The organism is Rhodococcus sp. UNC23MFCrub1.1 (assembly GCF_000686025.1).
In the GTDB taxonomy this organism is placed as follows: Bacteria; Actinomycetota; Actinomycetes; order Mycobacteriales; family Mycobacteriaceae; genus Rhodococcoides.
Map to the genome: position 1 here is coordinate 740935 of NZ_JMLQ01000001.1, position 113639 is coordinate 854573.

General features: G+C 68.8%; 111 protein-coding genes, 1 pseudogene and 1 riboswitch (2 of these 113 only partly in view). Of the genes and pseudogenes, 48 read left to right on the forward strand and 64 right to left on the reverse strand.

All coding sequences use genetic code 11. The annotated features are described in order from the left end of the window. The 4 genes from pstC to BR07_RS0103660 all read right to left on the reverse strand — a co-directional run. On the reverse strand, positions 1 to 616 hold the 5' portion of the coding sequence (gene pstC, locus BR07_RS0103645) for a phosphate ABC transporter permease subunit PstC (protein ID WP_027504268.1). 422 nt of this gene lie to the left of the window's left edge; 616 of the gene's 1038 nt are visible here — the first part of the coding sequence; it begins with the start codon at positions 614 to 616; its stop codon lies off the left edge, out of view. Between the two features lie 90 nt (positions 617 to 706). Then, positions 707 to 1804 (reverse strand): phosphate ABC transporter substrate-binding protein PstS, encoded by a 1098-nt coding sequence (pstS, locus tag BR07_RS0103650; RefSeq protein ID WP_027504269.1) that lies wholly within the window; start codon positions 1802 to 1804, stop codon positions 707 to 709. 220 nt (positions 1805 to 2024) lie between these two features. Continuing rightward, the gene (gene mshD / locus BR07_RS0103655; RefSeq protein ID WP_051612984.1) at positions 2025 to 2936 is read right to left on the reverse strand and encodes a mycothiol synthase; all 912 of its coding nucleotides are present in this window, start codon (positions 2934 to 2936) and stop codon (positions 2025 to 2027) included. 1 nt (position 2937) lies between these two features. Beyond that, positions 2938 to 3726 carry a winged helix-turn-helix transcriptional regulator gene (locus BR07_RS0103660; RefSeq protein ID WP_027504271.1) on the reverse strand — a complete coding sequence of 263 codons (789 nt, stop codon included), beginning with the start codon at positions 3724 to 3726 and terminating at the stop codon, positions 2938 to 2940. A gap of 180 nt (positions 3727 to 3906) precedes the next feature. Here BR07_RS0103660 and BR07_RS0103665 point away from each other — a divergent pair, with 180 nt between their 5' ends. The 5 genes from BR07_RS0103665 (at position 3907) to BR07_RS0103685 (ending at position 7046) form a co-directional block, all read left to right on the forward strand. Next, entirely contained in the window at positions 3907 to 4686 is a 780-nt protein-coding gene (locus BR07_RS0103665; RefSeq protein ID WP_027504272.1) for an LmeA family phospholipid-binding protein, read from the forward strand. After that, entirely contained in the window at positions 4683 to 5132 is a 450-nt protein-coding gene (locus BR07_RS0103670; protein WP_027504273.1) for a TlpA family protein disulfide reductase, read from the forward strand. The genes BR07_RS0103665 and BR07_RS0103670 overlap by 4 nt, the downstream gene beginning before the upstream one ends. Positions 5133 to 5402: 270 nt before the next feature. Next, positions 5403 to 5861, forward strand: a complete 459-nt coding sequence (locus tag BR07_RS0103675) for a DUF4395 domain-containing protein (RefSeq protein WP_027504274.1) — start codon at positions 5403 to 5405, stop codon at positions 5859 to 5861. 40 nt (positions 5862 to 5901) lie between these two features. Continuing rightward, positions 5902 to 6735, forward strand: a complete 834-nt coding sequence (locus tag BR07_RS0103680; RefSeq protein WP_027504275.1) for a sulfurtransferase — start codon at positions 5902 to 5904, stop codon at positions 6733 to 6735. Between the two features lie 2 nt (positions 6736 to 6737). Next, positions 6738 to 7046 (forward strand): DUF1416 domain-containing protein, encoded by a 309-nt coding sequence (locus BR07_RS0103685; protein ID WP_027504276.1) that lies wholly within the window; start codon positions 6738 to 6740, stop codon positions 7044 to 7046. 90 nt (positions 7047 to 7136) lie between these two features. On the opposite strand, the gene BR07_RS23160 is transcribed toward BR07_RS0103685, so the two are convergent. Beyond that, entirely contained in the window at positions 7137 to 8639 is a 1503-nt protein-coding gene (locus tag BR07_RS23160; RefSeq protein WP_081821060.1) for a cutinase family protein, read from the reverse strand. A gap of 269 nt (positions 8640 to 8908) precedes the next feature. Between BR07_RS23160 and BR07_RS0103700 the strand changes: the two genes are divergently transcribed. After that, positions 8909 to 9571, forward strand: a complete 663-nt coding sequence (locus BR07_RS0103700; protein WP_027504278.1) for an FABP family protein — start codon at positions 8909 to 8911, stop codon at positions 9569 to 9571. Here BR07_RS0103700 and BR07_RS23165 read toward each other — a convergent pair. From BR07_RS23165 to BR07_RS0103730, 6 genes are all read right to left on the reverse strand, one after another. Continuing rightward, entirely contained in the window at positions 9559 to 9897 is a 339-nt protein-coding gene (locus BR07_RS23165) for a hypothetical protein (RefSeq protein ID WP_037183998.1), read from the reverse strand. The genes BR07_RS0103700 and BR07_RS23165 overlap by 13 nt on opposite strands. A gap of 220 nt (positions 9898 to 10117) precedes the next feature. After that, positions 10118 to 11908, reverse strand: coding sequence for a thiol reductant ABC exporter subunit CydC (gene cydC / locus BR07_RS23170; RefSeq protein ID WP_081821061.1), 1791 nt, complete (start codon positions 11906 to 11908; stop codon positions 10118 to 10120). Then, positions 11905 to 13587: a thiol reductant ABC exporter subunit CydD gene (gene cydD, locus BR07_RS0103715; protein WP_027504279.1), complete on the reverse strand. Its 1683-nt coding sequence runs from the start codon at positions 13585 to 13587 to the stop codon at positions 11905 to 11907. The genes cydC and cydD overlap by 4 nt, the downstream gene beginning before the upstream one ends. Further along, on the reverse strand, positions 13584 to 14618 hold the full coding sequence (gene cydB / locus BR07_RS0103720; RefSeq protein ID WP_027504280.1) for a cytochrome d ubiquinol oxidase subunit II: 1035 nt from the start codon (positions 14616 to 14618) through the stop codon (positions 13584 to 13586). The genes cydD and cydB overlap by 4 nt, the downstream gene beginning before the upstream one ends. A gap of 18 nt (positions 14619 to 14636) precedes the next feature. Continuing rightward, positions 14637 to 16103, reverse strand: a complete 1467-nt coding sequence (locus BR07_RS0103725) for a cytochrome ubiquinol oxidase subunit I (RefSeq protein ID WP_027504281.1) — start codon at positions 16101 to 16103, stop codon at positions 14637 to 14639. A 112-nt stretch (positions 16104 to 16215) separates the two neighbouring features. Beyond that, positions 16216 to 17073 carry an aminodeoxychorismate lyase gene (locus tag BR07_RS0103730; RefSeq protein WP_037184000.1) on the reverse strand — a complete coding sequence of 286 codons (858 nt, stop codon included), beginning with the start codon at positions 17071 to 17073 and terminating at the stop codon, positions 16216 to 16218. Between the two features lie 55 nt (positions 17074 to 17128). Here BR07_RS0103730 and ygfZ point away from each other — a divergent pair, with 55 nt between their 5' ends. The 3 genes from ygfZ to BR07_RS26500 all read left to right on the forward strand — a co-directional run bounded on the left by ygfZ (position 17129) and on the right by BR07_RS26500 (position 19238). Continuing rightward, positions 17129 to 18265: a CAF17-like 4Fe-4S cluster assembly/insertion protein YgfZ gene (ygfZ, locus tag BR07_RS0103735; RefSeq protein WP_027504283.1), complete on the forward strand. Its 1137-nt coding sequence runs from the start codon at positions 17129 to 17131 to the stop codon at positions 18263 to 18265. Continuing rightward, positions 18262 to 18927 carry an MOSC domain-containing protein gene (locus tag BR07_RS0103740; protein ID WP_027504284.1) on the forward strand — a complete coding sequence of 222 codons (666 nt, stop codon included), beginning with the start codon at positions 18262 to 18264 and terminating at the stop codon, positions 18925 to 18927. Before ygfZ ends, BR07_RS0103740 begins: the two co-directional genes overlap by 4 nt. A 122-nt stretch (positions 18928 to 19049) precedes the next feature. Continuing rightward, a complete protein-coding gene (locus tag BR07_RS26500) occupies positions 19050 to 19238 on the forward strand; it encodes a DUF3073 domain-containing protein (RefSeq protein WP_081821107.1) in 189 nt (62 codons plus the stop codon). A 109-nt stretch (positions 19239 to 19347) separates the two neighbouring features. On the opposite strand, the gene BR07_RS0103745 is transcribed toward BR07_RS26500, so the two are convergent. The 8 genes from BR07_RS0103745 to purF form a co-directional block, all read right to left on the reverse strand. Next, positions 19348 to 20808: an aldehyde dehydrogenase family protein gene (locus tag BR07_RS0103745; protein WP_037184003.1), complete on the reverse strand. Its 1461-nt coding sequence runs from the start codon at positions 20806 to 20808 to the stop codon at positions 19348 to 19350. Positions 20809 to 20848: 40 nt separating this feature from the next. Continuing rightward, positions 20849 to 21934: a phosphoribosylformylglycinamidine cyclo-ligase gene (gene purM, locus BR07_RS0103750; protein ID WP_027504286.1), complete on the reverse strand. Its 1086-nt coding sequence runs from the start codon at positions 21932 to 21934 to the stop codon at positions 20849 to 20851. Positions 21935 to 22008: 74 nt separating this feature from the next. Beyond that, entirely contained in the window at positions 22009 to 23652 is a 1644-nt protein-coding gene (locus BR07_RS0103755) for an ABC transporter ATP-binding protein (RefSeq protein ID WP_027504287.1), read from the reverse strand. Further along, positions 23649 to 24608, reverse strand: a complete 960-nt coding sequence (locus BR07_RS0103760; protein ID WP_051612985.1) for an ABC transporter permease — start codon at positions 24606 to 24608, stop codon at positions 23649 to 23651. Before BR07_RS0103760 ends, BR07_RS0103755 begins: the two co-directional genes overlap by 4 nt. Beyond that, the gene (locus tag BR07_RS0103765) at positions 24608 to 25696 is read right to left on the reverse strand and encodes an ABC transporter permease (protein WP_081821062.1); all 1089 of its coding nucleotides are present in this window, start codon (positions 25694 to 25696) and stop codon (positions 24608 to 24610) included. The genes BR07_RS0103760 and BR07_RS0103765 overlap by 1 nt, the downstream gene beginning before the upstream one ends. 3 nt (positions 25697 to 25699) lie before the next feature. Then, on the reverse strand, positions 25700 to 27328 hold the full coding sequence (locus BR07_RS0103770) for an ABC transporter substrate-binding protein (protein ID WP_051613072.1): 1629 nt from the start codon (positions 27326 to 27328) through the stop codon (positions 25700 to 25702). Between the two features lie 158 nt (positions 27329 to 27486). Next, positions 27487 to 28071, reverse strand: coding sequence for an ASCH domain-containing protein (locus BR07_RS0103775; RefSeq protein ID WP_027504291.1), 585 nt, complete (start codon positions 28069 to 28071; stop codon positions 27487 to 27489). 7 nt (positions 28072 to 28078) lie between these two features. Next, complete coding sequence (gene purF, locus BR07_RS0103780) at positions 28079 to 29650, reverse strand: amidophosphoribosyltransferase (protein WP_027504292.1); 1572 nt, start codon at positions 29648 to 29650, stop codon at positions 28079 to 28081. Between the two features lie 163 nt (positions 29651 to 29813). On the opposite strand from purF, the gene BR07_RS0103785 reads away from it, so the two are divergent. Together BR07_RS0103785 and BR07_RS0103790 are read left to right on the forward strand one after the other, a co-directional pair. After that, a complete protein-coding gene (locus tag BR07_RS0103785; protein ID WP_027504293.1) occupies positions 29814 to 30329 on the forward strand; it encodes a DUF427 domain-containing protein in 516 nt (171 codons plus the stop codon). Next, positions 30329 to 30652: a hypothetical protein gene (locus BR07_RS0103790; RefSeq protein WP_027504294.1), complete on the forward strand. Its 324-nt coding sequence runs from the start codon at positions 30329 to 30331 to the stop codon at positions 30650 to 30652. Before BR07_RS0103785 ends, BR07_RS0103790 begins: the two co-directional genes overlap by 1 nt. 3 nt (positions 30653 to 30655) lie before the next feature. Here BR07_RS0103790 and BR07_RS0103795 read toward each other — a convergent pair whose 3' ends face one another. Further along, positions 30656 to 31042, reverse strand: coding sequence for a sterol carrier family protein (locus tag BR07_RS0103795; protein ID WP_027504295.1), 387 nt, complete (start codon positions 31040 to 31042; stop codon positions 30656 to 30658). Positions 31043 to 31207: 165 nt separating this feature from the next. On the opposite strand from BR07_RS0103795, the gene BR07_RS0103800 reads away from it, so the two are divergent. Next, on the forward strand, positions 31208 to 31621 hold the full coding sequence (locus BR07_RS0103800; RefSeq protein ID WP_027504296.1) for a VOC family protein: 414 nt from the start codon (positions 31208 to 31210) through the stop codon (positions 31619 to 31621). Here the strand turns inward: BR07_RS0103800 and BR07_RS23175 are convergent. From BR07_RS23175 to BR07_RS0103835, 6 genes are all read right to left on the reverse strand, one after another. Continuing rightward, a complete protein-coding gene (locus BR07_RS23175; RefSeq protein WP_051612986.1) occupies positions 31590 to 31940 on the reverse strand; it encodes a CPBP family intramembrane glutamic endopeptidase in 351 nt (116 codons plus the stop codon). The two genes, BR07_RS0103800 and BR07_RS23175, sit on opposite strands and share 32 nt — an antisense overlap. Further along, on the reverse strand, positions 31937 to 33730 hold the full coding sequence (locus BR07_RS0103810) for an alpha/beta hydrolase (RefSeq protein ID WP_027504297.1): 1794 nt from the start codon (positions 33728 to 33730) through the stop codon (positions 31937 to 31939). Before BR07_RS0103810 ends, BR07_RS23175 begins: the two co-directional genes overlap by 4 nt. A gap of 28 nt (positions 33731 to 33758) precedes the next feature. Beyond that, positions 33759 to 36068, reverse strand: coding sequence for a phosphoribosylformylglycinamidine synthase subunit PurL (purL, locus tag BR07_RS23180; protein ID WP_051612987.1), 2310 nt, complete (start codon positions 36066 to 36068; stop codon positions 33759 to 33761). A gap of 87 nt (positions 36069 to 36155) precedes the next feature. Next, positions 36156 to 36698 carry a dihydrofolate reductase family protein gene (locus tag BR07_RS23185; RefSeq protein WP_197027713.1) on the reverse strand — a complete coding sequence of 181 codons (543 nt, stop codon included), beginning with the start codon at positions 36696 to 36698 and terminating at the stop codon, positions 36156 to 36158. Between the two features lie 85 nt (positions 36699 to 36783). Beyond that, complete coding sequence (locus tag BR07_RS0103830; protein WP_027504298.1) at positions 36784 to 37005, reverse strand: hypothetical protein; 222 nt, start codon at positions 37003 to 37005, stop codon at positions 36784 to 36786. A 203-nt stretch (positions 37006 to 37208) separates the two neighbouring features. Beyond that, positions 37209 to 38483 (reverse strand): M18 family aminopeptidase, encoded by a 1275-nt coding sequence (locus tag BR07_RS0103835; RefSeq protein ID WP_027504299.1) that lies wholly within the window; start codon positions 38481 to 38483, stop codon positions 37209 to 37211. Positions 38484 to 39212: 729 nt separating this feature from the next. On the opposite strand from BR07_RS0103835, the gene BR07_RS0103850 reads away from it, so the two are divergent. Next, positions 39213 to 40475 (forward strand): alpha-amylase family protein, encoded by a 1263-nt coding sequence (locus BR07_RS0103850; RefSeq protein WP_027504300.1) that lies wholly within the window; start codon positions 39213 to 39215, stop codon positions 40473 to 40475. Here BR07_RS0103850 and purQ read toward each other — a convergent pair. Both purQ and purS read right to left on the reverse strand, forming a co-directional pair. After that, positions 40465 to 41193, reverse strand: a complete 729-nt coding sequence (gene purQ, locus BR07_RS0103855; protein WP_051612988.1) for a phosphoribosylformylglycinamidine synthase subunit PurQ — start codon at positions 41191 to 41193, stop codon at positions 40465 to 40467. The two genes, BR07_RS0103850 and purQ, sit on opposite strands and share 11 nt — an antisense overlap. Beyond that, entirely contained in the window at positions 41172 to 41405 is a 234-nt protein-coding gene (gene purS, locus BR07_RS0103860; RefSeq protein ID WP_027504302.1) for a phosphoribosylformylglycinamidine synthase subunit PurS, read from the reverse strand. The genes purQ and purS overlap by 22 nt, the downstream gene beginning before the upstream one ends. Positions 41406 to 41494: 89 nt before the next feature. On the opposite strand from purS, the gene BR07_RS0103865 reads away from it, so the two are divergent. Next, a complete protein-coding gene (locus BR07_RS0103865; RefSeq protein WP_027504303.1) occupies positions 41495 to 42139 on the forward strand; it encodes an MBL fold metallo-hydrolase in 645 nt (214 codons plus the stop codon). Positions 42140 to 42170: 31 nt separating this feature from the next. After that, positions 42171 to 42905 carry an SIMPL domain-containing protein gene (locus tag BR07_RS0103870; RefSeq protein WP_027504304.1) on the forward strand — a complete coding sequence of 245 codons (735 nt, stop codon included), beginning with the start codon at positions 42171 to 42173 and terminating at the stop codon, positions 42903 to 42905. Between the two features lie 19 nt (positions 42906 to 42924). Here BR07_RS0103870 and BR07_RS0103875 read toward each other — a convergent pair whose 3' ends face one another. Continuing rightward, on the reverse strand, positions 42925 to 44583 hold the full coding sequence (locus BR07_RS0103875) for an FAD-binding dehydrogenase (protein ID WP_027504305.1): 1659 nt from the start codon (positions 44581 to 44583) through the stop codon (positions 42925 to 42927). 64 nt (positions 44584 to 44647) lie between these two features. Between BR07_RS0103875 and BR07_RS0103880 the strand changes: the two genes are divergently transcribed. Next, the gene (locus BR07_RS0103880; protein WP_051612989.1) at positions 44648 to 45268 is read left to right on the forward strand and encodes a TetR/AcrR family transcriptional regulator; all 621 of its coding nucleotides are present in this window, start codon (positions 44648 to 44650) and stop codon (positions 45266 to 45268) included. A gap of 12 nt (positions 45269 to 45280) precedes the next feature. Here BR07_RS0103880 and BR07_RS0103885 read toward each other — a convergent pair whose 3' ends face one another. Further along, positions 45281 to 45862: a helix-turn-helix domain-containing protein gene (locus BR07_RS0103885; protein ID WP_027504307.1), complete on the reverse strand. Its 582-nt coding sequence runs from the start codon at positions 45860 to 45862 to the stop codon at positions 45281 to 45283. 65 nt (positions 45863 to 45927) lie between these two features. On the opposite strand from BR07_RS0103885, the gene BR07_RS23190 reads away from it, so the two are divergent. Both BR07_RS23190 and hglS read left to right on the forward strand, forming a co-directional pair. Then, the gene (locus tag BR07_RS23190; RefSeq protein WP_037184012.1) at positions 45928 to 47490 is read left to right on the forward strand and encodes a bifunctional NAD(P)/FAD-dependent oxidoreductase/class I SAM-dependent methyltransferase; all 1563 of its coding nucleotides are present in this window, start codon (positions 45928 to 45930) and stop codon (positions 47488 to 47490) included. A 9-nt stretch (positions 47491 to 47499) separates the two neighbouring features. Beyond that, the gene (gene hglS, locus BR07_RS23195) at positions 47500 to 48768 is read left to right on the forward strand and encodes a 2-oxoadipate dioxygenase/decarboxylase (protein ID WP_037184015.1); all 1269 of its coding nucleotides are present in this window, start codon (positions 47500 to 47502) and stop codon (positions 48766 to 48768) included. On the opposite strand, the gene BR07_RS0103900 is transcribed toward hglS, so the two are convergent. From BR07_RS0103900 to BR07_RS0103910, 3 genes are all read right to left on the reverse strand, one after another. Further along, on the reverse strand, positions 48748 to 49485 hold the full coding sequence (locus BR07_RS0103900) for a DUF2334 domain-containing protein (protein ID WP_027504308.1): 738 nt from the start codon (positions 49483 to 49485) through the stop codon (positions 48748 to 48750). The genes hglS and BR07_RS0103900 overlap by 21 nt on opposite strands. Before the next feature lie 61 nt (positions 49486 to 49546). Beyond that, a complete protein-coding gene (locus tag BR07_RS0103905; protein ID WP_027504309.1) occupies positions 49547 to 50047 on the reverse strand; it encodes a glutathione peroxidase in 501 nt (166 codons plus the stop codon). 95 nt (positions 50048 to 50142) lie between these two features. Continuing rightward, positions 50143 to 51528, reverse strand: a complete 1386-nt coding sequence (locus BR07_RS0103910; protein ID WP_027504310.1) for a cation:dicarboxylate symporter family transporter — start codon at positions 51526 to 51528, stop codon at positions 50143 to 50145. A 157-nt stretch (positions 51529 to 51685) separates the two neighbouring features. Between BR07_RS0103910 and BR07_RS0103915 the strand changes: the two genes are divergently transcribed. Together BR07_RS0103915 and BR07_RS0103920 are read left to right on the forward strand one after the other, a co-directional pair. Further along, positions 51686 to 53239, forward strand: coding sequence for a sensor histidine kinase (locus tag BR07_RS0103915; RefSeq protein WP_027504311.1), 1554 nt, complete (start codon positions 51686 to 51688; stop codon positions 53237 to 53239). Further along, positions 53232 to 53951 (forward strand): response regulator, encoded by a 720-nt coding sequence (locus BR07_RS0103920; RefSeq protein ID WP_037184018.1) that lies wholly within the window; start codon positions 53232 to 53234, stop codon positions 53949 to 53951. The genes BR07_RS0103915 and BR07_RS0103920 overlap by 8 nt, the downstream gene beginning before the upstream one ends. 20 nt (positions 53952 to 53971) lie before the next feature. Here BR07_RS0103920 and BR07_RS0103925 read toward each other — a convergent pair whose 3' ends face one another. From BR07_RS0103925 to BR07_RS0103940, 4 genes are read right to left on the reverse strand one after another with little or no spacing between them, the layout of a single operon-like run. Further along, entirely contained in the window at positions 53972 to 54940 is a 969-nt protein-coding gene (locus BR07_RS0103925) for an ABC transporter substrate-binding protein (RefSeq protein ID WP_027504313.1), read from the reverse strand. Positions 54941 to 54980: 40 nt separating this feature from the next. Then, complete coding sequence (locus BR07_RS0103930; protein WP_027504314.1) at positions 54981 to 55874, reverse strand: alpha/beta hydrolase; 894 nt, start codon at positions 55872 to 55874, stop codon at positions 54981 to 54983. A 49-nt stretch (positions 55875 to 55923) separates the two neighbouring features. Further along, the gene (locus tag BR07_RS0103935; protein ID WP_027504315.1) at positions 55924 to 58089 is read right to left on the reverse strand and encodes a S9 family peptidase; all 2166 of its coding nucleotides are present in this window, start codon (positions 58087 to 58089) and stop codon (positions 55924 to 55926) included. Positions 58090 to 58094: 5 nt separating this feature from the next. Then, positions 58095 to 58979: a phosphoribosylaminoimidazolesuccinocarboxamide synthase gene (locus tag BR07_RS0103940; RefSeq protein WP_027504316.1), complete on the reverse strand. Its 885-nt coding sequence runs from the start codon at positions 58977 to 58979 to the stop codon at positions 58095 to 58097. A gap of 99 nt (positions 58980 to 59078) precedes the next feature. Here BR07_RS0103940 and BR07_RS0103945 point away from each other — a divergent pair, with 99 nt between their 5' ends. Then, on the forward strand, positions 59079 to 60494 hold the full coding sequence (locus tag BR07_RS0103945) for an MDR family MFS transporter (RefSeq protein ID WP_027504317.1): 1416 nt from the start codon (positions 59079 to 59081) through the stop codon (positions 60492 to 60494). Here BR07_RS0103945 and BR07_RS0103950 read toward each other — a convergent pair. The 7 genes from BR07_RS0103950 to purD form a co-directional block, all read right to left on the reverse strand. After that, positions 60491 to 61408: a siderophore-interacting protein gene (locus BR07_RS0103950; RefSeq protein ID WP_051612990.1), complete on the reverse strand. Its 918-nt coding sequence runs from the start codon at positions 61406 to 61408 to the stop codon at positions 60491 to 60493. The genes BR07_RS0103945 and BR07_RS0103950 overlap by 4 nt on opposite strands. Positions 61409 to 61543: 135 nt before the next feature. Next, positions 61544 to 63331, reverse strand: coding sequence for a DUF4012 domain-containing protein (locus BR07_RS23200; protein ID WP_037184022.1), 1788 nt, complete (start codon positions 63329 to 63331; stop codon positions 61544 to 61546). Between the two features lie 78 nt (positions 63332 to 63409). Then, positions 63410 to 64732, reverse strand: a complete 1323-nt coding sequence (locus tag BR07_RS0103960; RefSeq protein WP_027504319.1) for a UDP-glucose dehydrogenase family protein — start codon at positions 64730 to 64732, stop codon at positions 63410 to 63412. A 67-nt stretch (positions 64733 to 64799) separates the two neighbouring features. Continuing rightward, positions 64800 to 66221: an adenylosuccinate lyase gene (purB, locus tag BR07_RS0103965; protein ID WP_027504320.1), complete on the reverse strand. Its 1422-nt coding sequence runs from the start codon at positions 66219 to 66221 to the stop codon at positions 64800 to 64802. Between the two features lie 53 nt (positions 66222 to 66274). Next, positions 66275 to 66919 (reverse strand): TetR/AcrR family transcriptional regulator, encoded by a 645-nt coding sequence (locus BR07_RS0103970; RefSeq protein ID WP_027504321.1) that lies wholly within the window; start codon positions 66917 to 66919, stop codon positions 66275 to 66277. Positions 66920 to 67006: 87 nt separating this feature from the next. Next, complete coding sequence (locus BR07_RS0103975) at positions 67007 to 68161, reverse strand: pyridoxal phosphate-dependent aminotransferase (protein ID WP_027504322.1); 1155 nt, start codon at positions 68159 to 68161, stop codon at positions 67007 to 67009. Positions 68162 to 68163: 2 nt separating this feature from the next. Next, positions 68164 to 69423: a phosphoribosylamine--glycine ligase gene (purD, locus tag BR07_RS0103980; protein WP_027504323.1), complete on the reverse strand. Its 1260-nt coding sequence runs from the start codon at positions 69421 to 69423 to the stop codon at positions 68164 to 68166. 103 nt (positions 69424 to 69526) lie between these two features. On the opposite strand from purD, the gene BR07_RS27535 reads away from it, so the two are divergent. Together BR07_RS27535 and BR07_RS27540 are read left to right on the forward strand one after the other, a co-directional pair. Beyond that, positions 69527 to 70624 carry a serine hydrolase gene (locus BR07_RS27535; RefSeq protein ID WP_027504324.1) on the forward strand — a complete coding sequence of 366 codons (1098 nt, stop codon included), beginning with the start codon at positions 69527 to 69529 and terminating at the stop codon, positions 70622 to 70624. Next, the gene (locus tag BR07_RS27540) at positions 70621 to 71076 is read left to right on the forward strand and encodes an ArsR/SmtB family transcription factor (RefSeq protein WP_027504325.1); all 456 of its coding nucleotides are present in this window, start codon (positions 70621 to 70623) and stop codon (positions 71074 to 71076) included. Before BR07_RS27535 ends, BR07_RS27540 begins: the two co-directional genes overlap by 4 nt. Before the next feature lie 56 nt (positions 71077 to 71132). On the opposite strand, the gene BR07_RS0103995 is transcribed toward BR07_RS27540, so the two are convergent. Beyond that, complete coding sequence (locus BR07_RS0103995; protein WP_027504326.1) at positions 71133 to 73118, reverse strand: glycosyltransferase family 39 protein; 1986 nt, start codon at positions 73116 to 73118, stop codon at positions 71133 to 71135. Continuing rightward, on the reverse strand, positions 73115 to 74488 hold the full coding sequence (locus BR07_RS23205) for a bifunctional glycosyltransferase family 2/GtrA family protein (protein WP_081821066.1): 1374 nt from the start codon (positions 74486 to 74488) through the stop codon (positions 73115 to 73117). The genes BR07_RS0103995 and BR07_RS23205 overlap by 4 nt, the downstream gene beginning before the upstream one ends. A gap of 94 nt (positions 74489 to 74582) precedes the next feature. Between BR07_RS23205 and BR07_RS0104005 the strand changes: the two genes are divergently transcribed. Next, on the forward strand, positions 74583 to 75011 hold the full coding sequence (locus tag BR07_RS0104005) for an HIT family protein (RefSeq protein WP_027504327.1): 429 nt from the start codon (positions 74583 to 74585) through the stop codon (positions 75009 to 75011). On the opposite strand, the gene BR07_RS0104010 is transcribed toward BR07_RS0104005, so the two are convergent. After that, complete coding sequence (locus BR07_RS0104010; protein ID WP_027504328.1) at positions 74971 to 75870, reverse strand: LysR family transcriptional regulator ArgP; 900 nt, start codon at positions 75868 to 75870, stop codon at positions 74971 to 74973. The genes BR07_RS0104005 and BR07_RS0104010 overlap by 41 nt on opposite strands. Before the next feature lie 76 nt (positions 75871 to 75946). Here BR07_RS0104010 and BR07_RS0104015 point away from each other — a divergent pair. Continuing rightward, positions 75947 to 76480 (forward strand): annotated as a pseudogene (locus BR07_RS0104015) (LysE/ArgO family amino acid transporter); the annotation flags it as partial. On the opposite strand, the gene BR07_RS23210 reads toward BR07_RS0104015, so the two are convergent. After that, positions 76370 to 78010 (reverse strand): sensor histidine kinase, encoded by a 1641-nt coding sequence (locus BR07_RS23210; protein ID WP_331280443.1) that lies wholly within the window; start codon positions 78008 to 78010, stop codon positions 76370 to 76372. The pseudogene BR07_RS0104015 and the gene BR07_RS23210 overlap by 111 nt on opposite strands. Then, positions 78007 to 78723, reverse strand: coding sequence for a response regulator transcription factor (locus BR07_RS0104025; protein WP_027504330.1), 717 nt, complete (start codon positions 78721 to 78723; stop codon positions 78007 to 78009). The genes BR07_RS23210 and BR07_RS0104025 overlap by 4 nt, the downstream gene beginning before the upstream one ends. A gap of 118 nt (positions 78724 to 78841) precedes the next feature. Further along, positions 78842 to 78905: riboswitch (guanidine-III (ykkC-III) riboswitch) on the forward strand. A 15-nt stretch (positions 78906 to 78920) separates the two neighbouring features. Here BR07_RS0104025 and BR07_RS0104030 point away from each other — a divergent pair. Continuing rightward, the gene (locus BR07_RS0104030; RefSeq protein ID WP_027504331.1) at positions 78921 to 79235 is read left to right on the forward strand and encodes a DMT family transporter; all 315 of its coding nucleotides are present in this window, start codon (positions 78921 to 78923) and stop codon (positions 79233 to 79235) included. A 73-nt stretch (positions 79236 to 79308) separates the two neighbouring features. Beyond that, positions 79309 to 80181, forward strand: a complete 873-nt coding sequence (locus tag BR07_RS23215) for a hypothetical protein (protein WP_051612993.1) — start codon at positions 79309 to 79311, stop codon at positions 80179 to 80181. A gap of 12 nt (positions 80182 to 80193) precedes the next feature. Here BR07_RS23215 and BR07_RS0104040 read toward each other — a convergent pair whose 3' ends face one another. Then, entirely contained in the window at positions 80194 to 80898 is a 705-nt protein-coding gene (locus BR07_RS0104040; RefSeq protein WP_027504332.1) for a dienelactone hydrolase family protein, read from the reverse strand. Positions 80899 to 80909: 11 nt separating this feature from the next. Further along, positions 80910 to 81995, reverse strand: coding sequence for an alanine dehydrogenase (gene ald, locus BR07_RS0104045; RefSeq protein ID WP_027504333.1), 1086 nt, complete (start codon positions 81993 to 81995; stop codon positions 80910 to 80912). Between the two features lie 104 nt (positions 81996 to 82099). Between ald and BR07_RS0104050 the strand changes: the two genes are divergently transcribed. Together BR07_RS0104050 and BR07_RS0104055 are read left to right on the forward strand one after the other, a co-directional pair. Further along, complete coding sequence (locus tag BR07_RS0104050; protein ID WP_027504334.1) at positions 82100 to 82630, forward strand: Lrp/AsnC family transcriptional regulator; 531 nt, start codon at positions 82100 to 82102, stop codon at positions 82628 to 82630. A gap of 138 nt (positions 82631 to 82768) precedes the next feature. Next, positions 82769 to 83503, forward strand: a complete 735-nt coding sequence (locus BR07_RS0104055) for an anti-sigma factor (protein WP_051612994.1) — start codon at positions 82769 to 82771, stop codon at positions 83501 to 83503. A 376-nt stretch (positions 83504 to 83879) separates the two neighbouring features. Here BR07_RS0104055 and BR07_RS0104065 read toward each other — a convergent pair whose 3' ends face one another. Beyond that, positions 83880 to 84893: a proline dehydrogenase family protein gene (locus tag BR07_RS0104065; protein ID WP_027504337.1), complete on the reverse strand. Its 1014-nt coding sequence runs from the start codon at positions 84891 to 84893 to the stop codon at positions 83880 to 83882. Between the two features lie 3 nt (positions 84894 to 84896). After that, positions 84897 to 86534 (reverse strand): L-glutamate gamma-semialdehyde dehydrogenase, encoded by a 1638-nt coding sequence (gene pruA, locus BR07_RS0104070; protein WP_027504338.1) that lies wholly within the window; start codon positions 86532 to 86534, stop codon positions 84897 to 84899. 140 nt (positions 86535 to 86674) lie between these two features. Here pruA and BR07_RS0104075 point away from each other — a divergent pair, with 140 nt between their 5' ends. Further along, positions 86675 to 88357, forward strand: a complete 1683-nt coding sequence (locus BR07_RS0104075) for a PucR family transcriptional regulator (protein ID WP_037184496.1) — start codon at positions 86675 to 86677, stop codon at positions 88355 to 88357. Here the strand turns inward: BR07_RS0104075 and BR07_RS0104080 are convergent. Then, on the reverse strand, positions 88342 to 88974 hold the full coding sequence (locus BR07_RS0104080) for a DUF2461 domain-containing protein (protein ID WP_027504340.1): 633 nt from the start codon (positions 88972 to 88974) through the stop codon (positions 88342 to 88344). The two genes, BR07_RS0104075 and BR07_RS0104080, sit on opposite strands and share 16 nt — an antisense overlap. Before the next feature lie 64 nt (positions 88975 to 89038). Next, on the reverse strand, positions 89039 to 90175 hold the full coding sequence (locus BR07_RS0104085; RefSeq protein WP_027504341.1) for an acyl-CoA dehydrogenase family protein: 1137 nt from the start codon (positions 90173 to 90175) through the stop codon (positions 89039 to 89041). A 106-nt stretch (positions 90176 to 90281) separates the two neighbouring features. On the opposite strand from BR07_RS0104085, the gene BR07_RS0104090 reads away from it, so the two are divergent. The 11 genes from BR07_RS0104090 (at position 90282) to BR07_RS0104140 (ending at position 98377) form a co-directional block, all read left to right on the forward strand. Further along, entirely contained in the window at positions 90282 to 90854 is a 573-nt protein-coding gene (locus BR07_RS0104090; RefSeq protein ID WP_027504342.1) for a TetR/AcrR family transcriptional regulator, read from the forward strand. Between the two features lie 75 nt (positions 90855 to 90929). Continuing rightward, positions 90930 to 91406 carry a VOC family protein gene (locus BR07_RS0104095; protein ID WP_027504343.1) on the forward strand — a complete coding sequence of 159 codons (477 nt, stop codon included), beginning with the start codon at positions 90930 to 90932 and terminating at the stop codon, positions 91404 to 91406. A 43-nt stretch (positions 91407 to 91449) separates the two neighbouring features. Next, entirely contained in the window at positions 91450 to 92127 is a 678-nt protein-coding gene (locus tag BR07_RS0104100) for a hypothetical protein (protein ID WP_051612995.1), read from the forward strand. Positions 92128 to 92379: 252 nt separating this feature from the next. After that, positions 92380 to 92994: an FAS1-like dehydratase domain-containing protein gene (locus BR07_RS23220; protein WP_051612996.1), complete on the forward strand. Its 615-nt coding sequence runs from the start codon at positions 92380 to 92382 to the stop codon at positions 92992 to 92994. Positions 92995 to 93190: 196 nt separating this feature from the next. Continuing rightward, positions 93191 to 93751, forward strand: a complete 561-nt coding sequence (locus tag BR07_RS0104110) for a pentapeptide repeat-containing protein (RefSeq protein WP_231476201.1) — start codon at positions 93191 to 93193, stop codon at positions 93749 to 93751. Between the two features lie 289 nt (positions 93752 to 94040). After that, positions 94041 to 94250 carry a dodecin gene (locus tag BR07_RS0104115; protein WP_027504346.1) on the forward strand — a complete coding sequence of 70 codons (210 nt, stop codon included), beginning with the start codon at positions 94041 to 94043 and terminating at the stop codon, positions 94248 to 94250. Between the two features lie 83 nt (positions 94251 to 94333). Beyond that, positions 94334 to 95395 (forward strand): hypothetical protein, encoded by a 1062-nt coding sequence (locus tag BR07_RS0104120; protein ID WP_027504347.1) that lies wholly within the window; start codon positions 94334 to 94336, stop codon positions 95393 to 95395. Positions 95396 to 95494: 99 nt separating this feature from the next. Next, a complete protein-coding gene (locus BR07_RS23225) occupies positions 95495 to 96565 on the forward strand; it encodes an amidohydrolase family protein (RefSeq protein WP_037184028.1) in 1071 nt (356 codons plus the stop codon). A 28-nt stretch (positions 96566 to 96593) separates the two neighbouring features. Further along, on the forward strand, positions 96594 to 97655 hold the full coding sequence (locus tag BR07_RS0104130; RefSeq protein ID WP_027504348.1) for a threonine aldolase family protein: 1062 nt from the start codon (positions 96594 to 96596) through the stop codon (positions 97653 to 97655). An 18-nt stretch (positions 97656 to 97673) separates the two neighbouring features. After that, positions 97674 to 98027 carry a TetR/AcrR family transcriptional regulator gene (locus BR07_RS23230; RefSeq protein WP_051612997.1) on the forward strand — a complete coding sequence of 118 codons (354 nt, stop codon included), beginning with the start codon at positions 97674 to 97676 and terminating at the stop codon, positions 98025 to 98027. Then, positions 98024 to 98377: a hypothetical protein gene (locus BR07_RS0104140; protein ID WP_027504349.1), complete on the forward strand. Its 354-nt coding sequence runs from the start codon at positions 98024 to 98026 to the stop codon at positions 98375 to 98377. The genes BR07_RS23230 and BR07_RS0104140 overlap by 4 nt, the downstream gene beginning before the upstream one ends. A gap of 3 nt (positions 98378 to 98380) precedes the next feature. Here the strand turns inward: BR07_RS0104140 and BR07_RS0104145 are convergent, their stop codons facing one another. From BR07_RS0104145 to BR07_RS0104165, 4 genes are all read right to left on the reverse strand, one after another. Beyond that, positions 98381 to 99367 carry a 2-hydroxyacid dehydrogenase gene (locus tag BR07_RS0104145; RefSeq protein WP_027504350.1) on the reverse strand — a complete coding sequence of 329 codons (987 nt, stop codon included), beginning with the start codon at positions 99365 to 99367 and terminating at the stop codon, positions 98381 to 98383. Further along, positions 99364 to 100560 carry a CaiB/BaiF CoA transferase family protein gene (locus BR07_RS0104150; protein WP_027504351.1) on the reverse strand — a complete coding sequence of 399 codons (1197 nt, stop codon included), beginning with the start codon at positions 100558 to 100560 and terminating at the stop codon, positions 99364 to 99366. The genes BR07_RS0104145 and BR07_RS0104150 overlap by 4 nt, the downstream gene beginning before the upstream one ends. 13 nt (positions 100561 to 100573) lie before the next feature. Further along, positions 100574 to 101095 carry a MarR family winged helix-turn-helix transcriptional regulator gene (locus BR07_RS0104155; RefSeq protein ID WP_027504352.1) on the reverse strand — a complete coding sequence of 174 codons (522 nt, stop codon included), beginning with the start codon at positions 101093 to 101095 and terminating at the stop codon, positions 100574 to 100576. A 285-nt stretch (positions 101096 to 101380) separates the two neighbouring features. Next, positions 101381 to 102361, reverse strand: a complete 981-nt coding sequence (locus tag BR07_RS0104165) for an iron-siderophore ABC transporter substrate-binding protein (RefSeq protein ID WP_027504353.1) — start codon at positions 102359 to 102361, stop codon at positions 101381 to 101383. A 176-nt stretch (positions 102362 to 102537) separates the two neighbouring features. On the opposite strand from BR07_RS0104165, the gene BR07_RS0104170 reads away from it, so the two are divergent. The 3 genes from BR07_RS0104170 to BR07_RS0104180 are packed head-to-tail and all read left to right on the forward strand — an operon-like array spanning position 102538 to position 103514. Further along, a complete protein-coding gene (locus tag BR07_RS0104170) occupies positions 102538 to 102831 on the forward strand; it encodes a chorismate mutase (RefSeq protein WP_037184031.1) in 294 nt (97 codons plus the stop codon). Positions 102832 to 102858: 27 nt separating this feature from the next. Then, positions 102859 to 103188 (forward strand): DMT family transporter, encoded by a 330-nt coding sequence (locus tag BR07_RS0104175; protein ID WP_027504355.1) that lies wholly within the window; start codon positions 102859 to 102861, stop codon positions 103186 to 103188. Next, entirely contained in the window at positions 103188 to 103514 is a 327-nt protein-coding gene (locus tag BR07_RS0104180) for a DMT family transporter (RefSeq protein ID WP_027504356.1), read from the forward strand. The genes BR07_RS0104175 and BR07_RS0104180 overlap by 1 nt, the downstream gene beginning before the upstream one ends. Before the next feature lie 13 nt (positions 103515 to 103527). Here the strand turns inward: BR07_RS0104180 and BR07_RS0104185 are convergent, their stop codons facing one another. Further along, a complete protein-coding gene (locus tag BR07_RS0104185) occupies positions 103528 to 105882 on the reverse strand; it encodes a transketolase-like TK C-terminal-containing protein (protein ID WP_027504357.1) in 2355 nt (784 codons plus the stop codon). Positions 105883 to 106196: 314 nt separating this feature from the next. Here BR07_RS0104185 and BR07_RS0104195 point away from each other — a divergent pair, with 314 nt between their 5' ends. The 3 genes from BR07_RS0104195 to BR07_RS23235 all read left to right on the forward strand — a co-directional run bounded on the left by BR07_RS0104195 (position 106197) and on the right by BR07_RS23235 (position 110097). Continuing rightward, a complete protein-coding gene (locus BR07_RS0104195) occupies positions 106197 to 106919 on the forward strand; it encodes an ANTAR domain-containing protein (protein WP_155956911.1) in 723 nt (240 codons plus the stop codon). A gap of 36 nt (positions 106920 to 106955) precedes the next feature. After that, a complete protein-coding gene (locus BR07_RS0104200) occupies positions 106956 to 109343 on the forward strand; it encodes an HAD-IC family P-type ATPase (RefSeq protein WP_027504360.1) in 2388 nt (795 codons plus the stop codon). Positions 109344 to 109404: 61 nt separating this feature from the next. Next, positions 109405 to 110097 (forward strand): glycosyltransferase, encoded by a 693-nt coding sequence (locus BR07_RS23235; RefSeq protein ID WP_051612999.1) that lies wholly within the window; start codon positions 109405 to 109407, stop codon positions 110095 to 110097. Here the strand turns inward: BR07_RS23235 and BR07_RS23240 are convergent, their stop codons facing one another. The 3 genes from BR07_RS23240 to BR07_RS23245 all read right to left on the reverse strand — a co-directional run bounded on the left by BR07_RS23240 (position 110098) and on the right by BR07_RS23245 (position 112486). Beyond that, entirely contained in the window at positions 110098 to 110640 is a 543-nt protein-coding gene (locus tag BR07_RS23240) for a class I SAM-dependent methyltransferase (protein WP_037184034.1), read from the reverse strand. It abuts the gene before it with no gap. A gap of 131 nt (positions 110641 to 110771) precedes the next feature. Next, the gene (locus BR07_RS0104215; protein WP_231476165.1) at positions 110772 to 111524 is read right to left on the reverse strand and encodes a PIG-L deacetylase family protein; all 753 of its coding nucleotides are present in this window, start codon (positions 111522 to 111524) and stop codon (positions 110772 to 110774) included. Beyond that, entirely contained in the window at positions 111521 to 112486 is a 966-nt protein-coding gene (locus BR07_RS23245; protein WP_037184037.1) for an acyl-CoA dehydrogenase, read from the reverse strand. Before BR07_RS23245 ends, BR07_RS0104215 begins: the two co-directional genes overlap by 4 nt. 186 nt (positions 112487 to 112672) lie before the next feature. Here BR07_RS23245 and BR07_RS0104235 point away from each other — a divergent pair, with 186 nt between their 5' ends. Beyond that, a complete protein-coding gene (locus BR07_RS0104235; RefSeq protein ID WP_027504363.1) occupies positions 112673 to 113539 on the forward strand; it encodes a short-chain dehydrogenase/reductase in 867 nt (288 codons plus the stop codon). Here BR07_RS0104235 and BR07_RS0104240 read toward each other — a convergent pair. Then, positions 113483 to 113639, reverse strand: the 3' end of a protein-coding gene (locus BR07_RS0104240; RefSeq protein ID WP_027504364.1) for a PucR family transcriptional regulator. The gene runs 1028 nt beyond the window's last position; 157 of the gene's 1185 nt are visible here — the last part of the coding sequence; its start codon lies beyond the right edge, outside the window; it ends in the stop codon at positions 113483 to 113485. The genes BR07_RS0104235 and BR07_RS0104240 overlap by 57 nt on opposite strands.

Sequence of the window (113639 nt, forward strand, 5' to 3'; positions counted from 1 at the left end):
TCGCACCGGTGAAGATGGTGCCGCCGCCGGCGATGGAGACGGAACCGGTGGCGAAGAGCGGGAACCACGCGAGGTTCGTGTTGAGCCACTCGGCGACGGGCGAGATGACCGGCGCGAGAACGTACAGGCCCCAGAGTCCGAAGACGATGGACGGCACGGCGGCCAGCAGGTCGATGACGTAGCCCAGCGGGCCCGCCAGACGCTTCGGGGCGTAGTTCGTCAGGTAGATCGCGATGCCCAGTGCCACCGGCATGGCGATCAGCAGAGCCACCACCGACACCGTGGCCGTGACCAGGAACAGGTCACGGACACCGAAGAGCATGGCGGACGTGTCCGACGTGCTCCACTGCCCGTTGTACGTGAAGAAGTTCACGGTGTTGTTCTGCAGTGCGGGGATCGCCCGCCACAGGAGGAACCCACCGATCGCCGCGATCAGGACGATGACGAAGACACCGGAACCGGTGGCGAGCGTCGAGAAGATGCGGTCACCCGGGCGGGTGACCGTACCTGAGGCTTTCTTGTCGGGCACTGGTGTCGGCGCTTCCGTCTTGCGAGCGGCGCTCACGGCCGATGTGGTGGCCGGCGTGACGTCGCTGATCGAATGGGTGTCGCTCATACCGCTCACTGTCTCGTGTGGGGTGGTACGGCATCGCCTGCATCACCCGGTGAATGGTCTTCGGGGGTGATGCAGGCGAGAACCAGTGTGTCAGGAAATGGCGTTGATCGCCGTCACCAGACGCTCCTTGAAGCTGTCCGGGAGCGGCACGTAACCGGCAGCCTCGAGGCCTTCCTGGCCCTCGTTGGCAGCGCTGAGCAGGAACGACTTGACGCCCGCGGCGGTCTCCGCGTCGTAGCCCTTGGAGCAGACGATCTCGTAGGTCGACAGCACCAGCGGGTAGGAATCGGCTTCCTTGCTGGCGAACAGTGCGTCGGTATCGAGCGCGAGGTCGTTTCCGTCACCGGAGAAGGTGACCGTGTCGATCGCCTTGGCGGCGGTCTCGGTGGTGAGCTCGACGGCACCAGCGCCGAAGTCGATCTGCGCCGCGGTCAGGTTCTCCTGATCGGCGAAGCCCTTCTCGACGTACGTGATGGCGCCCGGGGTGGCGGCAGCGGCCTGAGCGACGCCCGACGAACCGTTGGCGCCCTCGCCCACTCCACCGGCCCAGTCGGAGCTGTGGTCCAGCGTCCAGGACTGCGGTGCGGCGTCGGACAGGAAGCGCTGGAAGTTGTCGCTGGTGCCCGAGGAATCCGAGCGGTAGATCGGCGTGATGGCGGTGGTCGGGAGCGACGCGCCCTCGTTCAGCGCGGCGATGGCCGGATCGTTCCAGGTGGTGATCTTGCCGGTGAAGATCTGGGCGATGACGTCGGGCGTCAGGACCAGGTCGTCGACACCGTCGAGCGTGTAGGCCACGGCGACCGGACCGAACACGAGGGGAAGGTTCCACGCCGGGTTGCCGGCGCAGCGCGTGGCGGCCGCGTCGGCCTGCTCTTCCTTGATGGACGAGTCCGAGCCCGCGAAGTCCACGAGACCGGCGACGAACTGGGTCCGGCCGTTGCCGGAACCGCTCACGGTGTACTCCACGGCCTTGCCGGAGCACACACCCGAGTAGACGGACGTGAAGTTGGACATCGCGTTCTGCTGCGCCGACGATCCTTCGCCGGTGATGGGGCTCTTGCCCTCGCACGTCGCGGCGGAGTCACCACTGCCGGTGGCCTCGACGTTCGCGTCGGAACCACATGCAGCCAGCGTCAATCCGCCGACAGCCAGTACACCCATGAGGGCAATGCTGCGCTCGAGCTTCACCTGTCTCCTCCAGAAACAGCCCGTCGGCGACCGATCGGTCGGCGGGCGAGAAAAGATGCGGTGACGTCGTACCGCAACGGGCAGCGTGCGCTACCCGTGGGAGAACGTAAGCGCCGGTGGTGGACGGTTCACCGCGCCTTTGTGAACGGAGGGTGAACAGACAGACCGAAAACCCGGATCGGGATGCGATGCGCGTCTCAGGGACCGCACCGGTCCCGCGTCAGACGCGCGCGAACGCCGCGTCGACGTGGAAGGTGGCGAAGCCGAGCCGGTCGTACGTGTGCACGGCGGCCGTGTTGTCCGACTCGACGTACAGCAGCACGCCGGCGAGGCCACGATCGGCCAGATACCGCAGGCCGGCGAGCGTGAGGGTCCGGCCGAGCCCCCTGCCCTGGGCCGCCGGATCCATACCGACGACGTAGACCTCACCCAGTTCGGGATCGTCTCCGGTCGGCGGGTGCACCTTGGTCCAGTGGAACCCCAGCACGGTGTCCGGGTCGTCCGTCGACGTCGCCACGAACAGCCCCGCGGGGTCGAACCAGGACTCCGCGCGGCGCTCGTCGATCTCCGCCTGCGTCCAGCCACCCTGCTCGGGGTGCCAGGAGAACGCGGCGTTGTTCACCCGCAGGATCTCGGCGTCGTCGGACTCGCGGTAGGTCCGCACGGTGATGCCGTCCGGGACGGTGAGTTCGGGCAGGGGCGCCGCGTCGGGGCCACCGAGCGGGCGGCGCATCTGCAGCAGTTCGCGGACCACCTCGAGACCGACTTTCTCGGCGACGCGATCGGCGGCGGGCAGCCGCCCGTGGGCCCACACGCGCGCCCCCGGTGCTGCGAGAGCGCGGTCGACCAGCGCGGTGCCGACGCCACGGCCCCGGTGATCGGGGTGCACGACGGCCTCCACCATGACCGGCGCGTCACCGCGCGCGGGCGAGAGCGTCGCGTACCCCACGAGGTGTTCGCCGTCCAGTGCCAGCAGGTGCTCGTCGTCCCGCGGAGAGTCCACGGCGCGCTCGGCCTGCTCCGACAGCGGCGGTGTCCCGTCGGCGGTCGTCGCGGCCTCGATCGCGTCGCGGACGCGTCGGGCCTCGTCGCCGACCGGTCGCCGTGCCTCGAGTCGAATCGCGTCGCTCACGTCAGAAGGCCGTCCGATCAGCTGGGGCGAACGAGGGTGTCGCCGTGTCGTTCTCGATGTCCAGGTCGCCGCCCGACGGCAGGTCCACCGCGTCGTCGCTGCCCGCCGCACCCTTACCTGCCCGGCTCGGTCTCACGGCCTTGTATCCCACGTTGCGCACGGTGCCGATGAGCGACTCGTACTCCGTTCCGAGCTTCGCGCGCAGACGCCGGACGTGCACGTCCACGGTGCGGGTACCGCCGAAGAAGTCGTACCCCCACACCTCCTGCAGCAGCTGCGCTCGGGTGAAGACGCGGCCCGCGTGCTGGGCGAGGTACTTGAGGAGTTCGAACTCCTTGTAGGTGAGGTCGAGCGGTCGCCCGCGCAGACGGGCGGTGTAGGTGCCCTCGTCGATGACGAGCTCGCCGAGCGTGATCTTTCCCGAGGCCTCGGGACTGCTGACGCCTCCGTGGCGGCCCACGAGCAGACGCAACCGGGCATCGAGCTCGGCGGGTCCGGTGGTGGGCAACAGGATGTCGTCGAGGCCCCACTCCGCGTTGACGGCGACCAGGCCGCCCTCGGTGAGCACGGCCACCACGGGTACCGACGAGCCGGCGCTGCCGAGCAGTCGGCACAGTCCGCGGGCGGCGGCCAGATCGGTGCGGGCGTCGACGAGCGCGATGTCCGCGCTCCCGGCCTCGAGCAACGACGAGACCTCGGTCGGTGCGGGACGCACCGTGTGCGCCAGGAGCGCGAGGGACGGGAGCACGGACTCCGGATCCGGATCGGAGGTCAGCAGCAGCAACTCCACAGGGCCTCCTCGTCCACTCTTCTCCGGCCGGACGAGCCCACCAGCGGGTCCGCGACCGGCACTTCCGGTTGTTCTTCGGTCACAGACTAACCTGTCGGAAGGCAGGACAGTCGGCTGCGAGCCGCCACCGCCCGCCTCGGGACCCGCCCGCAGGACACCGAACCGCCCGAGAGGAACTCCGTGCGAAAACTGATCGTCGGGCTCGTCTTCGTCCTGGCGCTCGCTCTGGCCGCCGATTTCGGCACCGCCGCCTACTCCGAGTACCGCGTCTCGCGGGCACTGCGGGACGGCGGAGATCTGGTGTCCGATCCGCAGGTGACCATCCACGGCTTCCCGTTCCTGACCCAGGCGGCCGACGGCAGGTACGGCCGCGTGGAGATCCGAGCGCAGGACGTCCCCACCGACTACGTCGAGAAGACGACCATCGAGGCGACGTTGCGCGGCGTGCGTATTCCGGCCTCCGACCTGCTCGACGGATCGGTGCGCACGGTGCCCATGGATCAACTCGACGCGCGCGTCCGTATCGACGCCACCGACCTCGGCCGGTTCCTCGAGATCCCCGACCTCCAGGTCTCCACTCCCCCAGCCGACCGCTCCGACGGCACCGGCGGTTCGGGCGGTTCCGGCGAGACCACCGCCGGGGCCGTGGTCCTCACGGGCACCGTGCCCGTCGGCCCCCTGGACACCGCGGTCAGCGTCACCGCCGAGCTCCGGCTCGACGGTGGAACCGTGTCCATCGTCGCGTCGGACCTCTACTTCGGGCCCGAGGGCCAGGCCGACTTCACCATCCCCGACTTCCTGAAGCCCGCGGTCCTGGGCCTGTTCACCCGCACGATCGACGAGCAGCAGCTGCCGTTCGGCATCCTCCCCACGTCGGTCTACGCGGAGGGCGGCCAGATCGTCATCGAGGGCAGCGCCGAGGACGTCACCATCGAACTCGACGAGATCCGCACGCCGTGAGCGCCGTCGTCGTCCTTCTCGTCGCCCTGGCGCTCGCCGCCGTGGTGGGCCTGTGGGTCCGCCGCCGCGAGGGCGCCGTCCGCACGTCGGATCGCGGCGGCGCGTCGGGATCGCGAGCTCACGCTCTGCGCGCCGCCGGCGCCACCGACGGCGCGGTGACCGTGCTCCACTTCTCCGCCACCTGGTGCGGCCCGTGTACGGCGGTGCGACGCGTCGTGTCCGCCGTGGTGAGCGACCTCGAGTCGGCGGGGCACCGCGTGTCCGACGTCGAGGTGGACATGGACGAGAATCCGCAGCTCGCCCGCGACTTCGGCGTGATGTCTCTCCCGACCACCTTCGTGCTCGACGGGGCGATGCGGGAACGATCGCGCGCGTCGGGTGTGCCGTCGTCGAAGGACCTGCGGGCCGCCGTGCTCTCGGCGTCCGATTCACCCTCGTCGGAGTGACGAGCGACACCCGGAACTTCTGGATCTGGACCGGCGTGGGTACCATGGCCGACGTGACCGCCAGCCACGAGCTTCTGCTCACCCGACGCCGCACAGTGGACCTGTGCCGCCTCGGTGGCTGTTGCTGCCGTTGCCGCTGACGACGGTCCTCCCCTCGTTGACCCGTCCGCTCGGGTACAGCCGTGCTGTACCGACCTCGGACCGCTCGACGATCGCCGGAGACCATGCGCATCCGCTCGGTCCCCTTTCCTCCACGCCAGGAGCATCTCGATGTCATCCATTCCCCCGCAGGTCGACGTTCGTGGTCCCCGCTTCGTCGCCTGGGTGACCACCGGCGTCCTCGTCGTGACGCTGCTCGTGTCGACGGTGTCGCTCACCGCTGCAGCGTTGCTCCTGGGCCTGCAGACGCTGGTCTTCGCGTACGGCGCTGCTGCCGGGCCGGCAGCGCATCCCTACGGACGCGTGTTCCGCGCCGTCGTCGCACCGCGCCTGGGCCCGGTGTCGGAGACCGAACCGACGACCCCCCTGCGGTTCGCGCAGGGACTGGGATTCGCCTTCTCGATCGTGGGAACCCTCGGGTTCGCGCTGTCCTCGACGACCGTCGGCACCGTCGCCACGGGTCTGGCCCTGTTCGCCGCCGTGCTGAACGCGGCGTTCGGAATCTGCCTGGGCTGCAAGATCTACCCACTCGCGAGTCGGCTCCTGCCGGCTCGACATGCCACCACCTGAACCACCCACCACCTGTCAGAGAAGAATCGAAAGGAACCACATGGCTCGCTCCGACGTCCTGGTCACTGCCGACTGGGCCGAGCAGAACCTGCATGCTCCCAAGACCGTGTTCGTCGAGGTCGACGAGGACACCAGCGCCTACGACACCGGCCACATCGAGGGTGCCGTCAAGCTCGACTGGAAGTCCGACCTCCAGGATCCGGTCCTTCGTGACTTCCTGAACCAGGAGCAGTTCTCGGACCTGCTGTCGACGCGCGGCATCGCCAACGACGACACCGTGATCCTCTACGGCGGCAACAACAACTGGTTCGCGGCCTACGCCTACTGGTATTTCAAGCTGTACGGCCACAAGGACGTCCGTCTGCTCGACGGCGGCCGCAAGAAGTGGGAACTGGACGGTCGTCCGCTGAGCACCGACGCCGTCTCCCGCGAGGGAACGTCCTACAGGGCCGAGGCTCCCGACCTGTCGATCCGCGCGTTCCGCGACGAGGTCATCGCCGCCATCGGCACCAAGAACCTCCTCGACATCCGCTCCCCCGACGAGTACTCGGGCAAGATCCTGGCGCCGGCACACCTCCCGCAGGAGCAGAGCCAGCGTCCCGGCCACATCCCCGGCGCCGTCAACGTGCCGTGGAGCAAGGCAGCGAACGAGGACGGCACCTTCAAGTCCGACGAGGAACTGAAGGAGCTCTACGACGGTGTCGGCATCGATCCGAGCAAGGGGACGATCGCGTACTGCCGCATCGGCGAGCGCTCGTCGCACAGCTGGTTCGCACTGACGCAGCTGCTGGGCTATGAGAACGTCAAGAACTACGACGGCAGCTGGACCGAGTACGGCTCCCTCGTGGGAGCACCTATCGAGTTGGGAGCGTAATCATGTGTGGAGCACCTGCTCAGGGACAGACCCTTCCCGCCGGCGTCGACGTGGAGAAGGAGACGGTCATCACGGGCCGTGTCCTGGCCGCGTCGGACGGTCAGCCCGTCGGCGGTGCGTACGTGCGCCTGCTCGACAGCACGGGTGAGTTCACCGCCGAGGTCGTCGCGTCCGGAACCGGCGACTTCCGCTTCTTCGCGGCCCCCGGCACCTGGACGCTGCGCGCGCTGTCCGCGTCCGGCAACGGCGACGTGACCATCTCGCCCGAGTCCGCCGGCCTCCACGAGGCCGAGATCTCGATCGGCGCCTGACCGAACACCTCTCGTTTCAGCCGAACACCCTCCCCAGCGTGCTGGGGAGGGTGTTCGCGTCGTGGAGGGTGTGCGATCCGACCGCGGGAACTACTTGCCGGGCTCCGGCGGGAGGCCGAGGGACTTCAGCACTTCCTCCCACGTCGACGGCACCGTCTCCACGGGCTGCGCCGGCGGCGCGAGATAGCCGGGATTCACCGGGGGAATCACGCGGGGCTCGGCGGGCGCCGTCGTGTCTCCCGCAGGAGGAGCGGCCGGCTCGTCGACCGGAGGGGCCTCGCTCTGCTCGCGAGCGAGGTCGGTGATCCAGCGGATCATCTTCTCGCTCTCCCAGTCGCGGCCGTTGTCCGGGAAGTTGTCCCAGTAGTAGAGGTGCTGCAGGAACCCCAGTTCGACGTAGGGCTTCTCGAGCAGCTGCGGGATGTCGGCGTTGTCCTCGCCGAACCCCACGGCCTCCGCCTGCAGCTTGGCCTCGACGACGGGGCGGCCGGGACCGAGCGCCCACGTCACTGCGTCGAACATCTCGCGCGGCGTCGGCGACCTCTCGTCCGGCAGTGGCTGGGTGCGGTCCGACACCCGGAGCATCACGTCGAGCAGGGACTCGTCCGACGTGGCGAAGTCCGGGTCGCTGAAGACGTGCGCGATGGTGCGAGCCGCGACGTCGGACGAGACCGCGACGAACTCGGTGACGGTGCGGCCCGGATCGAGCAGGGTGAAGTGCATCCGCCCGAAGACGTTGAGCGCCAACGGCAGGACGCCGAGGTTCTCCGGTGCGTCACAGGCGATGTCCATCGGACGGCACGCCCACCGGATCTTGTTCGTGAGGGTTCCGTAGTCCTTCGGCTCGGACGACATGAAGCCACCACCCGGCGGACCGGGCTTGTCCAGAGACGCAGTGCCTGCAGGGCGGTACGGATCTCCGACGAGGGCGACCCCGGCGATGTCGTCGGACGTCACGTGCGCCGTGGACGGTCGGGACCCGATGTCGACGGCGAGGCGCTCGACCACCTCGGCACCCACGCTGTAGCCGAGCAGCACGTACTTCGTCGACGTGCCGCACGCGGTCTTGTTGGCGTCGATCATCCGGCCCATGGTCGCGAGGCCCTCGGCGACGGATTCCTGATAGGTGGGCACCGGCTCGGCCACGGCCACGCCGTACTCCGACGCGTACGGCACGTACACCCAACCGACTCGTCCGGGCGTGGACGCCGAGGCCTCCCCCGCGGGCACGGTCACGTTGCCGACCCAGTTGGACCACGGCAGCCGGTCCACCTCGTCGACGGGGTTCCGGTCCGACTCCGAGTCCGTCGCGCCCGTGATGGCGACGATGAGCACGTCGGGGCAGTCGTACGCGTAGTTGTTCGGATCCTGATCGACCTTCGTGCCCAGCCCGAACGTGTCGAGCACCGACTCGACGGGGTCGTCGCCCAGACCGAGCGGATCGGAGGGGGTGATCGGTGCCGCCCCCGCCAGTCCTCCAGGGATCGCGCACAACAGCAGTGTCGCGAGGGCAGCGGTCGCCGCGCGCAGCACGATCCTCGTCGGCCCGGTCCGCCGACGGTCGGTCGGGTCGAGCCCGGTCACACGAAGCATGGATGGATCACCCTCGTCTCTCGGTTCCAGAACCTCACGACCTTAAACAATGAATCGCGTCACCGGACCCGGCACAGGTTGTCATCCGTCACACAGTCTGCCGACCGCCTGCGTCGACCGATCGCGACGGCGGCCCGTGGCAGATCCACGACACCGCCGGTCTACAATCGGTGCGTGGTCCTATTCTTCGAAGCACTCCTCATCCTGGCGTCGATCCTCATCGCCTGGTTCTCGCTGTACGTCGTCTATCGCCTGGTCACCGACGAGTCGTGACCGACGAGTTCGGCACCCCGGCGCCCCGCCTGAGCGGTGACGCCGCGGTCGCGCGTGCGGAGGAACGGGCCAAGGAGACGGCCGGGCGCAACATCCCGCTGCTCCCCGATCTGCCCGGTGACGGTGACACCGCCAATCTGCGGCAGGGTCCCGACATCTCGCACTCCATGCTGGCACTGCTGCCGCTGGTCGGCGTGTGGCGCGGCACCGGTGAGGGACACGACGCCGAGGGCGACTACACACTGGGACAGCAGATCGTCGTGAGCCACGACGGCGGTCCCTACCTGTCGTGGGAGTCCCGCACCTGGCGCGTCGACGAGAACGGCGCCTACGCCGGTCGCGACCTGCGCGAGTCCGGCTTCTGGCGGGTGAGCGGAACCGGTGAGCCCGGTGACGACGGCGAGGAGACTCTCGAGCTCCTACTGACCCACGCGAGCGGGCTCATCGAGCTGTACTACGGCCGCGCACTGACGCAGTCGTCCTGGGAGCTGGCCACCGACGTGGTCATCAGAAGCACGTCGGCGGCGCTGGTCGGGGGCGCGAAGCGTCTCTACGGCATCGTCGAGGGTGGCGATCTCGCGTACGTCGAGGAGCGGGTCGGACCGGACGGCGATCTCGAGCCCCGGCTGTCCGCCCGCCTCGAACGCTACGTGGGCTGACGCTCGCCCTTCTCGCTCTCCGCATCCTTCCCGGAACCGGTGTCGGCCTTCTCGGTGTCGGATTTCTCGGTGTCGGATTTTTCGGAGGCACCGTCCTCGTCGAAGTCCGCGAACGCGGTACCGGACACGGTGCCGCCGGTGCCGGGCAGCGTCACCGTCTCGCGCGCACCGGTCTCGTACCGCGCATTGAGGCCGTCCATCTTCTCGCCGGCGCGATCGAGGTCCTCCTGCGTCAGCTCGGGGCCCACGGTCTCCTCGTTCGCCGAACCGGTGTCGGAGGACGTGTCGTCGGTGGTCGTCGTGTCGGGCTGCTCGTCACTCGTCATGTCCCCCACAGTGACACAGGCGAGGGGGTCTGCTCGGCAGAACGGGAAAGACCAGGCGCGCGGGCCTGGTCCGGACATGGGACGACCCCCGAGCCCTACCGGTACACCGTTGCAGGAGTACGGGTCTCGGTCTGGACGGACCGAGGGCTCGGGGGTCGGGTAGCTGCCTGGTATTCGCCCGCCGCTCGCGCGGTGAGAGAAGAACCGTCAGCGGTTGCGGCTAGCGGGCGGCCACCTCACGCGTCCAAGAGTCATACAATTCCAGACCACCTCCTCTCTCGTGTACAGACGACGCTACGCGTGGATCAGCCCGGTCGGCAACGTCTTTTTCCGTGAGCGAACACACCTGACGTTCACCGCTCACGGTCACCACTCGAACGCCCGTCGGCACCGGTCGATGCGTCACGACCAGAACGGTCGTCGCCCGATCGAACAGTCCACCGTCGGGATCGAGCATCGCGGCGAGCAACGCGGCGGAGGACACGTCGTCCACGTGTTCGGTGGGCTCGTCGACGATGATCACCGCCGCCCGCGAGAGCGTCGCGCGGGCCAGCAGCAGTCGGCGACGCTGTCCGCCGGACAGCACCTCCGCGCCGCCGTCGAGGTCCGTGTGCACACCGTCGGGCAGTGCGCGCACCCAGTCGCCGAGCCCGACCCGGTCGAGTGCCGCCGTCGCCTCCGTCTCGGTCACGTCACCGCGCACCACACGGAGGTTCTCCAGAACGGTGGTCCGGAAGACATGGGCGTCCTCGGCGACGTAGGACACCGTCCGGCGCACCGCGTCCTCGGACAGTTCGCCGACGGACCTGCCGTCGACGAGCACGGCGCCCGCGGCGGGGGCGACGAGCCCCGCGATCGTCATGGCGAGCGTGGACTTGCCGACGCCGCTGGGTCCGCTGATCGCCAGGCGCGCACCGGGTTCCACCACCAGAGATACCGGCGCGGTCCGCGATCCGCCGCGGCCTGCGACGACGTCGCACACCTCGAGGCGCACCGACGGCGACGGCGACGGGTCGTCCTTCGGCGTCACCGCCGGCCCCGAGCGGGCCTCGTCCACGAGAGCCATGATCCGCCGAGCCGCCGCGGATCCGCGCACCCACGCCACCGCGGCGGCGGGTATCGCACCCGTCGCCTCGAACGCGGCGAGCGGAACCAGCACCACGACGGCGAGCCCGGTGGGGTCGGTGCCGCCCGCGAACCCCGATGCGGTGCCGTACGCCGAGATGCCGACGGCGAGGGCGCCCAGCACCGCGACTCCCATCGACAGCGGGGTCGCCGCGGCGGACAGGGCGGACCACCCGGCGGCGCGGTCCTGCGCGGCACCGACGGCGCGGTCGGCCTCGTCGGCGCGGCGTCGCACGTCTGCCAGTCGCCCGGACACCCGGAGTTCGGCGGCGTGGTCGATCGCGGTGACGGCGTGGGCGGCGAAGTCGGCTCGCGCAGCGACGAGATCCTCGGCGACGGCCCGCTCGGCCCTGGCGCTCGACCAGGGCGCCACGACCCCGGAGACGAGCAGCGCGACCGCCAGGACGATTGCCGCGGCAGGGGACCACACGGCGACGAGTCCGACCGCGAGGGCCGAGACCACCGCCGCGACGGCGACGGGAACGAGGGCGCGCACCACCACGTCGCCGACGGCGTCCACGTCGGCGCCGGTCCGCACGAGGAGATCCCCTCGCCGCGTCGTCACCGCCGTGGCCGAATCACCCTGCGACAGTTCGCGGTACAGGGTGGACCGCGCACGGACGGTCCCGCGCAGTGCGACGTCGTGAGTGGCCAGTCGTTCCAGATACCGACACACGCCGCGCGTGATGCCGAGCGCGCGCACCGCGACCACGGCCACCGAGAGGTGCAACACCGGCGGCATCTGCCATGCCCGCGTGATGAGCCAGGCCGAGAGCGCGGACAGCGCGAGTGCACTGCCCAGCGTCGCGACTCCCGCCGCCACGGCCCGCGCGACGCGCCCCGGCGGCAGGTCGAGCAGCCGCAGTGCCCGCGTCAGATCGCTCATGCCGACACCGCCGCTCGGTCCACGTGCACGACAGTGTCCGCGGCGGCGAGCACCTCGGGCGTGTGCCCAACGATCACGACGGTGCGGCCGCCGTCGGCCGCGGCCCGCAGGGACCCGAGCACCCGACGCGCCGATTCCGGGTCGAGGTGGGCGGTCGGTTCGTCCAGGAGCACGACGGATTCCGTCGCGGCGAGAGTGCGCGTCAGGGCCAACCGCTGGGCTTCTCCGACGGACAGTCCCACTCCCCCGGCGCCGAGCAACGTCGCGGCTCCGCGGGGCAGGGACGCCAGGACGGACGAGAACCCCGTGGCGCGAGCAGCTTCGGCCACGTCACCACGCGCCCCGAGGTCGAGGTTGTCGGCGACGGATCCGGCGACGACGGCCGGACGCTGCGGCTGCCAGGTCACACGGCGCCACCACCGGTCGAGGTCGACGGTCGACAGGTCGACCCGCACCCCGTCGGAGCCCACGAGGGAGACGGACCCCTCGTCGGGATCGACGAGCCCGAGAACGGACGCCAGGACCGTGGACTTCCCGGTCCCGTTGGCGCCGGTCAGCACCGTCACCCGTCCCGGCCGGAACGTCGCGTCGAGGTGGCGGGGTGCCCACCCGTCCCGCCCGCGGACCGACAGGTTCGTCAGGACGACGGTGACCGGACCGGTGGGCGGCGCGGCCGTCCGCTGGTCACGCGGCGCCTGCGACTCGGCGCTCTCGAGCAGAGCGAAGGCACGTCCCGCGGCCTCCGCACCGTCCTCGGACGCGTGGAAGGCGGCACCGAGTGCGCGCAGCGGCAGGTAGACCTCGGGCGCCAGAATGAGCGCGACGATGCCGGGTGCCAGCTCCATGTCGCCGTACACGAGTCGTAGACCGATCGACACCGCGACGAGTGCGACGCCGAGCGTGGCCAGCAGTTCGAGCACCATGGACGAGAGGAAGGCGACGCGCAGTGCGGCCATCGTCCGGCGGCGGTGCTCGTCCCCGAGTTCGCCGACCCGCGCGGCCGGCCCGTCCTGCCGGCCGAGTGCGCGCAGTGTCGGGATTCCGGCGAGCAGGTCCATCAGCTGAGAGGACAGTCGCGTCATCGCGTCGAGGGTTCGTCGGGACCGCCCGCGGGTCATCAGACCGATCAGCACCATGAACACCGGGATCGTCGGGAGGGTGACCGCCACGATCACCGCGGAGAGCGGATCGACGAACGCGATCACCAGGGTCGCGATCGGGGTGACGGTCGCCGCCAGGACGAGGGCCGGGACGTAGTCGGTGAGGTAGGGCGCCAGTCCGTCGAGACCACGCGTGACCACCGTCGACCACTCGCCCCGATCCTCCCCGCCGCGCGAGCGCGTCGTCGTGGCCGCGTCCAGCATGTCCGCGCGCAACCCGCGCACGACTCGGACCGCCGAGCGGTGCGCGTACCTCGACCGCGCCCACGACGCGAGGACGCGGACCAGCACGGCGGCAGCCAGGACCGTCAGCTCGGTGGTCCAGGCTCCGACCGTCCGACGGGTCGGGTCGGTGACCGCGCCGCCCAGCACGGTCCCGACGACGACGGCGATGACGACGACACACGCGGTCGTCACCAGGGAGAGCGCCACCGACCCCACGAGGTGACGACGGACGGGCACCGACCGGCGCCACAACCGGGGGTCGACCGGTCCCCGGGGCCGCCTCGTCGCGGTCATCGGGTGCTCGCCAGGCCGATGGACGCCGGGATCTGCGTCGTCGAGATGCGCCGACGGAAGACCCAGTAGGTCCAGCCCTGGTAGGCCAGGACCACCGGTGCCACGATCGCCGACAGCCACGCCATGATGCGCAACGTGTACGCGGAGGACGACGCGTTGTCGACGGTCAGCGAGAACGCGGCGTCGATGGTCGAGGGCATCACGTTCGGGAACAGTGAGCAGAAGAGCAACAGCACGGCTCCGCCGATGGTCACGGTGGTGCCGACGAAGGCCCATCCGTCTCGCCCGCGCAGCACGGCCACCGCTGCCGTCACCAGCCCCGCCACGGCAGCGGCGACGATCCACCAGGTCCAGCCCTTCCCGTGCGCGAGCTGAGTCCACAGTGCGAACACCCCGGCGCCCACCACGGTCGGAACGATCAGTGCCGCAGCGAGTCTCGATGCGTCCGCTCGAACCTCGCCGGCCGTCTTGAGGGCGATGAACACGGCACCGTGGAACGCGAAGAGCATCGCCGTGGTCGCACCACCCAGCAGCGCATAGGGAGTGAGAAGGTCGAACAGTCCCGAGGTGACCTTCTTGTCCGCGTCGATGGCGACACCGCGCACGATGTTCGCGAAGGCGACGCCCCACAGCACCGCGGGCACCCAGGAACCGATCCCGATACCGAGGTCGCACCGACGCCGCCACACGGGGTCGTCGATCTTGCCGCGGTACTCGATGGCACAGATACGCAGGATGAGCGCCACGAGGATCAGCAGCAGCGGCAGATAGAAGCCGGAGAAGAGCGTCGCGTACCACTCGGGGAAGGCCGCGAAGAGCACTCCTCCCGCCGTGATGAGCCACACCTCGTTGCCGTCCCACACCGGACCGATCGTGTTGAGCACGACGCGACGTCGGGTCTCGGCGTCGTCCCGGCCGGATCGACCGAGCACGGGCATGAGCATGCCGACCCCGAAGTCGAATCCCTCGAGAACGAAGTATCCGACGAACAATGCGGTGACGACGGCGAACCAGAATTCGGGCGTTCCCATGATCATGTCTCCGGCGGGTCAGTAGGCGAACGAGAGCGGGCGGGCGTCGGCGTCGGTGTCGCCACCGTCGTCGTCGTGGGGGTGCCTGTCGTGCTCGAGCGGACCTGCCTGCACGTAGCGACGCATGAGCAGGAACCAGACGGCACCGAGCCCGGCATAGAGGACGGTGAACGTCGCGAGGGACGCCGCCACCAGAGCGACGGGGTGGTCGGACACACCCTGGTCGACCGTCAGGCGGATCATGTCGACTCCGCTGGGGTTGGGCGCGACGATCCAGGGTTGGCGGCCCATCTCGGTGAAGATCCAGCCCGCACTGTTCGCCAGGAAGGGTGTCGGGATCGCGAGCAGTGAGAGCCGGGAGACCCAGCGCTGGTCCGGAACTCGGCCACCTCGAGTGACCCACAGGCCGGCGAGCGCGAGCACGGCGGACCCGGCGGCGAGGCCGATCATCATCCGGAAGGCCCAGTAGGTCACGAAGAGGTTGGGCCGATAGTTACCCGGTCCGTACTGCTCCTCGTACTGCTGCTGCAGCTCGGTGACCCCCTGGACGGTCGCGTCGAGGTCGCTCTTCGCGAGGAACGACGTCAGGCCGGGGATCGCGACGATGTGCTGGACGCTGTCGCAGTTGTTGTGGGTGCCGATGGTGAGGATCGAGAACGAGGCGCCGGTCTCGGTGTGACACAGCGACTCTGCCGATGCCATCTTCATGGGCTGCTGCTCGAACATCAGCTTGCCCTGCACGTCTCCGGTGATCGCGAGTGCAGCGCCGGAGGCGATCATGACGACGAATGCCAGCCGGGCCGCGGGGCGGAACATGGAGCGGGCCTCCGACGAGGGACCGACGTCGCCGCGACGTGCGCTGCGCACCATCCACCACCCGGCGATGCCGGCGACGAATGTCGCTGCGGTGAGGAAGGATCCGGCCACCGCGTGCGGGAACGCCGCGAGCGCCGTGTTGTTGGTGAGCATGGCCCAGAAGTCGACGAGCTCGGCACGCCCCGTGTCCGGGTCGTAGACGGCCCCCACCGGGTGCTGCATCCACGAGTTCGCGGCGATGATGAAGTAGGCGGAGGCGTTGACCCCGATGGCCACCAGCCAGATCGTCGCCAGGTGAACGACTTTCGGCAGCCGTTGCCACCCGAAGATCCACAGCCCGAGGAACGTGGACTCGAGGAAGAACGCGACGAGGCCCTCGAGCGCCAGCGGCGCACCGAAGACGTCGCCCACGAACCGCGAGTACTCGGACCAGTTCATGCCGAACTGGAACTCCTGGACGATGCCGGTGGCGACGCCGAGTGCGAAGTTGACGAGGAAGAGCTTGCCGAAGAACTTGGTGAGCCGATACCAGGAGTCCTTGCCGGTGATCACCCACATGGTCTGCATCGCGGCGACGATCGGAGCGAGTCCGATGGTCAGCGGGACGAGCAGGAAGTGATAGACGGTGGTGATTCCGAACTGCCATCGTGAGACATCGAGTGCGTCCATGACCAGCTTCTTGTCGTCGGCTGCGAGGCGGGGATCCTGCCTACGGGGCCGACGCTACTACTACGCGTAGTAGTAGGCGATGGACTGTGTCCACCGTTACCTGTGGCGCGCGTCAACGCGCGACGGCGGTGTCCACCAGTTCGCGCACGACGCGGTCCGACGGCATCTCCTTGAGGTGCGTGGTGTCGAGCGTGTGCACGCGCGCGGCCAGCGTGACGGAGGAGATCAGCCAGACACTGTCGGCCAGGATCAGATCGGCCACCCGCAACGGCTCGTGCGCACAGTCGAAGCCGGCGTCGCCCGCGACCTCGAAGAGAGCGTCCACCGTGGTGCCGCGCAGCACCCCGTGCTCCACCGGCGGCGTGACCATGCGGCGGTCCACCACGGCCAGCACGCTCGACCGTGGACCCTCGAGCACCTGCCCCTCGATACTGCGGAACACGACCTCGTCGAAGCCCTCTCGTGCCGCGTGGCGCAGGGCCGCCATGTTGGTGGCGTAGGACAGGGTCTTCGCACCGAGCAGGGCCCAGGGCGACTGCTGTGTCGCGTCGATGGAGAAACCCCGGTTCAGGGTCAGGGCCGACACGCCCTCCGCGCGCGCCCGGGTGACGCGATCGGCGACGGCGGAGACCATGACGAGCGCCGTCTCGGCATCGTCCGCCCCCTCGCGCCCCCGGCTCAGCAGCAGCCGCATCGCACCCTCGCCGCCACCGGTCTTCTCCCACTGCGCGAGTGCCACGTCCACCGCGCGCCGCCATGCGTCGACATCCGGTTCCGCGAGGTCGAGCATGGCCGCCGACCGGGTGAGGCGGGCGAGGTGGGCGTCGAGTCGGCACGCCCGACCCTCGCGGATCAGCACGGTCTCGAAGATGCCGTCCCCGCGCACCGCCGCCAGGTCGTCGGCATGCAGAACAGGCTCGGTCGGATCGAGCACGGCACCGTCCAGGGTCACCACCACGCGTGAAGTCATGGCCCCGAGGGTAGTGCCGTGGCCGGACCGGGCAGTCCGCTCCTAGACTGGTGGGGTGTCCGAGACCCCTGGCCTGTACTCCTCCCCCGTTCTGGCCCGCCCCGGCGCGGTGGCCGCACCCCAGGACGGTCCCGATCGTGGAACCGCCTGGCACTACGGGGATCCGTTGGGTGAGCAGCGCGCCGCCGTCACGACCGCCGCGGTCGTCGATCGGTCGAACCGGTTCGTCATCGCGATCACCGGCGAGGAGCGACTGACCTGGTTGCACACCATCTCCAGCCAGCACGTCGCGACGCTTGCCGACGGAGCCTCCGCGGAGAACCTGAGCCTGGACGTCAACGGGCGCGTCGAACACCACATGGTCATGACAGACCTCGACGGCACCACCTGGATCGACACCGAGGCGGACCGCGGACCGGACCTTCTCGCCTTCCTGTCGAAGATGGTGTTCTGGTCGAAGGCCGCGCCGCGTCGCGGCAGCGAACGGGTCGTCGTGTCGTTGCTCGGCCCGAAGGCCGGCTCCATCCTGCGAGCGGTGGGCGCCGAGGTGCCCGCGATGCCGTACGACGCCCTTCCGCTCGACGCCGCGAACCCCGACGCCGGTCTCGTCCGCCGGATGCCGTGGCCGACCCGCACCGATTCCTTCGACGTCCTGGTCCCCGCCGACCGTCTCGACGAGTGGTGGGCGAAGTTCGTCGTCGCGGGTGCGCGGGAGGCGGGCAGCTGGGCGTTCGAGGCGCTGCGCGTCGAGTCCGGTCGACCACGCCTCGGTCTCGACACCGACGACCGCACGATTCCCCACGAGGTCGGCTGGATCGGCGGGGTCACCGAGTTCGGGGCCGTCCACCTCGAGAAGGGGTGCTACCGCGGACAGGAGACGGTGGCGCGCGTCCACAATCTGGGCAAGCCGCCGCGCCGACTGGTCCTGCTGCACCTCGACGGCTCCGCGGACGGTCGACCGGATACGGGCGACGACGTCACCGTCGGCGGCCGATCCGTGGGCCGCATCGGCACCGTCGTCGATCACTTCGAGCTCGGACCGATCGCGCTCGCACAGATCAAGCGCGCGGTGCCGGTGGAGACCACGCTCGACGCCGGGCCGTGCGCCGCCTCGATCGATCCCGACTCCTACGTCCTGGACACCGCGGTCCAGGCGGGCCGCGCCGCGGTGGATCGGCTGCGCGGCCGGTGACGCAGCCGGCCCCGTCGGGACGCGTGCTGTCGGTGTGCGTCGTGCACACCATCCACCCCATATCTCGGCCGGCGGTGGTCGACTCCGCCATCGACAAGCGAGCGGTGTCCGGACCCGTCGACGTCACCGAGCTCGGCCTGCACGGTGATCGCTCCTGCGACGTCACCTTCCACGGCGGCGCGGACCAGGCGGTCTACGCGTACGACGAGGCCGAGGCCTACAGGTGGGCCGAGGAACTCGGCCGGGAGGTTCCCGCGGGGTGGTTCGGTGAGAACCTGCGCGTGAGCGGACTGCCCGTCACCGATGCGGTCGTCGGAACGCGCTGGTCGGTGGGCACCGCCGAGCTCGAGGTGACCATTCCGCGGCGCCCGTGTGCCGCCTTCGCGCGGTGGACGGGCGAGAAGACCTGGGTCAAGCGTTTCACCGCGCGGGGCGATGTCGGGGCATACCTGCGCGTCGTGCGAGTCGGCGCGCTCTCGGCGGGCGACGACATCGAGATCGTGTCCGTTCCCGACCACGGAGTCACCGTGCGGGACCTCTTCACCGGGGTGTCGGCGGAGGCGATGCATATCCTTCTGAACACCCCCGATCTGGCGCCCAAGGTCTACCGCGAGGCCCGCGACATGGCGGCCCGGGCGGCGCGGCGCGCACCGTCGGTGTGACACCGGCGCCGGTGGAAGCGCAGACCCGATTCGCACGCTAGAGTGTGGGCAGGAAGAACACACAATCAGACGGGGCCGCCAAAAAATCCCAGGCCGCCCCGCTACTCGCGAGGGGGTTAGCCATGGGCCGCGGCCGGGCTAAGGCAAAGCAGACCAAAGTTGCACGTGAGCTCAAGTACAGCTCACCGTCCACGGACTTCGAGAGTCTCCAACGAGAGCTCACAGGTTCCCCCGACTCGCACCGCAACGGCATCGCCGATCGGGAGCCGTCCCGACACGACGATGACGACTACGACGACTGGCGGCGCTGACCGCATCCCCTGACACGGGGGGAATCCTCATATCGCACACACGACCGTGCGGGGCGTTCCGACTCGGGGACGCCCCGCACGGTCGTGTGTGCGAGGTTCTCACGCGAGGTCAGATCGCATACTGTCGCGGCGTGTGCTGGACGCTGATCCAGTGGTCGGTGGTGAACTCGTCGATGGCCCACTCGCCGCCGAAACGACCGATGCCCGAGTTCTTCTCGCCGCCGAACGCGGTGTTGGGCTCGTCGTTGATCGTGGTGTCGTTCACGTGTGTCATTCCGGCGTCGAGTCTCGTCGCCACCCGGACCGCACGCTCGACGTCTCGCGAGAACACCGCGCTGGAGAGCCCGTACTCGGTGTCGTTCGCGATCCGGACGGCGTCGTCCTCCCCGTCTGCGCGGATCACCGTGGCGACGGGTCCGAACACCTCCTCGGCGGCGGTCGCGACGCCGTTCGTTCCCAGCACGAGATGTGGGCCCAGCACCCGCCCGGCCGGTCCCGAACGCTCTCCGCGCACGCGGATCTCCGCGCCGTCCGACTCCGCGCGAGAGATCCGGTCGAGAATCGACTCCACCTGCGCGTCGTTGATGATCGGGCCGATCTGTGTGTCGGGATCGGCGGGGTCGCCGGTGCGCAGTGACCGGACCCGCTCGGTGAGCCGGTCCACCACCTCGTCGTGCACCCCATCGACCGCGATCACCCTGTTGGTCGCCATACACACCTGACCCTGGTGGAAGAACGACCCGAAGACCGCCGCGTTCACGGCTGCCTCGACGTCCGCGTCCTCCAGCACGACCAGAGGCCCGTTGCCCCCGAGTTCGAGGGACATCCTGGTGAGCGGCGCCGACGCCGCGATGCCCGACCCCACGGGCGTCGAACCCGTGAACGACACGAGCCGTGTGAGGGGATGCGAGGTCACGGCGTCACCGATCTCGCTGCTCTTGCCGACGACGACGGACAGCAGGCCGGCGGGCAACCCGGCATCCTCGAGGATTCTGGCCAGCAGGAGTCCGCCGGTGACGGGGGTGTCGCTCGCGGGCTTCAGCACCACTGCGTTGCCGAGCGCCAGCGCGGGCGCCACCGAGCGGGCGGACAGTTGCATCGGGAAGTTCCACGGACTGATCACCGTGACCACGCCGAGGGGCCGCCGGTACACGCGGTTCTCCTTGCCGTCGATCAGGGCAGCGGGGAGGATGCGCCCGGCCGATCGAGTGGGGTAGCTCGCCGATTCGAGCATCACCGCGCGGACGGCCAGCCATTCCCACTCGGCGCGGGGGCGGATGGCGCCGACCTCCGCGACGAGCCAGTCCACGATCTCGTCCTTGCGCTCCTCCATGATGCGCGCTGCGCGGTGGAACACGTCCGCACGCTCGGTCGGGAGCGTGGACTCCCAGTCCCGCTGCGCGATGCTCGCCGCCGTGAACGCTGCGTCGACGTCGGCCGCATCGGCCAGCGGGAGGGTGGTCAGGACGTCGCCCGAGTACGGGTTCACGTCGTCGGCGGTGCGGCCGTCTCGGCCCACTCGCCACTGACCGGCGATCGGGAGGGTGTCGAATCCGTCGTACGTCGTCATACCGGTCGGGTGCCCGACCAGTCCTGCGACAAACGAGAACCTAGAAACGCGGGTGATTACCCGTCAGCACGGCGCGCTCGTCGGTTCCGCTGTCGGCGGACTTCTTGACCGTCCCCAGCGTCCAGCAGTCGATGTGGCGAGCAGTGAGCACGGCGAGGGCGCGGTCGACGTCCTCGGGTGCCACGATCGCGACCATGCCGACGCCCATGTTGAACGTGCGGTCCATCTCCTCGCGCTCCACGCGTCCGCGCTGCGCGATCATCGCGAAGATCGGAGCCGGGCTCCACGTTCCGCGATCGAGCTCGGCGACGAGGCCCTTCGGCATGACGCGAGCGAGGTTGGCAGCCAGGCCACCACCGGTGACGTGGCAGAACGTCCGCACGTCCGTCTCCGCCGCGAGGGCGAGGCAGTCCTTGGCGTAGATGCGGGTGGGTTCGAGCATCTCCTCGCCGAGCGTGCGGCCGAACTCCTCGACATGACCGGTGAGCGACATGCGGCTGATGTCGAGCAGAACCTTGCGAGCGAGGGAGTAGCCGTTGGAGTGCAGTCCCGAGGACCCCATCGCGAGGACCACGTCGCCGGGACGCACCCGGTCCGGGCCCAGTACCTGGTCGGCCTCGACGACGCCGACACCCGTCGCGGACAGGTCGTACTCGCCGTCCGCCATCATGCCGGGGTGCTCGGCGGTCTCGCCGCCCAGCAGTGCGCATCCGGCCAGGATGCAGCCGTCGGCGATGCCCTTGACCAACTGCGCGACGTGCTCGGGCACCACGCGCCCCACCGCGATGTAGTCCTGCAGGAACAACGGCTCGGCGCCGCAGACGACGAGGTCGTCCACGACCATCGCGACCAGGTCGAGTCCCACCGTGTCGTGCTTGTCCAGAGCCTGCGCGACCGCGATCTTGGTGCCCACACCGTCGGTGGACGCGGCGAGCAGCGGCTCGCGGTATCCGCCCTTCAGCGCGAACAGGCCGGCGAACCCACCGAGACCGCCCATGACCTCCGGTCGCGACGCCCGCTTGGCGAGGGGCGCGAACAGCTCGACGGCACGATCACCGGCTTCGATGTCCACTCCTGCCGCTGCGTACGAGGCTCCTGCGCCGGGCTGGTGGGTGTCATCGGTCATGGGTGTACTGCTCCAGCCTGATCTGTGTGTGAGTACCCGGGAGGGTCGGATGCGGCCCTAACGGTACCGGAGGCCTATCGGTCCTTCCGGTCTCGTGTCACCTCGGGCCTGGGAATGGCCGCGATCAGGCGCTTGGTGTACTCCTCCGCCGGATCCCGGAGGATCCGTCCGGGCGTCCCGAGCTCGACGACGGCGCCGCCCCGCAGCACCGCCACCCGATGCGCGAGGCGGTCGACCACGGCGAGATCGTGACTGATGAACAGGCACGCGAAGTGCAGTTCGGTCTGCAGTTCCTCGAAGAGGTCGAGAACCGCGGCCTGCACCGAGACGTCCAGCGCGCTGGTCGGTTCGTCGGCGACCAGCAGATCCGGCTTCAGGACGAGTGCCCGCGCCAGCGATGCCCGCTGACGCTGACCCCCCGACAGCTCGTGCGGGTACCGCTTCTCCGTGCCCTTCGGGAGCTGGACCGCATCGAGCCACTCCACGACCGTGCGCGCGATGTCCGCCTTCGACCCGGCCTTGTGCACGATCATCGGCTCGGCGATGCACTGGCCGACGGTCAGTCGGGGGTTGAGCGACATGGACGGATCCTGGAACACGAATCCGAAACGCTTGCGCAGACTCTTCAGCGCGGACCCCCGCAGCCTGCCCACGTCCTGACCGAGGACGTCCACCGAGCCGGACGTCGGCTTCTGCAGTGCGGCCACGCAACGGCCGATGGTGGACTTGCCCGAACCGGACTCCCCCACCAGACCGAGGGTCTCGCCGCGGTGCAGATCGAAGGTCACCGAGTCGACGGCCCGGAAGACGGGCTGACCGATGCCGCCGGGGAACTGCACGACGAGATCGCGCACCGACAGCACCACCTCGTCCGAGACGGTGCGATCGGTGACCACGGGATCGAGCGTCGGGACCGCCGCCAGCAACGTCTTCGTGTAGTCGGCCTTCGGCGCAGCGAAGAGATCGTGGACGAGTGCCTCCTCGACCACCTCGCCGTCCTTCATGACGACGACCCGATCGGCGATGTCCGCCACCACGCCCATGCTGTGCGTGATCAGCACGATCGCGCAACCCAGACGGTCCTTGAGGTCGCGCAGCAGGTCGAGGATCTCGGCCTGCACGGTCACGTCGAGTGCCGTCGTCGGCTCGTCCGCGATGATCACCTTCGCCTCGCACGAGATGGCGATCGCGATCATCACACGCTGCTTCTGGCCACCGGACAACTCGTGCGGGAAGTAGCCGAATCGCCGCTCCGGGTCGGGCAGACCCACCATGGTGAGCAACTCGATCGCCCGGACGCGGGCGGACTTCTTGTCCAGCACCTTCCCGTCCGGTCCGGCGTGAGCTCGCAGGGCCTCGACGATCTGGAAACCGACGGTGAACAGCGGGTCGAGGGCGCTGCCGGGTTCCTGGAACACCATCGCCACGGCGTTGCCGCGGAGATCGGCCCACTGCTTGTCCGACAGCGACGTCACCTCGCGTGACCCCACGGTGACGGTTCCGCGTACGCGGGCGGTGTCCGGGAGCAGCCCGATGGCGGAGCGGACGCTGACCGACTTCCCGGAGCCCGATTCGCCGACGACGGCCAGGACCTCGCCCGGGAAGACCTCGAAACTCACTCCCTTGACGGCGTCGACGGGCCCCGCGTCGGTGGCGAAGCTGACCGACAGTGCCTCGAGGGTCAGAGCCGCCTGCGGGGTGGACGCTGAGGCCGTCATGAGGGATCTTTCTGCTTGCGTCTGGTTCTCAGAACGGGATTGAGTGTCTCGCTGACGGATTCGCCCACCATGGTCATACCGAGCACGACCAGGACGATGGCCGTGCCGGGGAAGATCGACGTCCACCAGATGCCGTTGGAGATGTCCGGCAGCGCCTTGTTGAGGTCGTATCCCCACTCGGACGCGGACGTCGGCTCGATGCCGAACCCGAGGAAGCCGAGACCCGCCAGAGTCAGGATGGCCTCGGCGCCGTTGAGCGTGAGGATCACCGGCAGTGTCTGCGTGACGTTGGCGAGGATGTGGCGGAACATGATCCGCACCGGGCCGGCGCCGGTGACCCGCGCCGCGTCCACGTAGGGCTCGGTCTTCACCGAGACCGTCGCGTTGCGCACCACGCGAAAGTACTGCGGCACGAAGACGGCGGTGATGGCGATCGCGGCCGAGAGGACACCACCGAAACTGCTGGACTGGCCTCCGGCCACGACGATCGAGACCACCACGGCGAGAAGCAGACTCGGGAACGCGTACATCGCGTCCATGAAGAGGACCAACACCCGGTCCACCCACCGGCCGACGTAGCCGGAGAGCAGTCCGAGGGGAACGCCGACCACGATCGACAGCACCAGCGACGTCACGATGACGAGCAGGGCGGTCCGTGCGCCGTAGACGACGCGGGAGAACACGTCCTCTCCGCGCACCGACGTCCCGAAGATGTGGTCCGCACTCGGCGCCGCCTGGCGCGCGAACTCCACGCCGTCGGCGGACGTCTGGGAGAAGGTGTACGGCGCGATGAGCGGAGCGAAGACCGCCATGATCACGGACAGCACCACCAGCACGAGCCCGATGACGATGGTGGCCTTCTGCAGTCCGGCACTCGAGCGGATGATCGACAGGCCGGGCACACCCCGACGTCGCTTCGGCGCCTCGATCGAGCCGACGCTCACCTCGATACTCATCAGAACCTCACTCGTGGATCGACGATCGCCACGATGGCGTCGGTGAGGAAGCTGACGACCGCGACGACGATGGCCAGGAACGTGACGATGCCCTGGACGGCGATGAAGTCGCGCGCCTGCAGGTAGCGAGCGAGCTGATAGCCCAGTCCCTGCCACTCGAACGTCGTCTCGGTGAGCACCGCGCCGCCCAGCAGCATGGCGATCTGCAGCCCCATCACGGTGACGACCGGGATGAGCGCGTTGCGGAAGGCGTGCCGCCGGGCGACGACGCGCGCCGAGAGTCCCCGTGCGCGCGCAGCTTCCACGTAGCCGGACTGCAGGGTCTGCAGAAGGTTCACCCGCACCAGGCGCAGGAACACGCCGGCGGTGAGAAGTCCGAGCGCGACCGCGGGGAGCACGGCGTGCTTCAGCACGTCGACGGTGTAGCTCGGCTCCCCGTAGAGAATCGAGTCGATCAGCAGGATGTTGGTCTTCGGTGACACGTTCTGCAGTGCCAGTTCGACGTTGGTGCTCGCCCGGCCCGCCACCGGCAGCCACCCGAGCTTCACGGCGAAGACCAGCTTGAGCAGCATGCCGACGAAGAACACCGGCGCCGCGTAGAACAGGATCGCCAGGATGCGCAGGGTGCCGTCGGAGATCGAGTCGCGGCGGGTCGCGGCGTAGAAGCCGAGGGGGATGCCGACGGCGAACGCGACGAGCAACGCCCAGAACGCGAGTTCCAGCGTCGCCGCGCCGTTGGTGATCAGCACACCGCTGATCTCCTGGTTGCTGGTCGCGGAGCGACCGAAGTCTCCCCGCAGCAGACCGGACAGGTACTCCCAGTACTGCACCAGGATCGGCCGGTCGTAACCGGCCGCGGCGCGTCGTTCGGCGATCTGGTCGGCGGGCAGTCGTCCACCGAGGGCAGCACTGATGGGATCGCCGAGAACGCGCATGAGGAAGAAGACGACCGTGACCAGGATCCATGCCGTGGGAATGATCAGCAGGAACCGGATCACGAGATAACGGGCGAGCGCGCCGTAGCGTGACGACGCGCTCGCCCGTGACTGCTTCCCCACCGACGCCTCGTCGGGCGTGGTGGTGACCATGGATCAGCCCTTCGTGAGCGGGGTGAAGCGGAACTTGAACGAGGCGTCGAGAGTCTCGTCGACACCCTGGACCTCGTCCGTCGAGATCGCGATCTGCTTGCCCTCGAGGAGCGGCAGCGTGGACACGAAGTCCTGCGCCATCCGCGTCTGGATCTCACCGATGATCTCGGAGCGGCGAGCCGGGTCGGTCTCGGTCCGCTCGGAGTCGATCAGCGCAGTGATCTCGGGGTTCTCGAAGTGGTTCTGCAGGAAGTTGTCCGGTGCGAAGAACGGCGTCAGGTAGTTGTCCGCATCCGGGAAGTCCGGGAACCAGCCGAGCTGGTAGACGGGGTACGTGTCCGCGACGCGTTCCTTGTTGTAGGTGTTCCACTCGGTGGACTGCAGGTTCACCGTGAACAGGCCCGAGCTCTCGAGCTGCGCCTTGACCGCTGCGTACTCCTCCGACGACGAGGAACCGTAGTGATCGGGGTTGTACTGCAGATTGACCGCGACCGGGGTCTGCACACCGGCGTCGGACAGGAACTTCGCTGCCTCGTCCTTGTTCGGGGCCTCGCCGTAGACGTCCTTGAACGCGGTGTTCGCGCCCTCGAGGCCACTGGGCACCACGGACCACGCCGGCGTGAACGTGCCCTTGTAGACGTTCTCCGACAGTGCGTCACGGTCCACCGAGGCGGCCATGGCCTTGCGGATCGCGAGCTTCTGCTCGGGTGTGCCGCCGGGCATCGTGTTCTGGTTGAAGACGATGTAGCGGAGCTCGCCGCCGGGGCCCTCGTGGACGGTGAGGCCGTCCACCTGGTCGAGCGACTCGATGTCGGTCGGGGTCAGCGAACGCCACGCGACATCGATGGACTTGTTCTGCATGTCGAGCTTGAGGTTGTCCGCGCTGGTGTAGGTGCGCAGGGTGACCGATCCGGTCTTGGGCTCGCCCAGCACGCCCTTGTAGTCCGCCGCGGCGGAGAAGCTGACGAGGGAGTTCTTCTCGTAGCTGTCGATCGAGTAGGGGCCGGCGAAGGGCTTGGCCGCCACGACCGCGTTGTCGTCCAAGATCGAGTCGGCCGGAAAGACCTCGGAGTCGATGATGGGCCCGGTGTTGGTGGCGAGAACCTGGGGGAAGGTCTGGTCGTTCGCGGCCTTCAGCGTGAACTCGACGGTCTTGTCGTCCGGCGCGGCCACCGAGTCCAGGTTGGCCAGCAGCGAGGACGGGCCGTTGGGATCGTTGATGGACACGATGCGATCGAACGAGAACTTGACGTCCTCGCTGGTCAGCGCGTGGCCGTTGGCGAAGGTCAGGTCGTCCTTCAGCGTGCAGGTGTAGACCGTCGGCTGACTGAACTCGCAGCTCTCGGCGGCGTCGGGCTGCAGTTCGTCGCTGCCGGGGGCGTAGTTCATCAGGAACGGATAGACCTGGTTCATGATCGTGAACGAGCCGTTGTCGTACGAGGCGGCAGGATCGAGCGAGTAGACCTGGTCGGTGGTGCCGACGACGAGCGCCTCGCCGCCGCCCTCACCGCCTGCGCCGCCGCCGTCGTCGGTGCGGCCGGAGCCGCACGCTGCCGCGGTGAGAGCCGCGACGGACAGGATGGACACGGCTGCGGTGCGCCGCGCCGTGCGTCCTCGGGAGGGCACGCTCATGGTGTGGATGTCCTTCGTGAGTCTGGGCCCGCGGTGTCGGAAGCGCGCGTCGCGTCCCGTCCGGCCGGGTCGTTCCGGTGGTTCGGTGAACGGCACGTTACCGAGTGCGCATGTCGTTCATGTGTCGAACCACACGAAATTTTTAACATGACCGGTACTTACCTGTCCGACCGCCTGATGTCCAACAGCTTCTCGCCTCGCGGAGACAGCCGATATCCCACCTTCAGACTCTCGGTCAGACCCAGCGCCTTCAGCCGTCGCACCCTCGGCTTGAACACGTCGCGTTCGAGTCCCAGCACGGCGCCGAGGTCCGCCGCCAGCACCGCCGGGCGCTCCCGGATCAGCTCGAGGGTGCGCCAGGCCCACGGCGCGTCGGCACGCTCGTCCATGCGATCGAGCTTCGTGGTCACCATGGCGACGTCGTCGTCGGACAGATCGTCGTCCGCACGCAGCCCCACTCGCGGGTCCTCGCCACCGAACGACACCTCGACCCGCCAGACGGGATCACCGTCAGCGCCCCGAAACCCCTTGCGCAAGGCCGAGATCGAGGGCTCCCCCGCCGCGCGGGCATCGTCGTCCGTGAGCGACTCGGGGTCGCACTCGGTGATCGAGTCCACGACGACGACACCGGCCGGCGTGTGGATCCACGTACCTGCCTTGACGCGCCGCTTCGCCCAGCGCCGGTACTGCACCCGGATCGTTCCCGTCGCGATCGCCTCGGCGATCGCGAGCCGGATCAGCATCTGGGTGTCAGGGGCGCGAGAGAGCGCTCACGTTGTCGACGGCAGCGGGCATCGCGATGCCCGCTGCGGTCGCCAACATGCCCTCGAGGACGTTCTTGCCCATGGCGGTCTCCTTGGGGAGCTCGATGGGGTACTTGCCGTCGAAGCAGGCGGAGCACAGCCGCGTCGCGGGCTGCTCCGAGGCGGCGATCATGCCCTCGATCGAGATGTAGCCCAGCGAATCGGCGCCGATGGCCTGCCGCACACCCTCGAGCATGCCGTCCTCGGAGTCCATGCCGTTGGCGATCAGTTCCGCGGGCGAGGCGAAGTCGATGCCGTAGAAGCACGGCCAGCGGACCGGCGGCGACGCGATGCGCACGTGGATCTCGAGCGCGCCCGCCTCGCGCAGCATGCGTACCAGGGCCCGCTGGGTGTTGCCGCGGACGATCGAGTCGTCCACCACGATGAGGCGCTTGCCCCGGATGACCTCGCGGAGAGGGTTGAGCTTCAGCCGGATGCCGAGCTGACGGATGGTCTGCGACGGCTGGATGAACGTGCGTCCGACGTACGCGTTCTTCATCAGGCCCTGGCCGTACGGGATGCCGGAACCCTGCGCGTAGCCGACGGCGGCGGGCGTTCCCGATTCCGGGACAGGGATCACCAGATCGCCCTCGGCGGGGTGCTCCTCGGCCAGGCGGCGGCCGATCTCGACGCGGGTCGAGTGGACCGACCGGCCACCGATGACGCTGTCGGGGCGCGCGAGATAGACGTACTCGAAGATGCAGCCCTTGGGCTCGGGCGCGGCGAAGCGGGAGGATCGCACACCGTCCGCGTCGATGGCGAGCAGCTCGCCCGGCTCGATGTCGCGGACGAACGAGGCGCCGACGATGTCGAGGGCGGCGGTCTCCGAGGCCACGACCCAGCCGCGGTCGAGACGGCCCAGGGACAACGGGCGCACACCGTGGGGGTCACGCGCCGCGTAAAGGGTGTGCTCGTCCATGAACGTGAGGCAGAAGGCACCCTTCAGCGTCGGCAGCAGTTCCATGGCCGCCTGCTCAATGGTGCTGTCCGCGGCGCCGTGCGCCAGCAGTGCGCCCACGATGTCCGAGTCGGAGGTGGCACCGGTCCCGCGCGGGCGGCCCATGATGCCGGCGTCGCGCGCCCGCTCCGACAACTCGGCCGTGTTCACGAGGTTGCCGTTGTGGCCCAGGGCGATGCCGCTGCCGGCCGCGGTGGTGCGGAAGATGGGCTGCGCGTTCTCCCACGTCGTCGATCCGGTGGTGGAGTACCGGCAGTGCCCGATGGCGATGTGGCCGCTCATGGCGCCGAGAGTCTGCTCGTCGAACACCTGGCTGACCAGGCCGAGATCCTTGAACACCAGCACCTGCGAGCCGTCGGCGACGGCGATGCCGGCAGCCTCCTGACCGCGATGCTGCAGAGCGTAGAGACCATAATAGGTCATCTTGGCGACGTCCTCGCCCGGAGCCCACACACCGAAAACGCCGCATTCCTCGCGCGGGTCGTTCTCGTTGATGTCCAGTTCCGGACCGGATGTGTCATCGAGCAGATTCGGGCTGTGGACCGATGGTTCACGAGTCACGACGCGCTCTCCTTGACTACGGCGAGGGGTGGGGTGCAGAAGATGCGCTGCACACACACTGCGTGAGTCTACGGCCATCACGACCTCGAACCAGCCCCCGGCGGCAATCGATACCGCCGCTCGGTGTGATCCCCGACTCGTTCATCGGTGCCATGATGGACGCATGGCCAGCAGACTCCCGTACGGCGTGACCCCCGAACAGCCCGGCGAGGGCCAGGAATCGGTGTGGGACTACCCCCGACCGCCCGCGCTCGAAGCGTCGGACAAGCGACTCGTCGTCCGGTTCGGAGACGTGGTCGTCGCCGACAGCACGTCCGCGTACCGGGTGCTCGAGACCAGCCACCCGCCCACCTGGTACATCCCTCGCGCCGACATCGACGAGAGCCGACTCCGCCGATCCGGCGCCCGATCCACCATGTGCGAATGGAAGGGCTCGGCGACGTACTGGGACATCCTCGGCGAGGACGGCGCCGTTCTGGAGGCGGGCGGATGGAGCTACGAGAACCCCACTCCGTCGTTCGTCCCCATCTCCGGCGCGCTCTCCTTCTCCCCCGTCTCCCTGACGTGCGAGCTCGACGGCGAGGTCGCACGTGCGCAGGAGGGCGGCTTCTACGCCGGCTGGATCACCCGCGACGTCGTCGGACCCTTCAAGGGCATCGCCGGGAGTTGGGGCTGGTAGTGGCCGAGAAGAACTTCTACAGCCACTCCGACGCGGCCGAGAAGTCCCGCCGCGACAAGGCCGTCGCTCTCGCTCGGTACCTGTGGGATCGCGACATCTCCGCGGACGACCTCGCGGCGATGGCTGCGGACGTCCGACGCAAGGTGGCCCGCGCCGCGGACATCAATCCACCCAGTTCCGACGAGACGTGGACGGTGGTGTCGACTCTCCTGCGCGAGAAGGCCGAGTGGGCGTTCGATCACCCCGATCACGACGCGGTCCGCCGGGCACACGCCGACGAGAAGATTCTGTGGGTGAAGCCGCCGGTACAGCCCTGGCGGTGAGGGTCAGATCCGGACGAGTGGGAGCCAATGCGCCACCTCGCCGGCGCGGCCACCCGAGGCCGTGACGCCCGCACCACGGACGGCGTCCTCGAACGCCACGCGCCCCGTCACCATCAACAGCCATGTCCGCGGGTCGCATTCGACGACGTTGGGGGGCGTACCCCGGGTGTGGCGGGGCCCGACGATGCATTGCACCGCGACGAACGGCGGCACGCGCACCTCGACACTCGAGCCCGGTGCCGTCTGCTCGATGGTGCGCGCACTGAGCCGCACCGCGGCGGCGAGATCGGCGCGCGGCGGCTTCGGGAGGTCGGGGTCGTCGAGCCACGGAGACACGGTCTGCAGTGCGCTCCGGAGCTCGGCCGGGTCGACGGGTTTCGAGGGTGCCACGCCGTTCAGTGTCTCACCGAGCGCGGTGTGCCCCGAGCCGTGCCTCACCGTCCACAGGTCGCTCTGATCGACGAGATCCCGTCGATTCGTGAGACTTGCGGATGCTGAGGCACGGTCTGATCAACGAGGACTGCCGCTGTCCGCGATGGACGCTTCACTGTCTCCATGACACCGAATCTCTATCAAGGATCGACCATCGACCACCTCAACGTGACGGTCACGGATGTCGACCGCTCACTCGCGATCTACGTGCCGGCCCTCGCGGTACTGGGTATCGAGAAGCTGCTCGACTTCACCGGCGGGCCGGACGACGACTACGTCCGCATGGTCGGATTCGGCAGTGGCCGCAAGCCGTTCTTCTGGCTCGTCCAGGGAAGCACCGTCGATCCCGCACTGCACGTGGCGTTCTCGGCACCCACCCGTGACGCCGTCCGGGAGTTCCACGCCGCGGCCCTCGCGGCGGGCGCGCGGGACAAGCTGTCGCCGCGCGTCTGCCCCGAGTACCACGAGAACTACTTCGGCGGCTTCGTGTACGACCCCGACGGCCTCAACCTCGAGGCGGTCTGTCACCTCGAGTAGAGCGCCACCACGTCGATGCGATAGCACCGACCGAGTTGGCGGCCCAGTGCAGTGCCATGGGCGTGAGAATGGTGCCGGTTCGCCGCTTCGACTCGACGAACAGTGCGCCGGCCGCCCCGGTGAACAGGACGACGGGCACCGACCTGCCCGAATCGTACCAGTGCCAGACCCCGAATGCCGTGGAGCCGACCACCAGTGCGGCACGGGGACCCACCACGGCGGTGGCCACGGTGTCGACGACGCCGCGGAACAGGAACTCCTCGGGAAGCACCGTCCCGATGGGGATGTCGAACAGCACCCATCGGGCCAGTCCGGTCACTTCTCGGGACCGTCGGCGTCGGCGTACTCGTTCATGACGACGCGGATGCGTTCGGTGTCGGCCTGCGTCCACCCGTCGGGGGCGGCCACAGCGGCGAAGCCGTCGAGCACCGTCGTCCCGTAGTTGTGGCCGTGCCCGTCGGGCACTCCGGCCGCGTTCGTGAGGTCGGCACTCACCTGCCAGAAGGTGACGAACGGGAACCACCGCATGCTGGGCAGTCGGTCGTACCCGGGCGGCTCGGCGAGCCAATCCGGACGCTGGAAGATCAGATCCGGCGTCCACCACACGATGGGGTCGGACGGGTGCTGGATGTACAGCACGCGCGGGTAGGGCCAGTCCCCGCTCAGCGCCTCGACGTCACGGGTGCTGTCGGCGAACCGCATCAGCAGTCCGCCGGCGTAGACGGGTTCCACCTCGGTGGTTCCCGGATCGCGTCGGCTGACGTAGGTGTCCCAGATGCGATTGGAGTTCGGCGGGCCCACCCACAGCACTCCGTCGACGGTGTCCCGGATGTCGGCGATGTCCGCGAACGCGCCTTCGCCGGCCTGGGTTCCGAGACTCTCGCCGTAGACGTAGAACTTGGGCCTGGTCGCCTCGGACTCCTGCTCCCATCGCTGGTGCACGGTGTCGATGAGCAACTTCCCCGCGGCCGCCGCCTTCTCGCGATCGGCGAGGAAGGAGATCCAACTCGGAAGGTACGAGTACTGGGACGCCACGAGCGCGACGTCCCCGTCGTACATCAGTTCCACGGCCCGAGCTGCGGTGGGATTGACCCACCCGGTTCCCGTGGTCGGGATGACGACGATGGCCTTGCGGGAGAACGCATCGGTTCGATCGAGTTCGCGTACAAGGAGATTCATGCGCTCCTCGTCCGTCTCCGCGCTCTCGAGTCCCACGTACGCGCGGATCGCCTCCATGCCCGTGCGGCCGGTCGCTCGGGTCATCTCGTCGGCCGACAACCCACCCGAGACGAAGTTCCGGCCCTCGAATCCCAGTGTGTCCCAGTCCACGAGCGAACCGGTACCACCGGAACGCTCGGGCACCGTCGGCTGTTCGGCACCCTCACGCGTGTTGCTGTTCTGAGTGCTGAAGACCGAGTTGGCGACGGTCATGGTGCCGCGCAACAGCACACCCTGCACCAGTGTGACGAGCACCGTCACGACGAGGAGGAACCCCACGAGGTTGGCAACCCACTGCGGGAGTCGGATCAGACGCAGGATCGAGCGCACGACGAAGCGGCGGATGTCCCGGATGACCCGCCACAGTCCGATGAGCGCGGCGCACACCGCGAAACTGATGATGCCGGTGCGGATGAACCCCGTGGACGTGAGCCCCTCGGCACCCATGAGCGCGGCGAGCTGACGCTGCCAGTCCGCAGAGGCGTAGAGCATGACCGCTCCGGCGACGGTCGCGATCACCGGGACAGCGACCAGGAGTGCGCGCTCCACGCGGATCGGCAGCGGCCACCACGGCTGCTGACGAAGCACCGTGCGCAGGAGAATCCAGCCGACAGCGACGCCCACCCCGTACCCGATTGCCGCGGTGATGCCGCTGACGATGCCCTGGAACAGCCAGCCGCGTGGCAGCAGTGACGGCGTCAGCGACCAGCAGAAGAACAGGGCGCCGAACGCGATGCCGGTGACGTCGAGCCGCAGCAGACCCCACGCCCAGATCCACGCGGGGTGCTTGCGCACCGTGCGGGTCGCCGAGCTCAGGACGTACGCCGGCAGTTCCTCGAAACTGTGGGGGCGCTGCAGTTCGTCCGATGACCGAGTGTCGGTGTCGGTCATCGGACGGTGACGGTGCCGGGAAGGTCGGTCAGCCGAAGAGCGCCGGGAGCGTCCCCTCGTACGCCTCGCGGAGTTCGGTCAACGGGACGCTGAACAGTCCCTGGAACTCCACCTCGTCCGACCCTTCGTCGGCCACCCCGATACGCGTCCATGGCATCCCCCTCGCGCTGCACATCCCCGTGAACCTGGTCTCCTCGGTCCGAGGGACAGCAACGAGTACCCGCCCGGACGATTCCGAGAACAAGGTGACGAAAGGATCTGTTCCTTCTGGCGGCAGAATGCGGCACCCGGTCTCGCCGGCGAGCGCGACCTCGACGACGGTCTGCGCGAGCCCGCCCTCGGACAGGTCGTGCGCCGCGGTGACCAGACCGTCGCGGCTCGACGCCGTGAGGATGTCGGCCAGCAACTGCTCGCGAGCCAGATCCACCTGCGGCGGAACACCACCGAGATGGTCGTGAACGACCTGGGCCCAGATCGAGCCGTCCAGTTCGTCGTGCGTGTCACCCAACAGGATCAGGGTCTCGCCCGGCTCCAGGCCGATGCCCGTGGGGATGCGGCGGTGGACGTCGTCGAGGACACCCAGCACACCCACCACCGGGGTCGGCAGGATCGGCGTCGACCCGGTCTGGTTGTAGAAACTGACGTTTCCGCCGGTGACCGGAATGCCCAGTTGCACACAGCCGTCCGCCAGGCCGCGTACCGCCTGCTGGAACTGCCACATGACACCCGGATCCTCGGGCGACCCGAAGTTCAGGCAGTTGGTGACGGCCTTCGGCGTGGCGCCCGTCGTCGCGACGTTGCGGAACGCCTCGGCCAGCGCAAGCTGCGCACCGCGGTACGGATCCAGCGCGGTGTACCGGCCGGACGCATCGGTCGCGAGAGCGATTCCGCGGCCGGTCTTCTCGTCGATGCGCACCACACCGGCATCGGCGTGCTCGGCGAGCACGGTGTTGCCGCGGACGTATCGGTCGTACTGCTCGGTGATGAGCCGCCGACTGCAGAGCTGGGGGGAGGAGATCATCTGCAGCAGGGTCTCGCGCAGTTCCACACCTGTGGTCGGACGGGGCAGACCCTCGGTGGTGTTCGCCACCAGGGCATCCTGGCTCGCGGGCCGCTGCACGGGACGCTCGTAGACGGGACCGTCGTGGGCCACCGTCTTGGGCGGCACGTCGACGACGACGTCGCCGTGCCAGGTGATCTCGAGATGCTCACCGTCCGTGACCTCGCCGATGTCGGTCGCCAGCACGTCCCACTTGGCGCACACCGCCATGAAAGCGTCGACGTTCTCCGGTGCCACCACGGCGCACATGCGTTCCTGCGACTCGCTGGACAGCACCTCCGCGGGCGTCATCCCGGTCGCACGCAGCGGAACCCGATCCAGGGCGATGTGCATACCGCCGTCACCCGCTGACGCGAGCTCGGAGGTGGCACAGGACAATCCGGCACCGCCGAGGTCCTGGATACCGACCACGAGCTTCTGCTGGTAGAGCTCGAGGCAGCACTCGATGAGAACCTTCTCGGTGAACGGGTCGCCCACCTGCACCGCGGGGAGCTTGCGTCGGCCCTGCTTCTCGTCGAACGTCTCGGACGCCAGCACCGACACGCCGCCGATCCCGTCGAGGCCCGTACGGGCACCGAACAGGATGATCTTGTTGCCCGAGCCCGACGCGAACGCCAGGTGCAGATCCTCGGTACGCATCACTCCGGCGCACAGCGCATTGAGCAACGGGTTACCGGCGTAGGACGCGTCGAACACCGTCTCGCCGCCCACGTTCGGGAGGCCGAGTGAGTTTCCGTAACCGCCGACGCCGCGCACGATGCCCTCGAGCACCCGGCGCGTGTCCGGAGCATCAGCCGCACCGAAACGCAACTGATCCATCACCGCGATCGGACGAGCACCCATGGCCATGATGTCGCGCACGATGCCGCCGACGCCGGTGGCCGCACCCTGGTACGGCTCGATGTACGACGGATGGTTGTGGCTCTCCACCTTGAAGGTGACAGCCCACCCGTCGCCGACGTCGACCACGCCCGCGTTCTCACCGATTCCGGCGAGCATTCCCGACCGCATCTCGTCCGTCGTCGTCTCGCCGAAGTACTTGAGGTGCACCTTCGACGACTTGTACGAGCAGTGCTCGCTCCACATCACCGAGTACATCGCCAGCTCGGCATCCGTCGGGCGGCGGCCGAGGATCTCCCGGATGCGGGCGTACTCGTCCTCCTTCAGACCCAACTCCGCCCACGGCTGAGCGACGTCGGGCGACCCGGCCGCAGCGGAGACGGTGTCGACCGGAGGGGTGGGGAGGGCGTCGACCTGAGGAGTGGACTCGACAGACACGGTGGATGGGGTCCTTCCCTCGGCAGAATGTCGAGGTCATTCTATGTGCAGGACCCGACACCGTCCGACCGGCCTCCGGCCTGCCCGCTAGTCCCCCTTGACGGCGTAGTCGACGACCACGTTGCCCTTGCTCGTGACGAGGGAGTTGGTCAGGACGAGACGAGTGAGCGGATCACCCGGCTCGAACAGGTGCTGGCCCTTGCCCACGACGACGGGGTGCGTCATCAGTGTCAGGGTGTCGAGCACACCGGCCAGGAAGAGCTGGCGGACCAGAGAGACGCCGCCCACCAGCGCGATGTCGCCACCGTCGGTCTGCTTGAGTCGACGCACGAACTCCACCGGATCGCCGTCGATGAGCGTCGAGTTCTGCCACGCGAGATCTCCGGTGAGCGTGCGTGAGGCGACGAACTTCTCCACCGGATTGATGAAGCCGGCGAAGGGGTCGTCCGCCCCCGCGTTGCCGAAGTGATCCGACCACGACTCGTAGGCGACCCGACCCATGACGGCGGTGGTGGTCCTGCTCATGAACCCGCCCATGGACTGGCCGAGTTCGTCGTCGAAACTGTCGAACTGCCACTGGTCGGGAGCCTCGACCACACCGTCCACCGAGTGGAAGAGCCCTGCCGTCACCGCACGCATCGTGTACCGCCCTCGTGAAGAACCGGCGCCGATCGCCGATCACTGCGGGACAGACCATGCCAGACGCCGGAACTCATCACCCGTCGTTCGCCGCGGACTCGATCCAGTCCGTCGCCGCGTCCGTCGGCTCGGACGACCCGTCGACGGACTCACCGGCCCACCACGACGGGTCGGTGAGATCGCCGTTCACGCGCAGCACGTCGTCCCTCACGACGGACGGGAGCGGCTCACCGTTGTGCTCGACCAGCCAGTCCCGAGTCTCCGCCGTGACGGCCGGCCACCACTGCGCGATCTCCATCCCGCCAGTCTCCCCCGCCAGGCCCTGTACGGCAGCAGGATTCGTCGGCCGCGTCGACGGGGTTCCCGTAACACCACGCGGCCCGCGCGCACCGCCCGGTGCAGCGCACACCCCGTAGCCTGCGCAGACCACCGCGCGCACCGCCCGGCGGCACCGCCGGCACGACGCAACGGGCACCCAGCGCAGCGCAGCCCGACCCAGCGCTACGCCCCCAGGAACGCAGCCAAGGCGTCGGCGTACATGTCGACGTCGTGTGCGCCCATCACCTCGCGCGCGGAGTGCATGGCGAGCTGCGCGGCACCCACGTCGACGGTGGACAGACCGGTGCGGGAGGCGGTGATGGGGCCGATGGTGGATCCGCACGGAAGGTCGGCCCGGTGGACGTACCGCTGCAGTGGGACGTCGGCTCGCTCGCACGCCAAGGCGAAGGCCGCGGCACCGGCGGCGTCGGTGGCGTAGCGCAGATTCTGGTTGACCTTGAGCACCGGGCCACCGTTGACCTCGATGCGGTGCGCGGGCTCGTGCCGCGAGACGTAGTTCGGGTGGGTCGCGTGCGCCATGTCGCCCGAGGCGTGGATCGACCCGGCCATCGCGCGCAGGAACTCCTCGCGGCCGCCACCACGCGCGAGCACGATGCGCTCGAGGACGGTGTTCATCAGATCCGAGAACGCGCCACGGTCCGACATGCTGCCCACTTCCTCGTGATCGAAGAGTGCGAGGACGGGGATGCAGTCGTCGGCTTGCGCGGCCGCGACGACCAGCGCCTCGGTTCCGGCGTAGCAGGTGCCCTGGTTGTCCAGTCGCGGCGAACTGACGAGGTCGTCCGAGAGTCCCACCACTGCAGCAGGATTGAGGTCGTGGGTCATCAGTTCCCACCCGAGCACGTCGCCGGGATCCACCCCGACCTCGCCGGCGAGGAACCCGATGAACGAGTGGGGTGATCGCCCGACGCCCCAGATCGCGTTCACGTTGTTCTGCGGATCGAGGTGCACTCCCTTGCGATCCTCCGACAGGTGGATCGCCAGCTGGGGCACCCGCAGGATGGGACGGTCGACGCGCACGAGGACGTCTCGCACCGAGCCGCCGTCACGCACACCGAGACGGCCGGAGATGCCGAGATCGCGGTCGAGCCAGGAGTTGAGCCACGCGCCGCCGTACGGCTCCAGGGCGACCATCTGCCACCCGGCGACGTCGAGATCGGGGTTCTGCTTGACGCGGAGGTTCGGACTGTCGGTGTGCCCGCCCACGATGCGGAACGCCGCGTCGGGCGCGCGTTCGGTGGACCAAGCGATGATCGAACCACCGCGGACGACGAGGTACCGGCCGGGCTCGGAGGGCCACGCTTCGGTCTCGGCCACGGCGGTGAACCCGTGCGCCGCCAGTTCCGAGGCCACCGTCTCGACGACGTGGAACGGCGACGGTGACGCGTCGACGAAGGAACAGAGGCCGGCCGCGGTCGCGGAGGTGAGGGACGCCATGGTCACCGATCGTAGAGAGACGGGGTGCGGAGACAGCGATGCCGGGCCCACCACGAGGGTGGACCCGGCATCACGAGTCGAGAAGGGTTCAGCTGAAGAAGCTCAGGCCGTCGAGGAAGCTTCCGGCGCCACCGAAGATGTCGGACAGTGCACCGAGAAGGTCGACGAAGCTGGCGAGGTCGGTCATGAGGAGCTCCCTTTGTGAGGTTGGTGGGCTTGTTGCCCGCTTGCTAAGTAATCCACACAAAAGAATGGCTCGCAACCCGAAAATTGTCGCGATTCGGTGACGAGAATCGACTCACGGGTCGATCTGTGCACCACCTGCAACGCCGTGCCACGGGTGAGCCATTGTCACCAGCACTGCCACCACGCGTGGACTCCGACCCGATCCGACGCCGACTCCTGCCATTCCACGCCGGGCACACCTGTGGGGCGGACTCGGCCGAGTTCGCCCCACAGGGATGATCGGGTCAGCTGAAGAAGGACAGTCCGTCGAAGATCGATCCGAGCGCGTCGACGATCCCGGACAGGTTCTGGAAGAGTTCGAGCAGATCGGTGAGGTCGGAGGACATGGTGACTCCCTTGGCGCGGTGGTGACGAACGGTCGTCCGCCGACGTCAGTTACTCATAGTGACAGTCACTACACAACCGGAATCGAATTGTGCGATCCGACAAGCAGACCGTCGCTCGGCGAACCCTCGCCGAGACCGGGAAAAAGGGGGAAATGTGATGCAGGACTGGGTCGATCACGTCATCTGGTGGCAGGTGTACCCCCTCGGGTTCGTCGGCGCCGAGGCCGAGGCAGTGGACCGCATCGAACACCGACTCGACCGGATCGAGGGCTGGTTCGACTACCTCCTCGAGCTCGGGTGCAACGGCCTCGCACTCGGCCCGGTGTTCGCGTCGGAGACCCACGGCTACGACACCGTCGACCATCTCCGCATCGATTCCCGTCTGGGAACCGACAGCGACATGGACGCACTCATCGGTGCGGCACGCGCCAAGGGCATCCGAGTTCTGCTCGACGGCGTCTTCAACCACGTCGGCAGGAGCCACCCGCAGTTCGTTCGTGCGGAGCAGGACGGGCCCGACTCGGACGCGGGGCGGTGGTTCCGTTGGAAGGACGGTCGGCCGCGCACGTTCGAGGGCCACGATCTGCTGGTCGAGTTGAACCATGACGAGCCGGCGGTGCAGGAGCACGTCGCACAGGTCATGACGCACTGGCTCGACCGCGGTGTCGACGGATGGCGGCTCGACGCGGCGTACGCGGTCTCACCGGCCTTCTGGGCGGCGGTGCTCCCCCGTGTGCGAGAGGCACATCCCGACGCCTGGATCGTCGGCGAGATGATCCACGGGGACTACGCGTCGTACGTGCGGGAGTCCGGACTCGACTCGATCACGCAGTACGAGCTGTGGAAGGCGACGTGGAGCGCCCTGAAGGACGCGAACTTCTTCGAGTTCGCCCACGCGCTGGGGCGCCACGACGAGTTGCTGCCCACGTTCGTTCCGGCGACGTTCGTCGGCAACCACGACGTCACCCGGATCGCGTCCACCCTCGACGACGACGATGCCGACATCGCCGCCGCGCTGCTGTTCTTCGTGGCGGGAACGCCGACGGTGTACTACGGCGACGAGCAGGGATTCCGCGGGATCAAGGAGGAGCGGGTGGGTGGCGACGATGCCATCCGACCCGAGTTCCCGGCGACACCCGACGATCTGGCGCCGTACGGATGGCCGCACTACCGGCGCCACCAGGCCCTGATCGCGATGCGGCGACGGTTCCCGTGGCTGCACCGTGCGCACGCCGAGGTGTCCGGACTGGAGAACACCGCGGTCACCCTCACCGCGACGGACGGCACGACGACGCTGGTGCTGTCGGCGAACATCGGCGACGCACCCGTGCCTCGACCGGCCGGAGACATCGTGGCAGCAGCCGACGGAGTGGAGAACGACCTGCGGCCGCACTCCTGGGCGGTGACCGTCAGGCCGTGACGATCGCGTCCAGCGCAGAGTAGAAGATGCCGAGGCCGTCGTCGCTGGGGCCCGTGAGGGCCTCGGTGGCGTGCTCGGGGTGCGGCATGAGTCCCACGATGCGCCCGTCGGCGGACGAGATGCCCGCGATGGACCGCTGCGAACCGTTCGGGTTGTCACCCGAGTAGCGGAACACGACGCGTCCCTCGCCCTCGAGCTCGTCCAGGACCGCCTCGGACGCCTGGAAGCGACCCTCACCGGACTTGAGCGGAACGAGGATCTCGGCGCCCGCCTCGTACCGCGAGGACCACGCCGAGGACGTGCTCTCGACCGTGAGCCACTGATCGCGACACGTGAAGTGGAGGTTGGCGTTCCGGGTGAGGGCGCCGGGCAGGAGTCCGGCCTCGCACAGCACCTGGAAGCCGTTGCAGATACCGAGGACGGGCATGCCGCCCTTCGCTGCGTCGATGACCGCATCCATGACGGGGGCGAAGCGCGCGATGGCGCCGGCGCGCAGGTAGTCGCCGTAGGAGAAACCGCCGGGGACGACGATGGCGTCGACGTTCTTCAGATCTGCGTCGCCGTGCCAGAGACTGACGGCCTCACCACCTGCGAGCGTGACCGCGCGCGAGGCGTCGATGTCGTCCAGCGTGCCTGGGAAGGTGATCACACCGATCCGGGCGGGAAGGCCGGAGGCCGGTCGATGTTCGAGGCGAGTCACAGCCGGGTCACTTTCCATTCCTCGATGACGGTGTTGGCCAGGAAGGTCTCGGCGATCTGGTCGAGAGTCGCATCGTCGACGTCGTCGCCGACCTCGAGCTCGAACCGCTTGCCCTGACGGACGTCGGAGACACCGGCGAAACCGAGTCGCGGCAGCGCCCCGACGATGGCCTGCCCCTGAGGGTCGAGAATTTCCGCTTTGGGCATGACGTCGACAACCACACGGGCCACGTGAGAGCTCCTGAGCTAAGAGGGCAGATCCAGCAGGCACTTTACCCAGTCCCGAACCGCTCCACGAATCCGGCGCATACTGGGGAACCATGGAGCTGACTCACTTCGGACATTCGTGCATTCAGGTGTCGATGGCGGGATCGACGGTGCTGTTCGACCCCGGCGCCTTCTCTCACGGGTTCGAGGGCATCACCGGCCTCGACGCCATCCTGATCACGCACCAGCATGCGGACCACGTCGACACCGATCGGTTGCCGGCGCTCCTCGAAGCCAACCCCGACGCGGCGCTGTACGCGGACCCGCAGACGGCCGACCAGCTCGGAGATCGGTGGACCGCCGTGAACGCGGGAGACGTCTTCTCCATCGGGGGCGTCCAGGTGACGGGTGCGGGCGGCACGCACGCGACGATCCACCCGGACATCCCGCTGATCGACAACATCGCGTATCTCCTCGGCACGCCGGAACAGCCCGGGCAGCTGATGCATCCCGGCGACTCGCTCTTCGTTCCCGACGTGGAGATCGACGTGCTGGCACTTCCCGCAGCGGCCCCGTGGATGAAGATCGGCGAGGGCATCGACTTCCTCCGCGCCGTCTCTCCGCGACTGGCCGTTCCCATCCACCAGGCCATCGTCGCGCCGGACGCGCGCGGCATCTACTACGGCATGCTGTCGGGCCTCGCGGGCGAAGGGACGGAGTTCCGCGCCCTGGAGGAGGAGACGGGCACGTCGCTCTAGACATTCCCGGACCGTCGTGGACACTGACCCGATGACGTGGACCAGGAGTACCTCGAAGGTCATCGGATCTGCCGCCCTGCTGGCCGTCGTGGCGGCGACCGCGGCATGCGGGACCGGGGAGTCCGGTGCGTCGGCCACCGACACACCGCCGGGGATCTCCGTGTCCGGGGTCGGCGAGATCCAGGGCACCCCGGACACTCTCACCGCTCAGATCGGTGTCGAGACGACGGCGGACGACGTGACGACGGCGATCGACGAGGCGAACACCGCGGTGACTGCGGTGACCGAAGCGATCGCCGCTGCCGGAGTGGACCGCGCGGACATCCAGACCCGGCAGGTGTCCATCGACCCGCAGTATGCCGACGGGTTCGGGGGCGGAACCTCCACGATCTCCGGCTACCGGGCGTCGAACATCCTCGGTGTGACCGTGCGCGACCTGTCGCGAGCGTCGGCGGTGCTGGGCGACGCCACCCGCGCAGGTGGGAACGCGACCCGAGTGTCCGGCGTGTCCTTCCGCATCGACGACGATTCCGACCTCATCGCCGACGCTCGGTCACGGGCATTCGCGGACGCTCGCGACCGAGCCGAGCAGTACGCGTCCCTGGCGGGAAGCGATCTCGGCAAGGTCCTGTCGATCACCGAGAACATCACCGGCCAGGAGTCGGCGCCCAGCTTCGACAGAAGCTCCGTCTCGTCCGCGGTGCCGATCGAGCCGGGGCAGCAGACCGTCAGTGTCTCGGTGAACGTGCAGTGGGCGCTGGGATGACTCCCCGGCTGCAGTACACCTAGCGCCGCAGGGCGCGTCCCGCGGCGCGTCCGGAGAAGATGCACCCCCCGAGGAAGGTGCCTTCGAGCGAGCGGTACCCGTGCACACCGCCGCCACCGAAGCCGGCGACCTCGCCGGCCGCGTAGAGCCCCGGGAACGGCGTGCCGTCGGCTCGGAGCACTCGGGAGTTCAGGTCGGTCTGCAACCCGCCCAGCGACTTTCGCGTCAGAAGGTGCAACTTGACGGCGATCAGCGGACCCGCTGCGGCACGCCCGGTCTCGTCGAGCAGCTTGTGCGGTGTGGCGATGCGCGCCAGGCGATCGCCTCGGTAGTTGCGCGCCGCGTGGATCGCCGAGACCGAGAGGTCCTTGCTGAAGTCGTTGTCCATCTCACGATCTCGCGCGACGACCAATTTCTCCACGTCGGCGGCGTCGAGCGTGACGTCACCGATCTTGTTCATTCCGGCGACCAGTTCTGCCACCGTGTCGGCGACGACGAAGTCGACGCCCTTCTGCTTGAAGGCCTCGACGGGGCCGGGTGCGCCGGGACGGACTCGCTCGAGAAGCTTGCGCAGATCGCGGCCGGTCAGATCCGGATTCTGCTCCTGACCGGAGAGTCCGAACTCCTTCTCGATGATCTTCTGATCGAGGAGGAACCACGTGTAGTCGTGTCCCGTCGACACGATGTGTTCGAGAGTGCCGAGCGTGTCGAAGCCGGGGAACAGCGGCGCCGGTAGCTGCTGACCAGACGCGTCGAGCCACAGCGACGACGGACCCGGCAGGATGCGGATGCCGTGGTTCGGCCACACGGAGTCCCAGTTGGTGATGCCCTCCGTGTAGTGCCACATGCGGTCCTCGTTTATGATGTTCCCGCCCGCGGCACGCGAGATCTCCAGCATCCGACCGTCGACGTGCGCCGGTACGCCCGAGAGCATGTGAGAAGGGGTGCGGCCCATGCGCTTCGGCCAGTTCTTCTGCACCAGATCCCAGTTGCCGCCGATGCCGCCGGAGGTCACCAGCACCGCGCCGGCCCGGATCTCGAAGTCCCCCACCACGGTGCGGGACGACGTCACGCCGCGGGCGACGTCGGTCGGCTCCAGGACGGCGCCGCGCACACCGGTCGCGACACCGTCGGTCACCACCACCTCGTCGACCCGGTGCCGGAAGGCGGGGATCACGCTGCCACGGTCGATACCGTCCCGCACGATGCGTTCGAAGATCTCCACCAGTCCCGGCCCGGTACCCCAGGTGAGATGGAATCGCGGCACGGAGTTGCCGTGGCCGGTGGGGCCGTAGCCGCCGCGTTCGGCCCACCCGACGACCGGGAAGATCTTCCAGCCGCGCTCGCGCAACCAGGAGCGCTTCTCCCCCGCCGCGAAGGCGACGTAGGCCTCGGCCCACTGGCGAGGCCACTCGTCCTCGGGACGGTCGAAGCCGGCTGATCCCATCCAGTCCTGCAGGGCGAGTTCGTAGGAGTCCTTGACGCCGAGACGACGCTGCTCCGGGCTGTCCACGAGGAACAGCCCGCCGAACGACCAGAACGCCTGGCCGCCGAGGTTCGCCTCGTTCTCCTGATCGAGCAGGATCACGCGCTTGCCCGCCTCGACCAGTTCCGCTGTCGCGACCAGTCCTGCGAGACCCGCACCGACCACGACGACATCGCACTCTCGTATCCCCATGACCTCACCGTATACGTCGAACCACGTTTTCGATACCGTCGGTATCGAGCGGTACTCTTCACGAGTGAGCACCCCCGACCCGAACATCACCGAGCCGACCACGCGCCCCCCTCGCAGCGAGGTTCGCGAGCGGATCATCGCGTCCGCGATGACGGAGTTCGGTCGACGCGGGTACGCCGACGCCACGCTCGACGCCATCGCCGAGCAGGCCGGGTTCACCAAGGGCGCGGTCTACTCGAATTTCGGTTCCAAGGAGGGGCTGTTCTACGAGCTGATGGACCGGCAGGTGCTCGGTCGGGCGCGGATGTCGGTCGACCTGCTCGCCGAGCTCCCCTCCGACCTGCGGGAAGCCCAGCGGGTGCTGAGTACCCGTCTCACGGAGGCGATCTCGAACAATCGCGACTGGCATCTGCTGTTCATGGACTACTGGTCGAGGGCCCTTCGCGATCCCGAGGTGGGTGCCCGCTTCGCCCAGCACCGGGCGCAGCTCCGGGCGGCGGTCACCGACGCCGTCGTCAGCGTCACCGAGAGCTCCGGAGCGACGTTGCACGTTCCCGCGGAGTGGGTCACGTTCGTCATCCTGGCACTCAGCAACGGTCTGGCCGTCGAGGAACTCGCCCAGCCGGGCATCGTGCCCCCGCAACTGATGGGCGAGGTCGTCGGGCGCCTCCTGCACATCCCCTGACCACGAAGGTTCTCAGCGCCCCGAATACGTCGCCTTCACGTGCATCCGTTCGCCCTGCGGTCCGAAGATTCCCAGGTACTCGACGGGCCGGCGGTCGGCGCTGCCGAACCAGTGCGGAAGGTGAGTGTCGAATTCGGCCACCTCACCCGGACCCAGCACCAGGTCCTTGTCGCCCAGGATGAGTCGTAGCTTCCCGTTCAGCACGTAGATCCAGTGATAACCCTCGTGAGACCCCAACCGCGGGTTCTCCTCGTAGCGATCTCCGGGGACGATCTGCTTGAACGCCTGCAACCCGCCCGCCCGGCGCGTCAGCGGGACGACGGTGACGCCGTTCGTCGTGACCGGCGTGAACTGCACCCGCGGATCTCCGGTCTCGGGGGCGTCGACGATGTCGTCCAAGGGAACGTCGTACACCTTGGCCAACGGCAGCAACAGCTCGAGGCTGGGCTTGCGTTGCCCCGATTCGAGCCGGGAGAGCGTGCTCACCGGGATGCCCGTGCGATCGGACACCGCGGCCAGGGTCACGTCCGCCGCGACGCGGAGAGCGCGCAGGCGCGGACCGATCGCACTGATCACACCGTCGAAGTCGTCCATACCTCATATTGCAGTTTCGGCAAATATGTTTGTCAAATCCGCAGACTCGGGCGCACAGTGTCCGCATGACCTCACACCACCACGTCGACGCCGACGTCATCGTCCTCGGCGGCGGGTCCGCCGGACTGTCCGCCGCACTCATGCTCGGCCGCGCCCGCCGGCGAGTCCTGGTTCTGGACAACGGAACTCCTCGCAACGCGCCCGCGTCACACATGCACGGCGTGCTGGGTAGGGACCACACCTCGCCGCTCGACTACCTGAAGAACGGCCGAGCCGACCTCGAGCGGTACGACGTCACGATCGTCGACGCCACGGTCACCGCACTCGGCGGTCACGTCGGGCACTTCTCCGCGACCACGGACGACGGACGCGCCTTCTCGGCGCGGCGCATCGTGGTGACGACCGGACTCACCGATCTGCTCCCGCCCGTCGACGGTCTGGCGGAACGCTGGGGTCGGGACGTCGTGCAGTGCCCCTACTGCGACGGGTGGGAGATCCAGGATCACCGCATCGGCGTCCTGAGCACCGGGCCGTTCAGCATCCATCACGCCTCGATGTGGCGGCAGTGGACAGAGAACCTGACCTTCTTCACCGACGGCGGACCTCTGGCGGACGAGGATCGCGAGAAATTCACCGCGCGCGGCATCGAGATCGTCGAGCAGAAGGTCACCTCGGTGCTCACCGGGGAGGATCGCCTCCGTGCTGTCGGGCTGGCCGACGGGACCGAGGTCGCGGTCGACGCTCTCGCCGTGGGACTGCGCTTCACCGCTCGCAGTGAACTTCTCGGATCGCTCGGCCTCACCACAGTGCCGCACGCGACCGGACTCGGCGACGTCGTCGAGGTCGATTCCTTCGGAGCCACCACCGTGGCGGGAGTGTGGGCGGCGGGCAACGTCACCGACCCGTCGGCCACGGTCATCGCCTCCACCGCGCAGGGAGCCCTCGCTGGCGCTCACGTCAACGCGAACCTCATCGCCGAGGAGTTCGACCAGGCGGTCCAGGCAGGGCGCCCCCGGCCGACACTGGACGGGCACTTCTGGGACGAGTTGTACCGGGAGTCGGACAAGCGGTGGAGCGGCAATCCCAACCCGACACTGGTCCAGTACGCGGAGCACCTCTCCCCCGGGCGCGCCGTCGACGTCGGATCGGGTGAAGGCGCCGACGCCGTGTGGCTGGCGGAACGCGGCTGGACCGTCACCGGCGTCGACATCTCCGGGGTGGCCGTCGAGCGGGCACGCGGACTGCACGACGGTGTGACGTGGCTGGCCAGCGACCTGCTGACCGACCCGCTGCCGCCGCACTCCACGGATCTGCTGACGCTGCACTACTTCGGCATCCTGCGGTCCGGGCCGGCGGACGGGCTCGCGCGCCTCGTCGACACCGTCGCTCCCGGCGGGACGCTGCTCATGGTCGGCCACACCCCGTCGCCCGGACACCGCTGGGCAGGGTTCGATCCGTCGGACTTCCACAGCCCCCACTCCGTCGCCGAGTCCCTCGACCCCGCCGAGTGGACCGTCACGGTCGACGAGACGCGTCCACGACTGGTGGAGGCAGCACCCGGAACCCCCCACGTCTCCGACGACATCCTGGTGGCCGTCCGGGTGCCGGAACGGGTCGGACAGCGATAGCGTCGTCGCATGATCCCGGCGTCCGATCTCCGCGCTCGTTTCGCAGTCGCCCTCTCGGCGATGTACGGCCGTGAGGTCCCGGCGTACACGACGCTGGTGGAGGTGGCGACCGCGGTGAACGCGGACGTGGTGGCCCGTGAGGGTGCCGAGGCCGAGCGCCTCGGCACCCTCCACCGCGTCACGGCGGAACGGCACGGAGCCGTCCGGGTGGGGACCGTCGCCGAGTTGCGCGACGTGGCACGACTGTTCGGGGGATTCGGCATGCACCCCGTCGGCTTCTACGATCTGCGTGACGCCGCCACCCCGATACCGGTGGTGTCCACGGCGTTCCGGCCCGTGGACTCGATCGAGTTGGCCCGCAACCCGTTCCGGGTGTTCTGCTCCATGCTCGTCGTCGACGACCGCAGATTCTTCACCGCCGATCTGGAGCGGCGACTCACGAACGTACTCGAGGCGCGCACGCTCGTCCCGCCCGACCTGGTGCGCCTCGCGGTCCGAGCCGCCGAGGACGGCGGGTTACCGGAACCGGAGGCCACCACGCTCGTCGACGGTGCCGTCGCCGTCTTCGAACTCGGCACGGAGCCGGTCGATCGCGCCTGGTACGACGAGCTCGAAGCCGTGTCGTCGGTGGCCGCGGACATCGGCGGGGTGCCGTCGACGCACATCAACCACCTGACGCCGCGGGTGCTCGACATCGACGACCTGTACCGCCGCATGGCCGAGCGCGGTATCGAGATGATCGACAGGATCCAGGGACCCCCTCGGTGGGCCGGACCGCCGGTGCTGTTGCGACAGACGTCGTTCCGCGCTCTCGCCGAACCTCGACTCTTTCGCGACGCGTCCGGTGCCACGTTCTCCGATCGGCTCCGCGTGCGCTTCGGTGAGGTGGAGGCACGGGGCGTCGCCCTCACCCGCCGCGGCCGGGAGGTGTACGACACCGCGATGGCGCGGGTGGACGGCCTCTCCGACGAGGCCGCTGCCCGGGAGTGGGCGCAGCACTTCCCCGGCACCGATCAGGAGATGGCGGAGCGAGGACTGGCCTACTACCTTCGCACGCCGGACGGGCTCGAACCCGTTGTCTACGAGGACTTCCTGCCCGCGTCTGCCGCGGGCATCTTCCGGTCGAACCTCACCTCGGACGGCGCCGTGGACACCGATGCCGAGGGAACGAGCTGGTCGGCGGAGTCCCTGTCCGAGGCCCTCGGGATGCCGATCGCGGATCCCTACGACCTGTACGACGCGCAGGTCGCGGCCGGGTCAGGCGACAGCGGTGCGTGAGCGCGGAACCCACTCGTAGCGGGCCGACGTCGCACCGTGGAAGCGCGCCAGGTCCACCGCGTCGAGCATGGCGGCACGGGGGCCGGGACGGCCGAGCTGCTTGGCGCTCACCGACAGTCGCACCACGCCGCCGCGGCGAGCCGTACGGCCGGCACCCATGACGAGCGCGCGGCACCACCACGGTTCCGTGGACCCGGGCTCCCAGACGTAGCCACCGGATCCGGTGCCGAAGCCCTCACCGATACCGTGGACCCGACCGCGCACCGTGGTTCCCCGCTCGAGGTCCTGGATGCCGGCGAGCCCGGCGAAGACGCGGAACCCGACCGTGGGAAGGGCGGACACCGCACCCGGTGAGGCGACCCAGCGGGGCGGTGCGAACACGCGGGTGCGCATGCCGATCTCCTCCATGACCCGGTCCGCGGCGCGCAACCGCAGCTGCGCCTCGTGAGCGGGGAGGGTCGCGAACTCGGCGCGACGCCGCTTGGTGGCCGCCTGGTCGTATCCGTGCAAGACCAGTGCGTCTCCGTGATCGCGGCGCATGCGCAGCCAGTCCTGCGTCTCGGTGTCGCGCGTGAGGCGGTACTTGTCCTTCAACCGCGGGGCCACGAGAAGCGACAACTCGATGTCGCGGCGATCCATCTCCGCGGCGAACTCGGCGGCGGCGTCGCGGGTCTCGTCGCGGATACCGGACACGGACACGATCAGACGTGCACTCATGAAGAAACCGTCGCACACCGAGGTGTACGACGGTCTCGTCCCGCGTGAACGCCGGGCGACGTCAGAGAGTCGGAACGGGCAGCACCTTGTCGATCGCCGCGAGAACCTCGGGGGCGTCCGGTTCGGTGCGGGGGCGGAATCGGCCCACGACCTCGCCGTCCGGCGAGACGAGGAACTTCTCGAAGTTCCACTGCACGTCCCCCGCGTTCCCCTCGGAGTCCGCGGTCTGCGTCAGGATCTCGTAGAGCGGGTGCCGGTTCTCGCCGTTGACGTCGACCTTCTCCATCAGCGGGAAGGTGACGTCGTACGTCGTGGAGCAGAACGTCTCGATCTCCTCGGCCGAGCCGGGCTCCTGGCCACCGAACTGGTTGCAGGGAACGCCCACGACCGAGAGTCCGCGGTCCGCGTACTCGCGGGCCAGCTTCTCCAGCGTCGTGTACTGCGGGGTCAGGCCACACTTCGAGGCGACGTTGACCACGAGCACCGCGCGGCCGCTGTACTCCTCGAGCGAGGTGGGAGCGCCGCCGAGAGTGCTGATGCCGACGTTCTGCAGTTCTGTCATGGGCTCACAGTACCGGCCGGTAACCCGTGAGCACGAGAGCGGGCGCACCCTCCCTGTGTGGAGGATGCGCCCGCTCTCGGTCGGTGCGTGCGGTGCTAGTTCTTCACGAGGTCGGGCTTGGCTTCCGGATCGCGGGCCTCTCCGTGTCCGTCGTCCACCATCGTGGTCTCGTCGAACGGGAGCTTGCCGGCGAGGACGTCCTTGACGCGCTCGTTGTCGATGGTCTTCGTCCAGGTGCCGACCAGCATCGTGGCGACGGCGTTGCCCGAGAAGTTGGTGACGGCGCGAGCCTCGGACATGAACCGGTCGATGCCGACGATGAGGCCGATGCCGTCGAGCAGCTCGGGGCGGTGGCTCTGCAGACCACCGGCGAGCGTGGCGAGTCCGGCGCCGGAGACGCCGGCCGCGCCCTTGCTGGCGATGATCATGAAGACGAGCAGCGAGATCTGCTCGCCGAGTCCGAGCGGGTTGCCCATGGCGTCGGCGATGAAGATCGAGGCCATCGTCAGGTAGATCGCGGTGCCGTCGAGGTTGAAGGAGTAGCCGGTGGGGACGACGACGCCGACCGTGGTGCGCTGCACTCCGACGTGCTCCATCTTGGCGATGAGGCGCGGCAGGGCCGACTCGGAGGACGAGGTGGCGACGATGAGCAGGTACTCACGGGCCAGGTACTTGACCAGCTTGAAGATCGAGACGCCGGAGACGAAGCGCAGGATCGTGCCGAGGATGCCGAAGACGAAGATGGTGCAGGTCAGGTAGAAGGCCAGCATGAGGGTGGCCAGCTGGACCACGGCCTCGAAGCCGGTGTCACCGACGACCTTGGCGATGGCGCCGAAGGCACCGATCGGGGCGAGCCACAGGATGCCGGCCAGGATGCGGAAGACGAGCTTCTGGATCGAGCCGATGCCGCGGAGGATGCCCTCACCCTGCTTGCCCATGGCCTGCAGGCCGAAGCCGACGAGCAGCGCGACGAAGAGGGTCTGCAGCACGCTGCCCTCGGTGAGCGACGACAGCAGCGACGTCGGGATGATTCCCTGGATGAAGTCGAGCGTGCCGCCGGCACCTTCCGCGGTCTCGACGAGCTTGCCGACAGCGCCGGAGTTCGGCTCGATGTTCAGGCCGGTTCCCGGCTGGATCAGGTTGCCGACCACCATGCCGATGGCGAGGGCGAAGGTGGACATCGTGATGAAGTAACCGAGGGCGAGGCCGCCGACCTTGCCGACGCTGGCCGCGGCCTTGACCGACCCGATGCCGAGCACGATGGTGCAGAAGATGACCGGGCTGATCATCATCTTGATCAGATCGACGAACATGGTGCCCAGCACGCCGAGGCTCGACCCGACCTCGGGTGCGACGAGACCGACGATGACACCGCCGATCACGGCGATGATCACGGCGATGTAGAGCCAGTGGGTCTTGTCCCGCTTCTTCTTGGGCGGCGGGGTCGCGTCGTACGGTTCGGCGTCGATGCTGGCGGTCATGGTTGTCCTTACGATCGTGGCGTGAGGTGGATCACGCTTGTCTGAATGGAATGGTGGTCCATGAGCGTGACCCGAGTCACCAATGAGTTCATTTCGTTCATGTGTACAGCGGTCACGCTCACGTCGTGAGCAGAACAGTCGAACCCGGAGGAACCCCGTGAGCAGCACGAACACCCGGCGTCGCCGCAGTGTGGCGCGGCAGCTCCTCGTCGGCCAGCTCGCGGTCGTGGTGCTCCTCGTGACGCTCGGCGGCGCTCTCGCCCTCGTCGACGCCCGCCGGGACAGCGACGAGAGCATCCGCCGGGAGGTCGTCGACATCGCCGTCTCGATCGCGACTGCCCCGTCCACGGTGACCGCACTCGCGAGTGCGGATCCCACAGCCGCGCTGCAACCGGTGACCGAGCGCGTGCGCATCGCGACGGGGATGGACTTCATCGTCGTCATGTCGCCCGACCGCACGCGTTTCACCCACACCACCACCGAGCTGATCGGCGGGCAGTTCACGGGCACGATCGACCGGGCGCTCGCCGGCGAGACGTTCACCGAGACGTACCGCGGATCTCTGGGACCGTCGATCCGCGCCGTCACGCCCGTGCTCGACGACGGCCGCGTCGTGGGGCTCGTCTCCGCCGGGGTCACCCGCCAGAAGATCTCCAGTCAGTTCGTCGCCGGGCTCCCGGCAGTCCTCGGCATCATCGCGGCGGCACTCGGCGTGGCCCTCGCGGCGTCGTATCTACTCAATCGGCGGCTCAGTCGTCAGACCCTCGGGCTCGCGCCCGACGAGCTGCGCAGCATGTACGAGCACCACGATGCCGTCCTGCACTCCATCGGCGAGGGGCTGGTGGTGTGGGGCGACGACTCGGAGGCGGAGCTGGTCAACGACGAGGCGCGGCGGCTGCTGGACCTGCCCGAGGGTCCCGTGACGCGCGAGCGCCTTCCGGAATCGCTGCGCGGACTGGGCGACACCGCCGTTCGCGACGAGATGCACCTGACGACGACGCGTGTCCTCGTGGTGACCCAGGACCCCGTCCTGCACGGGTCCCGCCGGCTCGGGACGGTGACCGTGCTGCGCGATCACACCGAATTGCAGCGTGTCATGGGCGAACTCGACTCGATGACATCCTTCGCCGAGTCGCTGCGCTCGCAAGCGCACGAGTCGGCGAACCGTCTCCACACCGTCATCACGATGGTCGAACTCGGCCGCACCGAGCAGGCGGTCGAGTTCGCCACCCAGGAACTCGAGCTGTCGCAGAACCTCATCGACCGGCTCATGAGCACGGTGCAGGAACCCGCGGTCGCAGCACTGTTGCTGGGCAAGGTGAGCCAGGCCGCCGAGCAGGGCGTCGAGCTCACGGTCACCGAGGACACCGCCCTCACCGACACCGAGTCCTTCGACCGACGCGAATTGGTCACTCTCGCCGGAAATTTGATAGACAATGCGATCGATGCAGCGAAGCAGTCGGACGAGCCGTGGGTGGAGGTGACCGTGCGCGAGAGCGAGACGGACCTCGTGATCCAGGTGGCGGACAGTGGACCGGGAATGGACGCGGACGCCCTGGCGAGAGCACGGACCCGCGGTTACTCCACCAAGTCCGGCTCGCGGGGCCTCGGTCTCGCGCTGGTCACCCAGGTGGTCGAACGCCATCACGGGACCCTGACGTCGGAGACGACCTACGGATCGGTCGTCACCGCGAGCATCCCGCATGAGTGAGGCACCCGGTCCCGACGACACCACCATCCGCGTGCTGATCGTCGAGGACGAACCCCTGATCGCGGAAGCCCATTCGAGCTACGTCGGTCGTGTCCCCGGCTTCACCGTGGGTGCGATGGTGCACACCGCGTCGGGCGCCATGCGCGCGGCGTCCAAGGCCATCGCCGACGGGTCGCCGTTCGATCTGGTCCTGCTCGACATCGGGCTGCCGGACGCCAACGGCATCGACGTCGCCGCCGCACTCGGTGGACTGCGCCCCGGACCCGACGTCATCGCCATCACCTCCGAGCGCGACCTCGCCGTCGTGCGCAACGCCGTCGCGCACGGGGTGGTGCTGTACCTGCTCAAGCCCTTCACCTTCGCGGCGTTCCGGGACAAGCTGGAACGATACGGCGAGTTTCGCAGCGCCCTGCGCGACGGCGAGTCGGCGGTGAGTCAACGCGACATCGACCGCGCCATGGCCTCTCTGCGCACCGCGGACGAGCGCGCCGCCTCCCCCAAGGGCATCGCTCCGGCGACACTCACCGAGATCTCGAACAGCGTGCGGGCACAGCCCGAGGGACTCGGGGCCTCCGAGGCAGCCAAGGCCGTCGGCGTCTCCCGGGTGACGGCGTGGCGCTATCTCGAACGGCTCGCCGACGACGGGCTCGTCGAGCGGCACACCGAGTACGGCAGGGCCGGACGGCCCCAGGTGCGGTACCGCTGGCGGTGACCGCCTGACGACGGGTGCGGTCAGAATGTCGGGACGATGGTCTCGACCGCCCACGCGAGACCGAGCGGGGACGGGAACGCGATCGACTGCGCCTCGGTGGGAGCGAGCGGCACGTAGTCGCCCCGTTGCACCGCAGACAGAGCCGAGACGCCGGGAAGTGCCCGGAACTCGTCGAGAGCGGCCGGCGGACCCGTGGCGATGACGAGGTCAGCGTCGTTGTTCGACAGGTCCTCGTAGGTGATCTGCGCCCGTCCCGGAATGGAGCTGGTCGGCAACGTCGTCGCGTGATCGGTGGGCCGCATCCCGAGGGCGTCGAGGAACTGTGCACCGGCGTCGTCGACGGAGTTCACGACGTACACACTGCCGTCGGCCGGACCGACGAAGAACGTGAACGTGCGGCCCGCGAAACCGGGATTCGCCTCGGCCGCAGCGGCTATCGTCGATTCGGTCTCCTCGATCACGCGCTCGCCGTCGTCGCCGCGACCGAGCGCGCCCGCGATGGTCCGCGTGGCCTCCTGCCACGTCTCCGCCGACGGTGTGCTCGCGTAGTGCACGACGGGTGCGAGTGCGGACAACTGGTCGTAGCGGGTGTCGAGTCCGAACGCCTTGGTGCCCACGATCAGATCCGGTTCGTAGGACAGCACGTCCTCGACCGACAGATCGGCGTTGGCGCCCTGCAGGAAAGCGGGAGCGTCCTTCCCAGCGATCGCTGCCTCGGTCCACGGCTGGAATCCCGACTCGGCCGTCGCGCGGGCGGTCGCCACGGGGGTCACCCCCAAGGACAGCAGGATGTCCGCGTCGGTCCACGACAACGCGACGACGCGTGTCGGTTCGCTCTCGACGACAGCGGATCCGAGTGCCCCGTCGACGGTGATCGGAAAGGACGACGCATCGTCCACAGCCTGCGACGACGCCGCCCCGGTGGGCTCGCCCGAGGAACATCCCGCGAGCGCGACGGCGACGATCAGGGCGACGAGAATTCTTCGCATACCGGACGATCTTAAGGTCCGGTAGTTCCCCGCGGGGGTGCTACGTCAGCGGGACCGTGCGCTCCAGGAACGCGATCTGATCGGCCACCACGTGCTCGAACGGGTCGCCGACATAGATCTCGAAGTGGCCGTACGGGTACACCTCGATCTGTCCGCGAGGCGCCTTCGCCGCGTGGCGCAGGGTCGCCTTCGTCGGTGCGACGGTGTCCGGATCGCACACGCAGAACAGCACCGGCGCGGTGATCTTCTTCGCCGCCCGGCCAGGGAAGTACCGGGTGATGGCGAGTGCGAACCGAGCCGCCACCTCGTTGGAGAAGGCGGAACCGGGGGGCTGCAGACCGAGGTACCCGTCGAGCGCATCGGTGCTGGCCATCAGTGCGACACCACGGTGTTCCGCGGCGAGCGGCACCATCACGGGAGGCTTGCCCCGGAGCGATCCGACGATGTCCCGGACGGCGAGCGGGGTGATCCTGAGCGTCGTGCTCAGCGGCGTGGCCAGGGCCGACGCGAGCCCGTCGGTGAACGGGCACTGGGAGATCACCGCGGCGACCCGGCCGTCCCGAGCGGCGGCCTCGAGGACGTGGCCACCGCCGAACGAGGAACCCCACAGCACCACTCGGGTCGGATCGATCCCGTCGATCGTGCGGGCGTGCGCGATGGCCGACGCCCAGTCCTCGAGTTGGAGCCCGATGTCGAGGAGCTGCCGTGGCTCGCCGCCACTGGCGCCGAAGTGGCGGTAGTCGAACACCAGGCACGCGTAGCCGACAGCGGTGAACCGTTCGGCGTACGCGTCGAGCCGCATCTCGCGGACACCGCCCAGACCGTGGGCCAGGACGACGATCGGCTGCCGCTCGCTCGGTGTGGCCGGACGGTACAGCCACGCCGCACAGGTGGCGTCCCCGGACACGAACTCGACATCACGACGTTCACTCACTGCGGCCCCCGACCGTCATTCGCTGCAGTCCACCCCCCGGCGAACGCCGTCAGCTTGCCGTATCGCGGCCACCCGTGGCAATCGCACCCGTGCGTTCGATCACCCACGCGTACTCGAAGGCGATCTCCTTCCACTTCTCGTATCGCCCGCTGACCCCGCCGTGCCCGGCACTCATCTCGGTCTTCAGCAGAATCGGCTCGCTGCCGGTGTTCTTCACCCGCAGAGCGGCGATCCACTTCGCGGGTTCGACGTAGAGCACGCGCGTATCGTTGATCGAGGTGATGGCCAGGACGGCCGGATAGTCCTTCTCCGCCACGTTCTCGTACGGGCTGTACGACTTCATGTAATCGTAAACGTCCTTGTCCTCCAGCGGGTTTCCCCACTCGTCCCACTCGATCACCGTGAGCGGCAGCGACGGGTCGAGAATGGACGTGAGCGGATCCACGAACGGCACGTTGGCGAGGATGCCCGCGAACAGTTCGGGTGCGAGGTTGGCCACCGCTCCCATGAGGAGCCCGCCCGCGCTGCCACCGTCGGCCACCAGACGATCGGGAGACGTCACCCCGGTGTCGATCAGATGCCGTGCGCACGAGACGAAGTCGGTGAACGTGTTCTTCTTGTGCAGCATCTTGCCGCCCTCGTACCAGAGGCGGCCCATCTCCCCGCCGCCGCGCACGTGCGCGATGACGAACACGATGCCCCGATCGAGCAGGGACAGTCTCGACACCGAGAAGCCCGGGTCCATGCTCGCCTCGTACGAGCCGTACCCGTACAGCAGCGTCGGCGCGCCGCCCTCGGACACCTCGACGTCGACGCGCTTGATCACCGAGAGCGGCACTCGCGTGCCGTCCTCCGCCGTCGCCCACTCCCTGGTCTGGGTGTACCGCGTCGGGTCGAAATCGCCGAGCACCGGCTGCGACTTGCGCAGGATGCGCTCGCCAGAGGCCAGGTCGTAGTCGTAGACGCGCGAGGGCGTGATGAACGAGGTGTAGCCGAAACGCAGCAGCGGTGCGTCCCACTCCGGATTCGAGCCGAGACCCACCGAGAACAGTTCCTCGTCGAACTCGAGCTCGTGACGCTCGCCGTAGCCGCTGTCGAGCAGTGGCCACAAGGCCATGCGCGGCACGGCTTCCCGGCGGTACGACAGCACCAGGTGGTGCGCGAACGCGTCGACGTCCTCGAGCCGCACGTCGTCGGCGTGCTCGAGGAGAATCGTCATGTCCGACGGGTCCTCCACCGGCGCGTCGGCCAGGACGAAGTTCTCCGCCTTCACTCCGTCGACGACGTCGTTGTGCAGGATCAGGAACCGGTCGCGGCCCGCGACCACGGCGTGCTCCGCGCTGTACTCGACGCCGTCCCTGCGCGGCAGGATCACGTGGAACTCGCCCGTCGGATCCTGCGCGTCGAGGTACCAGCCCTCGGTGGTGACCTTCGACCCCACCCAGATCACGAGGTACTTCTCGCTGCGCGTGAATCCGAAACTGACCCAGTAGGACTCGTCCGGCTCGTGGAAGACCACCACGTCCTCGGACGTGGGCGACCCGATCCGGTGTCGCCACACCTTGTCCGGACGCCACGAGTCGTCCACGGTCTGATAGAAGAGGTACTGCTGATCGGCGGACCAGGTCGCTCCGGGAGCGGTCTGCTCGATCTCGTCCGGGAACAGCTCCCCGGTACGAAGATCCTTGATGCGCAACGTGTACCGCTCGTCGCCGGCCGTGTCGACGGAGTACGCGAGCAGGTGTCCGTCGTCGCTCAGGGAGAATGCGCCGAGCGAGAAGAAATCGTGTCCTTCTGCCAGCACGTTGGCGTCGAGGACGATCTCCTCGCCGGGGACCTCGACACCCGGTTCGAGCGCGGGCGGCGTCCAGTCGTCCACCGAGGCGACCGGGCAGCGGCACTGCATGCCGTAACTCTTGCCCTCGAGCGTGCGCCCGTAGTACCACCAGAGTCCGCGGCGGGTGGGCACCGACAGGTCGGTCTCCTGTGTGCGCGACTTGATCTCGTCGAAGATCGCCGTGCGCAGCGGCTCCAGGTGGGCCGTCTGCGCCTCGGTGTAGGCGTTCTCCGCCTCGAGGTACGCGACGACCTCGGGATCCGACTTCTCCCGCAACCACTCGTACGGGTCCACGACGACGTCACCGTGGTGTGTGCGCGTGTGCGGAACGGTCTTGGCGATCGGTGGTGTCGTCTGCTGTGCGTCGTGCGTCTGCATGTCGGTCACGGTCGTACCCAATCGTCGAAGGAGAGACCCGAGAGTCGTTCGTACGCCTCGACGTAACGCGACCGGGTGCGGTCGGCGATGTCGTCGGGCAGCGGCGGGGGCGGTGCGTCGCCGTGGCGGTCCCATCCGGACTCACCGGTCAGCCAGTCCCGGACGAACTGCTTGTCGAAACTCGGCTGCGCCTGCCCCTCGGTGTAGCCGTCGAGCGGCCAGTACCGGGACGAATCGGGAGTCAGCACCTCGTCGGCGAGGACCACCTCGCCGTCGTCGTCGACACCGAACTCGAACTTGGTGTCGGCGAGGATGATTCCGCGTCCGGCGGCGAACTCCGCGGCGCGCGCGTAGATGTCGAGCGTCGCCGAGCGCAGCTTGTCCGCCGTGTCGGCTCCGACCAGGGCGACCACGGAATCGAAGTCGATGTTCTCGTCGTGATCGCCGATCGCCGCCTTGCTGGCGGGGGTGAAGATCGGCTCCGGGAGCTTGCTCGCCTCGGTGAGACCGTCCGGGAGCGGAACGCCGCACACCGCACCCGTCTCCCGATAGTCGAGCAGCCCGGACCCGGTGAGGTAGCCACGGGCGACACACTCGACCGGTGCCATGCGCAGCGCGCGCACCACCAGCGCGCGGCCGAGCACCTCCTGCGGGATCCGCGGATCCTCCGCGTCTCCGGCGAGGTGATCTCGCACGCCGAGAGTGTCGAAGAAGAACACGCTCATCGCGGTGAGCACGCGACCCTTGTCAGGAATGGGCGTCGACAGCACGTGGTCGTACGCGGAGATGCGGTCGCTCGCCACCAGTAGCAGATGGTCGTCGTCGATGCGATACAGGTCGCGGACCTTGCCGGCCGCCAGATGGGGATACTGCGAGAGAGAGGGGCGCACGACGTTCGAGCGTAGTCGTGCCGCGCATCGCGGTGGTGGCGGTGTCTGGCAGTGTTCGGAGGGACCCTCGGTACCGAGGCGAACGAAGGAGCGTGGCGGGTGACGACGACGGACAGGGTGCAGGTCGGATTCCGGTCCGAACGAGGCCCGATCCTGGCGGCGCTGATGCTCTGCAACTCGCTCGTCGCCCTCGACTCGACGATCATCGCCACGTCCGTCCTCACCATCGTCGACGATTTGGGCGGCTTCTCCCAGTTCCCGTGGCTCTTCTCGATCTACCTGCTCGCACAGGCCGTCACCGTGCCGGTCTACGGCAAGCTGGCGGATCTCTTCGGCCGCAAGCGTCTCGTCCTGTTCGGCATCGCCGTCTTCGCGATCGGCTCGGTGCTGTGCGGGATTGCCTGGAGCATGCCCGCCCTCATCGTCGCCCGGGCGATCCAGGGCATCGGCGCGGGCGCGATCCAACCGATGGTGCAGACGATCGCCGGCGACATCTACACCGTGCGCGAGCGCGCGAAGGCGCAGGGCTATCTGGCCAGCGTGTGGGCGATGTCGTCCATCGTGGGTCCCAGTCTCGGCGGCATCTTCTCCGAGTTCCTCTCGTGGCGCTGGATCTTCTTCGTCAACATCCCGCTGTGCCTGGTCGCGGCGGTGATGCTGATCCGCAAGTTCGACGAGACGGCGAGGCCGTCGACGCGGCAGAGCATCGACTACGTCGGCGCCGCGCTGCTCACCGTCGGCGCGGGCGCCCTCATCCTCGGGCTGCTCGAGGGTGGTCAGTCGTGGGCGTGGACGTCGGGAGCGAGTGTCGCGGTCTTCGCCGTCGGAGTGGCCGGGCTCGCCGCCTTCGTGCTCGTCGAGAGACGCGTCGCGTCCCCCGTGCTGCCACTGTGGGTGCTGACGCGACGTGTCCTGGTCGCCACGAGCGCCGTGGGCGCCGTCATCGGCGCCGTCGTGCTCACGCTCACCACGTACGTCCCGACGTTCGTCCAGGGCGTACTGGGGCTGAGCGCACTGGCGGGCGGCTTCACCCTCGCACCGCTCCTGTTGTCGTGGCCGCTGATGTCGTCACAGTCGGGTCGGGTGTATCTGCGCATCGGGTTCCGGCGCACCGCGGTCATCGGTGGGTCGATCGTCACGGCCGGTTCGCTGCTCACACTGGGATGGACCACGACGTCGTCGGTGTGGGAGATCTGCGTCGGGTGCCTCGTGATCGGAGCCGGGATGGGGCTGATCGCGGGCCCTGCGCTCATCGCGGCGCAGTCGAGTGTCGACTGGTCCGAGCGCGGAGTGGTCACCTCCACCAACACGTTCGCCCGCAACCTCGGCAGCGCCGTCGGCATCGCGGTGTGCGGGGCCATCGTCAATGCCACCGTCGGAGACGACGCATCGCCGACCGAACTCGGCGACGGTCTGCACATCGTGTTCTACACGGTGATCGGCGGAGCGGTCCTGCTGCTGATCGCCGCGCTCGCGATGCCCGGTGGCCGTATCGCCGATCCCGAGAAGAGCTAGAGGCCGACGCGCTCGAGGAGTGCCTCGAACTCCTCTTGCGCCTGCGCTTCCGACTTGCCCTCGCGCAGAGCGCGCTTGTAGCCCGCGAGCGCCATCGCCTCGTACCGCTTGTAGGAGGCCAGCCACTCCTCGGCGCGCTCGCGCCAGTATCCGATGACCGAGCACTCACGGGTGCTCATGCCCCACTGCTTGCGCACGTGGGAGCGCACCGCGCGGGACGCGCCCGCCTCACCGGCGAACCACACGTATCCGGAGCCCGCGGGACGCTCGTACGACGCGACCGCATCGGGGAGAACGCTCGGCATCACACCGTTGCCGGTACCCACGCGCCAGTCGACGGTGACGTCCGCCCCCGTGTCGAACGACTGGATGTCGGCGGGGTCGAGGACCTCGAGCACGACGTGGGTCCGCAGCCCGGCCGGTGCCTGTTCGAGTGCTCGGGCGATCGCCGGCAGACCCGTCTGGTCCGCCACGAGCAGTTGCCACGCGGCGTCCTCGGGACACCGGTACCAGGAGCGGGGGCGCGAGAGGACGACGCTGTGGCCCGGGCGCGCCAGCCGCGCCCAGTTCGACGCGACGCCGCTCTCGTGCAGGACGAAGTCGATGGTCAGCGTGTCGTCGTCGCGCATGCGGACGGTGTAGTTGCGGCACTCCGGCCGCGTCGCCGCGTCGTGGTAGCCCCACACGCCCTTACAGCAGGTCATCGGCGGCAGGACGTCGTCGACGGCGGGCGGGAAGTACACGGTCACGCACTCGTCCGGTGCCTCGACGCCGACGTACCGTTCCACCCACGGGCCGCCGAGAACGATGCGCACCATGCTGGGTGAGATCGCCGTCGTGGACAGCACCGACGCCGGATAGAAACCGGGTTCCGCATCGAGCGTCGCGGCGTCGAGTTCGAACGCTGTCGACATCGGACCTCCTCGCCTGCGGCACGCTCGGGGGATCGAGCGTCTGTAAGGCGAGCCTAACCATGCCTGGCGGCGGAGTGCAATGGGGCCGGTCACAGACAGCTGTGACCAGCGCGTCACGATCTCACGAGAGCCGCGTCAGGATCCCGAGCAGTCCGGCACGTCGACGGTGGCGGTGCCGGGGAGCGTCGCAGGCTGGAGCGGCACCCGCGCAGCACCCGGCGCCGTCGGCTCCACGAGGTCGAGGACGAGGGTCTTGGTCTGCCCTGGCTCGACGACGAGGGGCGTGTAGAACACCGGGTGATTCCGCTCCTGAGCCGTCAGCAAGAACACTTGCTGTCCGTCGATACTCGCTTTCGACAAGACGGAACCTGTCGTGGTGAAAACAGACAGCACTGATCGATTGGTTCCCGGCGGGCCTTCGTACGCGGTCGTCTCGTTCTGACGTCCGGCGATGTACGTCGGGTACTCCTGCGGCGGAGCCGTGTTGGTCACGGAGGCGGTGATCTGGGTCGTCCGGGTGTGCCCCTCGCAGGACGTCGCGGTGTAGGTGATGTCTCGCTCGAGGTAGTAGTCGAGCTTGCCACCGGCACCGTTGTTGACCACCAGCGCGGCGTACGGCGCGGGATCGTCCGGCACCTCGTGCGCGATCTTGGTTCCGGAGAGCACACTCTGGATCGCGGGGTCCGCGCTCCAGACGGCGGTGTGGCCCTCGCTGACGCCACGTCCGATGGCGTCGAGAAGTCCCGCAGGATCGTTGATTTTGCCCTCCACCTTGGAGAAGACGCGGGCCGCGATCTGCTGCAGGTAGTCCTTGCGCGCGAGGTTGTCGTCGGCGAAGCGGAAGTACGCCTCCGACTGCGTCAGGTTCACCACGTTGTCCGACGTGACCTGCTCGCCGTCGGCGAGAGTCACCGGGCCGACCACGCCGAGGATGTAACTCAGCGCGACCGGGTCGGTCGCCAACACACCGTCGACGGACTGACCGGACTCCTGCTGCCAGATCGACCGGAGGATCTCCCCCGTGTACGGGAAGTGAGGACTCACGTTCGCGTTCTGCCAGTTGGCCGTCGCGTTGTACTGGTTGCCGTACGCCTTGGCGAAGTCGGGCCCCAGATCGATCGGGTCGTAGAGGGCACCGAGCTCGCTGTTCTTCGCCAGTGCGTCGAGCGAGATCTTGCCCCGGTTGGCGTCGATGATGGCGAATCCACCCATGAGCCCGCCGGTACCGCGCGACTCGGCATTGGTCTGGAACGCCAGGAAGTAGCTCTTGGGTGAGTTCTCGCCGAGCATGTCCGGGAGGATCTTCGACGCCAGGCTGGTGTTGGTGAGCAGCCCGGACAGATCGTTCAACTGCGCCTTCAGCGAATCACCGGCCTCGGTGACCTGCGGTAGATAACTGTCGGTGTCGATGGACTCCGCGCGCTGGTTCAGTGCGGTCGCCGAGGCGGACACCTGCTCGAGGGTCGGCGACGCCTCGCGCAGCGCACCCAGATCGATCGTGCCGTCGTCGGCGCGCAGTTCACTCGGGTTCAGCACCGCACCGACGTCGACCGCGGGCTGCAGGACCTCGGTCGTGAGGTCGTGGACGAGTCCGGTGAGCGGACCCACGACATCGAGAGGGGAGCCCACACCCGGAATGGCGGCGACGGCCTTCCAGATGGGCGACTCGGTCGCATCCAGCGCATCTGTCGACGCGGCGGTCGCGTCCGCGACGCGCTCACGACCCTCGTCCGCGTTGCCGGCCAGGATCGCCGACCGTGCCGCGAGTGCATCGTCACGGGCGGAGCTCAGTCCCTTGTACGCCGTGTAGACGGTCCACCCGAACCACGCGACCAGGGCCAGGAGGACGACGGCCACGATCCACACCCAGATCGGGACCCGCCGTCGCCGTGCCGTCGTGGTTCCACCGAGCTCATTCGACACGACAATCCTCTGCTCGTTCTCGGACCGATATTCGGCAGGAGTGTATCAATGGCGTTGTCGACTGTCGTTTCGTCGGACTCAGGGTCGTCCGAGACCGCGATAGTGCCACCCGGCAGAACGCCACATATTCACGTCGAGGCAATTGCGTCCGTCGATGATTTTGCGTTCTCGCACCACGCCCTCCAGATCGGCGGGAACCAGCTCGCGGAATTCACGCCATTCGGTGAGCACGAGTACCACGTCGGCCTTCGCGCACGCCTCCAGCGCAGAGCTCGCGTACCCCAGCGTGGGGAACAGCGCGCGCGAGTTGTCGTTGGCCTTCGGGTCGTACACGGTCACACCGGCACCCTGAAGTTGCAGTTGACCAGCGACATTGAGAGCCGGCGAATCGCGGACGTCGTCGGAATCGGGCTTGAAGGCTGCACCCAGCACCGCGACCTGAGCTCCCAGCAGAGTTCCCACGGTGTCGCGCACGACCTCGACCATGCCGGTGCGACGACGCATGTTGATGTTGTCGACCTCGCGCAGGAAGGTCAGCGCCTGATCGGCTCCCAACTCACCGGCACGGGCCATGAATGCGCGAATGTCCTTGGGCAGGCAACCGCCACCGAATCCGATCCCGGCGTTGAGAAATTTGCGTCCGATTCGATCGTCGTGACCGATTGCGTCGGCCAGAACGGTGATATCGGCGCCTGCCGCGTCACAGACCTCGGAAATAGCGTTGATGAACGAGATCTTCGTCGCGAGAAACGCGTTGGCCGACGTCTTGACCAATTCGGCGGTGGCCAGATCGGTCACGATGAAGGGGATCCCCTCGGCGAGCAGGGGCGCGTAGACCTCGCGGGCGACCTCCTCCGCGCGCCGAGGACGGTTCCTGTCGACCCCGAGCACCAGCCGGTCCGGGTGCAGCGTGTCCTCCACGGCGTGACCCTCGCGCAGGAACTCCGGGTTCCAGGCCACCTCGAGGTCCTCGCCTGCCGGCGAGAGCGCGTGGGCCATCGTGCCGAGTCGCTCCGCCGTGCCCACGGGGACCGTGGACTTGCCGAAGAGGACAGCGGGTCCGGTGATCAGCGGTGCGAGGTTCTCCACCACCGAGTTCACGTACGTCACGTCAGCGGCGTACTCGCCCTTCTTCTGCGGCGTGCCCACCGCGAGGAAGAAGATGTCACCGAACGCTGCAGCGTCCGCGTACGACGCAGTGAAGCGCAGGCGGCCCGCTGCGATGTTGCGCTGCAACACTTCCTCGAGGCCGGGCTCCCAGAAGGGCACCTCCCCCGCCTCGAGCTTGGCCAGCTTGCTCGGGTCGACATCGACCCCGAGGACGTCGTGTCCGATCTCGGCCATGCACGCAGCGTGCGTGGCGCCCAGATAACCCGTTCCGATGACGACAACTTTGCTCACATGACGAACCGTAGGGTCTGACGGCCGTCACTTCCACCGGGAGACCGCCCCGTCGTCACGGTTCACATCACAGAATGGGAGCCGGTGTGTACCGAGCCGCCTCCGGGTTCGCGTCGACCAGTGTCTGCACCGCGGCGACGACCGCAGCGACCTGCGCGTGCGCGGCGCCGATGAACGCCGACCGATCCGCCAGCGCCGTGTCGAGTGCCGCGCGGTCGAGCGGCAACCGCTCGTCGGCCGCGAGTCGGTCGAGGAGGTCCGGTTCCCTCCCCTGCTCCCGCATCGCGAGAGCGACGGCCACGGCATGCTCCTTGATGGCCTCGTGGGCGGTCTCCCGACCGACGCCTGCGCGGACAGCGGCCATGAGCACCTTGGTCGTCGCCAGGAAGGGCAGATAGCGATCCAGCTCGCGGGCGATCACCGCGGGATAGGCACCGAACTCTGCGAGCACGGTCAGGAAGGTCTCCATCATCCCGTCGATGGCGAAGAATGCGTCCGGCAGCGCGACACGACGCACGACGGAACAGAAGACGTCGCCCTCGTTCCACTGTGCGCCGGCCAGCTCCGCGGCCATGGACCCATACCCGCGCAGGATCACCTGCAGGCCGTTGACGCGTTCGCAGGACCGGGTGTTCATCTTGTGCGGCATGGCCGACGAGCCCACCTGACCCGGCTGGAAACCCTCGGTCACCAGCTCGTGTCCGGCCATCAGGCGCACCGTGTGGGCGAAGGAGGACTGCGCCGCACCCACCTGCACCAGCGCCGACACCACGTCGTGGTCGAGGGAACGAGGGTAGACCTGGCCGACACTCGTGAAGACGTGGGCGAAACCGAGATGCTGCGCCACCGCGCGTTCGAGGGTCTCGAGCTTGTCGGCATCGCCGCCGAGCAGATCGAGCATGTCCTGGGCCGTCCCCATCGGACCCTTGATGCCGCGCAGCGGGTACCGGTCGATCAGCTCCCGGAGCCGGGTCAACGCCACCATCAGCTCGTCGGCAGCCGACGCGAACCGCTTGCCCAGCGTCGTGGCCTGCGCCGCGACGTTGTGGCTGCGGCCGGCCATGACCACCTCGGTGTACTCGGCCGCGCGCTCGGCCAGACGCGCCGCGACAGCCACGCCGTGCCCGTACACGTGTTCCATCGACCGCAGAATCTGCAGCTGCTCGACGTTCTCCGTCAGATCGCGGCTGGTCAGACCCTTGTGCACGTGCTCGTGGCCGGCGAGGGCGTTGAACTCCTCGATCCGCGCCTTCACGTCGTGACGAGTGACCCGCTCGCGATCCGCGATCGACTCGAGATCGACCCGGTCCGCCACCCGCTCGTAGTCCGCGATGGCCTCCGCCGGAACGTCGACACCGAGATCGGCCTGCGCTCGCAGCACGGCGATCCACAGCTGACGCTCGAGCACGATCTTGTGCTCGGGTGACCACAGACGGGCCATGTCGGGACTGGCGTAACGGTGGGCGAGGACATTCGGGATACGGCTCACGAGCGGCCAGTTTACGGTCCCCTCACTGCGCGGCCGTCCCCCGGACTGCGCCTCTACTGCGCGACCGTCCTCCGGACTTCCCGCGACAACGGCGCGTGACGGTCCACCGCATCCAGCAGCACGTCCCGCACGCGTGACCGCAGGTCTGCCCCATTCTCACCCAACGCGCCCATCACGACACCGTCGACGAGAGCCAGGAGCGGGCGGACGTGGTCACGGTCGGTGGGCCGACCCGCGGCGGACAGCACGTCGGACAGCATGTCCTCCAACTCACCACGCAGCCGGCAGTGCAGTTCCTGCAGCTGCGGATGCCGCGCCGCGGCCAGCACCCGCTCGTAGCGCGCCACCATCAGGTCCCGCCGGACCTCGTCGCCGTCGTCCGGACCCACGAGCAGGTCCACCACCAGGTCCACCGTGTCCGCGGTGTCCAACGCAGCCGGCGCGAATGCGGTCATCCGGTCGCGGATCATCGCGATCTCACGGACCCCGTTCAGTTCCGCGGCGTGCGTGACGAGGTCGTCCAGGGAGTCGAAGTAGTAGGTCGTCGACGCCAGCGGAAGCCTGGCCCTCGCCGCGACGCTCCGGTGCCGCACGGCGTCGTACCCTCCGGCCAGCAGAAGGTCCGCTGCGGCCGAGATGAGGGCCTCGCGCCGACGCCGACCCTTGGGCGTCGAGCGGGGAGCGGAGCCGGTCGACATGCGTACACATGCTGCCACCGGCGCTTCTCCCCCGTGCGCCTTTTGCGTATCCCTGGATGCGCAAAGGGCGCACGGGGGCGCAGCCCACTACCGCAGTCGCGGGGTGAGCCGACGCAGCGCCTCGGTGATGTCCTCGGTCGCACCGGCGAAGGAGAAGCGCACCGTGTGGTGACCGTGCACCGTGTCGAAGTCCGCACCCGGGACGACGGCCACTCCGGTCTCGTTCAGGGTGTCGGCGCACCATCGGAACGAATCGTCCGTCAGGTGCCCGATGTCGGCGTACGCGTAGAAGGCGCCGTCCGCGGGAGCGAGCCGGGTGATGCCGGCATCACGGAGACCGCCGAGCAGTTCCTCGCGGTTGCGGGCGTACCGCCGCACGTGACCGTCCAACTCGGCGAGGGACTCGTCCGTGAAGGCGGCGACCGCGGCGAGCTGCGAGACGGTCGGCGGACACACCGTCATGTTCGAGGCCAGCCGCTGGACCGCTCGGGTGAGCGAACGCGGGAGCACCATCCAGCCGAGACGCCAGCCGGTCATGGAGAAGTACTTCGAGACCGACCCGATCGAGACGGCGCCGTCCGAGAACTCCCGAGCGCTCCGGCACTCGACGTCGCCGTAGGAGATGCCGTGGTAGATCTCGTCGGAGATCAGCAGCGTGCCGTGCTCATCGCACCATCGCGCGAGCGCGGCCAACTCGTCGGGATCGATGATCGTGCCGGTCGGATTGGCCGGACTGGCGATGATCAGTCCCTTCGGAGGTTCGGGGAGCGCATCGAGCATCGCGACCGTCGGCTGGAAGCGAGCGTCCTCGCCGCAGTCCAGCTCGATCACGCGACACCCCAACGCGGACAACGTGTTGCGATACGCGGGATAACCGGGTCGCGCCATCACCACGGTGTCGCCGGCGTCGAACGCCGCGAGGAACAGCAACGTGAACGCACCCGACGACCCGGTGGTCACCACGACGTCCTCGGCCTCGATGACGACCTTCGATCGCCTCGACAGGTAGGCGGCGATCGCCGCCCTCAGCCGCGCGGTACCCAACGTCTCGGAGTAGCCGATCACGTCGCCGTCGAGCGCCGTGCGCATGGCAGCGAGGACCGGCCCGGGCGCACGCGTGGACGGCTGTCCGGCCGCGAGGGACACGACGTCGCCGTGAGTCTCCTGGCGGCGCGCCGCAGCGGCGAACACGTCCATGACGCGGAACGGCTCGATACGCGAGCGCGCGGATTCCTCGACCATCGTCAGGAGGGGATCGAGATCCGGCCCTCGACGGCCGAGAGTCCGATGTCGGTGCGGAAGTGGCCGCCGGTCAACGACACTCGCGCCATGATGTCGTACGCCTCGGTGCGGGCGGCGGCGAGATCCGCCCCGGTGCCGACGACGCTGAGCACGCGGCCCCCGGCCGACACGAGGCCACCGTTACTACCGTGCGCCGTCCCCGCGTGCAGCACGCCGGGGTTCTCGGCGCCGGTGATGGCGTCTCCGGTGCGCGGTCGGCCGGGATAGTTCTCGGCGGCGAGCACGACGGTGACCGCCGAACCCTGCTTCCACTGCAGCGGCGGCAGGTCCGCCAATGTTCCGGTGGATGCCGCGTACAGCGCCGCACCGAGCGGTGAGTCGAGCAGTGCGAGCACGGCCTGGGTCTCGGGATCACCGAAGCGACAGTTGAATTCGATGACCGCGGGGCCCTCACCGTCCACCGCGAGGCCCGCGTAGAGCAGGCCGGTGAACGGGCAACCCCGTGCCACCATCTCCGCTGCCACGGGCGCGACCACCTCGTCGACGATGCGCTGGACCATCGAGTCGGGCAACCACGGCAACGGTGTGTAGGCGCCCATCCCGCCGGTATTCGGCCCGGTGTCGCCGTCTCCGACGCGCTTGTGGTCCTGAGCGGGCAGCAGCGGCACCACGGTCTCGCCGTCGACGAGACAGAACAGCGACACCTCCGGGCCGGACAGGAACGATTCGAGCAACACGGGATGGCCGAGTTCGAGGAGCTCGGCGGCGTGAGCGCGCGCGGTGAGGCGGTCCTGCGTGACGACGACTCCCTTGCCCGCGGCCAGTCCGTCGTCCTTCACCACCCACGTCGGCCCGAAGCGGTTGAGGGCGGCATCGAGCAGTGCCGGCGTGTCCACCACCTCGCTGGTCGCGGTGCGGACCCCGGCCGACGCCATGACGTCCTTCGCGAACGCCTTGGAACCCTCGATCCGGGCGGCGGCGGCGGACGGACCGAAGCAGGCGATCCCGGCCTCGCGCACCGCGTCGGCGACGCCGAGCACCAGCGGTACCTCGGGGCCGATGACGACCAGATCGGCGCCGCGCTCGCGAGCGAGCGACACGACGGCCTCCCCGGAGGCGACGTCGACGGGGTACGTCTGGGCGACGGTCTCGATGCCGGCGTTGCCGGGGGCGCACATCACCGCGCTCACCTCGGGGTCCGCCGCCAGGGCGATCAGCAGGGCATGTTCACGGGCTCCGGAACCGATGACGAGTACTCGCACGAGAGCAGCGTACTGGCCACGACCTCTGGACCAGCGCACCCGTTCGCGCTATAGTAATTCCGGAATTACGGAATAGCCGAACGATGCGATTCGAGGAGAACCGATGATGCGCACACTCACCGCCGTGACCGCGACGTCGATTCTGCTGGCCGGGTGCTCGTCCGCACCGCCGAGCACGGCCGAGCCGACGTCCACCACGACGTGCGCACCGGCCCCCGTTGCGGACATGACCACACCCGACGGCTGGATCGGCTTCGCCGCCGAGCACCCCGAATCGGTGTCCTTCGCGGTGGACGACGGGCTCGGACACACCGCCGAGCACGACGCGGACACGCCGCACCCCCTCGCCTCCGCCGTGAAGGTCGTACACCTCGGTGCCTACGCCCGCGCCGTGGCCGACGGCACGCTGAACCCGGACGAACGCATCCCTGTCGCCGACTGGCAGCGGTGGTACGCACCCGGCACGGACGGCGGTGCCCACATCGCGGCTCTGAATCGCCTCGGCATCGCGAACGACGGAACATCGCCGACGGATCCGGCCGCGACGGTGCGGCTCGACGACATGGTCACCGCGATGGTGCGTGAGAGCGACAACGGAGTGCCCGACTACCTCCGGTACCGCCTGGGCGACGACGCGTTGCGGGACGCCGCCGCAGCGGGCGGGTGGAGCGACTTCACACCACCCACCCTCGTCGGCGTCACGCTCGGCGCCCTCGACGCGACCGTCGACACGGACGATCTGTGGTCGCTCGCACAGCGGTTCGCCTTCGACGCCGACTTCCGCGCGACGTACGGAACGACCGCGCGACCGCGCGACGAGACGGAACTCCTCACGTACTTCGATCGGTTCGGCCCGACCGGGACGGCCGCCGAGCTCGCGCGATTCCACACCGCCGTCGCCGACGGTTCCTACGGCTCGGGGGTCGGCACCGTCAGGCGCCACCTCGAATGGCAGGACCCGCCTGCGGACGCCGGGTTCGTGGCCATGGGGTTCAAGGGCGGAAATCTGCCCGGAGTTCTCACGCACGGCTTCGAGTTCCGCCGCGCGGACGGCGCCCCCGCCGTGGTGGTGTGGCTGAACCATGGTCTGACCGCAGCCGAGTACGAGTCCGCGACGACGAACCTGACCCAGCATCAGACGCTGCTCCTCGAGGCCGCGGCGGATCCGGCGACAGTGGGGCGGCTAGCCTGCATCTCGTGAGCGAGCTGGAGGCACGCGTCGCGGCCCTGGAGGCTCGGGTCGCGGCGCTCGAGGGGGACCCCCGACAGACGGCGGCGTCCACAGGGGGCCTCGTGTCCTACTCGGGTGACGTTCATCTGGCCGGCGACGTCACGTGGTCCATCGAGTACGGGCCCGACGCCGTGCTCGATCTTCCTCCCGACCGGGCGGTCGAGGTGCTGGCGGCGCTCGGCCACCCCGTGAGGCTCGCCGTGGTCCGCGCACTGTTGCGCGGTCCAGCAGTCGCCGCCGATCTGCAGGCGGCGGTGGGACTGTCGTCCGTCGGTCAGCTCTATCACCATCTGAAGACCCTCACGTCGGCGCGGATCGTCGAGCAGCACGGCCGGGGCGACTACCGGCTCGCCGCACGCACCGTCGTGCCCGCGCTGGTGCTGATGCTCGCCTCGGCCGACATCGCCGGAGAACTTCGCTGATGTGAGATCCGGTGCAGTGAACCGTGGTCAGCACGGTTCACTGCACCGGATCCGGGTCAGGCGGTGAGGTCGTACAGTGTCACGCCGTCCACGGTCTGGGCGGTGAAGGTCGCGGTGACCCACTCGCTGATCTCCGCCGAGGTACCGGACGCACCGCCTCCCATACCGCCGCCCGCGATGAACCAGTGGATCTCACCGTCGGCGACGTACTGCTGGAACTCGGCCAGCGTCGGGGAGGGATCGCTGCCGTTGAAACCACCGATCGGCATGACCGGGTCCTCGGTCGCCAACTGGTAGCCCGACGCGGCATTGGACCCGATCGCCGCGGCGACCCAGGTGTACGAGTCCGAGTTCTCCTCGAGCAGGGCGACCATCTCGGCGCTCGGAGTACTGCCATCGAGCAACCCGCCCATGCCGCCGCCACCGTCCGCGCCACCCGGCATCTGCGCGGCGCCACCCGGGAGCTGACCGGGCGCACCCGTCGGCGCCTGTCCCCCGGCGGGCATCCGGCCGGCACCGCCGTCGCGCATGCCGCGCCCGCCGTCCATGCCGCCACGCCCGAAGCCGCCACCGGTGTTCGGCCCGGCCGTGACGATGGAGCCCTGATGCGGTGTCGCGATGGTGTTCGCGGCGTAGGCGGTCGGTCCTGCGAGTCCCGCGATCACCGCCGCCAGAACCGTGACCGCGGCGAGCCTGCCGCGAGTCAGCCGCGGAACGAGCAGCCCCACGACCGCGAGCACACCGACCAGCACGACGACGACCTTCAGCCACGGAACGAAGGATGCGCTGCGGGACAACAGGATCCAGGACGTCACCACGGTCGCGACCACCGTCGCGGCGAGAACGATGCGTGCGACGAGGCGCTCGCGGGCCCGCCAGAGCGCCACGCTGCCCATGCCCACCAGCGCCGCGACCGCCGGCGCCAGCGCCACGGTGTAGTACGAGTGGAAGATGCCGGCCATGAAGCTGAACGTCAGCCCGGTGACCAGGAGCCACAGTCCCCAGACGATCAGCGCAGCGCGCCGCTGGTCGGTACGAGGAGCCCTGCCGCGCAGCACGATCGCCGCGATTCCCAGAATCAGCGCAGCGGGAACGAGCCAGGCGATCTGACCGCCCTGCGAGGCGTCGAACATCCGCAGGATGCCCGTCTCCCCCCACATTCCGCCGCCACCACCGCCGCCGCCGGGCGTGACCGAACCGGTCTCCTCACCGTTGAGCCGACCGAGACCGTTGTATCCCAGCGTCAGTTCGAGGATCGAGTTGTTCTGCGACCCACCGATCCACGGCCGCGACGACGCCGGCCAGAGTTCCACGACGGCGATCCACCATCCGGCCGACACGATCATCGCGCCCAGCGCGGCACACAACTGCAGGATGCGCCGTCGCAGCGACACAGGCCCGGCCAGGAGGTACGTCAGCGCCAGAGGGGGAACCACCAGCATGACCTGCAGCTGCTTGGTCAGGAAGCCGAGTCCGACCATCGTGCCGACGACCACGAGCCACCGGGTGCGACCGGTCTCGACAGCCCGCATCATCGCCCACACCGCCGCGATCATGAGCAGCACCAGCAGCGCATCGGGGTTGTTGAAACGGAACATCAGTGCCGCCACGGGAGTCAGCGCGAGAACCAGTCCTGCGAGCAGTCCGGCGGCCGGTCCCCACTGTCGCCGTACGGTGCGCCACAGCAGCGTCACGGAGGCGACACCCAGCAGGACCTGAGGCACGAGGATCGCCCACGAGTTCAGCCCGAACACCCGGACGGACAGTTCCATGAGCCACAGCGACATCGGCGGCTTGTCGACGGTGATGGAGTTCGCGGCATCGGAGGAGCCGAAGAAGAACGCCTCCCAGGATTGCGAACCCGCCTGCACCGCAGCGGAGTAGAAGGAGTTGGCCCATCCGTTGCTGCTCAGGTTCACGAGGTAGGCGACAGCAGTTCCCAGGATCAGGGCCGCAGCGGCCCATGGTTCCCAGCGAGTACGGACCGAGCGCGGAGCCCCGTCGTGCACATGATCTTCCGGGGCGGTGAGGAGGGTGGTCACGAGGTGGACTCCATCTGACGAGTGCGGGCGGAGGATGCGGCCCGGAAGACCCAGCGCAGCGCGACGAAGCGCGTCACGGTGGCGACCAGGTTGGCGAGAACGAGAACGAGGAGCTCGACGTGCTTGGACGCACCCGGAGCCCACTCGTGCAGGGCGACGAGAGAACCGGCGGTGACGAGCCACCCGAAGGCGAACACCGCGAGACCCTGAAGATGATGCGCCGCAGCCCCGTCGGAGCCTCGGACCCCGAATGTGAAGGCTCTGTTGGCGGCGGTGTTCAGCACTGCGGTGACGAGGAGCGCGACGAAGTTGGCGCCCTGCGCGCCGAGGATCGTGTGCAGGATCAGGTACAGCACCGCGTAGGCGACAGTGCTGGCGACGCCGACGAGCGCGAACCGCACCAGTTGACCGATCATGCCGACGGGCACTCCCCTCAGTTCGGAGACCTCGGTGGTGGAGGCGGTGGACGACAGGGGTCCACGACCCAGGCTGAGACGCAGGTCCGCGATCGGGAGGGCGCCGGTCGCGAGCGCACGCCCGACGCGCCAGCAGCCCTTCAGATCGGCCAGTGCGGTGTCGACGATGTCCACGCTCGAGTCGGGATCGTCGACCCAGTCGACGGGCACCTCGTGAATGCGGAGACCGACACGCTCCGCGAGGACGAGCAGTTCGGTGTCGAAGAACCACCCGGTGTCCTCGATCAGCGGAAGCAGTTCCCGGACGACCTCGGTGCGCGCGGCCTTGAACCCGCACTGAGCGTCGGAGAATCTGGTCCGCAGACCTGTGCGGAGGAGGACGTTGTAGGTGCGGGAGATGAACTCTCGCTTCGCCCCTCGCACCACTCGCGAGGACGAGGCGAGCCGGGACCCGATCGCGAGATCGGAATGGCCCGATGCCAGCGGAGCCAGGAGGGGCACGAGTGCACCGAGATCCGTCGACAGGTCGACGTCCATGTACGCGACGATGTCGGCCTCCGACTCCGTCCACGCCGCCTTGAGCGCGCGACCGCGACCCTTGTCGTCCAGATGTCGCACCGAGACACCGTCGAGCTCCCGGGCGAGGCGCTCGGCGATCGACCGTGTCGCGTCCGTGCTCGCGTTGTCGGCGACGGTGATCACCGTCGACCAGGGAACGTCGGCCCGCAGGAAGGCGTGCAGCCTGCGGGCACAGGCTTCGAGCGCGGCCTCCTCGTTGTACACGGGCACCACGAGCTCGACGGTCACCGTCCGCGCCGCACCCCCACCCGGCCCCGGCTCCCGCCCGCGCCCGGGCCCACGGCCTTCCCGCCCGTCACCGGCCGGCCTCCGGCCTTCCCGCCCGTCACCGGCCGGCCTCCGGCCTTCCCGCTCCACCACTGAGTTGGTTGTCATGCACCGAACACTCGTGCGCCGCCCCGGGACCGACCCGGGGCGAACCCGGGAAGTACCCGGGAGCCGATGCGGAGCCGACGAATAGAGTCGGCCCATGGCATCCGTGTTCAGCGCAATCATCGCCGGCGACATCCCGGGCCGCTTCGTGTGGGAGGACGACGACGTCGTCGGGTTCCTCACCATCGCCCCGGTCACGCAGGGTCACACCCTGATCGTCCCGCGAGCCGAGATCGATCAGTGGCAGGACGTCGATCCCACGACCTTCGGCTCGCTCACGTCTGTCGCTCAGACCGTCGGCAAGGCCGTCCGGTCGGCGTTCGACGCCCCTCGGGCGGGTCTGCTGATCGCCGGTCTCGAGGTGCCGCACCTGCATCTGCACGTGTTCCCGGCCTTCGACATGGCGGACTTCGACATCTCCGGCGCCGACACCTCCCCGTCGCCCGAGTCGTTGGACGAGGCGCAGGAGAAGATCACTGCAGCGCTCACGGCACTCGGCCACGGGCAGCACGTCCCCCGTCGCTGATCGGTCGTCCGAGAACCGCCCGCGCGGCTCCGACGATCGCCGCGGCCACCGTGTCGAGCGCCGGCGACGACAGCGTCCATTGCTGCCAGTGAAGCGCCACGTCGATCACGGTGTCGTCGAGTTCGACGACGTCGAGTCCGCCGCGCTGCTGGTCCGGCAGCATGCCCCAGCCGAAGCCCAGATGCACGGCACGCGCGTACTCGGTGGACGACGGCACCAGGTGTCGCGGCGGCACCGACGCGGACACGCCGTGTCGCGAGAGGTAGCGATCCTGCAGCGCGTCCTTCTCGTCGAACACCACGACGTGGGCTCGGGCCAGGGCGTCCGGAGTGACGCCGTCGTCCAGGAATCGAGTCACGAACGACGGAGACGCGCAGGGGCGGTACCGCATCGAGCCGAGCCTGGTCGAGGTACAGCCGCGGACAGGTGTGTCCACGGACGTGATCGCCGCCGTCACCGTTCCACCGCGGAGCAGTTCGGCGGTGTGGTCCTGATCCTCTCGATGGATGTCGAGGATCACGGAGCCCGCCAGTGGCGCGAGCGCCGGCAACACCCACGTGGCCAGGGAATCCGAGTTGACGGCCAGCGACACCCGAGCGACGTCGTCCGCGGCGCGCAACTCCCGCACGGCGCCGTCGGTCAGAGTCTGGATCTGCCGGGCGAGCCGGAGCAGCACGACGCCGGACTCGGTCGGCATCACGGGCTTCGTGCGCGAGACGAGAACGGCACCGACCCGCAGTTCCAGCGCTTTGATGCGCTGACTCACCGCCGACGGTGTGATGTGCAGCGACCGCGCAGCCGCTTCGAACGTGCCGTCGTCGACGACGGCACGCAGGGCCTCGAGCTGGTCCGACTGCATGATGTGAAGCTACGCTCATCAGTCCTGAAAAACATGAGCTGGACTACATCGTCGGGTTCGACCTAGCGTTCCGGTCATGTCCTCCCTGTTCGTCGGCTTCGGTGTCGGCCTCTCCCTCATCGTCGCGATCGGCGCACAGAACGCCTTCGTTCTCCGTCAGGGCATCGCACGACAGCACGTGCTGGCCGTCGTCCTGGTGTGCGCTCTGTCCGACGCGGTCCTCATCCTCGCGGGAGTCTCGGGCATCGGCGTGGTCGTCGAGACCTACCCGACGGCTGTCACCGTCGTCACGGTCGCCGGCGCCGTCTTCCTCACCGTGTACGGACTCATGGCCTTCCGACGGGCACTGCGCCCGACGAGTCTGACCGTCGGCGGGAACGGAGCGAGTGTGTCGCTGCGGTCCGCGGTCCTCACCTGCCTGGCACTGACGTGGCTCAACCCGCACGTCTACCTCGACACCGTCGTCTTCCTCGGCTCCGTCGCCAATCGCGAGACCGGGTCAGCGCGCTGGTGGTTCGCCCTCGGCGCGACACTGGGCAGCATCGTCTGGTTCACGGCCCTCGGATTCGGCGCGCGATTCATGACGCCGATCTTCGCCAGACCCGTCGCGTGGCGTGTGCTCGACGTCCTGATCGGTGTGGTCATGCTCCTCATCGCCGTCGTCCTGGTCGAGGGGCTCGTCTCCGGCTGACTCCACCCGTCCACCCGGACGCCGGCCCGCCAGGGGCAGCTCCACGCGGAACGTCGCACCCCGGCCGGGCGCGCTCGCCACCGAGACCCGACCGCTGTGGGCCGCGACCAGCGCGGACACGATCGACAGACCCAGACCACTCCCGCCGCTCTCTCTCGTGCGCGAACGATCCGCCCGATAGAACCGCTCGAAGACGCGCTCGGCATCGTCCTCGGTAAGTCCCGGCCCGGTGTCACGAACCTCCAGAACAGCTGTCTCACCGACGGTTCCGACCGCCACGGTGATCGACGCCGTCGGCGGGGTGTGCCGGAGCGCGTTGCCCACCAGGTTGCCGAGCACCTGGCGCAGACGCGCATCGTCCCCCAGCACCTCCGGCACGCCGCTGCCCTCGAGCACCTGCAGACTCACGGCTCGTTCCGGAGCCGTGGCGGCCGCATCGTGCACCGCGTCCGCTGCGATCACGAGGAGGTCCACGGGGCTCCGATCGAGCGGACGCTGGGCGTCCAGCCGCGCCAACATCAGCAGATCTTCGACGAGCAGACCCATCCGCGCCGACTCTCCCCCGATACGGGTCATCAGCAACTCGGTGTCGGTCATGGCCCCCTGCCGGTAGAGCTCGGCGAAGCCGCGGATCGTCGTCAGCGGGGTCCGGAGCTCGTGGGAGGCGTCGGCCACGAAACGGCGCATCCGGTCCTCCGACGCACGTGCCGCGTTCTCGGACTCGCGCGCCGCGTTCTCGGACGCCTCCGTCGCAGCGAAGGCGTGCTGGATCTGGGCGAGCATTCCGTTGAGTGCCGCGGACAGTCGCCCCACCTCGGTGCGTTCGTTCCGCTCGGGAACGCGTCGATGCAGATCCCCGGACGCGATGGCCGCGGCAGTCACCTCCACCTCCTGCAGCGGCCGCAGGCTCCGGCGTACCAGGAAGTACGCGGCGACACCCAGCACCGCCAGCACTCCGAGACCGATGGACAGTTGCAGAGTCACGAGCCTGGAGACGATGGCCTCGTTGCCCGCCAGCGGAATCGCGACCGTCGTCTGGCCGTCCCCGTTCGAGACGGTCACCGTGCGCCACGAATCGTCGGGATCGCCGACCGATCCGACAGTGGTCGGCGTGGCGGTCAGGACGCCGGTCAGATCCGGCTGATCGTCCCCGACATCGTTCACGGGAGTACGCACGGTGCCGTCCGCCGCCACCGAGCGGACGTAGAACGCCGTGGGCGGACGCTGTGGGTTCGCCTCCTCCGGGGGAGGTCCGAGGAACCGCTCCCCACGAGGCCTGGCCCAGCCGGACGCCGCCTCCATGAGCTGTTCGTCGACACGTTGGGTCAGCGTGTTCTGCAGTGCCGAGGTCACGGCCACACCCGAACCGACGAGACCGAGGGCGACGAGAAGCAGCAGCACCGACACCAGGGTGACGCGGAGCGGGACGGCGCGTAGGTGCCGCTTCACCGTCGCGGTTCCCGCAGGACGTAGCCGACGCCTCGCAGTGTGTGGATCAGCCGGGGTTCCGTCGTGTCGACCTTCCTGCGCAGGTACGACACGTAGGACTCCACGACACCGACCTCACCCCCGAAGTCGTAGTGCCACACGTGGTCCAGGATCCGGGGCTTGGACAGCACCGTCCCGGAATTGACCATGAGGTAGCGCAGGAGCGTGAACTCCGTCGGGGACAACGAGACGGGTTCGCCCGCCTTCCACACCTCGTGGGTGTCGTCGTCGAGCTCGATGTCGGCGAACGTCAGGCGTGACGGCTGCGCCTCCGGACCGCGCACCGACCGGCGCAGGATCACGCGCAGGCGCGCCACCACCTCCTCGAGGCTGAACGGCTTGGTGACGTAGTCGTCCGCACCCATGGTCAGACCGGTCACCTTGTCCTCCACAGAGTCCCGTGCCGTGAGGAACAGTGCGGGCGCGTCGATACCGTCGGCGCGCAGTCGGCGGAGCAGCCCGAAGCCGTCCATGTCGGGCATCATCACGTCCAGGATCAACGCGTCCGGCCGGAAGGTCCGGGCGACGTCCAGAGCCGCGGGCCCACCCAGCGCCGTGCGGACCTCGAAACCCTGGAACTTCAGACTGACCGACAGCAGTTCGACGATGGTCGGCTCGTCGTCGACCACCAGTACCTTCGCCTCGGCGGTGGTCTGCGGTCGGGGAGTCGTCATGACGGAATTCTCGCTCACGAGTGCCATGGTGTCCGGCGTTGCTGGTTCCTGCCCGGGGTGTCGCTGTGAGGTTCCTGTGAGCCCCGATCCGGCGTCGTGTCCGCTTTGCTACCGTGGAGGACAGACTGCGACACAGACCCGGACGAGCGCACCGTACCCGGCCAGCGACAAGACGGTGCCAGGAGAGTCGACTACTCATGGCATGGATCATTCTGGTGTTGTCGGGCGTGTTCGAGGCCGTCTGGGCCACCGCACTCGGCAAGTCCGAGGGCTTCACGAAGCCCGTCGCCACCATCGTCTTCGGTACGGCGCTCGTCGTCAGCATGGGCGGTCTCGCCTTCGCCATGCGGACCATCCCGACCGGCACCGCCTACGCGGTGTGGGTGGGCATCGGCGCCTCGCTCACCGTCGTCTACGCGATGGTGTCCGGCACCGAGTCCGCGACGCCGATCCGCATCGCCCTCATCGCAGGGCTCGTCGGGTGCGTCATCGGACTCAAGCTCGCCCACTGACCGCGCCCCCGGCCGTCCCGCCGTCCCATCCCGACCGGCCTCCGGCCTTCCCGCCGCGGGTTAGAGTGACCCCATGAACTGGGTGTCCGCGGTCACACTGCCGGTGCGTGTCGGATTGGCCGTCGCCGAGTCGGCGGTCGGGGTGGCCGAGTCGGCCGTCGCGACCACCCGGATGGCGCTGGCCGCAGGCGCTTCCGGGTCACTCGACGCCATCACCCTGGCCAATCCTCGGAGCGGCCCGCTGCAGCTTCTCGGACAGTTGGCCGAGCTCACCTCCGACGACCGCGCACTGGGTCACGCGCTGCGGCCCGGTGGCCCGCTGGACCGACTGCTCGAGCCCGGTGGCGCCGTCGACAGGTTGACGAGCAAGGGCGGCACCCTCGATCGACTGCTCGAGCCCGGCGGTCCTCTCGAACGCATCCTGGCGGACGACGGCCCCCTCACCCGAGTCCTCGCGGAGGACGGTGCGCTGGATCGCCTCCTCGCCGAGGGCGGTCTGCTCGATCGACTCACGGCCGTCGACGGACCCATCGAGCGCCTCACCGCGAAGGACGGCCCTGTCGAACTCCTGACCAAGGAGGGCGGCGTGATCGAGGCGCTGACCCGTGAGAACGGGGTCATCGACAACGCCCTCGCCAAGGGCGGGCTCGTCGAGACGCTGCTCGGTGAGGAAGGCGCGATCCAGCGGCTGACGGCACGCAACGGTCCGCTGGATCAGCTCGTGACCGTCGCCGAGTCGCTGAGTTCGCTGGCGCCCAACCTCGAGCGCATGAGCGTCAGCGTGGAGATTCTGCAGGACACCGTGGACGTCCTCGCCGCTGCGGTGAACCCGCTCGGCGAGCTGGTGGGCAAGCTGCCGAGCCGCTGGGTCAAGAGTCGCGGCGCGGTCGAGCCCAAGACGGGCGAGGTGCGCGGGGCGCTGCAGGGTCCGGCCGTCGGCCGCTGAGCCTCGTGGGCGTCAGCGCGACCGGACGTGCTCGCCGAAGAAGGTGAAGACCCGAGCGAAGGCGTCCTCGGCCTGCTCGTGCTGATAGCCGAATCCGGTGACGCGCATGACCAGTGCACCCGGACCCGATCCGAAGTCGTTCGCGAAACTGTGGCCGGCACCGGGATAGGTCACGACGTCGTGGGCAACGCCCTTGTCCTGCAACACCTTCTCGAGCTTCGGGCCCGCGCCCGGCAGCATCGGATCGCGCTTGCCGAAACTCGCGACCATCGGGCACGTGCCCTCGAGGGCCGACTCGATGTGACGGGGCAGGATGCCGTAGAACGGCGCGCTCGCCTCGAACCCCCGCGTCGCCAGCGCCAGAGCGAAACCTCCACCCATGCAGAACCCGACGATGCCCACCGCGCCGGTGGTGTCGGCGCGCGCGGTGAGGGTGTCGCGGCACGCCAGCAGGTCGTCCACCGCCCGGCCCGAGCGCGCGAGAAGCGACCGGAACACTCCTGTCACACACTTGGCGCGACCACCGCGGGCGTAGAGATCCGGCACCAACGCGACGTAGCCCTGGTCGGCGAAGCGCCGGGCGATGGACCTGATGTCGTCGGTCATGCCGAACACGTCGTGCACGATCACGACGGCGGGCCAGGGCCCCTCCCCTGAGGGGATCTCGAGTGTCGCCTCGATGCGATCGGTTCCGGTGTCGACCTCGATGACAGTCATACCGGCCGACTCTAGCGACCCAGCGCCGTTCTCACGGTGTCCGACAGCAGGTTGCCGGCGTGCACGCTGAGACCGTCTGCGAGCCCGGGAACGGTGGCGCACGCCTGCTCCCAGCCCTGGTCGGCGAGAGCGAGAACGAACGGGAGCGTCGCGTTGGTCAGCGCCTGCGTCGACGTGCGGGGAACCGAGCCCGGCATGTTGGCCACGCAGTAGAAGATCGAATCGTGCACCGGGAAGGTGGGATCGTCGTGCGTGGTGGGACGCGAGTCCTCGAAACACCCGCCCTGATCGATGGCGATGTCGACGAGCACGGACCCCGCCTTCATCCGTGCGACCAGTGCGTTGGACACCACCGTCGGGGCCTTGGCACCCGGGACGAGGACCGCCCCGATGACGAGGTCGGCGGCCACGACGGCCTGCTCGAGCTCCCACCTGTTCGACACCACGGTCTTGACCTGGCCGCGGTACTGCGCGTCGATGGTTCGCAGCTTGGCGATGTCGAGGTCGAACACCGTCACGTCCGCACCGAGCCCGTGTGCCATCGCCACGGCGTTGGATCCCGACACCCCACCGCCGATCACCACCACCTTGGCCGGACTCACTCCCGGAACGCCGCCCATCAGCACGCCGCGGCCGCCCGTCTGCGCCATCAGGTGATACGCCCCGGCCTGGGTCGCGAGCCGGCCGGCGACCTCGCTCATCGGTGCGAGCAACGGCAGACTGCCGCCCGCGCCGGTCACCGTCTCGTAGGCGATCGCCGTGGTGCCGGACGCGACGAGGGCATCGGTGCATGCGGCCGACGCGGCGAGATGGAGATAGGTGAACAGGACCTGGCCCGACCGCAGCCGGTGGTATTCGGCCTCGATCGGCTCCTTCACCTTGAGCAGCAACTCGGCCCGCGCCCACACCTCGTCGGCCGAGTTCGAGATCTCCGCGCCGGCAGCCTTGAAGTCGTTGTCCGAGAACGACGATCCCGCGCCCGCCTCGGTCTCGACGACGACGCGATGACCGTGCACGACCATGTCGTGCACTCCCGCCGGGCTCGCCGCCACCCGGTACTCGTGATTCTTCAGTTCCCGAGGTATGCCGATTCTCATGGTGCGCCCTTCGCCTCTACCGGATGACTCGTCATGTCCGATAATCGTGAACTTCGTTCGACCGAGCCGCAATCGAAGTGACGATAATTTCGTAGACTGGCCTCATGGACATCGAATCGTCGAACACAGGTCTGTCCGCCCCGGTGCGACCGAACAATCTTCGGGCGGCATCTCTGGACCGCATCGATCGCGTCATCCTGCGTGAACTGGCGAACGACGCCCGCATCCCCAACAACACCCTGGCCGCCCGCGCCGGGATCGCCCCGTCGACGTGTCTGGGACGCGTCCGTTCACTGGTCGAGCGCGGGGTCGTCCGCGGTTTCCACGCCGACATCGATCCGGCGGCACTGGGGCAGGGCCTGCAGGCCATGATCGCGGTGCGGCTGCTGGCGGGTGCCCGGCGCCACCTGGGCGAGTTCGCGGAGTCCTTCACGACGTTCCCCGAGGTGCTCGACGTCTACTTCATCGCCGGTGCCGACGACTACCTGATCCACGTCGCGATGACGGACTCTGCGCACCTGAGGGACTTCGTCGTCCAGAACCTCAGTGCTCATCCGTCGGTGGCCGCGACCGAGACCACACTGATCTTCGAGCACCTGCGGCCGCGACTGGTCGACGAGGGCGGACCGAGCTGACGCCCTCCGCCCATCCGGTGCGGCGAGCGCACCGAATACCCGGTGTATCAGCCAGGAGAGCACGGCCGTGGATGTGACGGGGGTACTTTTCGCCCACTCTTACTGACCCACCGACCACACGCATGGAGGCAGCCCGAGATGAGCGATCACGGTTCGCCCGAACGACCCGTGCAGCTGCCGGATCGGGACCTTCTCGAGCTCGCGTACCTGTGTGCCCTCGACGCCATGGCAGCCTCGGAGCAGTACGAGACCATGACTCGCCTCGACGACACGGACGCCCACACCAGGCGGAGGTTCGACGCGATCGTGCGTGACGTCCGCGAGACGATGGCCGTGACGTCGGACGCGACACGCACTCCCGCCCCCGCCGATCTCCGGGTCCGCATCCTGGGGGCCGTGGAGGACACGGCGCAGGTCGACCCCGACGGCGCGACAGTCCTCCCCCTTCGTCCCAGCCGCCGACGCGGATGGCGCATCGCCGCGATGGCGGCCGCCGCTGCGGTGGTCGTCGGTGTGGGCGGGGCGGTGGCCGTGCAGCAGAACGCGACTCCGTCGGCTCCCACCGCGACCGTCGCGGCACCGCTCGAATCCCCGGTGGCCGGAGGCGGCACCATGAGCGTGCAGTACACCCCCGGTGACGAGCGCGCCGTGCTCCGCATGACGGATGTCGCAGCACCTCCCGCCGGATCGGTCTACCAGGTCTGGCTCATCGAGGGCTCGCCCGTGTCCGTCGGGACGATGGATGCCGACGACCTCTCCCAGCCTGCATCCGTGCCCGTCGACGGCGCCACCGCACTCTCGGTGACCGTGGAACCCGCGGGCGGATCACCGTTCCCCACCTCGGGCGCCGTGGCGCGCGTCGCGCTCGTCTGATCCGTCCCGGATCGGATCCACCGGAGTCGAACATGTGTTCGACACCCGTGTAGGGTGGGTGTCACTGCACCACCCGACGTCAGACCTTCCCTCGTGACGTGTGATTACCGAGGAGACGTCCGTGATGAACCGTCGGCGCCGACTGCACCTGATGAACGGGGTCTGGCACGAGGAGGCACCGGCCACCTGCGGTAACGGTCATGTGCTGCAAGCGCGTTCGGTTCTCGTGGGAGCCAGGTCGTGCTCGTGCGGCATCGGTCACCATCGCACGCACCACTGCCGCACCTGCGGTGACACCGTCTTCACTCCCGCCCTCGGCGAGGGGTGCCGGGACGGGAGTTTCGACGGACGCGCGAATCGCGCGCGCGGCGAGGGGTCAGGAGCGGGTCAGCAGTGACCGGAGGAAGAACGTCAGGTTCGCCGGACGCTCCGCCAACCGCCGCATGAAGTATCCGTACCATTGCGTACCGAAGGGCACGTACACGCGGACGCGGTACCCCTCCGACACCAGGCGTGTCTGCTCACCGTCGCGGATGCCGTAGAGCATCTGGTACTCCATGTCGTCCGGTCCACGTCCCAGTTCGGCCGCGTCTCGTCGCGCCGCCTCGATCATGCGGGGATCGTGGGACGCCACCATGGGGTAGCCCTCCCCCTCCATGAGCACCCGCAGGCACCGCTCGTACGAGGCGTCCACGTCCGCCTTCTTCTGGAAGGCCACACTGGCCGGTTCGCGATATGCGCCCTTGCACAACCGGATTCGCGATCCGGGACCGGAGAGCTCGCGGCAGTCCTGTTCGGTGCGGTGCAGGTACGCCTGCAGGACGGTGCCGAGAGTCGGGAAGTCCTTGCGGAGCTCCCGCACGATCGCGAGAGTCGAGTCGGTGGTGGTGTGGTCCTCGGCGTCGACGGTGACCCACACTCCCGCGGCGTCCGCGGCGGCGCACACCTTGTGGGCGTTGGCGAGGGCCACGGCGTGGCCGTCGTCGGGGAGCGACTGTCCTAGCGCCGAGAGCTTCAGCGAGATCTCCAGCGGGAAGGCCGGAGGCCGGCCGGAATTGGACGAAAAGGCCGGAGGCCGGCCGGAATTGGACGGGAAGGCCGGAGGCTGTGGGGTGTGGAGGCGTGAGTATGCCTGCAGTAGGGACAGATACGCGTCGACGGTCGCGGTGGCCTGCGCCGCGTCGGTGGTGTCCTCACCCAGGTGATCGACGCTGACGACGCGGCCGGACCCGAGCAGGTCGGCGACGGCACCGACCACCTCCGGTTCGGTGCTCCCGGCGATGAAGCGTTCGACGAGCGACCTGGTCAGGACGGACCGCGCGACGACGCGTTCGAGGCGGCGCGATCGCCCGGCGGCGAGCAGGACGGGGCGGAGCGGGTTGGTGGCCATCGGTCAGATTCCCTGGTGAGGGTAGGTGTGGTCCACGGCCGGCACGAAAGTCTCCTTGATGGTGCGCGCGGAGGCCCACCGGAGCAGGTTCTGCGGTGATCCGGCCTTGTCGTTGGTGCCCGACGCGCGAGCACCGCCGAACGGCTGCTGTCCGACGACGGCGCCGGTCGGCTTGTCGTTGACGTAGAAGTTGCCGGCGGCGAAGCGCAGGGCCTCGGTGGCCTGCGTGACGGCGGCGCGATCGTCGGCGATGATCGATCCGGTCAGGGCGTACTTCGACCCGCTGTCGACCATGGCGAGCGTGTTCTCGAACGCACCGGGCTTCGAGTCGTCGTAGACGTGCACGGCGAGGATCGGGCCGAAGTACTCGGTGTGGAACGCCTCGTCGCCCGCGTCGTCACCGAGCAGGATCGTCGGGTCCACGAAGTAGCCGACGGAATCGTCGCAGGTGCCGCCGGCGGCGATGGTGATGCCCGGGGTGGACTTCGCGCGCTCGAGTGCAGCCGCGTTGCGGTCGAAGGCCTTCCGGTCGATGACCGCCCCACCGAAGTTCGACAGATCGGTGACGTCGCCGTAACGCAGCGACGACGCGGTGTCGACGAGCGTGTCCCCCATCCTCTTCCACACCGACGACGGCACGAAGGCCCTCGACGCCGCGGAGCACTTCTGACCCTGGAAGTCGAAGGCACCGCGGATCAGCGCCGTGGTGAGCACGTCCGGGTCGGCGGAACTGTGGGCGACGACGAAGTCCTTGCCACCGGTCTCACCGACCAGTCGCGGGTAGGTGTCGTAGCCGGCGATGTTCTCGCCCACCTCGCGCCACAGCCGCTGGAACGTCGGTGTGGAGCCGGTGAAGTGGATGCCGGCGAGACGACGATCGGCGAGTGCGACCTCGGAGACGAGGGGTCCGTCACCGAGCACGAGGTTGATGACGCCGGGGGGCAGTCCGGCGGCCTCGAGAAGCTGCATCGTCAGGTACGCGGCGACGGCCTGGGTGGGCGACGGCTTCCACAGCACGGTGTTGCCCATGAGCGCCGGCGCCGTGGGGAGGTTTCCCGCGATGGCGGTGAAGTTGAACGGGGTGATGGCGTAGACGAAGCCCTCGAGGGGGCGGTATTCGACGCGGTTCCAGACGCCGGGCGCGGAGATCGGTTGTTCGGCCATGATCTGTCGGGCGAACGAGACGTTGAAGCGCCAGAAGTCGATCAGCTCGCAGGGTGCGTCGATCTCGGCCTGGTACGCGCTCTTCGACTGCCCCAGCATGGTGGCAGCCGCGATGGTCTCGCGCCACGGCCCGGCGAGGAGATCGGCGGCGCGGAGGAAGACTGCGGCGCGCTCGTCGAAGGGCAGCGATCGCCACGCAGGTGCGGCGGCGGTCGCCGCGTCGATTGCGTCGCGCACGTCCTGGTGGGTGGCATTCGCGAACGATCCGATGACGGACGCGTGCCGATGCGGTTGCACGACGTGCTCGCGTGGGCCCGTCGCGTCGCGGTGGTCTCCACCGATGACCTGGGTGATCTCGGTGGGCGTGGCGGCGAGTCGATCCAGATGGTGCGTGAGCCGCGCTCGCTCGGCGCTGCCGGGTGCGTACGTGTGCACCGGCTCGTTCAGGGGGGTGGGTACTGCGGTGACGGCGTCCATGTCGGTCCTCGGTGTCGGGTCTTCGTGCCGGGTCGGTGGGTTCAGCCAAGCGGACGCGGCATCCTCGATATTCGGCCCAGCGTCCAAAGAAACACACCGACCCCTGTCCGATCGGATGAAGGACACCTAGAGTGCACGGCATGACCCGCACCTCGTCGACCCTCGACTCGATCGTGCGTGCGCTGCACTCCGCCTTCGTCGAGGTGCTCGTGGCACCGGCAGGGTCGGACGTGCCGATCGGGTCGGTGACGCTCGTCGACGCCGACGATCTGGCCGCCGAGCTCTACACGACCGCCGCCGCGGCGGACCTCTATCTGCTGGCGGGTGTGCGGGAAGCGGACGCCGTTGCGTGGTTCGACGACCTGGCGACGCGGAGCAGCGACCTTCGACCCACCGCGGTGATGTCGAAGATCGCCGCCTCGTCCACGCTGATGCAGCACGCGGCTCGCACGGCCGGCGTCGCTCTCGTCGCGGTGCACACGCAGACCCGCTGGGACCGCCTCCTGTCGATGGTGCGCGGCGTGCTCGACCATTCCTCGCCGTCGATCACCACACCTCCACCGTCGTCCGCGGAACCGTCCGAACTGGCGGGACTGGTGGGCGCGGACACCGATCTCTTCGGGCTGGCGCACACCGTCGCGGTGCTCACGCGCGGGATGGTGAGCATCGAGGACCAGCGGTCGCACGTGTTGGCGTACTCGGCGTCGGACGATCAGGCGGACGAGCTGCGGACCCTGTCCATTCTCGGACGAGAGGGCCCCGCGGAGTATCTCCGGCGACTCGAGCAGTGGGGTGTGTACGACGCGGTCCGCCGTTCCGACGAGGTCGTCGAGGTGCCGGCGCACTCCGATCTGGGTATCCGACGGCGACTGGTCGCCGGTATCAGAACGACTGCCACGCAGGATGGTTCGGGCACACCACGACTGGTCGGCACGCTGTGGATCCAGGAAGGTCGTCGACCGCTCACCGACGATGCTCCGAGCGTGCTGCAGGGCGCGGCCGCGGTGGCGGCACGGTTGATCACGCGCATCCTCGAGGCACCCACGAACGAGGCGGTGCAGATCCAGCGACTGCTCGGCGCTCGTGGCGGTGGGGTCGACGTGCCCTCACTCGCCGCGGCGCTGTCCATCCCGACGGACGGGCCGGCGGCGGTGATCGGTCTCGCCGCGCTGGACGGCGCCGCGCCCGATGCCCCCTCGTCGGCCACGATGGCCGATCTGTCCGGCGCGATCCGACTGCACGCCAGTTCCTTTCACCGACTGTCCTTGGTCACCACTCTCGGCGACCGCATCTACGTCCTCGTCCCACGGACCCGCGCGGAGACCTCGGTGCCGTCGTGGACTCGCCGGTTGCTCGAGGGCATCGAGGCACGCACGGGGATCCGGTTGCGGGCCGCGGTGGCATCGCCGGTGGCCGCCCTGTCCGAGGTCGCCGCCGCTCGCCGCGAGGTCGATCGCGTCCTGGACGGGACCGCCGGAGCAGACGACAGGGTGACCACACTCGCCGATTCGCGGACGTCCGTGCTGCTCGGTGAGATCGTCGATCTGCTCCTCGCGCACCCCTCGCTGCACGATCCGCGCATGGCGGCGCTCGTCGAGTACGACGCACGCACGTCCTCGTCGCTACGCGAGAGCATCGCGACGTATCTGCGGCACCCGTCCGATGTGCGCCGGGCCGCGGCCGACCTGCACGTGCACCCGAACACGTTGCGCTATCGGGTCCGACGGGCCGAGGAGATCACCGGGACGGACCTGTCGGATCCCGCTGCGCGACTGCTGATGGAACTCCAGTTGGCCGTGCTGGCACGTCAGGCCAGTACCTGACGGCACCATTCGAGAAGTGGTGTGAGATCACGCCAGGCGGCACGGATGTGATCGGCGCACTCCGGTGTGTCGAGCCACGGCGGGCAGCCGAAGGACCGTCCTGCCGTCAGGGACTTGTGGCGCAGCAGATCGATGCGGGGATGATCCGCGTCGTAGCCGCGCGGCGAGGTCTTCAGCCGGTCACCGCCGCGGTCGTAGCCGCGGCTCTCGAGATCGGCCACGATTCGCGCGAGCTCCGACCCGCGGACCTCGTCGTCGACGACGGCGCGGAACTGGGCGATGGAGTCGGACGTGGACGCGTAGAACCCGCCGGCGACCATGAGGCCGGAGGCGTCGACCTGCACGTACCACCCCGTGGACGGGGCCACCTGCACGTAGGCACCCTGGTGCGTCTTGTACGGCACCTTGTCCTTGGAGAAGCGGACGTCGCGGTGCGGCCGGAAGAGCTTGGCCGTTCCGAACTCCTCGGCCAGTACCTCCGTGAGCGCGGTCATGGGCGCGCGGACCGATTCGTCGTAGACGTGCTTGTGTTCGGCCCACCAGGTCTTGCTGTTGTCGACCTCGAGATCCTCGTAGAAATCGAGGGCGGCCTCCGGGATTCCGGTGAACGAGCTCATAGCGGGAGGCTATCGCCCCGTGCGCCCTGTGCGTACCGCTGGATGCGCATAGTGCGCACGGGGGTCAGGCCAGCGACCGGCTGATCACCAGACGCTGGATCTGGTTGGTGCCCTCGAAGATCTGCGTGATCTTGGCGTCGCGCATGTACCGCTCGACCCGGAAGTCTCGGGTGTACCCGTAGCCTCCGAACACCTGCACGCCGTCGGTCGTCACCTTCATCGCCGCGTCCGTCGCCACGAGCTTGGCCACGGAGGCCTGACGTGAGAACGGCAGTCCGGCATCCTTGCGGCGTGCCGCGTCGATGTACGTCGCCCGGGCCGAGTCCACCGCCGCTGCCATGTCGGCCAGCACGAACCCGAGCCCTTGATGATCGATGATCTTGCGGCCGAACGTCGTTCGCTCCTGCGCATAGGCCACGGCATCGTCGAGCGCGGCCTGGGCGATGCCGACGGCGACGGCGGCGATGCCCAGCCTCCCGGCGTCGAGGGCACTGAACGCGATGCCGAGCCCCTGCCCCTCCTCGCCGATGCGGCGATCGGCCGACAGCACCGCGCCGTCGTAGTGGGCGGCCGTCGTGGGTATCGCGTGCAGCCCCATCTTCTCCTCCGGAGCTCCGAAGGAGAGCCCCTCGAGGTCGGCGGGCACGAGGAAGCAGGAGATGCCCCGCGAGCCCTCGCCGGTGCGCGCGAAGAGCGTGTAGAAGTCCGCCTTGCCGCCGTGCGTGATCCAGGCCTTCGACCCGGTGACGGTGTACCCGTCCGGACCGGCCACGGCCTTGCAGGAGAGGGCGGCCGCGTCGCTGCCGGCCTGTGGCTCCGAGAGGCTGTAGGCGCCGATCGTGCGCCCACCGAGCATGTCCGGCAGCCACCGCGACTTCTGGTCCTCCGACCCGAAGGACATCAGCGGGTGGCACGAGAGCCCGTGCACGCTCACGGCGACGGCCACCGCGGCCCAGCGCGACGCCAGTTCCTCGAGCACCTGCAGATAGACCTCGTAGGACTGACCGCCGCCGCCCCACTCCTCCGGATACGGCAGGCTGAGCAGCCCCGCCTCGCCGAGCGTGGCGAAGACGCCGTCGGGATAGGTCTCGGCCTCCTCGTGTTCGTCGACGATGGGGTCGAGGACCTTGTCCGCGATGTCGCGGGTCAACTGGAGAAGGTCACGTGCGTCGTCGTTCGGCAGCAGTCGTTCGACAGCCATGGGTCCTCGTCTCGGTCGCGGATCGGATGAGGCGGCACCAGTACTGCAGCGGGCCCCTCAGTACTACGACAGTACTGCATGGCGTTCTGCAGTACTGTCGCTCACCATGACAGCAGCTCACGCGACGGCGCGGCGCGCGCAGCTCTTCGATTCCGTAGTGGCCCTGTTCCTGGCCGAAGGCTTCGCGCACCTCACTCTCGACGGCATCGCCGCCCGCCTTCGGTGCTCGAAGAGCACGCTGTACACCCTCGCCGCGAGCAAGGACGACCTCGTCCGCTCCGCCGCGGTGCACTTCTTCACCTCGGCAGCGGTCCGCGTGGACGCGGCCTCCGACGCCGCGACGGGCACCCGCGAGCGCCTCGCGGCGTATCTGGGCGCGGTCGGTGAAGCACTCGCGCCGGCGTCGGAACGGTTCATGACCGACCTCGCCGACTTCGAGCCGTCGAGGCTCGTCTACGAACGCAACACCGCCATCGCGGCCGAGCGAGTCCGCGGCATCATCGACGACGGGGTCCGCGCCGGCGACGTGCGGGACGTCCACGCCGCGTTCGTCGCCGACGTCGCCGCGTCGGTGATGGTCTCGATCCAGAGCCGTGCCCTCGCCCGTCGCACGGGTCTGGACGACGCCGCCGCCTACCGGGAGCTGGCCACACTGCTGACTGCCGGCATCGCGCGATGACTTTCGCCGTCGGCCGGAGTCGACACGGCTGACGGGTCGAGTTCGCTCCGCCATCCGAAGACGAAGGACCTCACGATGCAGAAGATCACCCCCACACTGTGGTTCGACGACCGGGCCGAGGAGGCCGCGGAGTTCTACCTCTCGACGTTCGGCACGGGAGCGATACTGAACGTCAGCCGCTACGGGGACGGTGGACCCGGCGCCCCGGGCCGCGCGATGATGGTCGACTTCGAGCTCTTCGGTCAGCGATTCAACGCCCTGAACGGGGGGCCACAGTTCCCGTTCACCGAAGCGATCTCCATGGCTGTCAGCTGCGACGGGCAGGAAGAGGTCGACCGCTACTGGAACGCGCTCACGTCCGACGGTGGATCCGAGGGCCGGTGCGCCTGGTGCAAGGACAAGTTCGGGGTCTCCTGGCAGATCGTCCCGGTCCAGCTGATGCAGCTGATGAGCACCCCGGATCCGGCGGCGTCCCAGCGCGTCGTGCAAGCCATGCTGTCGATGTCGAAGATCGTGGTCGCCGACCTGCAGAAGGCCCACGACGGAGCCTGAGCGGCGACGTTTCCTCACGTCACACACCGGGCAATCCCCGAGCGTGAACGAGACGTCGATGCCCGTGCGCGCGCTCGCCCTGCCGTTCGGGCTGGGGTCGGCGCTGCGCCACGCCAAGCTGTTCCATCCCCACGGGAAGGTTCTGACGGGCACACTGCGCCGTACCGCCGAGGGCGACGCCGGACTGCCTGTGGGCACGTGCGAGGTGACGGTGCGCCTGTCCACCGCGCTCGGGCTGCCCCGACGGGTTCCCGACGTCGCGGGTCTCGCGTTGCGTCTCCCGCCGACCGACCGGGCCGACGGTGCCTGGGACATCCTCCTTGCCAGCGCCGGGCGGGAGGTCGTGACGCGGTGCGTTCCGCTCCCGGTGCTCGCGTTCGAGACGGCCTCCTTCTCGACGCTGATGCCGCTGCAGTTCGAGGGTGGTCAGTGGTGGGTCCGCGCGCGGGCCGTCGCCGCGCCGCCGCTGCCCACCCTGGACTCCATCGTCGACGCTGTACGTGCGAGGCCGCTGGTCTTCGAGTTCGAGCAGGCCGAGGGCACCGGGGCGTACGTCCCGCTGGCCGAACTGACGCTCGGCTCGGTCGACCAGTCCGGTGGCGACCTGTCGTTCGACCCGATCCGGCGCACTCCCGACAGTGTCCGGCCCGGTCCGGAATGGCTGCGGTCCCTCAGGGCGAGGGCCTACCTCGACAGTCGACGCGGCCGGTCCGACACCTGACCGGAATGCGACCGACTCAGGTTCCCTGACCGATCTCGCGCCCACACCCCACTCAGCGCGCCACACCCCTGTCGACACGCGGCACAGGGTGTGCCCCTCACGAAACCCGTGCACGCCGGCGGCGACCACGCACCCGCGCACCCGACCGACGGGGTTCGACTGCCGCATTTGTGGATATTCACACGCGAAGTAGGATTTGTTCACATACGCGTGCGCCGATGGGGGTGGGCGCGTCCCAGGGGAAGGCTCCACGTGACCAGCAATTCGGTGACCGACGACTCCGTGACAGGTGCTCACGAGACTCGCCCGCTCGTTCCGCACGAGCCCGATCACCGGTTCGAACGCAGCTCCCGCCTGGTCGGACACGCCTACGTCATCCCCGACTACTACGAGGTCGGCCGCGAGAAGATCCGCGAACTCTCCCGCGCCATCCAGAACGAACATCCGGCGCACCACAAGGAGGCCGCTGCGGCCGAGTTGGGATACGAGGGACTCGTCGCGCCCGCGACCTTCGTGAGCGTCGTCGGATCCATCGCCATCGACTATCTCTTCGCGCACATCCTCGTGGAGTACGAGATCACGGCAGTCATGCAGACCGATCAGAGCTTCGTTCTGCATCGCCCGGTCATGCAGGGAGATCAGCTGGTGTCCACTCTCCAGGTGCTGTCGATCCGCCAGTTCGCGGGCAACGACATCCTGGTGGTCCAGAACCATCTGACGTCGCACGGCGAGGACGTGTGCACCAGCACCACGACGTTCATCGCCCGGACCGATGCCGACGTGGACCCGCGAGCGGCGGCTCTCGTCGACGCCGTGCTCCCCGCCAGCGTGCCGCGGATGGGCCCCACCGCCCGCCCGACCGCCTGACCGCCTGACCGCCTGCATTCCGACCGACCCCGGCCTTCCCGCCACACCCCGACCGGCCTCCGGCCCTCCCGCCACACCCCGACCGGCCTCCGGCCCTCCCGCCACACCCCGACCGGCCTCCGGCCCTCCCACTAGAGTCCCCCGTGTGGAGGACGAATTCGCCGACCGGTCGTTCGAGGACGAGAACTACAACGAGATCGACGCACACGGCCAGCGGTGGGACAGGCGTTCGTACACGTCCTGCAGCTTCATCGACGCGGACCTCGGCGGTCTGACCACCCACGGTGTCGTCTTCACCGACTGCGACTTCTCCGGCGTGGATCTGACGGACTCGACGCACATCGGGTCGGCCTTCCGCAACTGCGAGTTCCGGCGGAGCCGATTGTGGCACAGCACTTTTCGCAGCACATCGTTCCTCGGTTCCGCCATCGCGGACTCGCGCATCACGCCCGCGGTCTTCGACGAGGTCGACCTCATGCTCACCTCGCTCGGCGGTCTCGACCTCCGCGGACTCGACCTCACCGGGGCGCGCCTGCGTGACGCCAACCTCGTCGGGACCGATCTCCGCAAGGCCACTCTGCGCGGTGTCGACTTCGGCGGTGCCCGCACCTCCGGGCTCCGGTTGAACGATGCGGATCTGCGGGGCAGCATCGCCGATGCCACGTTCTGGACGTCGGCCGTGCTCGACGGAGCCCGCATCGACACGGTCCAGGCACTCGCCTACGTGCACGCGCACGGTCTCACCGTCTCGGACTGAGTAGATCCGACCTCCGCCCGACTCCGAATAGAAGACGGAAACGGCCTCCCCGCCCGCGTGGTCCGTGCGGGAAGGCCGTTCCATCGGCAGGCTGTGGTCTCAACCTCACCGGGCGTCCACGCCGACGCACGCGCCGCCGCTGCCGCCGCACGTCTTCTACCCGAGCCACCCACTTCCGAAACGGACACAGGTGCTCGACCGCGTCGAACCGCGATGATCGGAACCCTGGACCGGACGACACCCGAGGACGCACGATGACGGGGAACTGTCACCGAGTGAAGGGCACACCATGAGCGACAACGTCTACCGCGTCACCGAGATCGTAGGAACCTCGACGGAGGGTGTCGACGACGCCATCCGCAAGGCCATCTCCCGCGCGAGCAGCACACTGCGGGAGCTCGACTGGTTCGAGGTCACCGAGACCCGCGGACACATCGAGAACGGCGCGGTCGCGCACTTCCAGGTGACGCTGAAGGTCGGCTTCAAGCTCGACGACTGAGCGATCGGGCGGGCGACGACTCGGCGGGAACGCGGCGGCCCCCGTGCCCGTTTCCGATCGAGCACGACGGGTAGCCGACCAGGATGCCCGTCGTCAGAGTCGCGTCCGATCCCGGCTTCGCCGCCGCCGTCGCCGACTCCGTCGCGGCCTATCTCGACGGATCGGCCACGCGCGACGGCGACGTGCTCACCGTCGACCAGGTCGCGATCCCGTTGCCACCGGTACAGAGCGGCAGCCCCGACCTGGACACCTGGGCGTCCCTGCTCGGCCATACCGGGGGCAGCGAGGACATCCTCACCGTGTGCGTGTCCGAAATACCGCGGCGCGTGCGGTCCCGCCCCGTACTCGCCGAGATCGTCGGGCCGTCGATGGTGGTCGTCTACGTTCCGTCGTTCGGGACCCACCGAGTCGCGCCGCGGGCGCGCGCCGTCACGCTGGCCGCGCTGGAAGCGCTACGCGACGCCACCGGTGTCGACAGGCCCGATCCCGCCACGGGTCTCGCGCACTGGTCCACCGTCTCCGGCCACGACGCCCTGGTGGCGCCCGCCCTGGCGGGACGAGCGCGAGTGGTCGCGGGCATGATCCGCACCAACCGACCGTGGCGGTTGATACCGACACTGTCGGGCGCACTGGCCGCGGCGACCGCGACGTCCGCGTTCGGCCTCTTCTACTCGAGCATCTGGCAGATGGCGGCGTCGATGTCGATCGTGCGTCTGTCAGCGGTGTCCGCCACCGCCCTCGTGGCCGTGACGACATGGCTCACCGTGCCGAACGGACTGTGGGAGAGGCGCGCTCGACGCGAGCGTGGGTTCGATCGCACGATGTACAACCTCGCCACCCTCGGTACGGTCGTGTCCGGGGTGGCCGTCATGTACGCGGTCCTGTTCGCGGTGGTCGGCGCGGCGGCCGCGGTGGTGATCTCTCCGTCGTTCCTGTCCGAACAGATCGGGCGTGCGGCGAACCTCTCCGATTACGTTCGCCTGGCCTGGCTCTCGGCATCACTCGGCACCGTGGCGGGCGCCGTCGGCAGCACCGTGGCCGACCGGGAGCAGATTCTCCGTGCGACGTTCGGACACCGCGAGGTCCTTCGTCGACGCGCAGCTGCCGGCCGACTGGACGACACGCAGGACCACGTCGACTCGTGACCGGTCCTGAAGTCCGATGAAAACATCAGGAGTGGCACCGACGCCTGTTACGTTGCCGCGGAGCCGGGGGGACGGCTTCCGCACACGGGGGGAACGACGATGGCGACACGACGACAGGCTCTGCAGACTCTGATCGGCGGAGGCGTGCTCGGCACGGGGCTGCTCGCGGCCACGGGACCGACGGCCTCGGCCGCTCCCACAGGCGCGTATCGAGTGGACCTACACGCGCACATGATCCCGCCGATGTATCGGGAGGCCGTGCTGCGCGCCGGGCTTCTGGTTCCGGGCGGCCTACCGCTGCCCGCGTGGTCGCCGGAGTCCGCTCTCGCGTTCATGGACGAGTTCGGCATCGCGGCCCAGGTGCTCTCGATCTCCGACCCCGGAGTGCGGTTCGTGCGCGGCCTCGAGGCGGTGCGCCTCGCGCGCTCCTGCAACGACTACGCGGCCGACCAGGTTCGACTGCATCCCACTCGTTTCGGCTCCCTGGTCACCGTGCCACTTCCGGACGTGCCGGCGTCCCTCGCCGAGATCGCGTACGGCCTGGACGTGCTGGGAATGGACGGGGTGGCACTGCTGTCGTCGTATGACGGCATCTACCTCGGTGACCCACGCTTCGAGCCGATCATGGCGTTGCTCGACGCGCGGTCCGCCCTCGTCTTCGTGCACCCCGGCGAGCTCCCCGCGGGTTCGGCTCCCCCAGTGCCGCTTCCGAGCTTCCTCCTCGAGTTCCCGTTCGAGACCACACGTACAGCGGTCGAGATGATCGCGGCCGGCACCCTCGACCGGTATCCGAACATCCGCTTCGTCCTCGCTCACGCGGGTGGTTGCCTGCCGTACCTCGCCACGCGGCTGGGTGCGCCCCGCGCCGTCGCACCGGATCAGATCCCGTCCGTGTCGCTGCTCGGCCTCGAGGGTGCACTGCGACGCTTCCACTACGACACCGCACTGTCCGCCTCGGCGTCGTCGCTGCGATCGGTGCTCGAGGTGACCGACGTCGACCACATCGTCTTCGGAACCGACTGGCCCTTCAGCGGACTCACCTACTCCGCCTCGGACACGGACGACCCGGCCCCCGGCCTGTCCGACGTGTTCGACGGCGACGGCCGGGCACGGGTGGAACGCGCCAATCCCCTCGCGCTGCTCCCTCGGCTGGCGGCGGAGCTGCGGTAGCCGGTCGAGGTTCTGCCACCATGGGGGTATGGCCACGAGCACCACTGCCCCACTCACCGGATATCTCAGCGACAACGCCGCGGGCACCGCGCCGGAGATTCTCGCGGCCATGGCGGAGGCATCGACCGGGCTCGCAGCCCCGTACGGCAACGATCCGACGTCCGCTCGTCTCACGAGGCTGATGGCAGACGTCTTCGAGCGTCCCGTCGACGTGTTCGTCGTCGGAACCGGTTCGGCGGCCAACGGACTGGCGCTGGCCGCGTGCACACCGCCGTGGGGCAGCATCCTCACCCATCCCGACGGCCACATCACCAACGACGAGGCCGGCGCTCCGGAGTTCTTCACCGACGGCGCCAAGATCGTCCTCGTGGACGGCCCCCGTTCGACGATGGATCCCACCGCACTGCGCGCCGCGGTCGTGCGACGACGCGGCGACGTCCACAGTGTCCAGCCGTCGGTGGTGAGCCTCACGCAGGTCACCGAGACGGGCAGCGTCCACACCCTCGACGAGGTGCGTGAGGTGTCGACCATCGCGCACGATGCCGGACTCCGCGTGCACATGGACGGCGCCCGGTTCGCCAACGCGCTCGTGGCCCTCGAGTGCACGCCGGCCGAGATGACCTGGCGAGCAGGCGTGGACATCCTGTCCTTCGGCGCGACGAAGAACGGCACGATGACCGCCGAGGCCATCGTGTCGTTCGATCCCTCGTTGTCCACCGAACTGACGTTCCGACACAAGCGCGGTGGCCAGCTGACGTCCAAGATGCGGTTCCAGAGCGCGCAACTGGTCGCGTACCTGGAGAACGACCTCTGGATGCGTCATGCGCGGAACGCCAACGCGATGGCCGCGCGGCTCCGAGACGGGCTCCGACAGATCGGGGGCATCGAAGTCGTGGGCGACGCGTCGGCGAACATGTCCTACTTCCGCTTCCCCGCTGCTCTGACACAGGCACTGCACGACCGCGGATTCACGTTCTACGACGACCGGTGGGAGCCGGGGGTCGTGCGTCTCGTGACGTCGTTCGCGCACACTGCGCGCGACGTGGACGCGTTCGTCGATGCCGTGCGGGCGCTCGCCATTATTGACTGATCAGTCTAGAATGGGTGCATGCCGAGACCGCGCGAGTTCGACACGGACACTGTGCTCGCGGCCGCCGTCGACACGTTCGTCCGTCACGGTTACACCGGCGCGTCCGTCGATCAGATCCTCGACGCCGTCGGCATCCGACGGGCGAGCCTCTACAACGCGTTCGGAAGCAAGCGCGGACTGTTCCTCACCGCACTGCGCTCGACGCACTCCACGATGCCTCTGCTTCTCGTCGCTCTCATGGATCTGGCCCCCTCCGATCCCTCGGTGAGGCAGGAGATCCGCGAGAAGTTGGTTGCCGAGAACATCGACGCACGGGCACTGGGCGACGCGATACTCACGCGCGCCTGCATCGAGAGAAAGGGCACAGCATGAACACCGTGACCATCGTCGACGGCCGACTGGTCGTCGAACCACGCGGCCTCGACAAGCTCTGGAGCTTCACGCGCCGACTCGACATTCCGCTGTCCGAGGTGAAGGGCGCCACCGTCGACACCGGTGTACGGCGTGAGCCCAGGGGCATCAGGGCTCCGGGCCTCTCGATACCGGGAAAGTACGCCGGCACCTTCCATCGTGACGGCGAGAAAGTGTTCTGGAACGTCGGGGACCCGGTGCGCAACATCGTGATCGAGCTCGACCGCACCGGACGGTTCGATCGACTCGTCCTGACGGTGGACGATCCGACCCGAACGGAGAACGCGGTCAACGCCGCACTCGCGACCTAGTTCTCACAGGTCCGCCCATGCCTCCGGATTGACGGCGTGGGGCGGCATCGTGCCGGCGGCCATCGCGACGGCGTTCTCCGCGCACAGACGCGCCATCTCGCTCCGCACCGACACCGTCGCGCTCCCGACATGCGGCAGCAGCACGGTGTTGGCCAGCTCCGACAGGCCGGGTGCCGTGGCCGGTTCGTCCTCGTAGACGTCGAGCCCCGCACCGGCGATCACGCCGTCCCGCAACGCCTCCACCAGAGCGGACTCGTCGACCACCGGCCCGCGCGCGGTGTTCACCAGAATCGCGGAGGTCTTCATCGCGCCGAGAACCCGAGCATCGACGAGGTGGTACGTCGCCTCGGTCAGCGGAACGTGCAGGGACAGGAAGTCGCTCGTCGCCACCAACTCGTCCCACGAGACGTGCTCGACGCGACCGCCGAACTCGTCGAGCTCCGCATCGTCGACGGGCCTGTCGGACGGGGGCCGTGGGCAGAACCGCACCGTCATACCGAATCCGAGAGCGCGCCGCGCCGTCGCGCGAGCGATGCGCCCGAATCCGGCCAGTCCCAGCACCCGTCCGGACACGTCCGTGCCGAGCATCAGGTCCGGTGCCCATCCGGTGAACTCACCGGCGCGCACCGTCCGGTCCGCCTCGAGCGCCCGACGCGCTGTGGCCAGCATCAGCAGGAGAGCGATGTCCGCCGTGGAGTCCGTCAGGACGCCCGGAGTGTTCCCGACGACGATGCCTCGGGCGGTGGCGGCGCCGACGTCGATGTTGTCGACACCCACCGCGTAGTTGGAGATCCCACGCAGGCGCGCACCGGCGAGCAGTGCGCTGTCGAACCGGTCCCGGAGCTGGGCCACCACCACGTCGTAGTCGCCGGAGGCGCATCGCTCCACCAGCGCGACGTGATCGAGCGCGATAACGTCGACGTCGGTGGCGCGGCGCAGAATCTCCATACCCGGTTCCGGAATCGGCAGGGTGACCAGGATCCGCGTCATGCGTCGTGCTCGCTCTCGGTGCGTCCCAACAGTTCCCGCAGCACTTCGGCGGTGTGCTCGCCGAGGTCCGGTCCGAGCGATCGGATGGGAACGGACGCGTGGCCGATGACGGGCACCACACCGACGAAACCCACGTCCACCGGAGTCTCACCACCGACGTCCACGGGGAACGTCTGAATCATGTTGCGCGCTCGGTACTGTGGATCCCGCACGATGTCGGCGGCCGTGTAGATGGGCCCCGACGGCACACCGGCCCGATCGAGCACCGCCAACGCCTCGTCGCGGGAGTGCAGCATGGTCCAGGCGGAGATGGCCGCGTCCAGTTCGTCCCGACGTCGCCAGCGGCCGGCGTTGGCAGACAGCTCGGGATCCGCGCCGAGATCCGGCCGACCGATCGTCTCCATGTAGCGCTGGAAGATGGCGTCGCCGTTGCCGGCGATGATGATCGAGTGACCGTCGTTGCACGGGTACGCATTCGAGGGCGCGATGCCTTCCATCCGCCCACCGGTGCGCTCGCGTTCCACTCCGTAGGCGAGGTAGTCGGGTACCAGCGATTCCATCATCGACAGAATCGACTCGTTGAGCGCGACGTCGATCGAGCGTTGCTCGAGCGAGAGCTCGCTCGACGCGGTCTGGCGTCGGAACAGAGCCATGACACAACCGAAGGCGGCGTAGAGGCCGGCGATGGAGTCACCGATCGACACTCCGACGCGAACCGGTGGTCGGTCGGGGTCGCCGACGAGGTTGCGAAATCCCCCGTAGGCCTCGGCGACGGCGGCGAAGCCCGGACGCTCGGCCATCGGACCGGTCTGCCCGAAAGCGGAGATGCGGGTGATGATGAGATCGGGGTTCCTCTCGCTCAACCGCTCCGGCGAGAGTCCCCATTTCTCGAGAGTGCCGGGCCGAAAGTTCTCGAGCACGATGTCGCACTGCGCGGCGAGATCCAGCACGTCCTGCCGCCCCTGCTCGGTGCGCAGATCGAGCACGATCGACTTCTTGTTGCGGTTGATCGTCCGGTACAACATCGACGTGGTACCGGAATAGAGACGCCAGTTCCGGATCTCGTCGCCGGTGCCGGGTCGCTCGACCTTGATCACCTCCGCGCCGAAGTCCGCGAGCATGCGTCCCGCGGTCGGCGCGGCGATGTAGTTGCCGAGCTCCAGCACTCGAATGCCGGTCAGCGGTAGCGACATGGGGTCCTCTCCGTCAGTCCCGGTCGTCCGGGCGCACGTCCTGCTCGGGATACCGGTCCATCAGCATCCTGTGGACCGCCGGGTTCGCACCCGCGAGCACCCGGCCCGCGAGTCGCCCGAGCTCGAGTGCGTCCTCACGACCGAGGCGGTCGACAACCAGTTCTCGCACCTGCGCGACGTGACCGGGAGCCGCGCGACGAACGATCTCCATGCCCTCGTCGGTCAACGTCACCGCGGTCTGCCCACCGGGGCCTCCGCGTGGCCCCCGTTCGACCCACCCCCGCGACTCCATACGCGTGAGTGCGTGGGAGACCCGAGAAAGTGATCCTGCGGCGAAGGCAGCGATCTCACTCGTCGGCGAACTCCGACCAGGCGACTCGGACAGACCGGCCAGAAGCATGTATTCGAAGTGGTTGACCCCCGCGTCGTTCTTCAATTGCGAGTTCAGTACTGCGGGGAGCGCCTCGAGGAGGCCTGCGACCGCGAGCCACGCGCGTACCTCGTCGGGTCGCAGCCACTCGACGTCGTCGTTCACACACCCAGCCTAGGTGTCGCGAACCTTCACTACCCTCACGTGAAGATTCAACTCGACGACACCACAGAGTGTTGACACTTCACTACATCGGCAGAACGGCACCGCGATGCAGATCGGGATCGACAACTTCGTGTCTGCCGTCGCCGAGTACGACACCGGCCACCGCGTCACCGCTCGCGAGCGGGTGGCGCATCTCTTGGACGGACCATGCTGCGGGGCATCGAGTTGCTCGGCACCGAGGTCGCGCCGCTGGTGAAGGCACGCGTGAGCGATCGCCTCCGAGCATCACGACCGGAGCGCCTCCGCAAGCATGGGCACCACGGTGTCGAGTGCGTACTGCAGCGAGAGCGCCGAGTTGGTGGAGTAGGACTTCGCCACCGCCGGGTCGTCGAACACGATCGCATGCCCCTGCGCCACGGCCGGGATGCTGCGGAACAGCGGGTTCTGCTCGATGTCCCGCGCAGTCTTGCCGATCGGGAACATGACGACGAGATCCGCGTCGAGCAGACCCAGCTGCTCGTCCGCGATCGGTACGGAGAACCGCACCGGGGTCATCGATGCGATGGTCGGGTTCTGCCGGAACCCGAGCCGCATCAGGAACTGCACCCGCTCGCTGTCCTCTATGTAGGCGCCGTAGCCGGTTCCGCTGAGGGCGCCCACCGTCACGGTCTTCTCTGCGAACTCCGGATGGTCCGCAGCGGCCGTGCGGAAGCCGTCGTCCAGCCCGGCGATCAGCTCGGCGCCCTTCTCGGGCACACCGAGCGCCGCGGCCACCATGGTGACCTGATCCTCGTAGGACGTCGTGTAGTTCTCCGCACCCTCCGGGATGCCGACGGTCGGCGCGATGGCCGCCAGCCGGTCGTGCCGGCCGACGTCGCCCGAGCTCTTGGTGTCGAGGATCAGATCCGGCTCGAGTGCCGCCACGGCTTCGTAGGACGGTTCCAGGGTTCCGATGATCTCGGGTGGTGTGTCGTAGAGACCCTCCGCCCACGGACCGACGCCCTCTCCGCCGAAGTCGAGCCAGTCGCTGGCACCGACCGGCTGGACCCCGAGGGCCAATGCCGTCTCCGCGTCCCCCCACCCCAGCGCCACGACACGCGTCGGCGCCGACTCGAGGTCGACGGCGCCGAACGCGGTGTCGACCGTCGCTGGATAGACGCCGCCGGCCGCCGTCTGCGCCGCGTCGCGGCCGTCCTCGGTGGCGGCCGACGAGCACGACACGGTGAGGGCCACCGTCGCGACGAGTACAGGGATCAGTCGCCTCACGGGCGCACACACGGTGAGAAACATTGCGTTAGCCTAACCTCACCTGACGCCCACGGGCGCACTGCGATCCAGCTCACAATCTGCATCACCCCAGGTGAGACCCGTTCTCGACTGGTCGCCGAAAAATATCTCGGCAGATCGGTAATGAAATTCGGGATGGGCGCGATTCAGTAGACATGAGCATTGCAACCGACTTCGCCACCGCAGACGTCACGCGCAACCACGGTGCCGACACCGCCCACGACATCGACTCCATGCACGACGAGATCGAGCGTCTCGACGCCCAGATCCTGGCCGCAGTGGCACGACGCACCGAGCTCACTCGCACTGTCGGCATGATGGAGCCCCGCTCGGCCGCATCGTCCGCACGCGAGATGTCGGTGCTCCAGCACTTCGGTGATCTCGGCCGCGAGGGCCGCACCCTCGGCATGCTCCTCCTGCGCATGGGCCGCGGACAGATCGCTCGCTAGTCCCGCCCGCGGTAGAACTACCGCACGGTGTGGTTCCTTCTGGCGGCGGCCGTGGTGGCCGAAGTGTCCGCCACCCTGTCGCTCAAAGGTTCCGAGACCCGTCCCGTCCTCTACGTCGTGGTGATCATCGGTTATCTGCTGGCCTTCGTCGGACTCGCGTCCGTACTGCGCCGCGGTATGGCCCTCGGTGTCGCCTACGGTATCTGGGGAGCAAGCGGTGTCGCTCTCACCGCCCTTCTCGCGTCAGCGCTCTTCGGTGAACCGCTGACCATCGTGATGGGTCTCGGAATCGGACTGGTCATCGTCGGTGTACTCCTCGTCGAGACCGGGTCCCACCCCGCAGAGCGGGAACCGTGATGCAGTACCTCTTCCTCCTCGGCGCCATCCTCCTCGAGGTGTCGGCCACGCTGTCGCTCCGCGTGGCGGCCACCGGACGCCCCGCGTTCTACGGGGTCGTCGCTCTCGGCTATCTCCTCGCGTTCGTCGCCCTGCTCGGTGCGCTCCGTTCGGGTCTGGCCCTGGGAGTGGCCTACGGCATCTGGGCCGCGTGCGGAGTCGCCCTCACCGCCGTGGCCTCCCGGTACCTCTTTCGAGAACCCCTGACCCGCCGCATGCTCGGCGGGATCGCATGCATCGTCGTCGGCGTCCTGCTCATCGAACTCGGTGCCGCGGCCGCTCGATGAACCTGCCGAGCAGTCAGTGCCCGGTGACGTCGAGTGCGGCCCGGACGATCGAGTCGGTGTCGATCTGATGGTGGCGGTACACCTCGTCGAGTGCGCCGACCTGACCGAACTCACTCACCCCGAGAGACGTGGACGGCACCCGATTCACCGTCGCCAGGAACGCGAGCGTGTGGGGATGACCGTCGAGGACCGTCACCATCGGCGTCGCCCGCTCTGCCGGCAGCAGATGATCGAGAATCCACGACTCCGCCTCGAGATGCCCCTGCCGTGCCTGGACCGCCCGATACAGCTCCCCCGGACTCGTGACGCACAGGACGTCGGCAGCGAGCCCGATCTGTTCGAGCCGCTCCGCCGCGGCGAGGGCCTCGGTGACCATTGCGCCCATCGCCGCGATGGTCACCACCGCACCGTCCCGCCGCACCAGCGGGTATCCCCCCGCGACCACCTGCCGCCGTCGGCGCTCCCGCGCCGCCGGATCCGCCGGAACGTTCGCCAGCGACTGATCGACCGGTCTGGTCGACAGGCGCAGATACGCCGACGTGCCGCCCGGGCGCCCCAACCGTCCGATCGCCGCCAGCAGCGTCCACTCGACGTCGATCGCGAACGCCGGTTCCCAGCTCACGCACCCGGGCTGCTCCAGACCGATCGACGGGGTCTTGATCGACTGGTGCGCACCACCTTCCGCCGCCAGGGTCACTCCCGAGGGGGTGCCGACGAGGATGGACTGTCCGCCTGCGTAGATGCCGTACGACCACGGCTCGAGCGCGCGCTCGACGAACGGGTCGTACATGACTCCGATCGGGAACAGCGGCTCTCCCCACCGGCTCCACGTCGCACCGAGCTCGCCCATCAGTCCGACGAGGTTGGTCTCGGCGATGCCCAGTTCCATGTGTTGCCCCGTGGGGCTCTCGCGCCAGTGCATGATCGTCTCGGCGTCGTCACCGAACCAGTCGTGGCGTTCCGAGGAGGACCAGACGCCGACCTTGTTCACCCAGCCGCCGAGGTTGGTGGTGGAGCTGACGTCGGGACTGACGGTGACGACCCGCCGCGCGGCGTCCGGAGCCGCTCTGGTGAGGTCGAGCAGGACGCGACCGAGCGCGGCCTGTGTCGTCGCCGTTCCCTTGGGCGTGCGCCCGATGTCGGTGGGCACCGAGGGAGGCTCGGCCGTGTGTATCGGTTCCCGGCGCAGCCGGTCCGCGGTGTCCGCGCACACCCGCCCGGCCGGACTGTCGTCCGAGAATCGTGCCCAGGGCGCGTCGGGGTCGGTGCCCAGCGCGCCCGCGAGTTCGGCGTACTCCTCGACCGTCAGCAACGACGAGTGATTCTGCGGATGACCCTGCGTCGGCAACCCGAAGCCCTTGACGGTGTACGCGATGATCACGGTGGGACGGGTGTCGTCGATACGGGCGAACGCGGCGCGCAGTGCGGCGAGGTCGTGTCCGCCCAGGTTGCGGACGGCCTCCGTCAGAGCGGCATCGTCCAGATCGGCGACGAGGGCACGAATCCGTTCGGCACCGGGCCCGGCGCCGGGCAGTCGGGTGCGCAGTTCGTCCGCCGAGCAGCGCAGGAGGCGTTGGTACTCCGGGTTGGGCATGTCGACGATGCGTTCGCGCAGGGCCTCGCCGCCGGGACGGGCGAACAATGCGTCGAGAAGGGTGCCGAACGAGACCGTGACGACCTGCCAGCCGGCGGCGTCGAACATCTTCTCCAGCCGCCGCGCAGCGAAGTTCGGCACCACTCGATCCAGCGATTGGCGGTTCAGGTCGACGATCCACACGATCTCGCCGAGGTCGGCGATTCCCGGGTCGATCACCGCTTCCCACACCGCGCCCTCGTCCAGTTCGGCGTCGCCGACGAGCGAGTACTGCCGCCCCCGGAATCCGGTCGCTGTCCGGGCGTCGTCGTGCGCGTCACCGAAGGCGGCGTCGACGTAGCGGCGCGACATCGCGCCCCAGATCGGTGCGGTCGCTCCGATTCCCACGGACCCGGTGGAGTAGTCGACGGTGTCGGGGTCCTTGGCGCGCGAGGGGTAGGACTGCAGCCCGCCGTAGGACCGCAGCGTCGTCAGGTACTTCTCGTCCAACTCACCGAGGAGGTAGTTGATCGCGTGCAGCACCGGAGACGCGTGCGGCTTGACCGACACCCGGTCCCCGGGCTGCAACTGTTCGAACCACAGGGAGGTCATGATCGACACCATCGACGCGCACGAGGCTTGGTGGCCTCCGACTTTGAGTCCGCTGGGGTTGGGCCGAATTCGATTGGCGTGGTGGATCATCGAGGTCGACAGCCACAACACACGCTGTGCGATCTCCTCCAGGGTCTCCACCGTCTGTGGCGCTCGATCATCGACATGCTCGTTGCTGGTCATGGCGCTTCCCCCTCAGGACGTCATCTCCGGCTCGATGCTTCGCGGAGATCCCCAGGTGACCACGGTCTTGCCGACTGCGCAAGATCCGGCTCCGCGACCGAGCATTCTGCGCACAGCACCGCATGTCGTCGTGGGTGTTCCGAGCGTGTCGACCACTCGGGTGACCGGCGACACCCGGTGAGTGGGCGCCCGTGTTCGAGGACACCGGCCGGATGTGGTGTGCGGAGCCGACGGACGGGTACACGATGAACGGCGAGACACACCCTCAGCTGCGGTCCACGAACCGGTTACACGAACGCAGCGAAGGACGCCCCATGGCATCGAACTCGGCCCGCGAGCCCCATCCACCAGACGAACGCGTCACGGGCGCCCTGCGGTCCGGACGCACTGCGGAGACATGGCTGGCCGCGTGCGTGCAGTGGTGCCGGGCGGACGGAGCCGCCGTGGTGGCGGAATCGGCGGCCGATGCCGACGTCCGGCTCGTCACGTACGCGACGGACGACCTGGCGGAGCGGCTGGCCGACCTCCAGTACCTGCTCGGCTGCGGACCGCACACCGAGTCGATGGCGGGAGCGGGACACAGCCGACTCGATGTCGAGGACCCTGACCACGGCGTCCGCTGGACCACTCTCGTCGACGAATTGGCGACCCTCGGAGTCGTCGAGGTCGCGACGTTCCCCATCGGTGCACCCGCCACCCCCCTGGGAACGCTCCAGATGTACTGGCGTGGTCGACGCCGCAGCAGCACGCACTCCGACGCCGCCATCGCAGCGCTCGTGGAACGCCGCCCGGAGTTGCTTGCGCCGCGAGTTCCCCTGTGCGACGACCTGGACGGAGACACTGTCCTCACGGCCGTCGACGGCGGGCCCGACCACGGCTTCGACCTGTCGACCGTGCACCTGGCGATCGGCGTGGTGGTCGCTCGGCACCACCTCGGCGTCCAGGCAGCGTCGGCACTGCTGCGAGCACAGGCCTACAGCGCTGGGACCACGGTCACCGAGCAGGCTCGACGGGTGCTGGACGACCAACGAGGCTGACGACCGTCGTCGCCGACACCCACTAGGCTCCCCTTCATGCTGTCGAGCGACGTCCCCACCGCAGTCGGACTCACCACAGCGGAAGCGGAAACCCTCGCATCGCAGGGTCGGTCCAACGACGTGCCGGCCCGCTCCTCGAGGTCGGTCGCAGACATCCTGCGCGGCAACATCTTCACGCGCATCAACGCGATTCTGGCGGTACTTCTCGTCATCGTGCTGTCGACCGGATCGATCATCGACGCGATGTTCGGTCTGCTCATCGTCGCCAACAGCGGGATCGGCATCATCCAGGAACTGCGCGCGAAGCGCACCCTCGACGCGCTCGCCATCGTGGGCCAGAGTCGGCCCCTCGTGCGACGAGACGGCCGTGCACGGGACCTCGCTCCCCACGAGGTGGTGCTCGGCGACGTCGTGGAACTCGGTCCGGGCGATCAGATCATCGTCGACGGCGACGTGATCGAGGCGGACTCGCTCGACGTCGACGAATCACTGCTGACGGGTGAGTCCGACTCGATGACCAAGACCCCGAGCGACTCCGTGTTCTCCGGGTCGTTCGTCGTCGCCGGCCGCGGAGCCTACCGCGTCACCAAGGTGGGGAGGGAAGCGTACGCGGCCCAGTTGGCCGAGGAGGCAGGCAAGTTCACGCTCATCGACTCCGAACTCCGGTCCGGTATCGACCGCATCCTCCGCCACATCACCCGGGTGATGGTCCCGGCCGGCATCGTCATCGTCGTCAACCAGCTCGTCGTCACGGGCCAGCCGCTCGGCCCCGCGCTCAACGGCATGGTGGCGGCGCTGGTCCCGATGGTGCCGGAAGGACTGGTCCTGCTCACCTCACTGGCCTTCGCCGTCGGCGTGGTCCGCCTCGGACGTCGACAGTGCCTCGTGCAGGAGCTTCCGGCGGTCGAGGGGCTGGCCCGTATCGACGTGGTGTGCGCCGACAAGACCGGAACGCTGACCGAGAACGCGATGGTCATGTCGGACCTCCTCGTGCTGTCGGCCGAGTCCGACGAGGACGTCCGGCGCGACCTGTCCGCCGTCGTCGCCGACGACGATCGACCGAACGCCAGCATGATCGCCGTCGCCGACGCGCTTCCGACCGCGCCTGCCCGGACGGCGTCCGCGCGGGCTCCGTTCTCGTCGGAGAAGAAGTGGAGCGGAGTCTCCTTCCCCGACGCGGGCAACTTCCTGATCGGTGCTCCGGACGTGCTGCTGGATCCGGCATCGGAGGCCTCCGCACGCGCCACCGAGCTGGGCGCGGCCGGAAAGAGGGTGCTGCTCTTCGCCACCAGCGACCTCCCGATGGATCACGCCGACGCGCCGGGTGTCGTGACGCCCCGAGCCCTCGTCGTGCTCGAGCAGAAGATCCGGGCGGACGCCGGCGACACACTGAACTACTTCGCGGATCAGTCCGTCCAGGTCAAGATCATCTCCGGCGACAACGCGGTGTCCGTGGGCGCGGTGGCCGGGTCGCTCGATGCGCTGCCGTCGGGCGATGCGGTCGACGCTCGCAGTCTCCCGTCGAACACGGACGATCTCGCGGACACCATGGAGCGTCATGCCGTGTTCGGACGGGTACGCCCGGAACAGAAGCGGGACATGGTCACCGCCTTGCAGAGCCGTGGTCACACGGTGGCCATGACGGGTGACGGCGTCAACGACGTTCTCGCACTGAAGAAGGCCGACATCGGTGTCGCCATGGGCGCGGGAAGTCCCGCGGCGCGGTCCGTGGCGCAGATCGTGTTGCTGGACAACGCCTTCTCGACGCTGCCCCACGTGGTGGCCGAGGGTCGACGAGTCATCGGCAACATCGAACGGGTCTCCACGCTGTTCCTCACCAAGACGGTCTACTCGGTGGTGCTCGCGGTCCTCGTCGGGCTGTCCGGCCTGCTGTCCCTGGTCGTGAACGTCGACCCGCTGCCCTACCCGTTTCTTCCCCGCCACGTCACCATCGCGGCGTGGTTCACCATCGGCATTCCCGCGTTCCTGCTGTCGCTGGCGCCGAACAACGAACGGGCCCGCTCCGGCTTCGTCCCTCGGGTACTGCGCAAGGCGGTGCCTGCAGGACTGGTGGTGGGAATCGCCACGTTCGCGACCTACCTCGCCACCTACGACGGACCCGATGCCTCGCGGGCGGACCGGATCCAGTCGAGCACCTCGGCGCTCATCACGCTGATCGTCGTCGCGATGTGGGTCCTCGGGACGGTGGCCCGGCCCATGCAGTGGTGGAAGGTGACTCTGCTGACCGTGTCCGTGGCGGCCTACGCGGTCATCTTCACCGTGCCGCCGCTCGCCCGCTTCTTCGAGCTCGATGCGGGCAACGTGTCCTACACCGTGCTCGCCTTCGTCTCCGCGGCAGTGGGTATCGCGGTCCTGGAGGCGGTACGCCCCGCCATGCGGCGCCGCGCGCACCGCACGGCGTAGCGCGCACAGCACCGCGTGCTGCGCATGATTGGCGACGACGGGAATCGGGCATTTCACAGGTGTGCATTTCACGCCGGCCCGGGTCGAGCGCATCGTCGCAGTGGTGCCCGCCCACAACGAGGACGCGTCGCTGTCTGCGTGCCTCGATGCCCTGCGCACCGCTCGCACGCTGTCGCCGGTCCCCGTCCGACTGGTGGTGGTGCTGGACGCCTGCAGTGACCGCACCGCGGAGGTGGTGGGTGGGGGCGTCCGGTGCGTCACGACGGACGTCGCGAACGTGGGAGCTGCACGGGCCCTGGGGTTCCGGTCCGAGACGTCGAGCGCCGGATCGTCCACCTGGTACGTCAACACCGACGCCGATTCGCTGGTCGACCCCGACCACTTCCGATCGATCGTGGCGTGCGCTGCGCAGGCACACGTCGTCCCCGGACCGGTGCGCGTCGACGAGGGCCTGCGTGATCCCGTCGTGCTCCGGCGATTCCGGCGCGACTACGCGGACCGTGAACGACGCGGTCTCCTGCAGGTCCACGGAGCCAACCTCGCGGTGCGCGCCGACGCCTACCGTGCGGTCGGCGGATTCCGTGCGCTCGCCGTCCACGAGGACGTCGATCTGGTCGCGCGACTCGGACGCCGGGGGTACCGCATACGCCGCACCGGCGCTCCGTGCGTGACCACGTCGGCCCGCACCAGTACGCGCACCACAGGTGGTTTCGCCACGTTCCTCGACGAGATGGCGACTCCCGTCACCGCCTGATCAGTGTGCGCCGGTACCCCGCGTGAAGACGTCGACGAGAACGTCGTCGTCGCGGTACTCCGCCCGGAGGAGCAGGTGCGGTGACGCGCGGAACGCGGTGTGCACCTCGGCCGCAGTGCTCGGGTACTCCGGAACGTCGTGGCGCCAGTGCGCGACGCACACGGTTCCGCCGGGCTCTGCCGCATCGACCGCCTTCGACATTAGAGCGTCGAGCTCCGTCGGGTGGACGTAGTAACACATCTCGCTCAGCACGACGAGATCGAACTGCTCGTCCGGCCACCCGTCGTGCAGCGACTCTCGGCGAAACTCCACGTTCGGAATCCCACGCTCCCGCGCGCGACGCAACGGTGCCTCCGCGATGTCCGTGGACAGCAGGCGATCGGCTCGGCCCGCGATGAGTTCGGACAGAACTCCGACGGAACACCCCGGCTCGAAGGCCGACCGGTACCGCTCGTTCGGAAGCATCGCCATCGTGAGGGCGTACTTGCGTCGCTCGTACCACCGGCTCTCGAACCCCCACGGGTCCGGATCGGCCTCGTACATGCGCTCGAAATAACTCGCCGGGACACCTCCGGCCTGCCCGCCCGATTCCGACCGGCCTCCGGCCTGCCCGCCCGATTCCGACCGGCCTCCGGCCTGCCCGCCCGATCCCGACCGGCCTCCGGCCTGCCCGCTCACACGAACACCGTCTCGTGAGAACGCAGGAGCCGCTCCAGAACCCACGGCGGGAGGATCTCGTCCTCGTTCCCGTCCCGAGTCGTCTGGCTGACGAATCTGCTCACCGCTACCTCCTTGCGCGCGATCGCGTCCGCGTCGAGCGTGATCGTGCGGGCCGACTCCCAGTCCACGGCCTCGTCCCCCGGTTCTGCCCAGTGCCACATCCACACCGGGTACTCGACGAGCGTGCACCCGTACCGGCTCGCCGCCGCGGCCGACGCGCGCCCGACCGCTTCATGATCGGGGTGGCCGTCGCCGCGCAGCGTCGTCGCGCACCACACCGTCGTACCGCGCCCCACGGTGTCGAGCACGTCGACGAGAGCGTCGACGAGGGCGCGCTCGTGCTCGGCCACCTGTCCGTCGGGCATGCTCAGCCGACGGATGTCGACGATACCGAGATCCACCAGCGCCGAGGCACTCTCGGCTCTGCGCACCGCTTCCAGGTCGGCGCGCGACCGCGCGGGCGTGGGGGTGTGAGACGCGCCCCCGTCGGTGACGGCGACCACCGTCACCGGAACACCGGATGCGGCCAGCATCGATGCCCAGCCGCCCAGACCGAGGACCTCGTCGTCAGGGTGCGGAGCGACGAGGACCAGATGCGCCAGCCCGTCGTGGACAAGGTCGGGGTACGTCGGACCGTTCTCGCGCCACACGGACTCCGGCGTTCCACGCTGTGCCACCGGGCGTTCCGCGAACCTGTCCACACTCACGATGCGGAACCCGACGCCGCGACCGCCCGGCCCAGGTTCTCCAGATCGACCTCGGCGTGGCTCTGGCGAAGATACGTCGTCAGGTCCGCCACCCGGCGGGAGTGCTCCGCGTCCAGACCGAGGGGTGCCGCACCCAGCGCGCGGCCGACCCGGTCGAGAACTTCGGTGCAGGCCCGCTCCACGATGGCGCGAACCCGCATGGCGCGGACTCTCGCCTCGTCCAGAGCCAGTGGGTATCGGTCCACCTCGCCGGCAGCGACGTCGAAGGTGTTGACACAGGCCGTCAGTGCCGCGTCCACTGCTCCGAGGTGCGCGAGCGCATGCGGTCCGGCCCGGTCCGCAGCGGCCCGGCGGTAGAGCGGGTCGGCGACGGCGAGTGCCACCCCGAACCAGCAGGCGGCCACCCCGATCGCACCGTGCCAGAATCCGGCACGCGCGGTGTAGTCACCCGGTTGCCCCACCGCGACCGCGGGCGTTCCCGCGAGAGACACTGCGCCGGAATCGCTCTCGCGCATACCCGTCGCGTGCCACGTGTTCGGTTCAGGGGTCACGGTGCCGCTGTCCAGCGCCACGGCGAACAAGGCGGAGTCCTCCCCTGCCCGTGCCGTCACCAGCGCGTGCGAGCAACTGTGGGCGCCCGAGCACCACATCTTCCTGCCGGTCAGCGACCAGGAACCGTGTGCGTCGGAGACCGCGTTGACGGGCGGCGGCGTCTCTGCGGCCCACACTCCCCACATCTGCTCGGACGAGGTCGCGGGACCACCCAGCTCCGCGCAGATGGCGACGGCGTCGAAGTGGGCTTCGAGCAACCGGCCGACCACCGCGTCGTCGCGGCACCACGCGGCCAGCAGATCCCAGCGTCGCCTGGTCGCACCGGACCCCGGTAGCGGGATCTCACCAGCGGACGCGATGCGGGACCGTACGGCCGCGGCGACACCGGGGTCGAGATCGTCCGTACTCACGTGAGTTTGCTCCTGTCGTCGTTCCGCGGGTACCCGATCGGCGTCAGGCCTACGCAGACCGGTCGATCGCTCGCTGTGCGGCTGCACAGCGCAGGCCGACCCGACGTGGAGTCACGCACCTGTCGCGGGGCTGCTCGCCGGGCGACGCTGAGGGGACCGCGAACGACGACCCGTGAAGGACAGCGCATGGCATCGATGGCAGGCAAGGTCGTACTCATCACCGGCGGTGCGTCCGGGATCGGTCTCGAGACCGGACGCCGACTCGCGTCGCAGGGCGCGCACGTGGTGCTCGTGGACCGATCCGACATACCCGCATCGGTGATCGGGAGCCTGGACACCAGCGCTCACGGCCGGCACCTGGCCGTGACCGCCGACGTCACGGACACCGCGTCACTCGAATCAGCTGTTGCACAGATCCTCTCGGAGTACGGGTGCCTCGACGTGGTGGTGGCCAATGCGGGCATCGCCGAGGCCGGCACCGTCGCTATCAGCGACGTCGAGACACTGACCCGCATCGTCGACATCAATCTGAACGGCGTCATCCGCACCGTGCACGCCACGTTGCCCGCCGTGACCGCACAGCGCGGCTTCTATCTGTTGGTCTCGTCCGCGGCCGCCCTGAAGACCGTGCCGGGCCAGTCCGCCTACGCGGCCGCCAAGACGGGTGTCGAGGCATTCGGCGGCGGACTGCGCCTCGAGGTGGCACACAAGGGCGTCGGCGTCGGGGTCGCGCATCCCGCATTCGTCCGGACTCCGATGTTCGAGTCGCAGCACAGCATCGAGTCGGTGCGGGCGAGCATCGAGGAACTGCCCTGGCCGTTCGATGTCGTCACCGACGTCGAGGACTGCGCCGACGCGTTCGTCGACGCCATCGTCCGGCGCCGCCGGAAGGTGTACGTGCCGGGCGCTCTGCGCGGCGTCGACAAGATCCGCGGTGTGTTCACCGGCTCGCTGTGGGACGCGATTCTCCGTCCGAAGATGCGGAAGACGGTTCCACTACTGGAGCGGGGGATCCTGGAGAGCCGAGCGCGCGCTGCGCTCACGCGTCAGTAGCCACCACGCGAGGACGAGATCGGCTGTCCGGTCGATGTCGAGGCCCGTCAGATCACCGAAACGCGCCACCCTGTTGCGCACGGTGTTGCGATGCACGTAG

Excerpts from the sequence above, each read along its gene's own strand:
- BR07_RS0104195 (WP_155956911.1), top strand. The coding sequence starts at position 106,197 with ATGGCATCGAACTCGGCCCGCGAGCCCCATCCACCAGACGAACGCGTC.
- cydD (WP_027504279.1), bottom strand. The coding sequence starts at position 13,587 with ATGACCGCGACGAGGCGGCCCCGGGGACCGGTCGACCCCCGGTTGTGG.
- BR07_RS0104040 (WP_027504332.1), bottom strand. The coding sequence starts at position 80,898 with ATGACTGTCATCGAGGTCGACACCGGAACCGATCGCATCGAGGCGACA.
- BR07_RS0104235 (WP_027504363.1), top strand. The coding sequence starts at position 112,673 with ATGGCATCGATGGCAGGCAAGGTCGTACTCATCACCGGCGGTGCGTCC.
- BR07_RS0104150 (WP_027504351.1), bottom strand. The coding sequence starts at position 100,560 with ATGTCGCTACCGCTGACCGGCATTCGAGTGCTGGAGCTCGGCAACTAC.
- BR07_RS0104005 (WP_027504327.1), top strand. The coding sequence starts at position 74,583 with ATGGCATCCGTGTTCAGCGCAATCATCGCCGGCGACATCCCGGGCCGC.
- BR07_RS0103725 (WP_027504281.1), bottom strand. The coding sequence starts at position 16,103 with ATGGACGCACTCGATGTCTCACGATGGCAGTTCGGAATCACCACCGTC.
- BR07_RS0103835 (WP_027504299.1), bottom strand. The coding sequence starts at position 38,483 with ATGGCGTCCCTCACCTCCGCGACCGCGGCCGGCCTCTGTTCCTTCGTC.
- BR07_RS0104085 (WP_027504341.1), bottom strand. The coding sequence starts at position 90,175 with ATGGCTGTCGAACGACTGCTGCCGAACGACGACGCACGTGACCTTCTC.
- BR07_RS0104090 (WP_027504342.1), top strand. The coding sequence starts at position 90,282 with ATGACAGCAGCTCACGCGACGGCGCGGCGCGCGCAGCTCTTCGATTCC.
- BR07_RS0103900 (WP_027504308.1), bottom strand. The coding sequence starts at position 49,485 with ATGAGTGCACGTCTGATCGTGTCCGTGTCCGGTATCCGCGACGAGACC.
- BR07_RS0103885 (WP_027504307.1), bottom strand. The coding sequence starts at position 45,862 with ATGGACGACTTCGACGGTGTGATCAGTGCGATCGGTCCGCGCCTGCGC.
- BR07_RS23215 (WP_051612993.1), top strand. The coding sequence starts at position 79,309 with ATGAACTGGGTGTCCGCGGTCACACTGCCGGTGCGTGTCGGATTGGCC.
- BR07_RS0103745 (WP_037184003.1), bottom strand. The coding sequence starts at position 20,808 with ATGACGACGTACGACGGATTCGACACCCTCCCGATCGCCGGTCAGTGG.
- BR07_RS0103870 (WP_027504304.1), top strand. The coding sequence starts at position 42,171 with ATGACGTGGACCAGGAGTACCTCGAAGGTCATCGGATCTGCCGCCCTG.
- BR07_RS0103970 (WP_027504321.1), bottom strand. The coding sequence starts at position 66,919 with ATGTCGACCGGCTCCGCTCCCCGCTCGACGCCCAAGGGTCGGCGTCGG.
- BR07_RS0103850 (WP_027504300.1), top strand. The coding sequence starts at position 39,213 with ATGCAGGACTGGGTCGATCACGTCATCTGGTGGCAGGTGTACCCCCTC.
- BR07_RS26500 (WP_081821107.1), top strand. The coding sequence starts at position 19,050 with ATGGGCCGCGGCCGGGCTAAGGCAAAGCAGACCAAAGTTGCACGTGAG.
- BR07_RS0104050 (WP_027504334.1), top strand. The coding sequence starts at position 82,100 with ATGGACATCGAATCGTCGAACACAGGTCTGTCCGCCCCGGTGCGACCG.
- BR07_RS0104185 (WP_027504357.1), bottom strand. The coding sequence starts at position 105,882 with ATGACCAGCAACGAGCATGTCGATGATCGAGCGCCACAGACGGTGGAG.
- BR07_RS0104025 (WP_027504330.1), bottom strand. The coding sequence starts at position 78,723 with ATGACGACTCCCCGACCGCAGACCACCGCCGAGGCGAAGGTACTGGTG.
- BR07_RS0104115 (WP_027504346.1), top strand. The coding sequence starts at position 94,041 with ATGAGCGACAACGTCTACCGCGTCACCGAGATCGTAGGAACCTCGACG.
- BR07_RS0103905 (WP_027504309.1), bottom strand. The coding sequence starts at position 50,047 with ATGACAGAACTGCAGAACGTCGGCATCAGCACTCTCGGCGGCGCTCCC.
- BR07_RS0103935 (WP_027504315.1), bottom strand. The coding sequence starts at position 58,089 with ATGCAGACGCACGACGCACAGCAGACGACACCACCGATCGCCAAGACC.
- BR07_RS0104170 (WP_037184031.1), top strand. The coding sequence starts at position 102,538 with ATGAGCATTGCAACCGACTTCGCCACCGCAGACGTCACGCGCAACCAC.
- BR07_RS23165 (WP_037183998.1), bottom strand. The coding sequence starts at position 9,897 with ATGACGAGTGACGAGCAGCCCGACACGACGACCACCGACGACACGTCC.
- BR07_RS0104180 (WP_027504356.1), top strand. The coding sequence starts at position 103,188 with ATGCAGTACCTCTTCCTCCTCGGCGCCATCCTCCTCGAGGTGTCGGCC.
- BR07_RS0103920 (WP_037184018.1), top strand. The coding sequence starts at position 53,232 with ATGAGTGAGGCACCCGGTCCCGACGACACCACCATCCGCGTGCTGATC.
- BR07_RS0104065 (WP_027504337.1), bottom strand. The coding sequence starts at position 84,893 with ATGGCCACCAACCCGCTCCGCCCCGTCCTGCTCGCCGCCGGGCGATCG.
- BR07_RS0104130 (WP_027504348.1), top strand. The coding sequence starts at position 96,594 with ATGGCCACGAGCACCACTGCCCCACTCACCGGATATCTCAGCGACAAC.
- BR07_RS0103685 (WP_027504276.1), top strand. The coding sequence starts at position 6,738 with ATGTGTGGAGCACCTGCTCAGGGACAGACCCTTCCCGCCGGCGTCGAC.
- BR07_RS27535 (WP_027504324.1), top strand. The coding sequence starts at position 69,527 with ATGATGCGCACACTCACCGCCGTGACCGCGACGTCGATTCTGCTGGCC.
- BR07_RS23160 (WP_081821060.1), bottom strand. The coding sequence starts at position 8,639 with ATGCTTCGTGTGACCGGGCTCGACCCGACCGACCGTCGGCGGACCGGG.
- BR07_RS23205 (WP_081821066.1), bottom strand. The coding sequence starts at position 74,488 with ATGACAACCAACTCAGTGGTGGAGCGGGAAGGCCGGAGGCCGGCCGGT.
- ald (WP_027504333.1), bottom strand. The coding sequence starts at position 81,995 with ATGAGAATCGGCATACCTCGGGAACTGAAGAATCACGAGTACCGGGTG.
- BR07_RS0103950 (WP_051612990.1), bottom strand. The coding sequence starts at position 61,408 with ATGTCGACAGCGTTCGAACTCGACGCCGCGACGCTCGATGCGGAACCC.
- BR07_RS0104075 (WP_037184496.1), top strand. The coding sequence starts at position 86,675 with ATGACCCGCACCTCGTCGACCCTCGACTCGATCGTGCGTGCGCTGCAC.
- BR07_RS0104140 (WP_027504349.1), top strand. The coding sequence starts at position 98,024 with ATGAACACCGTGACCATCGTCGACGGCCGACTGGTCGTCGAACCACGC.
- BR07_RS0103925 (WP_027504313.1), bottom strand. The coding sequence starts at position 54,940 with ATGCGAAGAATTCTCGTCGCCCTGATCGTCGCCGTCGCGCTCGCGGGA.
- BR07_RS0103875 (WP_027504305.1), bottom strand. The coding sequence starts at position 44,583 with ATGGGGATACGAGAGTGCGATGTCGTCGTGGTCGGTGCGGGTCTCGCA.
- BR07_RS0103675 (WP_027504274.1), top strand. The coding sequence starts at position 5,403 with ATGTCATCCATTCCCCCGCAGGTCGACGTTCGTGGTCCCCGCTTCGTC.
- cydB (WP_027504280.1), bottom strand. The coding sequence starts at position 14,618 with ATGGGAACGCCCGAATTCTGGTTCGCCGTCGTCACCGCATTGTTCGTC.
- BR07_RS23225 (WP_037184028.1), top strand. The coding sequence starts at position 95,495 with ATGGCGACACGACGACAGGCTCTGCAGACTCTGATCGGCGGAGGCGTG.
- BR07_RS0103800 (WP_027504296.1), top strand. The coding sequence starts at position 31,208 with ATGACACCGAATCTCTATCAAGGATCGACCATCGACCACCTCAACGTG.
- BR07_RS0103760 (WP_051612985.1), bottom strand. The coding sequence starts at position 24,608 with ATGAGTATCGAGGTGAGCGTCGGCTCGATCGAGGCGCCGAAGCGACGT.
- BR07_RS0103775 (WP_027504291.1), bottom strand. The coding sequence starts at position 28,071 with ATGCTGATCCGGCTCGCGATCGCCGAGGCGATCGCGACGGGAACGATC.
- BR07_RS0104200 (WP_027504360.1), top strand. The coding sequence starts at position 106,956 with ATGCTGTCGAGCGACGTCCCCACCGCAGTCGGACTCACCACAGCGGAA.
- pruA (WP_027504338.1), bottom strand. The coding sequence starts at position 86,534 with ATGGACGCCGTCACCGCAGTACCCACCCCCCTGAACGAGCCGGTGCAC.
- purM (WP_027504286.1), bottom strand. The coding sequence starts at position 21,934 with ATGACCGATGACACCCACCAGCCCGGCGCAGGAGCCTCGTACGCAGCG.
- BR07_RS0103975 (WP_027504322.1), bottom strand. The coding sequence starts at position 68,161 with ATGGTCGAGGAATCCGCGCGCTCGCGTATCGAGCCGTTCCGCGTCATG.
- BR07_RS0103830 (WP_027504298.1), bottom strand. The coding sequence starts at position 37,005 with ATGGAGATCGCGCAGTGGTGGCCGGCCGTCACGGCGGAGACTCGGGAC.
- hglS (WP_037184015.1), top strand. The coding sequence starts at position 47,500 with ATGATCCCGGCGTCCGATCTCCGCGCTCGTTTCGCAGTCGCCCTCTCG.
- BR07_RS0103680 (WP_027504275.1), top strand. The coding sequence starts at position 5,902 with ATGGCTCGCTCCGACGTCCTGGTCACTGCCGACTGGGCCGAGCAGAAC.
- BR07_RS0103755 (WP_027504287.1), bottom strand. The coding sequence starts at position 23,652 with ATGACGGCCTCAGCGTCCACCCCGCAGGCGGCTCTGACCCTCGAGGCA.
- purQ (WP_051612988.1), bottom strand. The coding sequence starts at position 41,193 with ATGGAAAGTGACCCGGCTGTGACTCGCCTCGAACATCGACCGGCCTCC.
- BR07_RS0103785 (WP_027504293.1), top strand. The coding sequence starts at position 29,814 with ATGGCCAGCAGACTCCCGTACGGCGTGACCCCCGAACAGCCCGGCGAG.
- BR07_RS0103865 (WP_027504303.1), top strand. The coding sequence starts at position 41,495 with ATGGAGCTGACTCACTTCGGACATTCGTGCATTCAGGTGTCGATGGCG.
- BR07_RS0104055 (WP_051612994.1), top strand. The coding sequence starts at position 82,769 with ATGAGCGATCACGGTTCGCCCGAACGACCCGTGCAGCTGCCGGATCGG.
- BR07_RS0104010 (WP_027504328.1), bottom strand. The coding sequence starts at position 75,870 with ATGCAGTCGGACCAGCTCGAGGCCCTGCGTGCCGTCGTCGACGACGGC.
- BR07_RS0104080 (WP_027504340.1), bottom strand. The coding sequence starts at position 88,974 with ATGAGCTCGTTCACCGGAATCCCGGAGGCCGCCCTCGATTTCTACGAG.
- BR07_RS0103810 (WP_027504297.1), bottom strand. The coding sequence starts at position 33,730 with ATGACCGACACCGACACTCGGTCATCGGACGAACTGCAGCGCCCCCAC.
- BR07_RS0104145 (WP_027504350.1), bottom strand. The coding sequence starts at position 99,367 with ATGACGCGGATCCTGGTCACCCTGCCGATTCCGGAACCGGGTATGGAG.
- BR07_RS0103910 (WP_027504310.1), bottom strand. The coding sequence starts at position 51,528 with ATGACCGCCAGCATCGACGCCGAACCGTACGACGCGACCCCGCCGCCC.
- BR07_RS0104030 (WP_027504331.1), top strand. The coding sequence starts at position 78,921 with ATGGCATGGATCATTCTGGTGTTGTCGGGCGTGTTCGAGGCCGTCTGG.
- cydC (WP_081821061.1), bottom strand. The coding sequence starts at position 11,908 with ATGAGCGATCTGACGCGGGCACTGCGGCTGCTCGACCTGCCGCCGGGG.
- BR07_RS23190 (WP_037184012.1), top strand. The coding sequence starts at position 45,928 with ATGACCTCACACCACCACGTCGACGCCGACGTCATCGTCCTCGGCGGC.
- BR07_RS0103770 (WP_051613072.1), bottom strand. The coding sequence starts at position 27,328 with ATGAGCGTGCCCTCCCGAGGACGCACGGCGCGGCGCACCGCAGCCGTG.
- BR07_RS23240 (WP_037184034.1), bottom strand. The coding sequence starts at position 110,640 with ATGTACGAGGCCGATCCGGACCCGTGGGGGTTCGAGAGCCGGTGGTAC.
- BR07_RS0104120 (WP_027504347.1), top strand. The coding sequence starts at position 94,334 with ATGCCCGTCGTCAGAGTCGCGTCCGATCCCGGCTTCGCCGCCGCCGTC.
- BR07_RS23230 (WP_051612997.1), top strand. The coding sequence starts at position 97,674 with ATGCCGAGACCGCGCGAGTTCGACACGGACACTGTGCTCGCGGCCGCC.
- BR07_RS0103730 (WP_037184000.1), bottom strand. The coding sequence starts at position 17,073 with ATGACTTCACGCGTGGTGGTGACCCTGGACGGTGCCGTGCTCGATCCG.
- BR07_RS0104095 (WP_027504343.1), top strand. The coding sequence starts at position 90,930 with ATGCAGAAGATCACCCCCACACTGTGGTTCGACGACCGGGCCGAGGAG.
- BR07_RS0103765 (WP_081821062.1), bottom strand. The coding sequence starts at position 25,696 with ATGGTCACCACCACGCCCGACGAGGCGTCGGTGGGGAAGCAGTCACGG.